This window comes from Roseateles asaccharophilus, from assembly GCF_004362405.1.
GTDB classification, from domain to species: Bacteria; Pseudomonadota; Gammaproteobacteria; order Burkholderiales; family Burkholderiaceae_C; genus Kinneretia; species Kinneretia asaccharophila.
Window position 1 is genome coordinate 1 of record NZ_SNXE01000011.1, and the last position, 97764, is coordinate 97764.

Genomic DNA, 97764 nt, shown 5'->3' on the forward strand with positions numbered 1-97764 from the left:
TGAAACGACTCCGCGCCGATGATAGTGCGGGTTCCCGTGTGAAAGTAGGTCATCGTCAGGCTATTTACCCTCAAAACCCCTCTCAGCGTTAGCTGAGAGGGGTTTTGTCTTTTGCGAAACCTGGGGTGCTCATTGGCCGTGTCTCGTCGGATAAGTGGACCGCGCGCTGCATTCCCGCTTGCGAATTCATGCCCCGACAATCCCCCCAATTGACGGCGCGGTGCGCGCCCCGTGGCGCCGAGGGCTGACCTAGACTCACCAGCAGATTGAACCGTCGGCCCGGGAGGCCCATGAAGCTGGTCAAAACACTGATTCGCACGCCTGTCGGGGGCATTTCTTACGTCTTCGCTGGGCGCGTTCCCACGCTAACGCGTGTGGTTTGCTCCGCAGCCCTTGCCCTGACCACGCTTCTTGCCACAGCGCAGCAGGCCTTTGCGGTAACGGTCAGCAGCGCGAGTCCGCAGGGCGAGGTGCGCGAGGTGCGGCAACTGCGCCTGCGCTTTTCTGAGCCCGTCGTGCCCCAGGGCGACCCGCGCCTTCCGGCGCCGGCCGAGCTTAGCTGCGAAGGCCTGCCCGCGCCCAAGGGCGATGGCCGCTGGTCCCAGGCCAGCGAGTGGCTGTTTGATCTAGCCCAGCCTCTGCCCGCGGGCAGCCGCTGCCGCATACAGCTCAAGGCCGGTTTCAAGCCCCTGCAGGGCGAGCTCAGCGGCCCGCGCGAGTTCAGCTTCAGCACCGCGGCGCCGGCCGTGCTCCAGGTGGAGCCCTGGCCCGGCAGCCGTATCGAGGAAGACCAGGCCTTTTTGCTCCAGCTCAGCGGGCCCGTCCGGGCCGAGAGCCTGGCGCGCGGCGCCTGGTGCGAGGTGCAGGGCATCGGCGAACGCCTGCCCCTGCGCGTGATCGAGGGGGCGCCGCGCGAGGCCCTGCTCAAGGCCCGCCGCGTGCCCAAGGCCCAGCAGGCCCAGCAGCTGCTCGTCAGCTGCCAGCGCCCGCTGCCGCCCAAGGCCAAGCTGCGCCTGGTCTGGGGGCCAGGTATTGCCTCGGCCCTGAATGCGCAGCTGCTCACCCGTGCCGAGCAGCGCTTCGACTACGAGGTGCGTGAACCGCTCACGGCCGAATTCAGCTGCGAGCGCGAACGCGCCGGCGCGCCCTGCCTGCCGATCCGGCCGGTGCTGCTGCGCTTCTCCGAGCCGGTGCCACGCGAGCAGGCCCTGGCTGTGCGCCTCAAGCCCGCCGCGGGCGGTGCGGCCCTGGCGCCGGTGGTGGATAAGGACGACAAGTCCACCGAGTTCTCCGAGCTGCGCTTTCCCACGCCCTTGGCCGAGAACGCGGCCTACCAGATCGAGCTGCCTGCCGGGCTCAAGGACCAGAGCGGCCGTGCCCTGGCCAATGCCGCCAGCTTCCCGCTCAAGATCAGCACCGGCGGCGCGCCGCCCCTGGCCAAGTTCGCGGCCGCGCCCTTTGGCGTGATCGAGCTGCCCACCGAGCGCGATGCGCCCGGGCCGGCCCTGCTGCCCGTGACCCTGCGCCACACCCAGGAGGATCTGGCCGGCCAGAAGGCCAGCGCTGGCCGGGTGCAGATCAAGCGCCTGGACAGCGATGCCGAGATCCTGGCCGCCTATCTGCGCCTCAAGCGCTGGCACGAGAGCCAGCTGCCGGCGCGCGAACTGGGCCTGCCGCAGAGCCAGTGGACCGAACTGGTGGAGGATGAGGGGCCCAATGGCCAGCGCCGCCAGCGTCGCGTGGAGCGCTATGTGCACACGCGCGAGCTGTCCATGCTGGCGCGCGAATCCGGCGTGCAAGACCTGGCCCTGCCCAGTCTGGCCACGCCGGCCGGCGCGCCGCCTCGGCCCTTCGAGGTACTGGGCCTGCCCATCGCCAACCCCGGCTACCACGTGGTGGAGATCGCCTCGCGCCGCCTGGGCCAGGCCCTGCTGGACAAGGCCCAGCCCATGTATGTGCGCACCGGCGTGCTGGTCACCAATCTGGGCGTGCACTTCAAGTGGGGACGCGAGAACAGCCTCATCTGGGTCACCAGCCTGGACCGCGGCCGCCCCGTGCCTGGCGCTGAGGTGGCGGTAAACGACTGCCGCGGCAAGCGCCTGTGGGCCGGCCGCACCGACGAACAGGGCCGCGCCCTGGTGCCCGAGGCCCTGAGCCTGCCCAGCGGGCCGGGCCAGCGCTGCGAGGGCGAGTACGGCTTCTTCGTCACGGCCCGGGCCGCCGCGCCCGGCGGCGCGCGCGATATGGCGTTTGTGTTCAGCAGCTGGAACCGCGGCATCGAGTCCTGGCGCTTCAACCATCCCACGTCCCGCGGCGCCCAGCCCGACAGCCGCGCCCACAGCGTGCTTGACCGCAGCCTGCTGCGCGCGGGCGAGACCCTGTCGATGAAGCATTTCTTCCGCGAGGAGACGGGCCAGGGCCTGCGCCTGGCCAAGGAGGGCGGCCGGCCCGAGCGCGTGCGCCTGCTGCACGAGGGCAGCGGCCAGGAGATCACCGTGGCCGAGTCCCTGGACTGGAATGCCCAGGGCACGGCGCTGAGCCAGTGGGCCATTCCGCCCGCGGCCAAACTGGGCAGCTACCGCATCGTGCTGGAGCGCGGCCAGGGCGCGCAGCAGCGGCGCTGGGACAGCGGCGAGTTCCGGGTGGAGGAGTTCCGCGTGCCCCTTGTGGAGGCGCGGCTGAGCCCGCCCAAGGGCCCCCTGGTGGCGCCCACCGAGCTCAAGATCGGCGCCCAGCTCAACTACCTCTCGGGTGGCGGCATGGCCCAGACCCCGCTCTCGGTCTCGGCCCTGCTGCGGCCGCGGGGGCTCAACTTCGCCGGTTATGAGGACTTCCAGTTCCAGCCCCCGCGCGACCCGCGCAGCCTGGCCGCCGAGGCCGGCGGCGAGATGGGCGGGGAGGGCGAGGAAGGCAGCGCGCCCGCCAGCGGCGGCAAGCTGGTGGCCGACAAGCTGGCCCTGGCAACCGACGGCCAGGGTGCCGCCACGCTCACGCTCAAGGGCTTGCCGGCCCTGCAGCAGCCCAGCGAGCTGCTGACCGAGTTCAGCTTCAATGACCCCAACGGCGAGCGCCAGACCCGTTCCGTGCTGCTGCCCCTGTGGCCGGCGCGCCTGGCCCTGGGCCTGCGGGCGGCCTCCTGGGCCAGCAGCCGCGGCCAGGTGGGCTTCAAGGTGGTGGCCCTCAATCTGGAGGGCAAGCCCATGGCCGGCCAGAAGGTGGTGGTGCGTGCGCGCCTGGCCCAGACCCTGTCCACGCGCAAGCGCATGGTGGGCGGCTTCTATGCCTATGACAACCGGGTGGAGCTCAAGGAGCTGGGCGAGGTCTGCAGCGGCAGCAGCGATGCCCAGGGCCTGCTGACTTGCGAAGCTAGGTTGGAGAACGCCGGCCAGGTGGAGCTGATCGCCAGCGCCAAGGACGCCGAGGGCCGTACGGTGGAGTCGGCCACCAGCGTCTGGGTCACGCGCCAGGGCGAGCTCTGGTTCGCACAGGACAACGACGACCGCATCGACCTGCTGCCCGAAAAGCGCGCCTACGAACCTGGCGAGACCGCCCGCCTGCAGCTGCGCATGCCTTACCGCGAGGCCACGGTGCTGCTGAGCATCGAGCGCGAGGGCATCATGGACACGCGCGTGCTCACGGTGCGAGGCGATGACCCCACGGTCTCGCTCAAGATCGAGCGCGACTGGTCGCCCAATATCTACGTCTCGGCCCTGGTGCTGCGCGGACGGATCCGCGATGTGCCCTGGTACAGCTTCTTCACCTGGGGCTGGCGCGCGCCGCGCCAGTGGTGGTCCGACTGGCGCGCCGGCCGTGACTACCAGGCGCCCACGGCCATGGTGGATCTGGCCAAGCCCTCCTTCAAGCTGGGCGTCGCCGCCCTGCAGGTGGGCCTGCAGCGCCACCGCCTGGAGGTCTCGGTCACGCCCGACAAGCCCCAGTACGGCGTGCGCCAGAAGGCCCAGGCCCTGATCAAAGTCAGCCAGGATGGTCGCCCCGTGCCGGGCGCCGAGATTGCCTTCGCCGCCGTGGACGAGGGCCTGCTGGCCCTGCGCGGCAACGAGAGCTGGAATCTGCTGGGCGCCATGCTGCAGCCCCGGCCCTGGGGCGTGGAAACCGCCAGCGCGCAGAGCGAGATCATTGGCCGGCGCCACTATGGCCGCAAGGCGGTGGCCGCGGGCGGCGGTGGCGGGCGTGGCGGCACCCGCGAGCTCTTCGACACCCTGCTCACCTGGCAGCCGCGCGTGCGCGTGGACGCCCAGGGCGAGGCGCGGGTGGAGGTGCCGCTGAACGATTCGCTCACGGGCTTCCGCCTGGTGGCCGTGGCCGATGCCGGCGTGCAGGCCTTCGGCACCGGCCAGACCAGCATCCGCGTGAGCCAGGACCTGCAGCTGCTCTCCGGCCTGCCGCCCCTGGTGCGCGAGGGCGACCAGTTCCAGGCCCTGCTGACCCTGCGCAACACCACCTCGCGCGAGATGAAGCTGCGCGCCAGCCTGGCCGGCACGGCCCAGCTGAGCGGCGCGTCCGACAGCGCGAGCGAGCCCGATCTCAAGCGCCAGCCCCTGAGCCTGCCGCCGCAAGACCTGACCCTGGCACCCGGCGCTGCGCGCGAGCTGCAGTGGACGGTGAGCGTGCCCGCCAATGCCCTGAGCCTGATCTGGGAGGCCGAGGTGCAGGAGCAGGGCGGCGCCAAGGCGCGCGACCGCATGAAAGTCACGCAGCTGGTGCAGCCGGCCGTGCCGGTGCGGGTGCTGCAGGCCAGCCTCAGCCAGCTGGACGGCCGCCTGAGCCTGCCGGTGGCCGCGCCCGCCGACGCCCTGCCGCAGCGCGGCGGCCTGGCCGTGAGCCTGCAGCCCAGCCTCACCGGCGCGCTGCCGGGGCTGCGGCGCTTCTTCGAGCAATACCCCTACAGCTGCCTGGAGCAGCTCAGCGCCAAGGCCCTGGGCCTGGGCGACCGGGCGCAGTGGCAGAGCCTGATGAACCGCCTGCCCAGCTATCTGGACAGCGATGGCCTGGCCAACTACTTCCCGCCGCGCCCCGATCAGGCGCCCCAGGGCAGCGACCGTCTCACCGCCCATCTGCTGGCGGTGGCGCATGAGGCCGGCCAGCCCCTGCCCGAGGCCGCGCGCGAGGCCATGCTGGGCGGCTTGAGCGCCTTTGTGGAAGGGCGGCTGCAGCGCCGCTTCTGGTCGCCGCGGCCCGATACCGAGGTGCGGCGCCTGGCCGCGCTGGAGGCGCTCTCGCGCTACGGCCGCGCCAGCGCCCGCCTGCTGGCCACGGTGGATGCGCGCAATGTCACGACCTGGCCCACGGCCGCCCTGATCGACTGGCTGCAAATCCATCGCCGCCTGAGCGACGCGCCCGAGCGCGAGAAGCGCATGGCCGAGGCCGAGGCCCAGCTGCGCAGCCGCCTGAGCTATGCCGGCAGCACGCTGAAGTTCAGCACCGAGGAGGGCGATGCCTGGTGGTGGCTGATGGACGGGCCCGACGCCAATGCCTCGCGCCTGATCCTGGCCGTGCTGGACCTGCCGGGCTGGAAGGAGGAGCTGCCGCGCCTGGTGAGCGGCGCGCTGGGCCGCCAGAAGCTGGGCGCCTGGGGCACGACCACGGCCAATCTCTGGGGCGTGCTGGCCCTGCAGAAGTTCGCCGCACGTTTTGAAGCGGTCAAGCCCGCGGGCCGCAGCGTGGCCAGCGTGGACGGGCGTGCGCTCCAGACCCTGGACTGGGCCCGCCAGCCCGAGGGCGGCGCGCTGCGCCTGCCCTGGCCCGCCCAGGCCCAGGGCAGCCTCAGCCTGGAGCAGCAGGGCGCGGGCAAGCCCTGGGTCACGGTGCAGAGCCTGGCGGCCCTGCCGCTGAAGGCCCCCCTGGTCTCGGGCTATCGCCTGAGCAAGAGCATCCAGGCCGTGGAGCGCAAGGCCAAGGACCGCTGGAGTCGCGGCGATGTGCTGCGCGTGCGCCTGGAACTGGAGGCCCAGAGCGATATGAGCTGGGTGGTGCTGTCGGACCCCGTGCCAGGCGGCGCCGCCATCCTGGGTTCGGGCCTGGGCGGCGACTCGGCCCTGGCCACGCGCGATGAGCAGCGCGAGGGCAGCGCCTGGCTGGCTTATGAGGAGCGCAGCTTCGAGGCCTGGCGCGGCTACTACCAGTACCTGCCGCGCGGCAAGCATGTGATCGAGTACACCCTGCGCCTGAACAACCCCGGCCGCTTCCAGCTCCCGCCTACCCGGGCCGAGGCCATGTACGCGCCGGACAGCTTTGGCGAGCTGCCGAATGCGGCGCTGGAGGTGGCGCCGTGACAAGAATTCGGCGCGGCACACCGCTGCCACCGGGAGCCGGGCGGCAGGGCGTACTGCGAAGCGAAGTAAAGGGGGAGGGCGTGGCCGCAGGCCACGGCCGGAGGACATGAGCGCAGTAGTGCGCCCTGGCGCCCGGCTCCTTCGCCCATGCTGCCGCAGGCCGGGCTCCGGCCGCCAAGAGCTGGGGGCGGGGAGCTTCGCTCATGTCCTCCGGAGCGAGCTGCGCCCGCTCCTCCCCCTTGACTTCGCTACGCCCCCCACCCCCTACTCTTGGCTATCGCTGCATCGGGGTCTGCGGCAAATCGTGTGTGCCAGCTTGCTGCTGGCGGTCGCCGCGGCCGCCAGTGCCTTGCCTACCTTCGCCGAGGTCCGCGCCGCGCATCGCGTGTCGGACTTCACCCTGCTCGACCGGCGCGGCGAGCCCTTGCAAACCCTGCGCCTGGACAAGACCCATCGCACCCTGGCCTGGGTGCCGCTGGCGCAGATGTCGCCGGCCCTGCTGCAGGCCCTGCTGCTGAGCGAGGACCGGCGTTTCTACGAGCACAGCGGCGTGGACTGGAGCGCGGTGGCGGCCAGTGCCTGGGGCAATCTCTGGAACCAGCGCACCCGCGGCGCCTCCACGCTGACCATGCAGCTGGCGGGCCTGATCGACGAGGACCTGAGCCGGCCCACGGGCGGCCGCAGCCTGGCGCAGAAGCTGGGCCAGGTGGTGGTGGCCAAGCAGCTGGAGGCACGCTGGAGCAAGGCCCAGATCCTGGAGGCCTATCTCAACCGCGTGCCCTTCCGCGGCGAGCTGGTGGGCATACAGGCCCTGGCCCAGGTGCTGTTCGGCAAGCTGCCGGCGGGGCTGGACGCGCAGGAGGCGGCGCTGGCTGCGGCCCTGCTGCGCGCGCCCAATGCGCGGCCCGCCCAGGTGGCGCAGCGCGCCTGCGCCGTGCTCAAGGAGCAGGGCCTGGGCTGCGCGGGGGCCGAGGCGCAGCTGGCGGCCGCCCTGGCGCGGCGCGCCGGCATGCCCCTGGGCGAGCAGCTGGCGCCGCACTATGCGCGCCAGGTCTTGCGTGCCGAGGGCCCGGCCGCCCAGCGCAGCAGCCTGGACGCGCGCCTGCAGCGCCTGGCGGTGAACACGCTCAAGCGCCAGCTGGGCGAGCTGGCCGGCCGCCAGGTGGAAGACGGCGCGGTGCTGGTGCTGGACAACGCCAGCGGCGAGGTGCTGGCCTGGGTGGGCTCCAGCGGCGGCGAGCTCTCCAGCGCGGCCCAGGTGGACGGCGTGCTGGCGCGGCGCCAGCCCGGCTCCACGCTCAAGCCCTTTGTCTACCAGCTGGCGCTGGAGAAGCGCCTGATCACGGCCGCCAGCCTGCTGGACGATTCTCCCGCCCAGATTGCCACCGGCCACGGTCTCTATCTGCCGCAGAACTACGACCGCGACTTCCGCGGCTGGGTCAGCACCCGCGCGGCCCTGGGCAACAGCCTGAACGTGCCGGCGGTGCGCGTGGGCGCCATGCTGGGCGCGGACGCGCTCTTCCAGCGCCTGAACGCCTGGGGTCTGCAGCTCAGCGAGACCGGCGGCTATTACGGCGACTCCCTGGCCCTGGGCAGCCCCGACATCAGCCTGGCCGCGCTCACCAATGCCTACCGCGCCCTGGCCAATGGCGGCGAGCTGCGGCCTCTGGGCGCGCGCACGCCGGCACGGCGCGTGGGCGAGGCGGGCAGCGTTTTCATCGTGGCCGACATGCTGGCCGACAACAGCGCGCGTGCGCTCACCTTCGGCCTGGGCAGCGATCTGGTCACGCGCAGCTGGACGGCGGTCAAGACCGGCACCAGCAAGGACTTGCGCGACAACTGGTGCCTGGGCTTCAGCGACCGCTACACCGTGGGCGTCTGGGTGGGCAATGCCAGCGGCGAGCCCATGCATGGCGTCAGCGGCGTGAGCGGCGCCGCGCCCGTCTGGGCCACGCTGATGGCGGCCTTGCACGAGGGCCGGCCGGCCCACGCGCCTCAAGCGCCGCCGGGCCTGCTGCGCCTGCCGGTGCGCTTCGAGGGCGTGGGCGAGCCGGGGCGGCCGGAGTGGTTTGTGCGCGGCACCGAGCAGGCCGTGATGCGCGCCGGCGCCCAGACCCGCGCCCCGGTGCTGGCGGGCATTGCCAACCCGGTGGACGGCACCATCTATGCGCTCGACCCGGACATCCCGCCCGCCGCCCAGCGCCTGCTCTTCGAGGGCCAGGCCGGCACCTGGATGCTCAATGGCCGGCGCCTGGGGCAGGGCACGCGCCTGGCCTGGTCGCCCTGGCCGGGGCGGCACCAGCTGCAGTTGCTGGACCCGCGGGGCCAGGTCTTGCAGAGCGTGCGCTTCGAGGTGCGGGGTGCGGGTTTGAAGCAGGTTCGCTGAGCCAGCTTGGCGCGCATACTGCCGGCCACGACCCCGGTGGACGGGGCAGGGGAGAGGCTTGATGCGCATTTCCACGAGCGGCCGGCGACATGCCCGCGTCCTGATGCTGTTGCTGGCCCTGGGTGGAACCGCCCTGGGTGCTCAGGCGCAGAAGCTGCTGCGCTTTGCCAGCGCCTTCGATCCGCAGACCATGGACCCGCATGCCCTGGCCCTGGTCTATCACTCGCGGGTGGTGACGCAGATCTACGAGGGCCTGGTCAACCGCGACGAGCAGTTCCGCCTCGCGCCCTCGCTGGCCCTCTCCTGGGCGCAGCAGGATGCCAAGACCTGGCGTTTCAAGCTGCGCCCGGGCGTGAAGTTCCACGACGGCAGCGCCTTCACGGCCGACGATGTGGTCTTCTCCATCGAGCGGGCCCTGCAGCGCGAGTCGCAGCGCGCCACCCAGCTGCGCGGCGTGCTGGGGGCGCGCAAGGTGGACGCGCTCACCGTGGATGTGCTGCTGGCCGCGCCCGACGCCCTGCTGCCCGAGAAGTTCTGGCTGATCGCGATGATGAGCAAGGCCTGGAGCGAGAAGCTGGGTGTGGCCAAGCCGCAGGACTACAACGCCAAGCAGGAGACGCCGGCCGTGCGCCAGGCCATGGGCACGGGCCCCTTCATGCTCAAGCGCTACGAGGCCGATGTCCAGACCCAGCTCCAGGCCAACCCCGATTGGTGGGGCCGCGCCAGCCATCGCGGCAATCTGGACGAGGCCCACTACCAGGTGATCCAGTCCGATGCCACCCGCCTGGCGGCCCTGCGCTCGGGCCAGGTGGACTTCGTGATCGATCCGCCCTTCCAGGACGTGGGGCGGCTGCGCCAGGAGGGCAGCCTCAAGCTGATGGAGACGGCCGATATCGGCACCCAGTACCTGGCCTTCGACCAGCACCGCGATGAGCTGCCGGGCAGCGATATCAAGGGCCGCAATCCCTTCAAGGACCTGCGCGTGCGCCGCGCCGTCTATCACGCCCTGGACATGGACCTGCTCGTGCGCCAGGTGCTGCGCGGTCAGGCCGTGCCCACGGGCGCCCATCTCTCATCCCTGGTGGATGGAGCCCTGCCCGAGCTGGACAAGCGCCTGCCCCACGACCCCGCGCTGGCGCGGCGCCTGCTGGCCGAGGCCGGCTATCCGCAGGGCTTCTCGGTGGCCTTTGATTGCGTCAATGTTTCCTACCGCCAGGCCGCCTGCCAGGCCATGGCCGCCATGCTGCAGAAGGTGGGCATACGCGCCAACTTCAGTGCCCTGCCCAGCAGCAGCTTTTTCCCCAAGCTGAGCCAGGCCACGGGCAGCCTGCTGGAGTACGGCTGGTCGCCCGGCGTGGACGCCTGGAATGTGCTCAATTCCCTGGTGCGGACCTACGACGCGCGGGTGAGCGGCGCCTTCAATGCCGGGCGCTACAGCAACCCCCGTCTGGACGAGATCATCGATGCCATCGCCACCGAGCCCGATCTGGCCCAGCGCCGCCGCCGCGTGGGCGAGGCCCTGCAGCTGATGCAGCAAGACCTGCCCCTGCTGCCGCTTTACCGCATCAAGCACAGCTGGGTGATGAAGCCCCAGGTGCAGGCCGTGCAGTGGCCCAACGGCATGCTGGAGCTGCGCTGGGTGCGGCTGGAATGAAGCCCTGGCCAGCCGAGGCCGGGCTCAGCGCGGCCAGCGGCTGAAGGGCAGCTCGCTCAGGCGGCTGTTGTAGTAGCGCTCGTCGCCGGTGACTTCCTCGCCCAGCCAGTCCGGCCGGGTGATGACCTGGTCCTCGCTCGCCAGTTCCACCTCGGCCAGAACCAGACCGGCGTTCTCGCCATGGAACTCGTCCACCTCCCAGCGCAGGCCGTCCTGCTCCAGGGTGTAGCGGGTCTTCTCGATCAGCGGGCCCTCGCAGAGCTGTATCAGGGCCTGGGCATCGGCCAGCGGCAGGGGGTACTCGAACTCCAGCCGGCTCGCACCCTGGCTGCGCCCCTTGATGGTCAGAAAGGCCTGCTCGCCGGCGATGCGCACGCGCACCGTGCGCTCGGCGGCGCGGTTCAGATAGCCCTGGCTGTAGCGCTGGGCCTGGCCCTGGCGCCAGCCTGGGCCGCACACCAGAAATTTGCGTTCGATCTCTATCCCCATGGGGCGCATGCTAACGCGCCCCCAGCGGGGCCTTCAGCAGCGGGGCGCGCGCCCGTCGGGCCAGTGCGGGTTGAGCAGGGCCCAGACCTCGTGGTCGCGCCAGGCGCCGTCGATAAACAGATAGCGCCGCGACAGGCCTTCCTGCACAAAGCCCAGGGCCTGGAGCACGGCGCGGCTGCGGTGGTTGTCGGGGCGCACGGCCGCCTGGATGCGGTGCAGGTCCAGCACCGGCCCGAACGCCAAATCCAGCAGAGCGCGCAGCGCCTCGCGCATCAGGCCTTGGCCCTGGGCCGCCTGGTCCAGGCTGTAGCCCAGGATCACGTTCTGGAAGGGGCCGCGTGAGGGCTGGCTGAGTTGTGCCTGGCCGACGATGCGCTCCGGGTCTTCCTTCAGGCTGAACCAGTAGCGCCAGGTCGTGCCTGCTGCAAACGCCGCCTCGCCCTGTGCCAGCCGCAGGGCCGTGGCCTCCAGCTCCAGGAAGTCTGGCGGGTAGGGTGGGTCCCAGGGGGCGAAGTGGGCGCTGTTGCGGCGCTGGTAGTCGCACACCGCCGCAGCCTGTGCCACCGAGGGGGCACGCAGCAGCAGACGCTGGGTCCGCAACTCCCGGGGCGGGACGGCGTTCACGCGCTCAGGCCGCCGTCTGGGGGATGGGCGGTGCGAAACGCAGGCCCAGGGCGATGCGGTTCCAGGCGTTGATATTGGCAATGGCGGCGGTCAGATAGCTCAGGCCGGCGGCGCCGAACTCGGCCAGCGCCTGGGCATACAGCGCCTCGTCCGGGCCGCCCTGCGGGGCCAGGGTGAGAGCCTCCGTCCAGGCCAGGGCGATGCGCTCGCGCTCGCTGTAGACGGGCGCTTCGCGCCAGGCAGCCAGCAGGTCCAGGCGCGGCGCCGCCATGCCCAGCTGCCGGGCCACATTCAGATGGAACTGCAGACAGAAGGCACAGCCATTGAGCTGGGAGGCCCGCAGCTTGATCAGCTCCAGCAGATCGTCCCCCAGGCCCGAGGCCTTGAGGGCCTTGCCCAGGGCCATCAGGGCTTCGCTCACGCCAGGCGTCAGGGCAGCAAACTCGGGGCGGTCGATACGGGGGCTGGTGCTCATGGCTTCGGTGCTTTGTTGAGAAGGCTGGGCGGCGATTATGGCGCGGGCCTCCGAGCTGGCGAGCAGCGGGCGCTGGGCCGCCGCACCTGGGGCAAATTGACCCAGGACAGTTTGTCCAAAGGCAATTTGTCCAATCGCGCGCCGGCCCGCGCTTGCGAAGAATGACGGGCTATTGAGTCAGCGCAAGGAGTTGTTTGTGCAGAAGAGGCGCCGGGCCCGAGCCGCCCTGAACCGTTTGGCCGCCACCGCGGCCTATATCCATTCATCGGAGGCTCGTCCATGGATGCCCTGATGCTCGCCCGGATGCAGTTCGCTGCCAACATCAGCTTCCACATCCTCTTCCCCACCATCACCATCGCCCTGGGCTGGGTGCTGCTCTTCATGCGCTGGCGCTGGCTGCGCAGCGGCCAGGCGCACTGGCTCACGGCCTACCGCTTCTGGACCAAGGTCTTTGCGCTGAGCTTTGCGCTGGGCGTGGTCAGCGGCATCACCATGAGCTTCCAGTTCGGCACCAACTGGCCGGGCTTCATGGAGCGGGCCGGCAATATCGCCGGCCCCCTGCTGGGCTACGAGGTGCTCACCGCCTTCTTCCTGGAGGCGGGCTTTCTGGGCGTGATGCTCTTCGGCCACGGCCGGGTCAGCGAGCGGGTGCATCTGTGGGCCACCTTCCTGGTGGCCTTCGGCACCACGCTCAGCGCCTTCTGGATCCTCAGCCTGAACTCCTGGATGCAGACGCCCCAGGGCCACGAGATCATCAACGGCGAGTTCCACGCCCTCAGCTGGTGGGCCGTGATCTTCAATCCCTCGCTCCCCTACCGGCTCACGCACAAGCTGCTGGCCTCGGGCCTGACGGTGGCCTTCTTCCTGGCCGGCGTGAGCGCCTGGCAGCTGCTCAAGGGCCGGGTGCAGGCGCATACCGTGCCGGTGCTGCGCCTGGGCCTGGGTCTCGCGGCTGTGCTGATCCCGCTGCAGATCCTGGTGGGCGATCTGCACGGCCTGAACACGCTCAAGCACCAGCCGGCCAAGATCGCCGCCATGGAGGGCGTGTGGCAGACCGAGCGCGGCGCGCCCCTGCTGCTCTTCGCGGTGCCCAATGAGGCCGAGCGCCGCAATGACTATGCCCTGGGCATCCCCAAGCTGGCCAGCCTGATCCTCACCCACGAGGCCGAGGGCGAGATCCGCGGCCTGGACGAGTTCCGTGGCGCGCATCCGCCGGTGGCCCCGCTGTTCTACGGCTTTCGCCTGATGGTGGGCCTGGGCATGCTGATGCTGGTCTTCAGCTGGGGCGGGCTGTGGCTGCTGCGACGCCGCGGCGCCCTGGGCCTGCCGCGGCCCTGGCTCTGGGGCCTGGCCCTGATGAGCTTCTCGGGCTGGGGCGCCACCCTGGCGGGCTGGTATGTGACCGAGATCGGCCGCCAGCCCTTCATCGTCTACGGCCTGCTGCGCACCGCCGAGGTGGCCTCCACCACGCCCGCCAGCACCATCGCTGCCAGCCTGGCCGGCTATCTGAGCCTCTACCTGGCCCTGCTGCTGGCCTATGTGGCCGTGGTCAAGCGCCTGGCCGAGCAGCCGGCGGCGGAGTACGGCGGCGCCGCTTTGGCCGGGCCCGCCCTGAACGCCGGGAGTCGCGCATGATGGGCCTCGACCATGCCATGCCCCTGATCTTTCTGGGCCTGATGGGCCTGGCCATGCTGATCTATGTGGTGCTGGACGGCTATGACCTGGGCGTGGGCCTGCTGATGCTGGGCGCCAGCGATGCGCACAAGGACCGCATGGTGGCCTCCATCGGCCCCTTCTGGGACGCTAACGAGACCTGGCTGGTGCTGGGCGTGGGCACGCTGCTGATCGCCTTTCCCAAGGCCCAAGGGCTCATCCTCAATGCGCTCTACCTGCCGGTGTGCCTGATGCTGCTGGGCCTGATCCTGCGCGGAGTGGCCTTTGACTTCCGGGTCAAGGTGGACGCGCAGTGGAAGCCGCTGTGGAACCGCGCCTTCATGGCCGGCTCCCTCTTGGCGGCCCTGGCCCAGGGCTGGATGCTGGGGCGCTACATCACGGGGCTGCAGAGCGGCTGGGCTTTTGACCTGTTCGCCGCGGCCATCGCCCTGGCCCTGGCGGCGGCCTATGCCCTGCTGGGTGCCGGCTGGCTGCTGATGAAGACCGAGGGCGCGCTGCAGCGCCTGGCCCTGGCGCGGGCCAAGCAGGCCTGGCCGGCCGTGGTGCTGGGCCTGGCCCTGATCTCGGTGGCCACGCCCTGGGTCAGCCCCACGGTGCGCGAGCGCTGGTTCCAGATGCCGGGCCTGATTGCCCTGATGCCCATCCCGCTGATGTGCGGCCTGGCCTTGCTGGTGCTGCGCGCCCAGCTCAACTCCAGCCGGGTGCTGGGCAAGCTTTGCTGGCTGCCCTTCGCGCTGACGGTGGCGGTGATGGTGCTGGGCTTTTTCGGCGTGGCCTACAGCCTCTATCCCTATGTGATGGTGGACCGCATGACGGCCTGGGAGGCCGCCGCCGCGCCGGCCTCGCTGCGCTTCATCCTGGTGGGCTGTGCGATCAGCGTGCCGGTGATCCTGGCCTACACGGCCTTTGCCTACCGGGTGTTCTGGGGCAAGGCGGGCGAGCTGCACTACGGCTGAGGCCTGCAGCCCGGGCCGCCTGGGCCCGGGCCTCCAGGACCGCGAGCACCTCTACTCAGGCCGACGCTGAATCCAGCGGCCCCGGCCACTGCGGCGGCTGCGGATGCAGGCGCGCCATGCAGTAGCTGTCCATATAGCGACCGTTCACCAGGGCGTAGGCGCGCTGGCGGCCCTCGATCTCGAAGCCGTGGCGCTGGTAGAGCCGGATGGCGCGCTCGTTGTCCACGAACACGCCCAGCTCCACCCGCAGCACATGGGCCCAGTGGTCCGCATAGTCCAGCAGGGCGCTCATCAGGGCGCCGCCCACGCCGCGGCCCTGGGCCTCGGGCAGCACGGCGATGCCCATATGCATCACATGGCGGCGCCTGGGTGAGGGATTGGCCAGCATCAGGCCCGCGCTGCCCACCACCCGGCCGTCCAGCAAGGCCACCAGCTGCAGATCCTGGCTGCGAGCCGGCGCCAGATTGTCGGTGAGGCGCTGCTTCCAATGCTCCTCGCTGCCATAAGGCATCTGCAGCAGGCCCGGCAGCACCTCGGGGTGGCTCATCAGCTGGGCCATGGCGGCGGCGTCACCGACATGGCTGCGGCGGATCTCGAGGCCGTTGGTGGACTTGTGCATCGTCTTCGCTCCTTGAGGATGGGGGACCGGGGACACAAAACAAAAAGCCCGCTGGGGGCAGCGGGCTGTTCGAGGGGGGAGAGGGCTGGGTGAGGATTCGGGATCCGTCTACCGGCGTCGGGGAGCGCCGCTGCCTGGCTCCCGCGCACACAGCACCCGCAGCATGGTTAGCTGCTGGTGGCCATGGGCATGGCTAAATCGGGTGGCGCTCTGGCAAGACATGGCCCCAGTATGGCGGCGCTGGCGCGCGAGCGTCAAGCGGGGCGAAAATCGCGGCCTATGCCTCGCCTGACCGCCCTCGACCTCCCCGTGCCCCCGCCCGATGCGGCAGCGACCGCCGCCGCGCGCGGCCAGCCCCAGCCGGCCCTGCGCTTTGCGCTGCGGGCCGGGCCCAGCCGCATCGACGGCCTGGGCGTGTTCGCCGAGGAGACCATTCCCGCACGGCGCAAGATCGGCGAGATGCGCGGCGAGTCCATCTCGGTGCGCGAGGCGCGGCGCCGCGCCAAGGGGCGGGCGCGCGTGCATATCGTGGAGGTCTCGGAGACCCGGGCGGTGGATGCGACCGAGTCTCCCGAGCCCATGCGCAATATCAACCACAGCTGCGCGCCCAATGCGGTGCTGCGCATCCGCCAGGGACGGGTGGAGTTTTATGCCCTGCGCGAGATCGAGCCGGGCGAGGAGATCACCTGCCACTACGGCGACAGCCACCACGAGGGGCGGCTGCGCTGCCGCTGCGGCGCCCCGAACTGCTCGGGGCGGCTCTAGCAAGCGGCGCTCAGGCCTGCTGGTCGTCGGACTCGTCTTCGTCCGGCGCTGCGCCTTCCTGCAGCCAGAACAGGCGCAGGTCCTGCACGGAGAACAGGGCGTCGTCGATCAGCACATGCTGGTCCACCTGCACGTCCTCGTCATAGGCCTCGGCGATGTAAGCCTGGCGCTGCGGGCCCTCGGGCAGGGCCACGGCGGCCACCGACATCAGCATGGCGTCCAGCATCTGGGCCGGCTCGCTCTCTTCCTCGAAGACCTGCCAGTCGTCCTCGCAATCCTGCACGGCCTGCATAAAGCCTTCCACCCACATCTGCCCCGTGGCAGGCAGGCGCTCCAGCAGCTCGGGCTTGAGCACGCCCTGGGCCAGCAGGGCGGCCTTGGTGTCCTCGTCGAACTCGGTGATCAGGGGCATGAGCTGCATGGCCTCGGGGTCCTCGATGAGGCCCTGGGGATCCAGGCTGTCGCCGATCTCGTTCCAGCGCAGGTGCAGGGCGTCCATGAAGGCGTCCAGCTGTTCCTGCTCGGCCAGGGGTGCGGGCCAGTCTTCGCCAAAGAGCGCATCCATGGCGTCGGCCGGCCCGGCTTCCACCGGGCCCACCTGCAGGGCGTGCAGATAGCCGTCCAGGGTGTCGATGGTGACGGCGGGCGCATCCTCGTCGGCTGCGGCGGCCAGCACATGCAGCAAGGCCGCGAGGCGCTCAGCGTTGTCGTGATTGATTTCAGGGTTCATGGTGTTGCCGCGCGGGCGCGTCCAGCGTCAAAGGTTGCGGATTGTCCGCCACTTCCAATGGCAGCAGCATGTCCACCCGCAAACCCTCTCCGAGCTCAGAGCGCGCGTGGATGCTGCCGTGCAAACGGCTGGTGACCAGCAGATAGGCCAGGTAGGCGCCCAGTCCGCCATTGCCCTTGCCCATCTGCGAGGTGTAGAACGGGTCGAAGAGATGGTGCAGGGCCCGCGGGGCGAGGCCGCGGCCGTTGTCCCACAAGCGCAGCTGCAACTGGCTGGGTGTGCCGGGCAGAACCTCGACCTGCAACTGGACCCGCCCGCTCGCGTCATGCGGCTTGAGGCCGTGTACGAAGGCGTTCTCTACCAGCTGCGTCAGCGCCTCGCCCAGCGCCTGGGCATCTATGCGGCACATCAGCGGGGCCGGACATTCCAGCCCCACCCGCCTGCCATGGGCACAAGCCATGCTGCTCCAGTGTGTACAGAGCCCCTGCAGGAATTCATGCAGATCCAGCTCTTGTTCGCTGCCGGCCTCATGCAGCTCACCCAGCTGGCGAAAGCGCTTGACCAGGGTGAGCGCGCGATTGACATTGCTTTGCGCGAGTTCCGAGCTTTGCAGGGCCAGGCCCAGAGACTGCAAGGTCCCGGCGCGCCTGGCCTGGCCACTGTCGATGGCGGCTCGCAGGGCTTGCAGGGTGGCTTCCACCGTGGTGACGGCCGTCAGCACATTGCCCAGCGGTGTGTTGAGCTCATGGGCCATGCCGGCGGTCAGCGTCCCCAGTGCAGCAAGTTTTTCGCTGAGCACCAGTTGCTGCTGCGCTTGCTGCAGGCTGCGCATGGCCTCCTCAAGCTGCCGATTGGCCTGTTCCAGCGCGGCGGTTCGCTCGCTCACCATCAGTTCCAGCTTGCCCGCATAGTCTCGCGTTTGGGTCAGATAGCCCTCGCGCTCATGCGCGGTCGCGGCCACTTGGTCGAACCAGGGTTTCCAGGCGTCTGGCACCTGGGGGGCAGGGGACTGGGCATCGCGACTGACCTTGTCGACGTAATCGGCCAGCGCCATCGCCGGCCGAGTAAAGCGGCGATGTTGCCACCAGGCCAGCAGCAGCAGCATGGCAATGAAGAGCAGCTCCAGGAGCAGATAGGGTTGCAGCGCCCTGAGGGTGGCAGCGTTCAGCTGTGATTCACTCACCCACACCAGCAGGCGCCAGGGCGTGCCGTCCAGCTCATGGCTGATCCACAGCCCTTGCTCGCCGGTATGCAGTCGCGCATTGCTGCGACCGAACAGGGTGGCGCTGCTCACCACACCCGCATCCAGCTCTTGCAGCGTTAGAGGCTGCTTGCGTCCCTGCAAGGCGCCGCCGCTGTCTGCCAGTAGCAATCCGCTGGGGGTCACGACCATGGCGCGCCCGAGATTGAGTGGCACGGCCTGCAAGCTGGCATCCAACATGCCTAGGGTGAGGTCCGTGCCGACGGCGCCCGCGATCGCGCCCCGGTGGTAGACGGCTTCGAGCAGGGAGACCATCAGCCCCTTGCCGCCTGCATCCACATAGGGTGTGGTCCAGACCTGTCGCCGACCCGGATTCGCCAGAGGACCGACCAGCCGCATGGGGTAGGTGCCACCGGCCTCATAAACCACCTTGAGCGCCGCAGCCATGTCCGCGCTGCCCGTGGCTTTGAGCAGCTCGATCTTGGGCAGGGCAGGGTAGAGCACGGACCAGCGCTCCCCAGCATCGTAGAAGTAGCTCCACTGGTAGATCTGCTGCTGTCTATGGTCGGCCGCCACACCGGGCAGCATGGCCATCACGGCATCGAGCATGGACCGCTCGGGCCCCTCGGGCAGATCCGGGTGTACGAACAGACTGCCCAACTGCTCCCGCGAGGCATCGGGCAAGGCATCCCAAGGCGCGTGAAGATCGGCGGGAGCCCGACCGGCCGGGACCCGTCGCACGGCATGCGGGGGCTCATTCTGCGGTGTGCCCAGCGCCGCGCTGATGCTGAGCTGCATGGCGCCCACATGGTGGCGCGCTCGTTCCGTGTGCTGGTTCATCACCAGACGCAGCTGCTCGGACTGTGCCTCAAGATCCGCGAGGCTGCGCTGGCGGAACTGCTGGCTCAAGGCCCAGCCGTAGAGCAGACTGGCGACCAAGAGAACCGCAGCGCTCAACCAGACCGTGATCTGGTAGAGCGAGCGCATATACAGCGACCGTTGTTCCATCACTGACTCCGGCGCAAGCTACCGGGTCAGTATGGCATGGAGGCTCCGGGTTTAGAGCCGCTCGCCCACCCAGGCTTGCACGCTGGCCAGGGCCGCGGGCAGGGCCTTGGCGTCGGTGCCGCCGGCCATGGCCATATCGGGCTTGCCGCCGCCCTTGCCGCCCACCTGCTGGGCCACAAAGTTGACCAGCTCGCCGGCCTTGACCTTGGCCACGCTGTCGGCGGTGACGCCGGCGGCCAGCTGGACCTTGTCGCCATCCACGGCGGCCAGCACGATGGCGGCGGTCTTGAGCTTGTCCTTGAGCTTGTCCATGGTCTCGCGCAGGGTCTTGGCATCGGCGCCCACCAGGGTGGCGGCCAGCACCTTCAGGCCCTTCACGTCCACGGCCTGACTCAGCAGCTCATCGCCCTGGGCCGAGGCCAGCTTGCTCTTGGCGGCGGCCAGTTCCTTTTCCAGGGCCTTGACCTGGTCCAGCACGGCGTGGATGCGGGGCTCCAGCTCGGCGGGGGCGGTCTTGAGCGTGCCGGCCACGGCATTGACCGTGCTTTCCAGCTGCTGCAGATAGGCCAGGGCGTTGTCGCCCGTCACGGCTTCCACACGGCGCACGCCGGCGGCCACACCGCCTTCGGCCACGATCTTGAACAGGCCGATATCACCGGTGGCCTTGACGTGGGTGCCGCCGCAGAGTTCCTTGGAGGAACCGATGGAGAGCACGCGCACGGTCTCACCGTACTTCTCGCCGAAGAGCATCATCGCGCCGCTCTTTTGCGCGTCGTCCAGGGCCATGACCTCGGCCTTGGCGCCGGCATTGGCCAGGATCTCGGCGTTGACGATCGCCTCGACCTTCTTGATCTCCTCGGCCGTCATCGGCGCGTTGTGCGCGAAGTCGAAGCGGGTGCGCTCGGCATTCACCAGCGAACCCTTTTGCTGCACATGGGCGCCCAGCACCTCGCGCAGGGCCTTGTGCATCAGGTGGGTGGCGCTGTGGTTGCGCACGGTCTTGGCGCGGGCCTCGGCATTGACCTTGGCCGTGAACACATCGCCGGCCTTGATGCTGCCTTCCAGCACGCGGCCATGGTGGCCGAAGACATCGGCCTGGATCTTCAGGGTGTCTTCCACCGCGAAGCGGCTGGTGTTGTTGCGCAGCTCGCCCTGGTCGCCCACCTGGCCGCCGCTCTCGGCGTAGAAGGGCGTGTGGTCCAGCACCACCACGGCGTCGTCGCCGGCCTGGGCCTCGGCCACCAGGGCACCGTCCACATAGACGGCCGTGACCTTGCTGGTCTCGCAGACCAGATGCTCATAGCCGTGGAAGGCGGTGGCCGTGCCCTGGTATTCCAGGCCGGCGGCCATCTTGAACTTGCCGGCCGCACGGGCCTGCTCGCGCTGGCGGTTCATGGCGGCCTCGAAGCCGGCCTGGTCCACCGTGACGCCGCGCTCGCGGCAGACGTCGGCGGTCAGGTCCACCGGGAAGCCATAGGTGTCGTGCAGCTTGAAGGCGGTTTCGCCGTCCACCTGGCTGTGGCCCTGGGCCAGGGCGGCTTCCAGGATTTCCATGCCGTTGGCAATGGTCTGGAAGAAGCGTTCCTCTTCCTGCTTGAGCACCTCGGTCACGCGGGTCTGGGCCTGGCGCAGCTCGGGGTAGGCGTCGCCCATCTGGTTCACCAGCTCGGCCACGATCTGGTGGAAGAAGGGCTTGCGTGCGCCCAGCTTGTAGCCGTGGCGGATGGCGCGGCGGGCGATGCGGCGCAGCACATAGCCGCGGCCCTCGTTGCCGGGGATCACGCCGTCCACGATGGTGAAGGAGCAGGCGCGGATATGGTCGGCAATCACCTTCAGCGAGGGGCTGTCCTTGTCGGCGTCATTGCCGGCCGGGGCCGCGCCGTCCACCGCGGTCTTGGCGGCGGCCAGCAGGCCCACAAAGGTGTCGATCTCGTAGTTCGAGTGCACATGCTGCAGCACCGCGGCCAGGCGCTCCAGGCCCATGCCGGTGTCCACGCTGGGCTTAGGCAGCTTGTGCATCACGCCGTCTTCGGTGCGGTTGAACTGCATGAAGACGTTGTTCCAGATCTCGATATAGCGGTCGCCGTCTTCGTTGGGGCTGCCCGGGGGGCCGCCAGCGACCTCGGGGCCGTGGTCGTAGAAGATCTCGGTGCAGGGGCCGCAGGGACCGGTGTCGCCCATCATCCAGAAGTTGTCGGACATGTAGCGGCCACCCTTGTTGTCGCCGATGCGCACGATGCGCTCGGCGGGCACGCCCACCACCTTGTTCCAGATCTCGTAGGCCTCGTCGTCTTCGGCGTAGACCGTGACCCAGAGCTTCTCGGCCGGCAGATGGAAGTGCTTGGTCAGCAGCTCCCAGGCGTAGGAGATGGCGTCATGCTTGAAGTAGTCCCCGAAGCTGAAGTTGCCCAGCATTTCGAAGAAGGTGTGGTGGCGGGCGGTGTAGCCGACGTTGTCCAGGTCGTTGTGCTTGCCGCCGGCGCGGATGCACTTCTGGCTGGTGGTGGCGCGGGTGTAGGCGCGCTTGTCGAAGCCCAGGAACACGTCCTTGAACTGGTTCATGCCCGCATTGGTGAAGAGCAGCGTCGGGTCATCGCCGGGCACGACCGGGCTGGAGGCCACGATCTGGTGTCCCTTGGACTCGAAGAACTTCAGAAATGTCTGGCGAATCTCGGCTGCTTTCATTCCGGGGCTTTCCGCTTTAGGACAAGCTAACTGCTTGATTTTTCGGGGCTTTGGATTATAGGGGCGCCCTCCGCCACGCCGGGGGCGAGGCGCGGTAGAGTGCGCGCTCAAGGAGAGCACACGCATGGATAGCAGCAAGACCAGCCCGCTGGCCGCCCTGGAGGACGCCAGCCTGCTCCGCACCCAGGCCCTGATCAATGGCGAATGGGTGGCCGGGCGCAACGGCGCCAGCTTCCCCGTCCACGACCCCGCCACCGGCGCCCACCTGGCCGATGTGGCCAGCATGGGCCAGGCCGAGGTGGAGGCCGCGATTGCCGCCGCCAACAATGCCTTTGCCGTCTGGCGGGCCAAGACCGCCAAGGAGCGCGCCGCCATCCTCCTGCGCTGGCAGCAGCTGCTGGTCAAGCATGCCGACGACCTGGCCCGCATCATGACGGCCGAGCAGGGCAAGCCCCTGGCCGAGGCCCGCGGCGAGGTGATCTACGGTGCCAGCTTCATCGACTGGTTTGCCGAGGAAGGCAAGCGCATCTACGGCGAGACCATCCCCACCACCGACCCCAGCAAGCGCTACCTGGTGCTCAAGCAGCCCATGGGCGTGTGCGCGGCCATCACGCCCTGGAACTTCCCGGTGGCCATGATCACGCGCAAGGTGGCGCCGGCCCTGGCCGCGGGCTGCTCGGTCATCATCAAGCCGGCCGAGGCCACGCCGCTCTCGGCCCTGGCCGTGGCCGAGCTGGCCCAGCGCGCCGGCATGCCCTCGGGCGTGCTGAATGTGCTGACCGGCGACGCCGAGGCCTCGGTGGAGATCGGCCGCCTGCTCTGCGCCAGCGATGTGGTGCGCCATCTCTCCTTCACCGGCTCCACCGAGGTGGGCCGCATCCTGATGGCGCAATGCGCGCCCACCATCAAGAAGCTCTCGCTGGAGCTGGGCGGCAATGCGCCCTTCATCGTCTTTGACGACGCCGATCTGGACAGCGCCGTCGAGGGCGCCCTGGCCAGCAAATACCGCAATGCTGGCCAGACCTGCGTCTGCGCCAACCGCTTCTATGTGCAGGAGGGCGTCTACGAGGCCTTTGTGGAGAAGCTGGCGGCCAAGGTGGCGGGCATCAAGGTGGGCAATGGCTTCGAGGCCGGCGTCAATCAGGGCCCGCTGATCGACGACCAGGCCGTGGTCAAGGTCGAGACCCATGTGGCCGATGCCCTGGCCCTGGGCGCGCGCCTGGTGGCGGGCGGACGGCGCCTGACGGAGCTGGGCGAGCGTTTCTACGAGCCCACCCTGCTGGCCGATGCCTCACCCCAGATGCTGTGCTCGCGCGAGGAGACCTTCGGCCCCGTGGCCCCGGTCTTCCGTTTCAAGACCGAGGCCGAGGTCGTGCAGCTGGCCAATGCCACCGAGTTCGGCCTGGCCAGCTACTTCTACAGCCGCGATATCGGCCGCATCTTCCGCGTGGGCGAGGTCCTGGAATACGGCATGGTGGGCATCAACACCGGCCTGATCTCGGTGGCCGAGGTGCCCTTTGGCGGCGTCAAGCAAAGCGGCCTGGGGCGTGAGGGCTCTCGGCACGGCATCGAGGACTATGTGGAGCTCAAGTACCTCTGTTTGGGGGACATCAACAAGTAGCGATGCGTCGCCCCTGCCTGTAGGCTGAGGGACTTGGATCACGAGGATTCACCATGGACGATCTGACCCAGGACTTCAGAGAGTTGCTGGGGCGCCCGCCGCGCCTGCTGCTGGCCCACGATGCGCCGCAGGAGCTGGAGCGTCTGCAAAGCCTGTTTGCACACGACTGCGAGGTGTTTGGGGCCGGCTCCGGTGCCGAGGCCCTGGATCTGGCCCGGGCGCAGTGGCCGGATCTGGCCCTGCTGCACGCCTGTCTGCCCGATCTGGGGGGCGAGGCCCTGTGTCGCTTGCTCAAGAGCGACCCGGCCCTGGCCACCATGCCCGTGCTGCTCTTGTGCGAGCAGCCGCTGGACGAGGCGGGTGAGCGCGGCGCCCTGGAGGCGGGGGCTGCGGATCTGCTGAGCCCGCCCTGGCAGGCCGCGCTCTTGCGGCGGCGGGTGCGCAACCACCTGGCTCAGAAGCTGCAGGGCGAGCTGCTGCACGAGCTGGCTTTTGTGGACGGGCTGACCGGACTGCACAACCGGCGCTACTTCGATGAGCGGCTCGAGTGCGAGCTCAACCGTGGCCGGCGCAATGGCACGCCTTTGGGCCTGCTGCTGGCCGATGTGGACTGCTTCAAGCTCTACAACCACTACCAGGGGCACCAGGCCGGCGACAACGCTTTGCTGGGCCTGGCGGTGGCCCTGCACAGCTCGCTCAAGCGACCCGGCGATCTGGTCTGCCGAGCCGGTGGTGCACGCTTTGCCGTGCTGCTGCCCGAGACCGAGATGGCGGGCGCCGAGCGCGTGGCCCAGCGCTTCGAGGAGGCGGTGCGCTCCCTGCGCATCCCGCATGAGCACAGCAGTGTGCCGGGCGGGGGCTTGAGCCTCAGCGTGGGCGGTGTGGTCTGCGTGCCCGGCGCATGTCACCATGGCGCCGGGCTGATGGCGGCTGCCGAGGCCCAGCTGCAAGAGGCCAAGCGCCAGGGGCGGGCACGCAGCCAGCTCCAGGCGGCCTGAGTCTTATCGCCGGGGCGCGCGGCGTCCCAGCGCCAGACCGGCCAAAGCCAGCGCCAGGCTCCACAGCAGGGACTGGCCGCCACCCCCACCGCCGCCGCCGGCATCGGGCGCGGGGCTGGGGCTGGGTGTCGGCGTTGGCGTTGGCGCAGGCGTCGGGGGCGCGGGCTCGGCCGGCTTGAAGGTGCCCTGCTTGACGCCGCAGGCCTCGACGGCCTCGCCACCCAGGCTCAGGACTTCGCGGCTGGGGCTGCTGTAGCTGGCCGGGGCCTGGGCATAGCGCAGGGCCTCGAAGGCATCCAGCACGCCGGCGCCGCAGCTCTCGGTGCTGCAGCTGCAGCGCGCGTTATTGCCGTTCACCCCGCATTGCCCCAGGGCAGGCGCGCTGATGTGCGGCCTGGCCGTGCGGCGCAGCCCACTCTCGATCTGGGCCAGGCTCAGCCCCGGATTCAGGGCCCACATCAGCGAGGCCGCGCCCGCCACCTGGGGCGCGGCAAAGCTGCTGCCGCTGGCGGCGGCATATTCCACCCCGCTGCCATCGGCGCGGAAGCTGGTGGAGACGATGCCCCCGTCGGCCAGCTCCGGATCGCAGGTCCGGCCCGCGGCCGCATCGCCGCCGGGTGCGGCCAGCGCGACCTGCGGGCCGAAGCTCGCATAGCTGGCCTTGAAGCCCTGCCGGTTCAGGGCCGTGACCGCCATCACGCCGGGGCAGTTGGCGGGGCGGCCCACGGCGCTGCGGGTGTTGCCGGCCGCGGCCACGATGAGCACGCCGCGTGCGCGCAGCTCGTCGATGGCGGCGATATAGGCGCGCGCCGCGGCCGCCACATTGGCATCGGGATCGCTGGGATTGCAGGAGGCCACGCCCGCCACGCCGATCACCAGGATGCGCGCCGGGTGGGTGTTCAGCGGGGCGCCCGCCACCGGCAGGCCGGCGGCCCAGCGCATGGCGTCCACCATATCGCCGGCCGCGGCGCCGCATTTACCGGCCACGCGCACGGGCAGGATGCGGGCCTGCCAGTTGATGCCGGCGACACCCAGACCGTTGTTGCTCGCCGCGCCCAGCTGTCCCGCGATCAGGCTGCCGTGCCAGGTGTTGCTGTCCTGAATGGCGCAGCCATCCCACAGCGCCGGATTGGCGTCGCGCTCGGCCCGCGTGAGCGCATCGCCCAGATCCGTGGGGTCGTTGTTGCGGCCCACGCCATTGCCGGCGTACTCGGGCTTGCTGATGAAGTTGTAGCCCGGCAGCAGCAGGCTGGGCCGGATCTCGGGGTGGTCGCGCACGCCCGAGTCCAGCACCGCAATCACCGGGGCGGCGCCCGAGACCGGGGCACCGGTGCTCAGGTCCCAGGCGCGCGGGAAGTCCGCTAGGCCGGCATTGCCGCTGCCCTGGGCGCTGCCCAGCCACCACTGCTGGCTGGCGTAGAGCGTGTCATTGGGGCTGCGGGCCTGGCTGCCGTGGGAGATGCAGGCCAGCAGGGCGCCAGCCAGAAGCAGGGCGCCGCGGCGTCGCAGCGCCTCAGGCGAGGTCGGGAAGAAGGTCAACATGCGGCCACCGTAGCCCGAAGGGATGAATGCCGCGTGACAAGCGGTGCCTCCGAACGGGCGCTGTGGCCCGGTCGCCCCCCCTGATCGAGGGTCATGGCCCGAACGGCTCATGGTGTGTTCAAGTCTTCAACGATCGGTCATTCGCCCTGCCTATGCTGCGCCGCGAAAGCAAGAGCCGTGAGCGCCGATGCGGCGTGACCCACACACAAGCAGAGGGAAAAAGCGATGCAATCCATCTCGACCGAGACCGCGGCGCAGGCCGAGCCTGCCGCGGTGCAGGCGCATGGCGGGGCCCTGGCCGCCGCCGTCTCGCTGCAGGGAGGCAGTCAGATGGAGGCCATCGTCCGTGCGGCGCAGACGGCGCTGGACGTGCGCCGGCGCTATCAGTTCTTCGTCTGGAGCCAGAGCAATCTGCAGGTGCTGCTGCCCCACCACCTCATCGTCTGCGGCGCCTACAGCCGCCAGCACCGCGAGCTGCGCTACGAGGTCTTCAACAGCCTGGTGCTGCCGCCTGTGCTGATGGAGGCACTGGTGGACGGGCGGGGCCCGCTGATGCAGCTGCTGCAGGGGCAGTGGATAGACCAGCGCGGCAAGCCCGCCCAGCTCCCCGTCGAGACGCTGGAGGGCGCGGCCCTGCAGCCCCTGCGTGAGGCGCTGGAGCAAGGCGGCTACCAGGACCTGCTGGTGCACGGCGTGTCGCGGCCCCAGCGACCCAGCGAGCTGGAGAGCTTTTTTATACTCAGCAGCACCGGCCGGGCCAGCGACCCCGGGCAGCGCCAGATGCTGGAGCTGTTGCTGCCGCATCTGCACGCCACCTGGCTGCGCGTGCAGACGGTCGAGCGCGAGTTTGGCGAGCCCGCCCGCGCGCCCTCACCGCGCAGCGTCGACCCATCCGGCATCACCGAGCGCGAGCGCCAGATCCTGAGCTGGCTGCGCGAGGGCATGAGCAATCAGGAGATTGGTGAGGTGCTGGGCATCAGCGCGCTCACCGTCAAGAACCATGTGCGCAAGATCCTGCGCAAGCTGCATGCGGCCAATCGCGCCCAGGCCGTGGCGCGCGCCATGACCATGCAGCTGCTGGGCCCCATGTCGGGCGAGGGTGGCTTGTCCTGAGCATGGTCCGAATGGCGCTCATGAGCCTTTGGGCTCATGGGGGCTGCCCGTGAAATTCTTCACACAGCCTGTTCAAGATGGCGGTCGTGGAGCAGCGGGGCGCCAAGCCCTGTCTGTTTTGTCCCTGAGTTCTTTGTCCCCCTGGGACGCCCCCTTGGCGGGAGCGTCCACCGCCCGACGGCGGCCGCCGCGATATCTGGCAAGCGCCTCCCCCAGCCCGCACAGGCCCGGGGATTCCGACCAGATACCGCCAGTGGTTGCTCCTTAGGCGGCGCCCCGAGTCCTGCTGTGTCGGTGTTCCATCGGCCCGGCGCTCTCGGCGGCACTGTCCTCTCGAGTTCCAACCATTTGTGGAGAAACTGATCATGAACAAGACCATGAAGCTGATCGCCGCCGCCGCGGCCCTGGGCGCCGCCGTGCCGGCATTCGCCAAGATTGAAGTGGGCAACAACCCCGAGCTGGCCCTGGTGGTGTTTGACGACGTCAACAAGGTCTCCTTCACCAAGGACCTGGGCACCTTCGCCGACGCCTTCAAGACCCAGTTCGACGGCCACAGCAAGGCGGCCTCGCTGAGCTGGAACGTGTCCGGCGATGCCAACTGGGACACCTTCCTGGGTGTGGCCAACGTCAGCAACCTGAAGTGGACCGTGCTGGGCTGGGACGATATCGGTGGCACTGCCGTGGGTCAGAAGCGCCTCTTCACCACCGCGCTGAACACGCCCAAGAACCTGGCCGCTATCCCCAACTGGACCAACCAGCAGTTCACGAACGCGATCAGCGCTGGGCAGTTGGGCACCTTTTTCGGTCAGCTGAATGTGACCGGCACCCATGGCACTCTGGCCAACGGCTCCAGCGTCAACTTCGACACCGATGTCGGCAATGCCTATTTCGGTCAGCCCGGCAGCGGCGAGTTCTACAACGGCATCAGCACCTTCTCTAACGCCAATGCTGTGGGCCAGTCCTCGGAGTTCTTCTACCTGACCCGTTCGGGCACCAACCAGCTGAACAAGGTGCTGGTGGACCGTTTTGAGAGCGTGGGCGGTGTGGCCTCCACCTTCACCTTCAGCAACCAGGGTGGCAATGCCGTGCTGATGGCCGCCGCCGTGCCCGAGCCCAGCACCTACGCCATGCTGCTGGGCGGTCTGCTGGCCCTGGGTCTGGTGGTGCGTCGCCGCACCAACGAGCGTCGCTGATTCCCGGCTCTCGCTTCAAGCAATTAGTTAGTTCCCCACCCGCCCTGCGCTGCGCTCGCGGTGACGTGAGCCGCTGGGCGGGTTCCTCCCAAGATTCACAAGGACTGTTCCATCATGTTGAAGCTTCGCTCCATCGCCCTGGCCGTTGCGGCCGTCGCGTCCTCTTCCACCGCACTGGCCGCGCCGGCCGTCAATCCTTATGACGCCGGCACCGTGCAGATCTATATGTCCGGCGCCTCCGCCCTGCGCGCCGCCGTGGCCGGTCTGGTGCTGAACGATGTGTGCGGCGGCTCGGCCGCCAACAGCAGCACCACGCTCTACAACGTGGCCGAATCCGGCTCCGGCTTTACCTTCAATGGCAACCTCTGGGCCATCACTTGCCGTGTCACCGCCGCCGGCGGCGCCCTGGTGGGCCTGCCCGCCAACACCCCCGTCGCCTTCTTCAAGAGCGATGCCGGCGGCTCCGCCCAAGGCGTGTTCCCGGTCTACTTCGGTGATGCCCGCCCCTTCGTGGATGTGGCTGACCTCAGCAAGTGCGCCCAGACCACGGCGGACCGTGTCTACACCGCCTGCGCGCCCACCCGCAATGTGCGCCCCATGGTCGGCGTCTCGGATGTGGAGCCGGGTCTGTTCACGGGCATCAATGTGCCTGCCGACCCCGTTGACACCGATGATGACATCTACCCGCCGGCCGGCCTTTCGGCCGGTCAGCAGGGTGAGCTGACCATCAAGCCCGTGGTGCAGACCGTGTTCGGCATTGCCGTCAACACCGCCCTGTACAACGATATGTTCGCCAAGCAGGGCCTGGCCGGCCGCAAGGACTTCGCCGGCAATGCCTGCACCACCGCGTCGGCCGATGAGCCCTGCGTGCCCAGCATCGGCTATGCCGAGGCCCGCAGCCTCTTCGCGGGCACCGAGGCCAACTGGCGCCTGCTGAGCGCCAATGCCGCCAAGCTGGACACCCAGGTCAATATCTGCCGCCGCGTGGCCGGCTCCGGCACCCAGGCCGCCGCGAACGCCCATCTGATGGGTATTCCTTGCAATAGCGCCGGGGTCAGTCCCGCGACGGTGGACTTCTCCTCCTCGGCCGCACCGGAGCAGATCTCGGCCTTCACGGGCAAGACCGTCAGCGGCAAGACCTTGGCGACCTACCTGGTCGACAATATGGGCGGTGGTGCCGGTAATGGCCCCATGCCCAGCGGCAGCACCTTCGTCTTCGAAGGCCCGGGCACCGGCGATGTGGTTTCCTGCCTGAACGCCGCCCAGAAGGCCGGCGGCTACGCCATCGGCCATGTGTCCCGCGAGAACGTGCCCGGCAGCAACAACTGGAAGCATGTGCGCCTGGAGGGCACCTTCCCCTCGCGTGATGCCGCCAAGTCCGGCCGCTATGACTACTTCTTCGAGTCCACCGTGCAGTGGAAGACCGACTATGTCTCGGGCCTGAGCGCTGCACAGCAGGCCTTTATCCCCAAGCTGGCCGAGCGCATGGCCAAGGCCGACTCGCTGGCTCGCCTGAGCAGCGCCAACCAGAACGGCGTGGCCGCCCTGCCGGACTCCTATGCCGGCGAGTTTGGTGTGGGCACGGCCAACGAGGTCACCTTTGGCTCCCGCGTGACCCGCGCCGCCAACAGCTGCCAGCCGGTGACTGCCGTCAAGTGATGGGCTGAGCCAGGCCGCACCTCGTGGCGGCCCTCAGGGTGTCGGGGCCTGCAAGGGCTCCGACACCCGATTGACTTGATGCTGTCCGCTTTCAGCGGCAGCATCGTATGAGAGAACCTTCGGAAATGAAGTACATCGCCTTACCCGCACTCGCGCTCTTGATGTGCGCTGTGAATGTTCACGCTGCCATTGGCTCCGGCTCAAGCTCGCAGTCGGGTGCTGCCGGGGCGAGGTATGCCAATGGCCAAGCGGTGCTGAACAACCCCGAGTTGTTCCTTTCGGTCTTTGATCCCGAGGCCAAGGTCTCCTACACCTTGGACCTCGGCCTGGATGTGGAGAGCTTCTTTATAAATGCCCAGCAGGATGCTGGCATGCAATGGTTCAAGCCGGTGGACGATGCGAACTGGGACAGCTTCCTGGGCATGAGCAGCCGGAACAAGCTGCGCTGGGTGGTGTTGGCGGCCGATAACAATGGCGGCCTCGCGGCGGGGCAAAAGCGTCTGTTCACGACCTTGACCCAAGGCACCGAGGCCAAGCTGCGCGACTGGACCAACCAGGACTTCACCAATGCCATTGGTGAAGCCGTTTTCGAGTCCTTCATCAGGGAGTCGAATGTGAGCGGCACCCATGCTGTGCCTCTGAATGATTACGCAAGCAATGGCAGCCATGTGGCGACATCCCTGGACGTTAGTAACAAGCGTGCCTACTTTGGCAAGCAGGCCAGCGGGGTCTCGCTTGACGAGAGCCTCAATGGCACAACCACCCAGAGGGCAGGCTTCACCGTGGGCAACAGGCTGGACGAGTCCTCCTGGTTCTACTACGTCACCCGATCAAGTACGACGCAGACGGCCAAAGTCACCGTCGACGAATTCGACAACCTCGGTGCCGACGGCTACTGGGGCTTCACCTATGTGGACCCCGCCGCCAATGCCAGCTCGCCCTATGCCGGCAAGTTCCTGCTGAGCTACACCCTGGACAAGGCCGGCGTGAAGGCCACGACGGCGGCGGGGATGCTGCGCATGAGCCTGACCGACTATCTGGCCGCCGATCGCTTCCTGCCCCTGCTGCTGCAGCAGGGCGCGCTGGCCGGCGAGTACCAGGGCTATCGCCAGAGTTCCCTGGTGCTGCCGGATAGCGGCCTGCCCGGCCTGGGCGGCACCAATAGCGTGGCCGCGGGCTTGAACCCCGTGAGCGCCGTGCCCGAGCCCGCCAGCTGGGGCCTGATGGGTCTGGGCCTGGCCGGGTTGCTGGCCTGGCGTCGTCGCCAGCAGGCGGCGGGCGGCTAAGGCCCGGCCGGGCCGGGCTGGGCCGCGGCTGCGGCCCTTGATTTATCTCCCTGAGCAAGACCTGTCCCCCGTCCGTTGGGGCCGGGCTTGCCTGCGCCTCCGGCGTCCGCGGCGGGGCCTGAATCCCGTAGTCCTAAAGGGCCACACCCCCTCCATCGGCGCGTCACCGCGCTTGACCACACTGATCGCCATGAGCACTCACGCAACCTCGCCGCGCGCGAGGTTTTCTTCTCCCACCGTCTTGCAGGTCGCGCTGTGCGCCGCCCTGGGGTTGTCGGCCGCCGGTCTGGCGGCGGCCCAGGGCCAGCCAGCGCCGGCCGCTGCCGCCGCCACGCCGGCCGCCGATCCGCGCTTTGACATTCTGGAGTTCGAGATCGAGGGCAATACCGTGCTGCCGGTCACCGAGGTGGAGCGTGCGGTCATGCCCTTCATGGGCGAGCGGCGCAGCATTGCCGATGTGGAGGCCGCGCGCGAGGCGCTGGAGAAGCGCTACCAGCAGGGCGGCTACCTGACCGTGTTTGTCGACGTGCCCGAGCAGCGCGTGGATGGCGGTCTGGTGCGGCTGCGCGTAATTGAGGGCCGGGTGGAGCGCCTGCGCGTGACCGGGGCGCGCTACTTCGACCAGGGCGTGATCCGCGAGCGCGTGCACGAGTTGGCGCCGGGCCGCGTGCCCGACTTCAACGAGGTGCAGCGCCAGCTGGCCGGTCTCAGCCGCGAGGAACGGCAGATCCAGCCCCTGCTGCGTCCGGGCCTCACGCCCGGCACGGTGGAGGCCGAGCTCAAGGTGGCCGACCAGCTGCCCGCCGGTGTGAGCGTGGAGCTCAACAACCGCCACTCGGCCGATACCAAGCCGCTGCGGGCCAGCCTGAACCTGCGCTACGACAATCTCTGGCAGCGCGAGCACAGCATCGCGCTGAGCCTGATCACCGCGCCCGAGGCGCCCAAGCAGTCCAAGCTGGCCTTGCTCAACTACAGCCTGCCCCTAGGCCGTGGCGAGCGCCACCAGGACCAGCTGCTCACCAGCCTGGTCTGGTCGGACAGTCTGCTGGAGCCCCTGGGCACGACCTCGGTGATTGGCAAGGGCGTGACCCTGGGTCTGCGCTGGTCGCGCAGCCTGCAGCTCAGCGACTCGGTGCACAGCCTGAGCCTGGGCGGCGACTACAAGAATGTGCGCGAGCGTCTGCAGTCGGGCGACAGCGCTCTGTCCACGCCGCTGCGCTACCTGCCCTTGCAGCTGAGCTATAGCGGCAGCTGGTTCGAGGGCCGCAATCAGACCAGCTTCAGCAGCAGCTTCACCTTTGCGGCGCGCAGCATCCTGCAGCGCGATGTGGACTGCCCCGGCAATATCGGCCCGGTCGACCAGTTCGAGTGCAAGCGCTTCGAGGCCGATGGCAGCTTTGCCCACTGGCGCGGCGACTGGCGCACCAGCCGCAGCCTGCAGGCCCTGGGCCTGCCCGGCAGCCTGGGCCTGCGTCTGGGCTGGCAGCTGGCCAGCCAGCCCCTGGTCTCGGGCGAGCAGTTCGCCCTGGGCGGGGCCGAGACGGTGCGGGGCTATCTGGAGTCCGAGGTCACGGGTGACCAGGGCCTGCTGGGTTCGCTGGAGTGGCGCAGCCCCAATCTGGGCGGTGCCAAGAACAGCCTGTGGCGCGAGCTGAGTGTGCTGGCCTTTGTGGATGTGGGCCGGGCCTATGTGCTGTGGCCTTTGCCCGAGCAGGCATCGCGCCTGCCCCTGCTGGGCAGCGGCCTGGGCCTGCGCCTGCAGGCCGGCGAGAAGCTGCGCGCCGAAGTGGACCTGGCCTGGCCGCAAAAGCCCACCGCGCGCAGTCCCAAGTCCGAGCCCCGTTTGCATGTGCGCCTGAGCGCCCAGCTCTGAGCCCCAGAACTCTCTTGCCGCCGTACAGCCCATGATCGCCCCCGCCCGCCACCACCTCTCCGTTTCCTCGCACACGCCGCGTGCGATGCGGCCGCTGGTTCTTGCCCTGGTCGCGATCTGGCCCCTGCAGTCCCTGCAGGCCCAGCCCGTGGCCGGTGTGCGGCCGCCGGTGCCGGCGCTCAATGCGGTGCCGGTGCCGGCGCTGAAGTGGCAGCAGAGCCGTGAAAAGTATGAGGACGGCGCGCGCAGCAGCCTGACGGAGCGCCCCAATGCCCGGGGCGGCGTGGACCAGATCATCGAGCAGCGCCTGGCGCGCGAGATCTACCAATGGCAGCGCTTTGATATCGGCGCGGCCAGCAAGGTGGAGTTCATGCTGCCCAGCGGCGGAGCGGCCCTGAACCGTGTGGACAAGGGCGCGGCGCCCAGCGCCATCTTTGGTGCGCTGACTGCCACCGTGCCCAATCCCAACACCGCGGCCGGCCAGCCGGCACGCATCGTGGGCGGCGATGTCTATCTGCTCAATGCCAACGGCATTTTGTTCGGCAGCGGCGCGCAGGTGAATGTGGGCGCCCTGGTGGCCTCCACGCTCAATGTAGACAACGAGGACTTTCTCAACGGCCTCACGCGCAGCATCAACGGCGCCCAGCGCAGCTTCTGGCGCGACCCCCTGGGACTGCCCGCCACGCAGGAAGGCTCGGGCTTTGTCGAGGTCCAGCCCGGCGCCGAGATCCGCACCCCCAATGGCGGCCGTGTGTTCCTGTTCGCCGAGGAGGTCAAGCAGGCCGGACGCGTCGAGACGCCAGGCGGGCAGACCGTGCTGGCCGCCGGCAGCGAGGTCTATCTGCAGGCCCCCACGGCCGAAAAGCTCTATGCGGCCGAGCACAACGCGGCCGTGCCGGCCCTCAGAGGCCTGCTGGTCGAGGTGGGCGGTGAGGCCGGGCGGGTGGACCAGCTGGGCGAGATCCTGAGCGCCCGGGGCAACACCACCCTGGTGGGCATGGCCGTCAACCAGATGGGCCGCATCAGCGCCAGCACCAGCGTGAGCGAGAACGGCTCGGTCTTCCTGCTGGCACGCGGCAAGGCCAGCGCCAGCAGCGTCGCGTCCAGTGTGTTCAAGCGCGCCCGCGAGGGCGGCAGCCTGGTGCTGGGCAGCAGCAGCCGCATCGAGATCACGCCCGAGGCCTCCTCGGCCACCAGCACAGACAGCGCCGGCTTCACGCCCTCGCGCATCGAGATGAGCGCGCGCAGCATCAGCCTGCAGGGCGCCGAGCCGAGTGCTGGGTCCGGCAGTGGCCCCGGCGCCAGCATCGTGGCGCCCGGCGCCAGCGTGCGCCTGCGCGCCGAGACCGTGCCTGTCTACGAGGTGCCGGACACCCCGGGCAGCCATGCCCTGTCCCTGCCCAAGCCCGACATCCCGCGTTTCGACGCCACGGCCAGCCTCAGCCTGGGGCGCGGCGTGAGCATCGACCTCTCGGGCACGCGCGACACCGAGGTCTCGGCGGGCCGCCACTATGTGACGACCGAGCTGCTGGGCGCCAACGACCTCAAGGACGCGCCGCTGCAAAAGGACGGTCTGCTCTACCGCGCCAAGGTCACGCTGGACATCCGCAAGGACTCCAAGATCCTGGGCAGCCTGCAGAGCTATCGCGACGCGGTGGAGCGCAGCGTGCAGGAGCGTCTGTCCGGCGGCGGCAGCCTGATGCTGGAGAGTGCCGGCCTGGTGCAGGCCGATGCCGGCTCGCGCCTGGATCTCTCGGGCGGCCGCATCCGCTACACCGCCGCCATCACCCAGCCCAGCCAGCTGCGCGGGGCCGATGGCCTGCTCTACGACCTCAACGACGCGCCCGCGGATCAGGCCTATGTGGGCCTGTCCAATGCCGTCTACCGTCACTTCGGCCGCTGGGGTGCCGCGCGCAGCTTTGTGCTGGGCCCCAGCCTGGCCCTGGCCGGCTATGAGGAGGGGCAGGCCGCCGGCAGCCTACGGGTGGCCGGCAGCCAGCTGCGCCTGGACGGCGAGATGCTGGCCCGCACCCTGGTGGGTGAGCGCCAGCGCGAGGGCCTGGACAAGCTGGCCGCGCCGGGCCGTTTGCAGCTGGGGCAGGCCAGCGCCCTGGCCACCGGCGTGCAGCACACGCTGCTGCTGGGCAGCAGCGCCGCCGCGCCGGCCGCCAGCGGCACGGGCAGCTGGCTGGATCTGGGACGGCTGGACGCGTCGGGCTTTGGCCGCTACGCCCTGGCCAGCGACGGCGATATCGTGGTGGAGCAGGCCCTGCGCCTGGCACCGCGCAGCCAGCTCAGCCTGTTCTCGCGCGGCGCGCAGGGCATCCGTCTGGCCGCCGATGTGCAAAGCGCCGGCGGCACGCTCAGCGCCCAGACCGTGGCCCGGCCCGAGCAGGCCGGCAGCCAGGCCGGAGACATCGTGGTGGCCGATGGGGTGCGCCTGGAGCTGGCGGGCCGCCTCGTGAATCAGGAGCGCGACGGCGTCCAGCCCCAGGCCAGCGCCGAGGGCGGCAGTCTCAGGCTCAATTCCGGGGCCGGTCTGGCCCTGGGCCGCGACACGGTGCTCGATGTCTCGGGCGGCGCCACGGTGTCCGGCACGGGCCGGGTCGTGGCCGGCGCGGCCGGCGCCATCGAGCTGCGCAGCAGCATGGTGGGAGATCAGGCCCAGCGCTTTGATATCGCGGGCGCCCGTCTGCTGGGCCTGGGTCTGAACCGCGGCGGCAGCCTGAGCCTGCGCGCTGCCGAGGTGGAGATCGGCGGCAGTGGCAGCAGCCAGGCCGAGACCGGTCGTCTGCAGCTGGGCACGGAATTCTTCTCGCGGGGCGGCTTCGAGCGCCTGGAGATCGATGGGCAGCGCAGCCTGAGTCTCATCGCCGGCAGTGTGCTCAGCCCGCGCCTGCTCAACCACGGTGCCAGCGATCAGCAGCTGCGCCTGGACCCGAACAGCGGCCAGGCCCGGGCCAGCGGAGCCTTGCTGGCCGAGCTGGGCGCGGCGCCGCGCGAGCAGGAGGATGCCCTGCGTCGCCCCGTGCATCTGAGCCTGCTGGCCAGCGGTCAGGCCGCGGTGGGCGGCAGCGGCCGGCTGCTGGTGGAGGAGGGCGCCCGCATCAGCCTGGACCCCCTGGCCAGCCTGAACCTGCGGGCCGCCGCGGATCTGCGTGTGGACGGCCAGCTGCAAGCGGCCGGCGGCCAGCTCAGCCTGAGCCAGAGCGGCGAGACCGCGCAGCAGTCTCAGCGTCTGAGCCTGGGCCGCAATGCCGTGATCGATGTGTCTGGCCGGCTGCTGCCCCTGCCATCCAGCGACGGGCTGCTGCGCGGCCGTGTGCTGGACGGCGGTCAGGTCAGCCTGAGCGCCCAGAGCCTGGACTGGGCCCAGGGCGCCCTGATTCGCGCCGACGGCGCCAGCGCCACCCTGGACGCCACCACCGCCCGGGGCCCGGCCCTGCCCGAGGGTCGGCAGCTGCTCAGCAGCCATGCCGGCCGGCTGAGCGTGGACCTGTTCAGCAATGCTAGCCAGGACAGCCTGCTGGCCGGGCGCTTCGAGGCCCGCGCCGGCAGCCCCGAGCGCGCTCAGGGCGCCCTGGCCATCAGCGTGGGCCGACGCAGCGAAACCGTGGCCCTGGCGCACCGACTGCTGCTGCAAGGCGGCGCGGCCCAGGCCCAGCCCCAGCCCCTGGCCGGTGTGCGCACCGTGCAGCTGGGCACCGAACTCTTCTCGGCCGGCCTGGCCGATCTGAGCCTGAGCAGCCAGGACCGCCTGGTGCTAGGCGGCGATCTCGATCTGCAGCTGGCGCGCCGTCTGGTGCTGGACAGTCCCCAGCTGCTGCTGGAGGGTAATGGCCAGGCGCGGCTGAGCGCCGTCAGCGTGGCCCTGGGCAGCAGCAGCGATGCCCGGCCCGGCAGCAGCGCCCCCGGGCGCGGCACCGGCCGCCTCACGCTACAGGCCCGCGGGCCCAGCCTGGATGTCTTCGGCCATCAGCAGCTGGGCGGCATGGCCGCGCTGGAACTGGTCAGCGCGGGCGACATGCGCCTGCATGCCCAGAGCAGCGCCGACCCGGCCAAGGCCAACCGCGGCTCGCTCAAGGCCGAGGCCCATATCACCCTCAGCGCCGCCCAGATCTACGGCAGCAGCGCCAGCCGCTTCGAGCTGGACGCGCTGGGGCAGGACCTGCTGATCACCCGCCCCGAGGGCAGCACGGCCACGCCCGCCACGCCGCTGAGCGCCGGTGCGGCCCTGAGCTTCAAGGCCCGCGACATCGTGCAGGACGGCTTGTTGCGCGCGCCCCTGGGCCAGCTGAGCCTGCAGGCCAGCGAGCGGCTGCTGCTCACACCGCGCAGCCAGAGCTCCGTCTCGGGCGAGGGCCTCACGGTCTTCTACGGCAGCACCGTGGGCGGCGAGCGCTGGCAGTATGGCGGTCAGGCCCTCAAGGCCCTGCCGGCCAAGCAGATCGATCTGCAGGCCCCGCGCCTGGAGCTGCAGGCCCAGGGCAGCGCCAAGGCCAGCCTGGATCTGGGCGGCGGCGGCAGCCTGCAGGCCCTGGAATTCGTGGCCGGTCCCGGCGGCTCGCGCGATGTGTTTGCCGAGAGCTTTGATGGCCGCAGCGGCGCGTTTGCCATCGTGCCCGGTCAGACCCTGGCGCCGCTGGACAACCATATGGCCCAGGCCGGCATCACGGCCTTGCCCGGCCGCGAGCTGGTGCTGGAGCGCGCCCTGGTGTTGGGCGAGCAAGTCCTGGCCCCCGGGCGCTATGCCGTGCTGCCGGCCCGCTATGCCCTGCTGCCCGGCGCCGTGCTGGTGCGGCCCGAGGCGGCTTCGGACACGCCGGTGGCCGCCGGCACCGAGCAGCGGCGCGACAACGGCGCCCTGCTGGCCGGCGCACGCCTGGCCAGCACCGGCACGGACATCGTGGAAGGGCGCCTGGCGGGCTTTGTGTTCACGCCCTCGGCCACGGCCCGCAAGTCCTCCGAGATCCGCAGCCTGGATCTGGACGCCTATCTCAAGGCCCAGGCCCAGCGCGAGGGTCAGCCGCGGCCGGCCTCGGTGGCCGATGCGGGCCATCTGAACCTCAGTGCCCAGCAGCTGGCCCTGGCGGCCCAGCTGCGCCTGACGGCCGCCGACAAGGGCCAGGCTGGCAGCCTGGCGATTGCGGCCGAGCAGATGCGTGTGGGCGCCAGCGCCGCCGCGCGCCCGGCCGATCTGCCGGCCAACACCTTGTGGCTGGCCGCCGACGAGCTGGCCGCCTCGGGCGCGGGTTCTCTGACCCTGGGCGCCCTGCGCACCGTGGACGCCAAGGGCCAGAACCTGGCCGATGTGCGGGCCCGCCAGCTGGATGTGGAGGCCGGAACCCGCTTGCAGGGCTTTGCCGATCTGAAGCTGCTGGCGCGCGAGACCGTGAGCCTGGGCCAGGGCGTGCAGCTGCAGGCCGCCGCTCCCGCGCCACGGCCGGCGGAGCAGGGGAGCCCGGCGACGCTGCAGATCAAGGGCGACGGGGCCTCGCTGCAGCTGAGTGCGGGCGGCGGCGAGACGCTGCTGCGCAGCGAGTCCGGCGCCAGTCCCCAGGGCCGACTGAATCTGGGCCAGAGCGTCCGGCTGGCGGGTGCCAGCCTGGGCCTGGAGGCCGCGGGCCGGCTGGACCTGGGCGCCGAGGCGGCGCTGCAGGTGCAGGCCCTGAGCCTGGGCGCCAGCCGCATCCTCATCGGTGAGGGCGCGGCCCCGACCCAACCGGGTGAGCTGCGCCTGGGCGCCAGCCAGCTCTCGCAGTTCCTGGCGGCCGAGAGTCTGGCCCTGCGCAGCTATGGGGACATCGTTTTCGAGGCCGGTGCCCGTCTGGGCGGTGCCGGCCTGGGCCAGCTGCTGCTGGACGCCCAGCGCCTGAGCGTGCGCGAGGGTGGCGAGGCCAGCGCCAGCGCGGCCCGTCTGAGCCTGAGCAATAGCGGCGGCAGCGCGGACCAGCCCCTGCAAGGCGGCAGCGCGCGCCTGAGCCTGAATGCCCTGCAGGGCCCCCTGCAGATCGGCCCCGGCAGCGTGCAGCTTCAGGGCCTGGCCGCAGCCGAGTTGAGCTCAGGCAGCGAGATCCGCCTGAGCGGTGCGGGCAGCCTGCAGACGGCCGGTGATCTGAGCCTGAGCGCCCCGCGCCTGGTGGCCGATGCGCAGGCTCGGCAGCAGCTGCAGGCGGGTGGCCTGATGCAGCTGCAGACCCAGGCGCTGGCCGCTGGGGCGCCGCCGGCCGAGGCGGCCGGCGAGGCCGCACAGCTGAGCCTGAGCGCCCGCGAGCTGCGCCAGGGCACGCGCATCGAGCTGCCCTCGGGCCAGCTGCAGCTGCAGGCCCAGGGTGCGCTGCGCTTCGAGCGCGGCTCCCAGACGCTCTTGCAAGGCAGCAGCCATGAGCTGGCGCAGCAGCGCGTCAACACCCCCGGCGGCCGTCTGCTGGCCAGCTCGGCCGCGGGGGACATGGTCCTGGCGCCCGAGGCGCGGCTGGATGTCTCGGGCGGCGGCAGCGGCGCCGAGCGCGCCGCGGGCGGCGAGCTGCGGCTGTCGGCGGCCCAGGGCCGCCTGGAACTGCAGGGGCAGCTGCGCGGCCAGGAGGCTCGTCTGCTGCTGGACAGCCGCCAGGCCCTGGACCTGGGCGCGCTGGCGAGTCAGCTGGGCCAGGAGGGCGGGCAGTTTGGAGAGCAGATTTCGGTGCGCAACCGCCAGGGCGATCAGCGCCTGCCCGCGGGCGCCGAGCTGCGCGCCCGGCGCCTGGAGCTTTCCGCCGACCAAGGGGCGGTGCAGCTGCAGGGCAGCCTGCGCGCCGAGGCCGAGCGCGGTGCCCTGGTCCAGGTGGCCGCCGGCGGCGATCTGCGCCTGATGGCGGGCGCCCAGCTGCTGGCCGCCAACCGCGGCGAGGCGGCCGATGGCGGCGAGATCCGCCTGATGAGCAGCGCCGGCCGCATCAGTCTGGAAGAGGGGGGCCGGCTGGCCACGCCAGGCGGCGAGGGCGGGCGCGATGGCGAGGTCCTGCTGCGGGCCGCGCGCACCGGCGTCACGGAAAGCGGCAGCCAGCGCGGCGGCACGGGCGTGGCGGTGGAGCGCCTGCGCGCCAGCTTCGAGGCGGTGCGCCGCATCGAGGTGGAGGCGGTGCGGCGCTACGAGGACATCACCCTGATCAGCGAGACGGCGACGGCCCTGCCCACGCCCACGCCGACCGTGGCGCCAACGCCCCGACCGACGGCATCGCCCACCGCAGCGCCCACGGCGGCTCCGACGGGTGCCCCGACGGCCGCTCCGACCGCTGCACCGACTGCTGCACCGACTGCTGCACCAACCGCCGCACCGACTGCGGCTCCCACGCCCGCACCGACCACACCGCCGACCGAACCCTCGCCGGGCAATGGCGCGGGAACCACGATAGGCGTCAAGCCGCCGCCGCCGCCGGTGGGCCCCAAGCCGGCCCAGCTGGCCGGCGCCCAGTCCCTGATGCTGGGCAGCGAGCTGCCCGCCGGCCAGGTGCCGCCGGCCCTGCTGAGCGCGGTGCGCATCGCGGCCGCGGCCGAGCCCGCCACGGCCTCGGCCGGCAATGGCAACAACACGACCATAGGCAACAAGCCGCCGGCGCCGCCGGTCGGCCCGCCCACCGCGGCACCTACGCCTCCGCCCACGGCCGTTCCCACCCCGCCGGCTCCCACGCCCCCGGCACCCGGGCCGGGCCCTTTGCCATCACCGACCCCCACCGCGGCGCCCACTCCGCCGGCTCCGGCGCCCGGGCCCGGTCCCGCGCCGACCCCGGCCCCGACAACGGCCCCGGTGCCCAAGCCACCGGCCCCCACACCCGCGCCGGTGCCCACGCCGCCGCCCAAGATCCTCAAGCCCTCCCAGGTGGAGGCGGACAACCTGGCTTTTGTGGGTACGCGTGCCGCGCAGACGCAGCGCATCGCGGCCGAGCTGGCCGGTGGCAATGCCGAGCTGGCGGCCCGGCTCACGGTGGCGCCGGGCGTGGAGATCCGCAGCCCCGGCCGGCTCAGCCTGGAAAGCGAGTGGAATCTGGTGCCGGCCAGCGGCAGCCGCGTGGGCGAGGCCATGCGTCTGAGCCTGCGCGCCGGTGGCGACCTGGCCCTGCTCAACAGCCTGAGCGACGGCTTTGCCGCGGCCCGCAGCGCCACGGACAAGCGTGCGATTGCGGCCAATGGCGTGGCCATGGCCGGCCGGGCGGCGTCCTTCCGCCTGGTGGCGGGCGCCGATCTCGCGGCGGCCGATCCGCTGGCCGTGAACGAGGCCGCCAACGCGGGAGGCAACCTGATCATCGGCCGGCCCGGCAGCAGCGCCACGGCCACGCCGCCCATCGTCTTCATCCGCAGCACCACGGGCAGCATTGCCATGGCCGCCGCGGGCGACATCAATCTGGGCGTGGCGCTCAATGCCCAGGGCCGCAACGGCCAGGTGCGCATCTACACGACGGGCGAGGCCCTGCCGGCGCCCAGCACCCAGGATTTGAACCGCCTGGGCCTGCGCCTGAGCGATCAGCTGATTCCCAACAGCCCCAGCGGCAATCTGGGCCCCTTCTTCGATCACGCCGGCGCCATTTCTCTGCAGGCCGGGCGCGATGTGCTGAGCCTGCCCGGCTACAAATACCCCAGCGCTGGCGGCCAACCCACCAGCGTTCAGTATGTGGCCGACTGGTGGTGGCGTCAGCTCAGCCTGGGTAGCAGCCAAAACCCGAATCTGGGCCTGATGTTCTGGTCGCGCTATGACCAGTTCGCCCAGGGCATTGCCTCCTTTGGCGGCGGCGATATCGCGGTGCGCGCCGGCCGCGATCTGGTGGACCTGGAGCTGTCCACCCCGGCCAGCGGCTATCGCCTGGCGGCCGTGGGTACACCGGACAGCAAGGACTATCTGCCCGAGGCCGGAGCCTGGCTGCCGGGCGGCCGCCTCAGCGCCAGCGCCGGGCGCGATGTGCTGGGTGGCCTCTACAACGCGGGCGGTGCCCAGGCCAGCCTCAGCGCGGGTGCGGGCATCGGTGGCGGCAGCGGGAGAGCGCTGGCCTATGCCGGCCCCCAGCTCTTCCATCTGGATACGCGCTGGTCGGTGCAGGCGGGTAGCGATCTGCAGCTGGGCAGCCTCAGCAACCCGGCCCTGCTCAGCGGCCTGCGCCAGGGCACGGAGACGGCGGCTGGCGAGGCCCGCACCGCGGCGGTCACCGGCTTGGCGGACCGGGCCCAGGCCAGGCTGCTGAGCGTCAGCGGGGACCTGAGCCTGAGCGGCCAGCGCCCCAGCGGGGTGACGGCGGTGATGACGGGCGCGGGCGAGAACGTACTGCCCGACAGCCTGAGCCTGGCCGCGCCGGCCGGCGGTATACGCCTAGACAAGCCCCTGGTTCAGCTGCCCGTGGGCGAGGCCCGCCTGAGCCTGCTGGCCCGTGATGAGCTGCGCCTGCTTGGCGGGCTCTGGGTGGGCGCCACCCGGGCCGAGGACAAGAGCCAGGCCCAGCCCCTGGCCCAGGCCGGCTTGCAGCGGCTGCTGGGCCAGTGGCGCAGCAGCCCCGAGGGCCTGGACGCGAGCGATCGCAGCCCCTTGCTCCTGGTCTCGGCCGCGGACTCGCTGCGCCTGGAGGGCTCGAGCTTCAGCGCCCGCCCCCTGCAGCTGCAGGCGGGTCGCGATCTGGTGCTGGCGACCATCAATGTGCAGCATCAGGCTGCGGGGGAGCTGAGCTTGCTGCAGGCCGGCCGAGACCTGCTGCTCAACGGCAGCAGCATCAGTGGTCTGCGGGTGGCCGGGCCGGGCGAGGTGCTGGCGCTGGCGGGGCGCGATGCCGATCTGCGTGGCGGCACAGGCCTGCTCAGCGAGGGCAATGTCAACAACGCCACCCTGCTGCAGCCGGGCGGGGCGGCCCTGACCCTGGTCAGCGCCTACCAGCCTACCGATCTGGCCCAGGCCGGGGCCTATGCCCTGCAGGGCGCGGGCCTGCAGCATCACAGCGCCTTGCTGGCGGTGCAGCTCAAGGCCCTCAGCGAGACGGGCAAGACCCTGGACGCGGTCGAGGCTCAGAAGCAGGCCAAGGACTTTGCGGCCCTGAAGCCGCAGGAGCAGCGCGCCCGGGTGCAGGCCCTGGTGGGCGAGAGTCTGCTGGCCGTCGAGAGCGAGCGCTATCTGCAGCAGGCCCTGGCCCTGGCCGAGGCACAGAGCCGCGCCGCCACCGAGGCCGTGGCCGCCGGTCGGGTCACGGGCAGCGGGCGCGATGTGGCGCGCCCGCCCCTGGCCGGCTCTGAGTTCCTGGCCGGTGAGCCGCGTTTGCAAGCGGCGGAGCCGGCGGCGCGCGATGAGGCCCAGGCCGCGGTCCGCCAGGAGCTGCGCGAGGCCCTGCAAGGCCAGGCCTTGGGCGCGGCCCTGCTGGCCAAGGCCGGCAGCCTGGGGCCGCAGGGCTATGAACAGCTGCTGCTGGCGGTGTCGCCGCACATGGCGGGCCTGCGTGACTTTGTGAATGCCCGTCTGGGCGGTGCGCCGCGCGACGCGGCCACGGCCTGGCGTGAATTCGCCGGCCTGCCGGCGGCCCAGCGCTTGATCTTCCTGCAGCAGACCCTGATGCGCGAGCTGCAGGCCGCGGGCCGGGCGGCCGCGGCGGGCGAGCGCGCGGCCTATCTGCGCGGCTATCAGGCCATGCAGGGGCTGTACCCGCAGGCCGAGGCCCGCGACGGGCGCATCCTGCTGGCCAACAGCCAGGTCAAGACGGCCCAGGGCGGGGCCATCACCCTGCTGGCCCCGGGCGGCAGCATCAATGTGGGCGATCTGGCCGGCCAGAGCGGCAAGAGCGCGGCCGATGTGGGCATCGTCAGCGTGGCCGGTGGCGCGGTGCAGGCCGCGGTGCGCGACAGCGTGGAAGTGAACCAGTCACGCATCTTCACCCTGGCCCAGGGCGATGTGTTGCTCTGGGCGGGCCTGGGCAATCTGGATGCGGGCCGGGGCGCCAAGACCGTGACCGGCGCGCCGCCGCCCGTCTACACCCTGGACCGCGAGGGCCGGGTGGTGGTGGACACCAGCGGCTCCTTCAGCGGCAGCGGCATCGCGGTGCTGGACAAGGGCAGCGCCCTGGATCTGTATGCCCCGCTGGGCGAGATCAATGCCGGTGATGCGGGCATCAAGTCCGCCGGCAATCTCTTCCTGGGTGCCACGGTGGTGCGCGGTGCCGACAACATTGCCGCGACCGGCGCGGTGCAGGGCGCCAACCTGGCCGCCCCGGCGCCACCGCCACCGTCCATCACCCCCCCCACACCGGCCGCCACCGAGGGCGGCAAGCGTGAGGCCGCGTCCGGCGACGAGGACGAGAACCGCAAGCGCCGCCCCCGCCGCAATCTGCTGCTGGAGTTCCTGGGCTTTGGCAGCAGCGGGGAATGAGTGAAGCCCACCGAGACCGAATGCGTTTTTCTGGATTGATGATGACCATGCGCTACCTGATTGCTCTTCTCTCTTTCGCGCTGCTGAGCCCAGCCGCCCATGCCTGGTGGAATGCCGACTGGCCCCAGCGCAGCCGCCTGGTGCTGGACACCACGGTGGCCGGCGTGGACCAGCCGGTGCAGGCCCTGCCGCTGGCGGTGCGCCTGCACAGCGGCAACTTCGACTTTCTGGCCGCCAAGGACGATGGCAGCGATCTGCGCGTGCTGGCCGGCGACGACAAGACGCCGCTGGCCTTTCGCGTGGAGCGCTTCGATGCCGTCAATGAGCTGGCCCTGATCTGGGTGCAGCTGCCCCAGGTGGCGCCGGGCAGCGACAAGACCCAGCTGCATATCTATGCCGGCAATGCCAAGGCCACGGTGGAGGCCGGCGCGGGCAGCGGCTTTGACGCCGCCACGCTGAGCGCCCTGCATCTGGGCACGGCCGATGGCCAGGATGCCCAGGGCCGCCTCAAGAGCCTGGCCCCGCTGAATGTGGAGAAGGCGGGCTTGCTGGGCAGTGCCGCGCGCCTGGAGGGGCAGCCCCTGCGCTTTGCCGCCCAGGACGCGGTGCGGGTGGCGGCCGGTGGCGCGCTGACGCTGACGCTCTGGTTCAAGCCCGAGACCCTGGGCGACGGCCTGCTGCTGCAGCAGGGCGTGCTGAGCCTGTCCTTGCAAGAGGGGCGTCTGCAAGCCCGTGTGGGCGCGGCCAGCCTGAGCGGCGGCAGCCTGAACGCCGGGGCTTGGCAACACCTGGCCCTGACCCTGGGCCAGGGCCAGGCCCAGCTCTATCTGAATGGCAAGCCGGTGGCCCAGGTGGCGGCCCAGACGCCCGCCATCGAGGGCGAGCTGCGCCTGGGTGAGGGCCTCAAGGGCCTGATGGACGAGCTGCAGATGGCCGCCACCCTGCGTTCCCCGCAGTGGCTGGCGCTGTCGGTCGCCACCCAGGGCGTGGAGGGCCAGGCGCTCAAGGGCAGCATGGAGACCGCGGACAGTGCCGCGGGCGCCGAGCAGGGCTATATGGGCATTCTGGTGAAGAACCTCACCACCGACGCCTGGGTGGTGATCATTCTGTGCGGCCTGATGTTCGTGGTGGCCTGCTGGGTGATGGTGGTCAAGGCCATGATGGTGTCCAAGGCCGACCGCGCCAACCGCAGCTTTCTGCAGCGCTTTCGCACGGCCAAGGACGAGCTGCTGCATCTGGGCGGCCAGGAGCATGGCGACTCCTCGCTCTACCGGCTCTACAGCGCCGGCGTGCGCGAGCTCAACAAGCGCGATATCGGCACCCAGCCGCCTGCTGACACCATGGCGGCCACGCCGCGCAGCCTCAGCGATGCCTCGCTGAATGCCGTCAAGGCCGCGGTGGATGCGGACATGGTGCGCGAGTCCCACAAGCTGAACTCGCAGATGGTGCTGCTGACCATCGCCATCTCGGGTGGCCCCTTCCTGGGCCTGCTGGGCACGGTGGTGGGCGTGATGATCACCTTCGCGGCGATTGCGGCCGCGGGTGATGTGAACGTGAACGCCATCGCGCCCGGCATTGCGGCGGCCCTGCTGGCCACGGTGGCCGGTCTGGGCGTGGCCATCCCGGCCCTGTTTGGCTACAACTACCTGGCCTCGCGCATCAAGAACATCTCGGCGGACATGCAGATCTTCGTCGACGAGTTCATCACCCGCGTGGCCGAGGACTACGGCCGCTGAGCGCGCGATGGCAGCCGATCTCAAGCAGGGCAACGAGCCCTACGACGACATCAACATCACGCCGATGTTGGACCTGGCCTATGTGCTGCTGGTCACCTTCATCATCATGACCACGGCCTCGGTGCAGGGCGTCAAGGTGAACTCGCCGCAGACCGAGGCGGCGGGCAATCTGGCCAAGCCCCAGACCCGGGCCATCACCATCACCGAAGACGGCTCGGTCTATCTCGACGCCTATCCGGTGACCATGGAGCAGCTCAGCCAGAACCTGGCCCAGTACAAGGCTGCCAACCCGGCCCTGCCGGTGGTGCTCAAGGCCGATGCCCGGGCGCAGTACGACAAGGTGATGGAGGTGCTGGAGCGGGCCAAGGCCCTGGACATCACCGAGATCGGCTTGGTGACCAAGCGCGCGGGGGCCTAGATGCAAGTCCAGAACGAGACCAAGCCCTACGACACCATCAATGTCACGCCCATGCTGGACCTGGCCTATGTGCTGCTGGTGGTCTTCATCCTGATGACCACGGCCTCGGTGCAGGGCCTGTCCATCACCCTGCCCAAGCCCAGCAACAAGCCCAGCACCGAGAAGCATGAGCTCAAGATCGTGCAGGTCATGCCCGGCGGGCAGCTGATGCTCAACGGCGCGCCCGTCAGCGCGGCCGAGTTGGAGCAGCAGCTGCTGGCCGCCAAGGCCCGCGATGCGGGGCTGACTGTGGCCATCAAGGGCGATGGCCGCGCGCACTACGAGCCGGTGGTGCAGGTGGTGGATCTGTGCAACAAGCTGGGGCTGAACATGGCCCTGGTGACCTCGCGCATCGGGAGCTGAGCATGGACCTGGCCGAGGATTCACTGCAGCCCGCGCGCGGGCGCCAGATCGCCATCAAGCTGCTGCTGACTCTGCTGGTGGGCGGCTTGGTCGTGGGCGCGGCCCTGTGGGTGCGCCAGCTCAGCGGGCAGCCCGAGGCGCCCAAGCGCCAGGTGGCCAAGATCAGCCTGCTGCCCGATCAGCCGCCGCCGCCGCCCCCGCCGCCGCCCAAGGAGATCAAGCCGCCGCCGGATGCGCCTAACAAGCCCATGCCGGAGTCCGCGCCCAAGCCGGCCGAGGCCGCGCAGCCGCGCAACGAGCCCATCAAGATGGAGGGCGCGGCCGGCGATGGGCCCAGCGCCTTTGCGGCGGGGCCGGTGCGCAACGAGTACATCGGTGGCACGCCCGCCACCGGGGCTGCGCAAAGTGGCAGCGGCAGCGACCGTGCGCTGGAGCGCTTCTTTGCCAATACCGCGCGCCAGCTGCTGCGCGATGCGCTGGAGAAACATCTCAAGAGCGAGCGCTCCGAGGCCCTGGCGGAGTTCCGCGTCTGGGTGGAGCGCGACGGCTCGATTGCCCGCCATGCCTTGCAAAGCACCGGCGATGTGCGTCTGGATGCCGAACTCAATGCGGCCCTGGACGAGGCGGCGCGCTCGCTCAAGCTGCCGCCGCCGCCCGCGGCCGCGGCCCAGCCCATGAAATTTCGCCTGCAGCTGCGCCCCCTGGGCTAGCGCAGGCACCGATTCACTTTGTCCGCATGACCATGACGAACGTCCTGAAGAACAAGTTCCCCTTTGCGCGCCGCAGCCTGTGCCTAGCCCTGGCCGGCGCGCTGCTCTCGCCCCTGGCCCAGGCCGATGAGCGGCGCGAGCTGGAGCAGCTGCGCGCCACCACCCTGGCCCTGATCGAGGCCCTGGTGGGCCAGGGTCTGCTGAGCCGCGAGCGGGCGGATGCCCTGCTCAAGCAGGCCCAGGCCAGCCCGGCGCCCTCGGTGGCCGCGGCCCCGGCGGCCGCCGCCCCCGCGCCCTCGGCCGCGCCGGCCAATGTGATCCGTGTGCCTTATGTGAGTGAGACCCTGCGGGCGCAGATCCGCGAGGAGGTCAAGAACGAGGTGCTGGCCACGGCCCGTGAGGAGCGCTGGGCCGACCCGCGCGGCCTGCCGGAATGGGTCAAGGGTCTGCAGGTCGAGGGCGATGTGCGCGTGCGTTGGCAGATGGAGGACTTTGGCACCCCGCGCTATGCCGCCGGTGCCGCCGCCAACCCCTGCTACAGCGTGGGCGGCGGCGTGCCCGCCGAGTGCTACCGGGTGCAGCGCGACTCGCCGGCCTGGGCGCCCGATATCAGCAACACCACGATAGACCGGCGCCGCATGACCCTGCGTGCCCGCCTGGGGGTCACGGCCAAGGTGTCCGATGATGTGCAGGCCGGCATACGCCTGAGCACCGGCAGCAGCAGCGGGCCCAGCTCGGCCTCCCAGACCCTGGGCAGTCACTTCAACCGCTCGGCCATGATGCTGGACCGCGCCTTCATACGCTGGGAGCCGCGCCACAATCTGCGCCTGCTGGCCGGTCGCATGGACCGCCCCTTCTACGGCAGCGATCTGCTGTGGCCGGATGACTTGGGTGTGGAGGGCGTGGCGGGCCAGGGCGAGCTGGATCTGGCGCCGGGCGTGTACGCCTTTGCCAATGCCGGCGCGTTCTCGCTGGAGGAGTTCGGCACCTCGCGTGCGGACAAGTGGTTGTATGGCCTGCAGGCCGGCCTGGACTGGGCCCTGGATGGTCATACGCAGTGGCGTGTGGCGCTCGCAGCCTACGACTTCCGCGATGTGGAGGGGCGCCGCGAAACGGCCTTGCCGCCGGCTGCGGGCAGCCCGGTGGCGGGCACGCGAACCTATCTGCCCTCGCAGTACCCGGCCAATGTGCGACTCAAGGGCAATACCTTGATCAATCTCTGCCCCGCGGGCAGCGAGGGCAATGCCAATGTGCCGGCGCCCTGCACGAACGGCGGCCCGGTCTGGGGCCTGGCCTCCAAGTTCCGTCCCCTGAACCTCAGTACGGGCCTGGTGCTGCGCCATCTGGCGCCGCTGGAACTGGGCATCAACCTGGACTATGTGCGCAACAGCGGCTTTGATCTGGCCGACATCAAGCGCCGCGCGGCGGCCAGCGGGCCGCTGATGGACAGCCTGGCCGAGAAGACCACGGGCACCCAGCTGCGCCTGAACCTGGGGCATCCCAGCCTGTCCAGTGCCGGCCAGTGGAACGCCTTTGTGGCCCTGCGCCGCTTTGAGCGCGACGCCTGGATCGATGGCTTCACCGACACCACCTGGCATCTGGGCGGCACCAATTACAAGGGCTGGCAGATCGGGGGCAGCTATGCCTTTGACCGCCGCGCCAGCCTGGGCTTGCGTCTGACCAGCAGCCGCAATCTGGATGACGGCGTGCGCGTGAAGCTGGGCGACGGCACGACCACCGGCACCCTGTCCAGCGCCTGGCTCAAGATCGACGTGCTGCAGCTGGATCTGAGCGCTCGCTTCTGAGCGAGTGGCCGCGCACCAAGGAGAGCGTCCCATGAAGACATGCCTGAACGCCCTGCACAAGGGGCTGCCTCTGTTGCTGCTGAGCCTGCTGGCCGGCCTCTGCCAGGCCCAGGGCGGCGGCAAGCCCGAGGACCGCGAACGCGCCCAGCTGCGGCGTGCGCAGGCGGCCCTGCAGGCGGCCCAGTCGCAGCTGCAAGGCCTGGAGGCCGAGAAGAGCCAGTGGCAGCGTGAGCGCGAGGCGCAGGCCCAGCAGCTGCTCAAGAGCCAAGGCGCCAGCCAGCAGCAGCGCAGCCAGATCGCCAGCCAGCAACAGCAGCTGGAGCAACTGCGCCGCGAGCTGGCCGAGGCCGGCGAGCGCCTGAACCGCGCCCAGGCCGAGGCGCGCGAGCGCGAGCAGCTGATGCAGCAGCAGCTGGCCCAGCTGCGGCGCGAGCAGGCCGAGCTGCGCCAGAGCAATGCCGCCCTGACCGCCTTGCTGGAACGGCGCACCCAGGCCCTGAGCCAGGCCGAGACGCGCAACAAGGCCCTGCATGGTCTGGGCATGGAAGCCGTGGATCGCTGGCTGGCCAAGAGCCCGGCCGAGCTGAATCTGCAGCGCGAACCCCTGCTGGGCTGGGGCGCGGTGCGGGCCCAGGACAGTGCCGAGGCGCTGCGCGCGCGCCTGGATGCCTTGCGTCAGCCCCCAGGGGACGAGAGCAGCGTCGCCCAGCCTCAGCAAGGCGCCGCAGCGGCGGGAGGCGGGGCGCAGTAAGCGGCCTTGTTTGCCCCAGCCTTTGTCAGCCCGGCTCAGTAGCCGAAGCGGGCCTTGTAGGCCCCGGGATGGATGCGGCGGGCGCGGTAGTCAATGCCGCTGAAGGCCGCATAGTCCTCCAGGCTGCGGACCTGGCCCAGGCCATAGACACCCAGGTCCGCCCCCTCCCAGAGCAGGGCGCGCAGCCGCGCTGCCGCTGCGCTTTGCAGGGCGGCGGCGCTGGCCTGGGTGCGGCCGCGCAGCGCCTCCAGCTCCGCCGACCAGTGCAGGGGGCGTGAGGGGGGCGACTGCGGGTCCAGATAGGCGTGGTACAGGGGCAGATCGGGGATGTGGAAGATGTCCCAGCCGCGGGTCCAGGCGCGCAGGGCATAGGCCTGCTCCTCGCCGTGAAAGTAAAGATATGGGTCGTAGGGCAGGGCCTGGACCAGATGACCCGGCCCGAACAGGCAGCCGCCCGCCACATGCAGACCCAGCACGGCTTGCTCGCTGTCCACCGGCACGCTTTCGAAGAGCAGGGTGGGGTGCTCGTCGGCAAATGTGCAGCCGCTCTTGACCACATGGGCCAGTACGCCGCGCGTGACCGGCTCGGGCAAGGGGTTGCCCCCGACCATGCGAAAGGGGTTGGGGTAGGCGCTGATCAGGAACTTGGGGTTGTGCTGCTCGCAGGCCCGGCCCCAGGCGATCAGGCGCTCATCCCAGCCCGGCTCGAAGCAGCTGTGGGCGTCGATCTGCAGGAACCAGCGCTCGCCATGGTACAGGCTCATGGCCAGGGCACGTGCCCAGCAGGGGCCACGCGCTTCCAGCGGGTGCAGCTGCAGGCGACGCAGCCTTGGGGCCAGCTCGGGCTGGTCGAGCGCCGGGCGGTGCTCGGGCCACTGCTGTTCGACGAGCCCGAACACCAGACGCTCGGGATGTCGCGCCTGCGAGATGGCGTTGAGCAGGGTGAACTCCAGCAGGGGCTCGCACAAGGCTGCCACGCTGATGAAGAGACGGTCCGCAGCGGGGGCGGGAGGGGCTGGAGACATGGGCGTGTGATGGTGCCGCCGCCATATGACGCGACCGCGACCGCCGCCGCCGCGATTGCGAGCACTGCCGCGCGGCACGCGTGGCTGGCCCCCTGATCGCGGGGGGTGTGGCCCGAAAGGCCCAGACCCCCGTCACGGGCCTGCAGTCCTGCGCGTCCACAGTCCGGGAGGTTTTGATCCCCCCCACTTGGCAGGAGAACGCAGCGATGAAGGGCAGCAAGCACCCCCGTAACGAGCAGACGCTGAACCCGTCTGGCAATGCTTCCATCCACGATGTCATCGACCAGGTCGACGCGAGCCGCCGGCTCTTCGTCAAGAGCTCGGTCGGCGGCGCAGCCCTGGCCGCGGCCGGCGGCCTGACCCTGGGCGGTCTGGTTCAGACCGTGCAGGCCAACACCGGCTCGACCCTGAGCCAGCCCATTGGCTTCAGCAGCGTGCCGGCCAGCACCCGCGCCCTGAACGTCAGCCTGGGTGGTTCGGCCACGGCCGTGCTGGACAAGGTGGTGGTGCCGACCGGCTACACCGCCCAGCTCCTGGTGGCCTGGGGCGACCCCATCATGCCCGGCGGCACGGCCTTTGCCGGCGATGCCAGCGAGAGCGCCTCGCAGCAGGAGCGCCAGTACGGCGCCCACACCGACGGCATGCACTTCTTCCCCTTTGCCGGCGCGGGCGGTCTGCCCAGCAGCGAGCGCGGCATTCTGTGCGCCAACAACGAGTACACGCACGAGGACATCCTCTACAGCAACGGCATGTCCGCCGGCTACAACATTGCCAAGACCCGCAAGTCGCAGGCCGCGCACGGCGTCTCGGTGCTGGAGATCCGCCGCAGCAATGGCAAGTGGCAGGTGGTGAAGAACTCGCCCTTCGGCCGCCGCATCACTGCCAACACCCTGTGCAAGGTCAGTGGCCCGGCCGCCGGCCACGCCCTGCTCAAGTCGCGCAAGTTCAGCATCACCCCCGCGGGCTCGGTGGACACCGGCACGCTGAACGACGGCTACACCGCCTACGGCACGATCAACAACTGCGCCCACGGCGTGACCCCCTGGGGCACCTACCTGAGCTGCGAGGAGAACTGGAACGGTTACTTCGGCAGCCGCAGCGGCAGCTTGCCGGCGGTGGGCGCGAGCGAGGATGGCAAGAACTTCAACCGCTATGGCGTGAGCGTCACGGGCTTCGGCTACCGCTGGCACGAGACCGATCCGCGCTTTGATGTGAGCAGCAACCCGCTGGAGCCGAATCTGCAGGGCTGGGTGGTCGAGATTGATCCCATGAACCCGAGTGCGGCGCCCATCAAGCGCACCGCCCTGGGTCGCTTCAAGCATGAGAGCGCCCAGTATGTGGTCGATGCGCAGAACAATATCGCCTTCTACATGGGCGATGACGAGCGCAGCGAGTACATCTACAAATTCGTCTGCGAGGGCAAGTACAACCCCACGAACCGGGCCGCCAACCGCAATCTGCTGGACAGCGGCGTGCTGTATGTGGCGCGCTTCGATGCCAACCTCAGCGGTCAGTGGATTGCGCTGCTGCCGGGCACCGTTGGCGTGGACGGCAAGGCCCTGCGTGACAACCCCAACTTCATGGGCGCAAACGACGCCGAGGTGCTGGCCAAAATCCTGATCAAGACCCGCATGGCCGCCGACGCCGTGGGCGCCACCATGATGGACCGTCCCGAGTGGACCGGTGCTCGCCCGCGCATCAAGGGCTTCCAGGAGATCGAGGTCTACTGCACGCTGACCAACAACAGCAACCGGGGTCGCAGCGGTGGCGTGAAGGTCAACAATCCGGACGGCTCCACCGCCGGTGGCACGGCCCGTCCTCTGACCGATGCGGCCAATCCGCGCGCCAACAATGTGTACGGCCACATCATCCGCTGGCGTGAGAGCGGCCGCACCGTCACGGCTACCAGCTTCGCCTGGGATCTGTTCGTGCAGGCCGGTGACAGCGCCACCACAACGCTGACGCCCAAGTCCCAGTACGAGGGCAATATCGTGGACAGCCCCAATGGCAGCGCCGACTATGGTGCGCCCGATGGTCTTTGGTTCGACCCCTTCGGCCGCATGTGGGTGCAGACCGACCAGCAGGGCGACGGCGGTGGCAACTGGGTGAATATCGGTGCCAACAGCATGGTCTGCGCCGACCCGGCCACCGGCGAGACCCGCCGCTTCCTGACCGGCCCGAATCACTGCGAAGTCACCGGCGTGACCATGAGCCCGGACGGCAAGACCATGTTCGTCGGCGTTCAGCACCCGGGCGAGGATGCGACCTACACCAATCCGACCGAGTACTCCAACTGGCCGCAGGGGCAGTGGAGCGTCGCATCCGACGGCGTCACGCCGCTGCCGGCCGGCCGTCCGCGCTCGGGCGTGGTCGTGATCACCAAGGACGACGGCGGCCTCATCGGCACCTGAACAGCCCCACGCATCAGTACGCGGGCCGCGTCCCGGCCCGCCCTTTACGGAGATTTATCGCGATGAAGATCAGCAAGAGCATCAAGTTCCTGGGCCTGGGCGCCCTGCTGGCCCTTGGTGGAGCCGCACAGGCCGCCTCGGTGCAGAGCGCCAGCGGCTTTGGTCCCAGCAAGGTCATCACCTTCAATGGTTTTGATGGCCTGATCACCACGGGTGAGGTGGATGTGGGCAGTGCCGAGATCGGCATGGAGGTCAAGCTGACCTCGGGCCCCTTTGCCGAGCTGGGCGCCAACAACCGCGACCTGGGCCAGAACGGCGCCTGGGGCGTGTTCGACCTGGGCACCGGCGTGGACGGCAACTTCCTGGCCAGCAGCTTTTTGGGCAAGCGTGGCGAGCTGGGCTTCAGCTTCTCCACGGGCGTTCAGCATGTGGGCGCCTATCTGAACCAGTTCCGTGCCGTCGGCATCAACAATGCGCTGACCCTGCTGGCCTATGACCAGTACGGCAATACCCTGGAGAGCTTCACTTTCTCCATCAAGACCGATGTGGATGGCTACAACGCCACCCAGTTCCTGGGCTTCAGCCGCGCCAGCGCCGACATCTACGGCTTTGGTGTGGCCGGCAACAGCATCGTGATGGACAACCTGACCCTGGCCGTGCCCGAGCCCGAGAGCTACGCGCTGATGCTGGCCGGTCTGGGCGTGCTGGGCCTGCTGAGCCGCCGCCGTCTCAAGGTCTGAGCGAAGCAGCGGCCTGCCGGCGCGGTCCGGCAGCCGAAAACACGAAGGGCCGCATCAGGCGGCCCTTTGTCTTGCTGTGGACGCGCTCCACAAAGCCCAAGATCCGGATCGAATACCCGGCCCGTGGCCCGCAGCACCCATGACGGGCCGCCTTGCCGGACGACGCCTCAGGGATCCAGCCTTCGGGCTCGCGCCAGCCGCCAGGCGTCGGCCGGGTCGGTGAACACCTGTTCGGCCGTGGTGCCGGTCTCGCGGGCCTGGGCGTCGATGGCAATGCGCTTGTCGAACACATAGCACTCGCCCTCCCAGTCCCGCGCCGCATCAGGGAAGGCGGCCAGGAAGTTCAGAATGCCGCCATCGAGCTGCGCGACCTTGATGCCACGGGCCTGCATCCAGGCGGCCGTCTTTTCGCAGCGGATGCCGCCCGTGCAGTACATCGCGACGGTCTTGCCCTGCCAGTCGTCGCGATGGGCCTCGACATAGGCGGGAAAATCGCGGAAGTGACTCACGCCCGGGTCCACCGCGCCCCGAAAGCGGCCGAGCTTGAACTCAAAGCTGTTGCGGTTGTCGATGACCACGGTGTCGGGGTCGTCCAGCAGTTCGCGCCAGCGCTGCGGGCTGACATGCGTGTCGGGCGCCGCGCCGCCGCTGACGCCGGGCACGCCGAAGGCCACGATCTCGCGCTTCACGCTGACCTTGAGCCGGCTGAACGGTGGGCGCTCGCAGTGGTTGTGCTTGAAGTGCAGGCCGGCAAAGCCGGGCTGCTGTTGGAGCGCGGCCTCGAAGCGGGTAAGCAGCTCGGCCGGGCCGGCAAGGGCCGCGCTCAGGCCCTCGCTGGCCACCAGCACGACGCCGCCCAGGCCGGCTCCGGCCTCGCGCAGCCAGTCGGCGAAGGCGCTGGGATCGGGCACGGGCGTGAAGCGGTAGAAGGAGCTGTGGATCAGAGACATGGCCCGGATTGTCTGCGCTGTCCCAAGCTGCCCGTCAGCGCCGCGCGATCAGCCCTGGCCGTCGGTCGGGTAGGGGCAGACGCCGGGCCTTGATCCTGGGTGGCTGATGCATGGGGCCATGCCGGCCAGTCCCTTTGTATGAGGGCGCTGCAGGCGGGCGAGGCTCTGCTGGGTTAGTCGATGTAAATCAACGACTTGCAGAGATGTGGAGCGGGTGATGGGAATCGAACCCACGTTATTTGCTTGGGAAGCAAGAGTCCTACCATTGAACGACACCCGCGTTTCGGCGCGAATTGTAGCCTGTGCGCGCGGGCGCCGGAGCGTCTGGTACTTGGTGTTGACCCTGCGGTGGGCGACTGGTGCATGGGGGCGATCTGGCTTGGCCAGCGCCAGGGGCCGGGCCTGTCTTACAGTGCGGGCATGAGCTCGTCTGCAAAGCCCCCATCGATCCTCGTGCTGGCCTGGCGCCAGACCTTGCGCGATCTGCGCGCTGGCGAATTGCGCCTGCTGGTGCTGGCGGTCGCGCTGGCCGTGGCGGCGCTGTGCGCGGTGGGCTTTCTATCGGATCGGCTGGACCAGGGCCTGCGACGCGATGCGGCGCAGCTGCTGGGCGGCGATGCCGTGCTTGCCAGCGATCAGCCCACGCCGCAGGCCCTGCGCCAACTGGCGGACCAAGCAGGGCTGAGCCAGGTGGGCACGGTCAGCTTTCCCAGCATGGCGCGGGCGCCCGAGGACAAGGGTGGCGCCAGTCGCCTGGTGGCGGTCAAGGCCGTGGGTGAGGCGTATCCGCTGCGCGGTCGTCTGCTGCTGGAAGACGGCCGCAAAGTCGGAGCTCCGGCGCCGGGCGAGGTCTGGCTGGACGCCGGCGTGCTCAGCGCCCTGGGACTGGGCGAGGGCGACAGCCTGCTGCTGGGGGAGCGCAGCCTGCGTATAGCGGGTGTGATTCGTACCGAGCCCGACCGTGGGGCGGGCTTTCTAGCCTTTGCGCCGCGGGTCATGCTGGCGGAGTCGGATCTGGCGGCGACCGGGCTGGTGCAGCCCGCGAGCCGGCTCAGCTACCGCTGGGCCGTGGCCGCGGGGCCGGGGCAGGAGGCGGGCCTGCAGGCCTTTTTGCGCCAGGCACGGGCGCAGATCGAGAGCGGCGCCTTCCGCGGGGTCCGCTTGGAGTCTTTGGAAAGTGGCCGGCCCGAGATGCGGCAGACCCTGGACCGGGCAGCCAAATTCCTGAACCTGGTGGCCATGCTCTCGTCCCTGCTGGCGGCCGTAGCCGTGGCCCTGGCGGCGCGTGACTTTGCGGCGCGGCATCTGGATGACTGCGCCATGCTGCGTGTGCTGGGACAGTCGCAGCGACGCATTGCCTGGTCCTACGGCCTGGAGTTTGGTGCCGTGGGCCTGCTGGCCAGCCTGATCGGGGTGGGCCTGGGCTGGGCCGTGCACCATGGCTTTGTGAGCCTGCTCTCGGGCTTGATTGCGGTGGACTTGCCTGCCCCCAGCCTCTGGCCGGCCGCCTTGGGCCTGGGCCTGGGCCTGAGCCTGCTGCTGGGCTTTGGTCTGCCGCCCGTCTTGCAGCTGGCCAGCGTGCCGGCGCTGCGGGTGATACGCCGTGATGTGGGAGCGCTCAAGCTGGGCTCGCTCGCGGTGCTTCTGGCCGGGCTGATGGGCTTTGCCGCCATCTTGGTGGCGCTGTCCTCGGATCTGACCCTGGGCCTGATCGCTGCCCTGGGCTTTGCCCTGGCCCTGGGCGTGTTTGCCCTGCTGGCCTATCTGGCCGTGCTGCTGCTGCGTCGGGTGGTGCCGTTGTCGGTGGCGGGCTCGGTGGGGGCGCCGCGCTGGCTCTTGCTGGCCACGCGCCAGGTGGCGGCCCGGCCGGTGTTTGCGGTGGTGCAGGTGGCCTCGCTGGCCGTGGGCTTGCTGGCCCTGACCTTGCTGGTCCTGCTGCGCACCGATCTGATCTCAAGCTGGCGCGCGGCCAGCCCCGCGGATGCGCCGAATCGCTTTGTGATCAATATCCAGCCCGATCAGACGAAGGGTTTCCAGGCGGCGCTGGCTGAGGCCGGCGTGGAGCGCTATGACTGGTACCCCATGATTCGCGGTCGGCTGGTGGCCATCAATGGCCAGAGCGTTTCGCCTCAGCAGTTCGAGCAGGCGCGGGCCCAGCGTCTGGTGGAGCGCGAGTTCAACCTCAGCCATGGCGCCGACATGCCTAGGCACAATCAGCTGGTCGGCGGGCGCTGGACGGTGGATGAGGCCGATGGCCTGAGTGTGGAGGAGGGCCTGGCCAAGGAGTTGGGCCTGAAGCTGGGCGACCGCCTGCGCTTTGACATTGCGGGGCAGATGGTGGAGGGGCGTATCAGCAGCCTGCGCAAGGTGGACTGGAGCTCCATGCGGGTGAACTTCTTTGTGCTGTTCCCGGTTGCCCAGATGCCGGAGCTGCCGGCCACCTATATCTCGGCCTATCGCTCGCCGGCCGGCGTCGAGCTAGACAAGCGGCTGGGGCGTGAGTTTCCCAATGTCACCAATGTGGATGTGTCGGCCCAGATCGAACAGGTGCAGCTGGTGCTGAACCAGGTGATTCAGGCGGTGCAGTATCTGTTTGCCTTCACCTTGGCGACCGGCGTGGTGGTGCTCCTGAGTGCCGTCAGCAGCACCCGCGAGGCGCGAACCCGGGAGTTCGGCCTGATGCGAGCCCTGGGGGCGGGCCGAGGCCTGCTGGCCCAGGTGCAGCGCGCCGAGCTGCTGGGCGTGGGCCTGCTGGCCGGCTTCCTGGCCGGCGCCGTGGGGCTGCTCATTTCCAGTGTGCTGGCGAGACAAGTCTTCGAGTTTGAGTGGCAGGCCAGCCTCTGGGTGCCCCTGCTCAGTGCGCTGGCAGGGGCCGTGCTGGCCCAGGCTGCCGGTTGGTGGAGCTTGCGCGCCGTGCTGGAGCGCCCCGTGGTGGCCACGCTGCGCGAGGCCGATAACAACTGAGCTTGAACCCAGTCGTTTGGCTGGATTCAAGAAACAAGAGAAAGGCCCCGCGGCTTGTGCCAGCGGGGCCTTGTTCTTTCACGCTGTCGGCGTGCTCAGAAGGTTTCCCAATCGCCGTCCGCGGCCGCCTTGGGGGCCGACGCCGGCGGGGCGCTAGCAGGGCGCGGGGCCGTGGCAGGGCGGGGCGCGGCAGCTTTGGGGGCCGGGGCCGGACGAGGCGCCGTCATGGGGGCCGACGCACGCGCGGCGGAGCTGGTCTTGGACTTGGTGGCCATGGGCGCCACCGGGCTGTCATTGCCCAAGCGGAAGACGGAGACGACCTCGTTGAGCTTGTGAGCCTGGTCCTTCAGACTCTCGGCGGCTGCAGCGGACTCTTCCACCAGGGCCGCATTCTGCTGCGTCATCTGGTCCAGCTGGGTCACGGCACCATTGACCTGCGCAATGCCGTCACGCTGTTCGGAGCTGGCGGCGCTGATCTCGCCAATGATGTCCGAGACGCGCTGCACGCTGGCCACGATCTCGTCCATGGAGGTGCCGGCCTCCTGGACCAGGCGGCTGCCGATCTCGACCTTGTCCACACTGGCGCCGATCAGGCTCTTGATCTCCTTGGCAGCCTCGGCGCTGCGTTGGGCCAGTGTGCGCACCTCGCCGGCCACCACCGCGAAACCGCGGCCCTGCTCGCCAGCCCGGGCCGCTTCCACCGCGGCGTTCAGGGCCAGGATATTGGTCTGGAAGGCAATGCCGTCGATCACGCCGATGATGTCGTTGATCTTCTTGGAGCTGGTGTTGATTTCCTCCATGGTGGCCACGACCTGGCCCACCACCTGGCCGCCCTTGGCCGCGGCCGTGGAGGCACTGGAGGCCAGCTGATTGGCGGTTTGCGTCGCGTCCGCCGTCTGGCGCACGGTGCCGGTCAGCTGTTCCATGCTGGAGGCGGCCTGCTGAAGATTGGAGGCCGTCTGCTCGGTGCGCTGACTCAGGTCCTGGGCACCCAGGGCGATCTCGCTCGAGGCCGTGGTGATGGAGCCTGTGGTGCTGCGCACGTCCAGCATGATGTGCTGGATCTTCTCGGCAAAGGTGTTGAAGGACTGCGCGATACGCCCGATTTCATCGCCGCCGCTGGCCGGCAAGCGCTGCGTGAGGTCGCCGCCGCCAGCGCTGATTTCGTCCAAGGCGGCACGAACATTGTCCAGGCCGCGCAGCATTGCGGTCACCAGGCCGGCCACCAGCACCCCGGCCACCGCGGCCACGAGGACCAAGGCGATCAGGGAGGTGTTGACCAGGCTGGACAGTGAAGCCAGGGCCTCGCCCTTGTCGGCCGCGGTCACGAGAACCCAGTCAGTGTCGGCAATCGCGGCTGCGCGAAGCAGCAAGGTCTGCTCGCCCACCTTGGCCTCGACCCAGCTGGCCCCGGACTTGAGGCTGGACTCCAGCGCCGCAGCGTCAAACTGGGCACTCATCTCGGTGCTGGGCTTCATAGCCAGATTGGCATTCGGGTGCGCAATGATCTTGCCCTGGCGAGATACCAGGAAGGCCCAGCCCGATGGCGTGGGCTTGATGGACTTGACGGTCTCCACCACGCCATCGAGATAGACATCCGAGGCGACCACGGCCAGAGTCTGTCCGCCTTCCTTGACCGCCTGGGCAAAGGTCACCACCAGGCGCTTGGTGCCGGCATCGACATAGGGCTCGGTGAGCACGGGGCCGTTGGCCGCGGCCGCCTGCTTGTACCAGGGGCGTGCCGTCGGGTCGTAGTCCGGTGGCAGGTCGTTCTGAGGCGTTGAGAAGTGGACCTTCTTGTCGGCCATGCCGATGTAGGCATTGTCCATGCGCCCGGACTTGGCGGCTTGGACCAGCATGGGAATGGGATCGGCCTGCTTGGCCACGGGCTGCAGTGCCACCACGATATCTCGCTGCGTACGCACCCACTGCGCCACCGTGGCGCCATGAGCCGAGGCCAGCGCGTCCAGGCTGGCCTGCACCTGGGCCTGGGTGTGCTTGCGCACGATCAGGTAGTCGGCAACGGTGACCACGCCGAGCGCGATCACCACGGCTCCGACACAGAAGGCGATCAGTCTGGTCTTGATCGATTCGAACATCACGGGCTCCTGGAACAAACAAACAATCAGACAAAAAAGGGGCAGAGCCAGTCCGCGGCTCTCCCCCCCCTGATATCCCTGGGTGCCGGTGCTTGCCGGCACGCCTATTCTTGTGTCGTCCGGGCCGCCGTCGGCTCAGGCTTTCGGCGGCGCTGATGCATGATCGCTTCGGCTAGAAAGTCTCCCAATCGCCGTCGCCCTTGTCGGTGTTGACGGGGGCTGCGGGCCTGCTGGCCGGGGTAGGGGGCTTGGGTGTCGGCCTGGCGGCAGGCTTGCTGCTGGGAGCTGCTGATGTAGCACGGCCGGCCGAGGCGCCGGGCTTGCCTGAGCTGGCGGGCTGGCGAGGAGCCGGTGCCGGCGCCGGGCTGCTTTGCGCGCCGGAGAGGCGGAACACGCTGACCGCCTGCACCAGACGCTGGGCCTGCTCGCGCAGGCTCTCGGCGGCGGCTGCCGATTCTTCCACCAGGGCCGCATTCTGCTGGGTCATCTGATCCAGCTGGGTGACCGACTGGTTGACCTGACCAATGCCCTCGCTTTGCTCGCCAGCGGCGGCGCTGATCTCGCCAATGATGTCCGAGACGCGCTGCACGCTGGCCACGATCTCATCCATGGAACTGCCGGCCTCCTGCACCAGTCGGCTGCCGGTCTCGACCTTGTCCACACTGGCACCGATCAGGCTCTTGATCTCCTTGGCGGCCTCGGCCGAGCGCTGGGCCAGGGTGCGCACCTCACCGGCCACCACCGCAAAACCGCGGCCCTGCTCGCCCGCGCGGGCCGCCTCCACCGCGGCGTTCAGGGCCAGGATATTGGTCTGGAAGGCAATGCCGTCGATCACGCCAATGATGTCGTTGATCTTCTTGGAGCTGGTGTTGATCTCGTCCATGGTGGACACCACCTGACCCACCACTTCACCACCGCGTGCCGCTGCTGTGGAGGCCGAACTCACCAGCTGATTGGCGGTGCGTGCCGAGTCGGCGGTCTGCCGCACGGTATTGGTCAGGCTGTCCATGGAGGAGGCCGTGTTCTGCAGATTGGAGGCCGTCTGCTCCGTGCGGTTGGACAGATCCTGATTGCCGGTGGCGATCTCGGCGCTGGCCGTGCCTATGGAGTCCACCGAATGACGCACGGTGCCAATCATGTCGGCCAGGCGCTGTCGCATGCTCTCCGCGTCACGGGTCAGCATGCCGATCTCGTCCTGGCGATCGCTGTGCATAGGGGTGCTCAGGTCGCCCTGGGCGATGGCGCGCACGCCATCGTTGAGCTTTGCGAGCGGCTTGGCGACCCAGTTGCGCAACAGCCAGGCCAATCCCAGGCCCAGCAGCACGGTCGCCCCGCCCAGCATCAGCCAGAAGGGTACCATGGTGGCCCAGTGTGAGGCCATGGCCTCGCCGCGGGAGACCTGGGCGATCACCCAGTGACCGGTCTTGGGATTCTTGCGAACGATGGCGAAGTCATCCTTGCGCCCGCTGCCCAGCACATCGTGCACCTTGTCGATATAGGTGCCGTCCCCGAGTTCTCCCAACTGCTTGAGCAGGTCGGGCGCGACCTCACTGACCAGTTTGCCCTTGGCATTCGGGTGCACGGCGAAGCGGGCCTGCTGCAAATCCTTGCCCACGGTGAGCATATAGATGCCCCCGGTTTCGAAGAACTTGGACTCGGCGGCCATCTTGCCGATGGCGGCTTCAAAGGCGTCCAGATCAAAACCGATGAACAGCAAGCCCACCTGTTTGCCGGCATCGTTGCTGATGGGCTCGTAGTAGCTCATATAGGGCCTGCCGAAGAGCACGGCGCGTCCGGTATAGGGCTTGCCGCTCGACACGGTGGCATAGGCGGGATGCTGCTTGCCCAGCATGGTGCCTACGGCGCGCTCGCCCTTCTCGTTCTTGAGCGAGGTGGTGATGCGCACAAAGTCGTCGCCCTTGGTGGCGAACACGGTGGCCACACCACCGGAATTGGCGGCGAACTTGTCGACCTGGGTGTAGTTGTCGTTGAGCTTTGGGCCCCAGTCGCGCAATTCCCCGGTTTCCTCGTTGAGAGTGAAGGCCGGGCCAAACTCCTGACGGAAGCTGGCAAAGCTTCGCTGCACCAGGGTGCGCGAGGTGTCGTCCATGGCATTCATGGCGTCCACCACAGCCTCTGCCTTGTCTCCGACCCAGGAGACCACACGCTCATGCGCCACGCGCGTCAGGAGCACGCTGACGGCACCGCTGATGCCCAGCAGCACGGCAGCCAGACTGACGACGCCGATCAGGGAGACCCGGCGCACAAGGGAATAGGTGTTAGCGGTTGTCATGATGAGGTTGCTCGGTTCTTCTAGCTGACAACAAGCCAAAAAAAAACCGCCGGACCAAGGCGGGTTTCAGGCAAGAACTAGCCGATCACAGAGTCCATCAGGCCCATGTCGGCGCTGCTCATCAGGCCCTCAATGTCCATCAGGATGAGCATGCGCTCCCCGACTGCACCGATGCCGGTGATGAAGCTGGTGTCCACCGCGCTGGCATTGAGCTCCGGGGCAGGGCGGATGGCATCGCGGTTGAGTTCCAGCACATCCGACACCGAGTCCACCACGGCACCCACGACGCGGTTGCGGACGTTGAGAACGATCACCACAGTGAAGCCGTTGTATTCGGCGTTGGGACATCCCAGCTTGAGCCGCAGGTCCACGATGGGGACGATCACGCCACGCAGATTGACCACGCCCTTGATGAATTCGGGGGCATTGGCGATGCGGGTGGGCTGTTCGTAAGAGCGAATCTCCTGAACCTTCAGGATGTCAATGCCATACTCCTCGCTGCCCAAGCGGAAGGTCAGATACTCGCCGCCTGCAGGGCCCTGGGCCTGCACGGCCAGGGCGCCCGCCTCACGACGCACCAACTGGGTGGATTCGCTGATGGTTTCCATGGCTTACCTCGTTTTAGGGGATGGAACGATTGTGGTGCTGAGCGGCTGATCTGTGCTTGTGATGTTCAGCCCGGGTGTCAGAAAGTTTCCCAGTCGCCGTCGGCTGCCGGGGCCGGTGCGGGCTTGGCAGGGGCGGGTGCAGGCCGTGGCGCAGCGCTCGCTGGCTTGGGTGCCAAGGACTTGGTGGGGGTGGGCGTCGCCGTGGTGGCGCGTGCCACCACCGGTGCGGCCGCAGCTTGAGACGCCTTGGACTTGTAGCTGACGATGGCAGGCAGGGCTTGAGCAGCACTGCTGCTGATGCGGAACTTGTCCACCGCTTGGGCCAGACGCTCAGCCTGGTCCTTGAGGCTCTCAGCCGCAGCGGCCGACTGCTCGACCAGGGCTGCGTTCTGCTGAGTCATCTGATCCAGCTGGGACACGGACTGGTTGACCTGGCCGATGCCGTCGCTCTGCTCGCTGGCGGCGGCGGTGATCTCGCCAATGATGTCCGTCACACGCTGCACGCTGGCGACGATATCGTTCATCGAAGTACCGGCTTCCTGCACCAGACGGGCACCGGTCTCGACGCGCTCAACGCTGGCGCCAATCAGGGTCTTGATCTCCCGCGCCGCTTCCGCAGAACGTTGGGCCAGGGACCGCACCTCGCCGGCCACCACCGCGAAACCGCGGCCCTGTTCGCCCGCCCGGGCTGCTTCCACTGCTGCGTTGAGCGCCAGGATATTGGTCTGGAAGGCGATGCCGTCGATCACGCCGATGATGTCGCTGATCTTCTTGGAGCTGGTGTTGATCTCGTCCATGGTCGAGACGACCTGGTTCACCACATCACCGCCCTTGGCTGCCGCCGAGAAAGCGCTGGACGCCAGTTGGTTGGCCGTGCGGGCAGAGTCGGCCGTCTGCTTGACGGTACCGGTGAGCTCCACCATCGAAGACGCGGTTTGCTGCAGATTGCCGGCGGTCTGTTCCGTGCGGCTGGACAGGTCCTGGTTGCCGCTGGCGATTTCCACCGAAGCGGTGCGGATGCTGTCGGCCGAGGTGCGCAGCTGGCCCACCAGATTCTGCAGCGAGCTCTGCATGTTCTGCAGCGAACTCATCAGGTGCGAGGCCTCATCCGCGCCCTCGACCGGCTTGGACGGCAGGGTCAGATCACCTTTGGCGATGGCTTCCGCAAACACCTTGGCATCGGCAAGCGGGCTGCAGATGCTGTGCATGTTCAGCAGGGTCAGCGGGACGACCACGGCAGCCGCCAGAATGAGTACCACGATAAAGGCTGTCAATACACGTCCCTGCGTGGATTCGGCGCGCTGTTGGGCCGCGCTGGCTTCGTTCTCCAGCGCCGCACGCAACTCCTCGATCAGCTTCTCGGCCGAGGCGACGTCTTCCTTGGCGCGGGACAGCAGCTTGTCGGCCACGGCCGCGTTGTCGTACCCGCCGGCTTCCAACTGGGCCAGTACCGGCTGCGCCTTGCTGGCATAACCGTCCAGCAGGGTGAGCACCTGAGCCATCTTGGCCTTGTCGGCCCCGGACTCGCCCTGGCCGATTTGCTTGCCGATGTCGGCAATGGTCTTGCGGCTGCCATCCCATTTGGCATGAACCTGCTTGACCACCTCCGGCTTCTCGTAATTGATGATCATGTCCTTCTCGTAACGCCGCATCTCGCCCATGGCATGGACGAGACGGGTCACGAGATTGGCTTCACGCACGGAGTTCTCGGCGAACTGCTTGGTCTGATCCCGCATGGAGTTCATGCCCAGCAGACCCACGCTGCCTACCGCCAGCAGCAGCGCCAGCACCATCGCGATCGCGCCGATCATCCGTGTTCGGATGCTGAATCGGCGTAGCAAGGCGCTCATCGTCATTGTTCTAATCCTCTACTTCGAAAAACTATTCGCTCAATGGCGCGAGCGGCGCACCAGGCTGCCCACATCAAGAATGAGGGCCACGCGGCCATCGCCCATGATGGTGGCGCCCGAGACATCGTGTACCTTGCGGTAGTTGGCCTCCAGGTTCTTCACCACAACCTGCTGCTGGCCCAGGAGTTCATCGACCAGCAAGGCCACGCGGCCGCCTTCGGCCTCCACCACCACCATGATGGAGCTGACATGCTCAAAGTCGAAGCGCGGGACGTTGAAGACCTGCTCGAGTTCCACCACGGGCATGTATTCGTCGCGTACCTCGACCACGCGGCCGGTGCCGGCCACGGTCTTGATGGTGCCGGACTGGACTTGGAAGGACTCGACCACCGAGCTCAGCGGCAGGATGTAGACCTCCTCACCCACGCCCACGCTCATGCCGTCCATGATGGCCAGGGTCAGGGGCAGGCGCACCGAGACCTTCATGCCATAACCTTCGGCGGAGTCGATCTCGACCGTGCCGCCCAGCGAGGTGATGTTCTTCTTCACCACATCCATGCCCACGCCGCGGCCCGACACATCGGTCACCTGGTCGGCCGTGGAGAAGCCGGGCGCAAAGATGAGGCCCCAGACATCCTGATCGCTCATGCTGTCGGGGGCGTCGATACCTTTCTCGCGCGCCTTCTTGATCAGCTTCTCGCGGTTCAGTCCGCGGCCATCGTCGCGCACCTCAATCACGATGGACCCACCCTGATGGGAGGCGACTAGGGTGATGGTGCCCTGTTCCGGCTTGCCCTTGGCCAGACGCTCGGCCGGTGTCTCGATACCGTGATCGCAGCTGTTGCGCACCAGATGGGTCAAGGGGTCGGTGATCTTCTCGACCAGACCCTTGTCCAGCTCGGTGGCCTCGCCTTGCGTGACCAGCTCCACCTTCTTGCCCAGCTTGGCCGCCAGGTCCCGAAGCATGCGCGGAAAACGGTTGAAGACGCCCGACATGGGAATCATGCGGATGGACATCACCGATTCCTGCAGGTCGCGCGTGTTGCGCTCCAGATCGGCCAGCCCGGAGGCGAGCTGCTGGTACAGGCTCGGATCCACGTTGCGGCTGTTCTGGGCCAGCATGGCCTGGGTGATGACGAGCTCGCCAACCAGATTGATCAGCTGGTCCACCTTCTCCACGGAAACGCGCAGCGTGCTCTGGTCCATGCCGCCAGTGGCGGGCTTGGCGTCGGGGCGCGCTGCAACCGGCTTGGCGGCCGTGGTCACGGCGGCACTGGGCTTGGGCGCTTCGGCGCTGGCCTTGAGTTCGGTGCTGGCCGAGGGGGGGACGCCTGGGGCGTCTTCAAAGAAACCGTAGCCCGGGTCCTTGTCCTTGTCTTCGGCTTGGGCTGAGGGTGCGCCGGGCGCGCCTTCATGAAAGCCAAAACCCTGACTCAGCGGCATCAGCTTGACTTGCTCGCGCGCCACATGGAAGGTGAACAGGTCCAGCAGATCGTTGTCGGAGCTGCTGGTCAGCACCTTGAAGCGCCGCATGCCGTCGGCGGCCTGGCCCGCGTCCAGTGGCTCGATGGTTCCGAGATCCGTGATTTCCTTGAACAGCTCCACCAGATTGTTGGCAAGCTCCGGATCGGCGAGCGGCCCCACCTGCAGCTCCAGCAGCCGAGCATCGGTCTTGAGCGCTGGGGCAGCTGCAGGTGCGCTACTCGCGATGGCGGCCGGAGCCGGGGCCGGTGCGGGGGGCGGTGCACTGCCCGCCGTGCCTTCGACATGGCCGCGTATGCTGTTGAGCAGCTCGGTGGTGTCCACGGGGGCGGCGCCAGAACCTTGATGGCGGCCCAGCTGGGCGCGCAGCGCGTCACCCGACTGCAGCAAGACGTCGACCATGGCCGCGGTAGGCTGCAACTCGTGACGGCGCAGCTTATCGAGCAGGGTCTCCATCTGATGGGTGAGCTCGGCGACGTCGGAGAAGCCAAACGTCGCGGCCCCACCCTTGATTGAGTGCGCGCAGCGGAAGATGGCGTTCAGCTCTTCGTCGTCGGCCTCATCGACATTCACGTTCAGGAGCAACTGCTCCATATTGTCGAGGTTCTCGTTGGCCTCTTCGAAAAAGACCTGGTAGAACTGGCTCAGATCAATGCCGGCACTCAGGCTTGCGCCTTCAGAGGTCATCTCTCCCATCTTTTCACTCCTCGTGGGGATGCAGACTTCAGCGGATCACCTTGCCGATCACTTCGATCAGCTTGGCCGGATCAAAGGGCTTGACCAGCCAGCCTGTCGCACCGGCGGCGCGGCCGGCCTGCTTCATCTGGTCGCTGGACTCGGTGGTCAGGATCAGGATGGGTGTGGACTTGAACTTCGGGTTGTCCCGCAGCTTCTTGGTCAGGCTGATGCCATCCATTCGCGGCATGTTCTGATCGGTCAGGACCAGATCAAAGTCGCGCGTGCCCGCTTTTTCCCAGGCGTCCTGCCCGTCCACCGCCTCCACCACATTGAACCCGGCGTTCTTGAGGGTGAAGGAGACCATCTGGCGCATCGAGGCCGAATCGTCCACAGCAAGGATTGAATGCATCGCTCTCTCTCCGGATAACAAGCTGATATCGGTTGAACTTTAAGAATCTTTAGAACAGTTCGACGGACCCCGCGTCCATCTCGTCCTGAGTCACGGGATTGGGGCGCAGGGGGGCGATTTCGACGACTGTTGTGCCGTCTTCATCGTCGCCGAACGTGTCTCTGGCCAGCTGGTCTTGGCAGTTGCGCAGACGCTGACTCGTATGCGCGATCAGCTGGGTGGCCATGTCCTGAAATTGCAATGCCGTGATGGCGCCAGCAATGTGCTCCATGATCTCGTGCAGCGTCGCTCCATCTTCGCCGCGTTCAGCACTCTGGCGCAGCAGGTGCTGGACCTGGGCCGAGGCTGCGAAGAAATGACCAGACAGGGCCTCACCGGCATCATCCAGCAGGCGCTGCAGCCGCTCGAGATCGTTGGTCACCGTCATCAGGTGATCCTGCAACTCAGCCGCGGCCAAGAGGGGGAGCATGCCCGGCTCGGCAGGGGACGTGGTTTCATTCATCGTGATCGGGGCTCCATACATTTTCTGTCCTCACCCGGGGCATGCGGCGCAAGTCGGAATCCAGCCATGGACCGTGCGGCGTGTGCTTGGGATCTTCGGCATTTCTAGCGAGCCTGTCGACAGGACTAGTGACCATAAGCAGGCCTTTTTCTCGATATTTCGGTCGGCGGCCCATAATTCAGCGCTTTGCAATGTGCCCTGGGACCATTTTGAGGGGCGCGGACGGCGCAGAAAACCTCGGGATTGCGCTTGCCGTGAGGTGTTGCACATTCTTGGCATACTCCGGTGCCATGACGATTTCAAGCGCTGATCGCCGATTGCGCGTACTGCATGTCGAGGATTCGGAGCTCGACCACCAACTGATCCTCGCCCAGCTGCGCCGCGCCGGTTTGAACTTGGATGTGTTGCGGGTGGATACCCTGGCCGAGGTGACCCGCTGTCTGAACGAGCCCTGGGACGCCATCATCTCGGACTACAACCTGCCGGGCTTTTCGGGGCTGGTCGTGTTGGACATGCTCAAGGAGAGTCGGCGCGTCGTGCCCTTCGTGCTGGTCTCCGGAGAGATTGGCGAGGACACGGCCGTGGCGGCCATGCGAACGGGCGCCTCGGACTATCTGCTCAAGAACAATCTGGCCCGCCTGGCGCCCGCGCTGATGCACGCCATCGAAGCCAGTGAAACCCAGCGCGCCCGCCAGGAGTCGGAGCGCGAACTGCTCAAGTCCAAGCAGCGTCTGCACGAGCTGGCGGGTCATCTGCAGACCAGTGTGGAGATGGAGCGCGCGGCCATCGCACGGGAGATCCATGACGATGTGGGCGGCTCGCTGACCGCACTCAAGTTCGATCTGGCTTGGATGGCCCGCCATGCCCAGGATGCGGCCGTGTTGCAGCGCGTGCAGTCGGCGCTGGAGACGGTCAGCAATGCCATCGAGGCCAGCCAGCGCATCATGCACAACCTGCGCCCCGCCATTCTGGAGCAGGGGCTGGTAGCAGCCGTGCAATGGATGAGCATGCGCTTCGAGCGCCGCACCGGCATCATCACCAGCATGCGGACCAGCCATGAACAGATCCAGCTGCCGCCGGGGGTGCCTCTGGTGGCTTACCGGACGGCGCAGGAGGCATTGACCAATGTTTCCAAGCATGCCAACGCCACCAAGGTCGATATCGAACTCAGTGTGGACTCGGGAGTGCTCACCCTGGAGGTCAGCGACAATGGGCAAGGACTGTCCCCCGCCGACCTGGCCAAGGCGCGGTCCTTCGGTATCCGCGGCCTGCATGAGCGCGCAGCCACCGTGGGCGGCTGGGTGGACTTGAGCAGCAACTCGCGAGGCACGAGCCTGATCCTGTCGGTCCCCCTGGAGGCCGGTGGGGCCTTGTTGGATGATGAGGAGGCGTCACACGTGACCCACGATCCTTCTGCCTGGGGCAGCGCATGATTAAAGTGATTCTCTGCGACGACCATGCGCTGATTCGCCGTGGTATTCGCGACACCCTGTCCGATGTGGCCGATATCGAGGTGATCGGGGAGGCTGGCGACTATGGCGAGTTGCGCGCCCTCATGCGGCAGCCGGGCATGGACTGCGATGTGTTGGTCTTGGACATCAATATGCCCGGTCGCAGCGGCCTGGACGTGCTGCATGTGCTCAAGGATGAGGGCGCCAGCACCCGCGTGCTGATCGTCTCCATGTACCCGGAGGACCAGTACGCCATCCGAGCCCTCAAGGCAGGGGCCTTTGGCTATGTGAACAAGGGCGGCGACCCGCAGCTGCTGGTGGCTGCCGTGCGCACCGTGGCCCAGGGGCGCAAGTATGTGACGCCCGAGATCGCGCAGATGCTGGTGGAGAGCCTGACGGCGCCCGCCACCGAGCAGGCCCACCAGAAGCTTTCCGACCGGGAACTGCAGACCCTGGTCATGATTGCCTCGGGCAAGCGTCTGTCCGACATTGCCGAGGAGCTGACCCTGAGCCCCAAGACGGTCAGTGTCTACCGGGCTCGGGTGCTGGAGAAGCTGGGTCTGGCCAACAACTCCGAACTCACGGTGTACGCCATACGCAACGGCCTGGTTCAGGGCTGAAACCCCATCATTCGGGTATCGTGGAGGCTGAGCAGGAGCGGGGTTGCTGCTCCACGATGTGACGCAGTGTCGCCACGATGCGAGTTATGGGCGAAAGCGATTCAGACCGTCATGCTTCTCGGTTGGCGCGAGCCGCGCGCCCGCGCGCCAGCCCGTCCCTGGTGCGCCGCCTCACGACGCTCAATCTGGCGGTCTTGGTTCTGACCCTGCTGCTGACGGTGCTGCTGATTGCCTCACTGACCTGGAAAGCAGCCGTGCAGCGCCAGACCGATGCCGCAGAGCTGGCGGCGGGTCTGCTGGCCAACAACCTGGCCTCCATGGTGGCGTTCAATGATCTGGAGGCCATGCGGGCCGAGCTCGCTGGATTTAGCTTTCGGCCTGACCTTGTCGAGCTGCGGCTGTTGGCGGCCGACGGGCGCGTTCTGGTCGAATGGCAGAGCCCCAAACTGCAGGCACAGACGGGTTTGCTTTCGGCCCCCGAAATTGAGATTCGGGAGACCATCGAGTTCAAGGGCGAAGTGCTGGGCCAGTTGCAGCTCCGGGAGCGCCTGGACATCTTGACGCGCAGCATGCTCTGGCTGAGTCTCACGGCGGGGATCGTGATCCTGCTGGCCAGCTTGGTGGCGGCCGCGGCCTCACGCCTGGTGCAGCGGCGTGCCCTGGCCCCCATTGTGGAGTTGGGGCGCCTGGCCGAGCAGGTGGCTGCACAACAAGACTACGGCCTGCGCGCGCAGGTCCATCGGCTGGATGAGGTGGGCCGCTTGGCGCAGCGTTTCAACGAGATGCTGGCCCGCATCGAGGTCGCGCAGGAGCAGATCAACCAGCGCCTTCGTCTGGAGCAGCAGGCGGGCCAGCAGTTTCAGCAGCTCGCCCATCACGACAGCCTGACCCAGCTGCCCAACCGCCTGTTCTTTCAGGGCGCCATCCGCGAGATGGTGTCGCGTGCGCAAGCGAGCCAGGGTCTGATGGGCCTGATGTTCATCGATCTCGACAATTTCAAACACGTCAATGACAACCATGGCCATGACGCTGGCGACGAGGTGCTGAGGGTGGTGGCGCGGCGCATGTCCGCCGTGCTGCGCCGCGGGGATCTGCTGTGTCGGCTGGGTGGAGACGAGTTTGCACTGCTGCTGCCGGAGCTCCAGCACGTTGCGGTGGCCGAACAGATGGCTCAGCGACTGATCAGTTCGGTTCGCGAGCCGCTGGTGGTGGGCGGCGTGCTGATGCCTGTTGGCGCGACGGTGGGCCTGGCCTTCTTTCCGACGGACGCGCAAGATGCCGATGGGCTCTTGCAAGCGGCCGACGCGGCCATGTACGCGGCCAAGCGTGCCGGCAAGAACTGCTACCGGAGGGTCGCCCATGCGCAGGGCTAGGGTTGGGGCCAGTGGGGTGATGTGGGCACTTCTGTGGGCGCTGTCCGTGGGGCATGCCCATGCCGATGTCGACCCCGATCCCACGGAGCTGAGTCTCGAGCAGCTGCTGCGCAAGGGCTTGGCGGTGGAGCCGCGCGATGTGGTGGTCTCGGCCGCCTCGCGGTTTGCGCAAAGCGCCGAGCAGGCCCCGGGGCTGACCTATGTGCTCGCGGGTGAGGAGATTCGCAGCCGGGGGCTGCGCAATCTGGCGGATGTGCTGCGGCAACTGCCCGGGCTTTACGTCACCAGCGACGGCATCTCGACCTTTGTGGGTGCGCGCGGCCTCGGTCGCCCCGCAGATCTCAATGGGCGGCTGCTCATCTTGCTTGATGGCATGCGCTTGAACGAGAACATCTATGACGCGGCGCCCGTGGCCGAGGACTTCCCGGTGGATATCGAGGCCATTGAGCGCGTGGAGTTTGCGCCCGGCCCCGGCGGTGCGATGTATGGCAGCAATGCTTTCCTGGGGGTGATCAGCATCAGCACGCGTGGTGCCGGCAAGGGGGCTGGCCTGCGTCTGTACGGCAGTGTCGATTCGCAGCGAGGCCATCGCGCGGGCGCGAGTTGGTCGCGCCGCCTGGCTGATGGCGCCGAATACGGACTGGCGCTCAGCGTCTTCGATCGCCGCGATATGTACGTGCCCATCGATGAGCCGGCTTTTCAGACTCCGCTGGCCAGGCAGCTCACCTGGGAGCGCAGCAGCAAGCTCTCGGCCTTCTGGAACCGTGAGGGCTTGCAGCTGCGGCTGGGCATGAGCAGCTACAACCGTGGCTCGCCGCGCGTCATGGGCCGCCAGGCGGAGCCGGAGCTCGGGCAGTCCAATGATGTCAACGACCATGGCTTTGTCCAGCTGGCCTATGAGACGCAGCTCGGCGAAGGCTGGGATGTGGGGTTGCGTTGGTCGGCCCAGGTGATGCGCTATCGCAATGATGTGCCGTTTCGGCTGCAAACCGGTGAGACGGGACACCTGCGCTTTCAGGCGCTCGGGCAGTGGCGCCATGCCGAGTTTCAGCTGGGCCGCCAGCTCGATCGTGAGCATCGCCTGAGTCTGGGCGTCGAGATCCAGGACGACGACAGACAGGACCTGGAGTTCCGCGTCGTGGGCGACACGCCGCTGCAGAGCTATCAGCAGCAGGGGCACCGACTGGGGCTCTATGTTCAGGATGAATGGGCCCTTGCGTCCGGACATCGCTTGGTGCTGGGCCTGCGGGCGGATCGAGGTGATGCAGCCGGTTCGGCGCGCTGGAATCCACGCCTTGCTTGGATCTGGACCGTTTCAGAGCGCTCCAGCCTGAGATGGACCCTGGGCAGTGCCCACCGCGAGCCCAATCTCTATGAGCGCATGGTCAATAGCGCCGTCGAGCAGTCTGAGCCCCGCCCCGAGCGGGTGCGTTCCATGGAAGTCGCCTGGGATCACAGCCTGGCTTCGGGTCTGCGCTACCGGGCCTCGGTCTATGGATCTCAGCTGCGGCGCTTGATTGGCCTGGACGACACAGCTTGGGCTTACATCAATGCCGATCCGGTGCGCAGCGCGGGGCTGGAGTTCGGGCTGGAGCAGCGCTGGCGCAGGGGTGCTCAGCTGGGCATGGCGCTTTCGCTGCAACGCAGCCAGACGCAGTCGGGGGTGCGGCTCAACAATTCGCCACACGCCTTGCTGAAACTGAACTACCGACTTCCCCTGAATGATCGCTGGTCTCTGGCCTGGCAGCTGCACAGCGTCAGTCGCCGATTGGCGCCGGCGCGAGACCTGCCGGGCTATGCGCAGCAGGATTTGCTCCTGCGTTGGCGGATGGAGCCGAGCTGGGGACTGACCCTGGGCCTGCACAATCTCAGCAATGCCCGTGTTCTGGACCAGACCCGCCCCGACTCGTTCGTGACCCGGCAAGCCTCTCGCAGCTTGCGGCTTGGCTTGGAGTGGCAGCTGCCATGAGGCCGGGTCTTGCCATGACGGTCCGTGCCGGCCGCCTGTTCGCCTATGCCTGGCTGACCCTGTTCGCCAGCCTGCCGAGCGCAGGCTGGTCCAACCCTCAGGAGGCGCAACTCAAGGCGGCGTTCATCTACCGCTTTGCCCAGTTCACGGAGTGGCCGCCGCCACCGCTGCAGGAGTTTCACTACTGCATGGTGGGCGAGGGGCCGCTCGCATCGGCCTTGCAGGCCATCAGCAGCAAGTCGCAGGCCGGCGTGCCCGCGGTCTTCCGGCTCATCAAGTCCCCGAGCCAGGCGGAGGCATGCCAACTGCTGGTTCTGGCCGCCGTTGATCGCCTGGACTGGCAGCGGTGGATGCGTGCGCTCAAGGATGAGCCCGTACTGCTGGTGGGGGACTCGCCCGATGCCTTTCGCGCGGGGGCTGTCTTCACGCTGGTGCTCGAAACCAACGGACTGGCCTTTCGCGTCAACAACACCGAGGCCCGACGGCGCGGGCTGGTGCTCAGCTCCCAGGTGCTCAAGCTGGCGCGCGAGGTGCGCTGAACGCCTGGTTCAGCTGAAGGCTTGAAGCAGCCGCTCCAGGGCCATGGCAAAAGGCGTCTGCATCAGCGGCAGGGTGGCCACCATGCCCACCAGGCCCACGCTCACCGTTAGCGGAAAACCGACCGAGAACACATTGATCTGGGGCGCCACCCGGGAGATCACGCCCAGCACCAGATTGACGAACATGAGCATGGTGATCAGGGGCAGGGCGATCCACAGGCCGATGCGGAAGATCTCGGCGCCCCAGGTCTGCGGCTGGGCGGCACGCAGGAAGGCAAAAGGCTCCTGACCGATGGGGAAGGCGTGAAAGCTCTGGATCACGGCCTGTATCAGCAGCAGATGGCCGTTGATCGCGATGAAGAGGAAGGCCACCATGGTGCCGAAGAAGCGTGAACTGGCCGTGCCCTGGCTGCCGGTGGTCGGGTCGAAAAAGCCGGCGTAGTTCAGACCCATCTGCAGACCGATGAGCTCGCCCGCGAACTCCAGCGCCGCAAAGACCAGCCGCACCGCAAAGCCCATGGACAGCCCGATCAGCAGCTGCTGCGCCAGCAGCATGAGCAGCAGGGGCAGATTGTCCAGCGGCACCACGGGCATGGCGGGCAGGGAGGGTTGGGCCGCCAGCGAGATGAAGACCGCCAGGCCCACGCGCACCCGCATGGGCATATTGCGTTGGCTGAAAACGGGCATCCCGGCCAGCAAGGCCAGCACACGGATGGTCGGCCAGAGCAGGGGCGTCAGCCACTCGAGCAGCTGGGCTTCGGTGACGCTGAACATCGTTCTGCGCGACGGTGCTGTCTCAGCGAGCGACGGCGTCCAGGCCTAGCCCACCACCTGGGGAATCGTCTGCAGCGTGCGCTGGATGTATTCCACCAGGGTGGTCATCATCCAGGGGCCGGCCACGGCCAGCACCAGCACGGCGGCGACGATCTTGGGCACGAAGGACAGGGTGGCCTCGTTGATCTGGGTCGCCGCCTGGAACACGCTGACCAGCACGCCAACGGCCAGTACCACCAGCAAGACGGGGGCGGCCACCATCAGCAGCATGTATAGGCCTTGCTGGCCGAAGGTGAAGACTTGTTGCGCGTCCATGGTCTTGTATCTCGTGGCGCTATTGCGCAAAGCTTGCCGCCAGCGAGCCCAGCAGCAGATTCCAGCCGTCAGCGAGCACGAACAGCATCAGCTTGAAGGGCAGGGCCACCAGCACCGGTGACAACATCATCATGCCCAGGCTCATCAGCACGCTGGAGACGATCATGTCTATCACCAGGAAGGGGATGAAGATCAGGAAGGCGATCTGGAAGGCGCTCTTGAGCTCGCTGGTCACAAAGGCCGGCACCAGCACGCGGAAGGGCACGGCCTCGGGCTTGATGTCGCCCTCCAGCTTGGCCAGGCGCGCAAACAGGGCCACATCCGACTGGCGCGTCTGCTTGAGCATGAAGCCGCGCATGGGGGCCTCGGCACGCTTGAGCGCCTCGTCAAAGCCGATCTGGCCCGTCGAGTAGGGCTGCCAGGCCTGCTCGTAGACCTTGTCCAGCGTGGGACTCATCACGAAGAAGGTCAGGAAGAGCGAGAGCCCGATGATCACTTGGTTGGGGGGCGCGGCCTGGGTGCCCAGCGCCTGGCGCATCAGGGACAGCACGATCACGATGCGGGTGAAGCCCGTCATCATCAGCAGCACGGCCGGCAGAAAGCCCAAGGCCGTGAAGAAGAGCAGGGTCTGTATGGGGACCGAGTAGCTGCTGCCACCGGGGCCCTGGCCGATGACCAGGGGCAGGGTGGCCGGCGGCGGGTTGCTCTGCGCCAGGGCCGCTCCCGTGGCCAGCAGCAGACTCAGGACCAGGGCGCGGCGGGCGGTCTCAGGACGCATGGCCATCCTCCTCCTTGCTGCGCAGCTTGTTCTTGAGCAGCTGGGCAAACGGGGGCAGGGCCTGAGCGGTATGGCCGACGGGGGCATCCGCCTGCGGCGGCATCACATGCAGGGTATTGATCTGCTGCGGGCTCACGCCCAGGACCAGCCAGCGCCGGTCGTCGCCCTGACCGACCTCCACGGTCAGCAGGCGCTGGCTGGGCGAAATCTGCAGGGCGGCCACCGTGCGCATCTGGCCCTGGGCGCTCTGCCCGCCCAGCGGTGTGCGCTTGAGCAGCCACAGCAGGGCCGGGATCAGGGCCAGGATGGCGATGAACCAGAGTAGGGGCAGGAGGTTGCTATTGCTCATGGCCCGACCATTGTGGGTCGGGAGCGCAGGCCCCAATCGCCATTGAAAGCGCCCGTTTCGGGCCTTGGTCTGGCTTTCGCCTCGCCGGGGCCGCAGAGGGCTCAGGTCTTGGAGAGGCGGCGCATGCGCTCCGAGGGCGTGACGATGTCGGTCAAGCGGATGCCGAACTTGTCGTTCACCACCACCACCTCGCCCTGGGCGATCAGGTAACCGTTGACCAGCACGTCCATGGGCTCACCCGCCAGCGCATCCAGCTCCACCACCGAACCCTGGGCCAGTTGCAGGATGTTCTTGATCGGAATGCGGGTGCGCCCCAGTTCAACCGTGAGCTGGACCGGGATGTCCAGGATCATGTTGATGTCGCTACCGGGGGCATTTACCGGCGTGGGGCTGAAGCTGGCGAAGCTGGCCGGAGCCACCTGCTCCGGCGCCGGCTGCACCTCCTCGGCCACATCGGAGCCCTTGGCCTCGGCCAGTGCGGCGGCCCATTCGGCCGCCATTGCGTCCTGTTCTTCTTGGGATGGGGTGTCAGGTGACATCGCGGGCTCCCAGCCAGCCCGAATCCGGACTGGTCAGCATCTTGTCAATCTTGAGGGCGTACTTGCCATTCGAGGTGCCGTAATTGCAATCGAACACCGGCACGCCGTCCACTTTGGCCTTGATCATGGGGTCCAGATCCAGCTCAATGAAGTCGCCCGGCTTGAAGGCCAGCAATTGCTCCACGGTTGCTGGAGCCGTGGCCAGCTCGGCCACCAGCTCGACCTCGGCGGCCTGGATCTGATGCTTGAGCAGATTGACCCAGCGCCGGTCGGGTTCGGAGGAGTCGCCCACCGTGGTGGAGTAGAGCACGTCCCGTATTGGCTCCAGGGTGGAGTAGGGAATGCAGAAATACACAGTGCCGCTGGTTTCGCCAATCTCCAGCGTGAAGCTGGTGGAGACCACGATCTCGCTGGGCGTGGCGATGGTGGCGAACTGCGGCTGCATCTCCGAGCGCTGGTAGTCCAGCTCCAGCGGGTAGATGCCGGTCCAGGCCTTGCGGTACTCGGCCGTGATCACTTCCACCAGGCGCAGGATCACGCGCTGCTCAGTGGCGGAGAAGTCGCGGCCTTCAATGCGGGCGTGGAACTTGCCGATGCCGCCAAACAGGGAGTCGATCACCGCGAACACCAGGGTGGGGTCGCAGACGATCAGGCCCGAGCCGCGCAGCGGGCGCACCGAGACGATGTTGAAGTTGGTGGGCACCACAATCTCGCGCAGGAAGGCGCTGTACTTCTGCACCTTGATGCCGCCGATTGCGACCTCGGGACTCTTGCGGATGAAGTTGAAGAGGCCCACGCGAATATTGCGGGCAAAACGCTCGTTGATGATTTCCATCGTGGGCATGCGCCCACGCACGATGCGTTCCTGGCTCGCCAGGTTGTAGTCGCGTATGCCGCCAACCTGCTCCTCCTCGGCCTCGAGCTTCTGGCTCTCGCCGGTGATGCCTTGGAGCAGGGCATCGACTTCGTCTTGCGAAAGAATCTGCTGGTTCATTGCACGATGAAGCTGGAGAACAGCACATTGGTGACGGGGTTGTAGACCGGCGCGCGACGCTTCTTCTTTTTCTTCTTGGGCTCTTCGCCGCTCGCTTCCTCGTCCTCGTCCTCGATCTCAATGCCCAGGGGACGCACCGACTCGCGCATGATCTCGCGCGCCAGCTTTTCCTTGCCCTCGCGCGAGAGCAGCTCGGCCGAGGTCTTGTAGGACAGGGTCATCAGGATATTGCTGCGTATGGCCGGCATATAGGCCTTGAGCTGGTCGGCAAACTTGGGGTCGGCCACTTCCAGGGTCACGCCCACCTGGGCGAAACGATCCACGTCCTTGTCGGCCAGATTGACCGTGAAGGGCTCCAGGGGCACGAAGACCGGCGGTGTGCCGGGCTTGGGCGGCGCCGGGGCGGGCACATGGGCAGCGGCCTGTGCCTCCTCCTCACCTTCACCCTCGGCGGCAGGCTTCTTCTTGAGCAGCAGCACGGCCGCAACCCCGCCCACCACCAGCACCAGCACGAGGGCGACGATGATGATGATGAGCTTTTTCTTGCCCCCTCCGGCGGGGGCAGCCTCGGGGGCGGCAGCGGTGGCCATGAAGACTCCTTGATCAGAGGCAGAGGAGCCCAGCCAGGCTCATCCGCTCATGCATTCCCATTATTCGCAAGCGAGGCTCGAAGCATGCATCAAAAAGCCGCCCCAAAGCATCGATGTTCATCAAGCGTAAAGATCCACCACGCCGCGCGCACGTGCGGGCGGCCTGGGTGTGCTGCTGCCGAGCGGGCTGCCGGCTTCGAGCGTCTCGGCGCCGCCGCCTTCTCGTGAGCGGCCGCTGCGGCTGCCTTCACCCTGCTGGGATGAGGCGCCCTCGCGCTCACGTTGCTGCTGGAAGACGCCGCCGCCACTGAGCGTCAGGCCGTTGTCGCGCAGCGCACTGGCCAGTTCGGGCAGGCTGCGTTCCAGAACCGCACGGGTCTCGGACTGGTCGCTCATAAAGGATATTTGGGCCTGCTGGCCGTCCACCACGATCTGGATCTGCACCGGGCCCATCTCGGCCGGATTCAGATGCAGTTCGGCGCGCTGCACGCCCTCGCTGGTCAGCACGCTCAGGCGGGCGGCCATCTCGGGTGCAAATTCCGGGCTGTGCAGCGGCGGGCTCAGGCTCAGCACGGCAGGCGGCCGGTCGGCGGCCTCGCTGCTGCCGGTGCTGGGCTGAAGCCCCTGAAGACCTTGCAAGGCCTCGAAGGGCAGGGGCTGAGCCTGCTCCAGCTTGGCCGCGAAACTCGAACGCCCGCCCTCAGCCATGCCGGCCGCCAGCGGTATCGTCCCCTGTTCCTGATCCAGACCTGCCGTGCCCAGCGGGGTATCCGCCGATGCGGCGGCCGCCAGCTCGGGCGAGGAGGGCTGGCCGGCCTTGTCCAGGCCTTCAAGCCCGGTGCTCAGGCCTGCACTGCGGCGCGTGCCGGGCTCGACCGGCGCTGCACTGTCGGTGGCCGAGCCCTCCTGGCCCGTCCCCAGCACCGAGGCGTCCTGCCATGCAGGGTCGAGCGCGCTGGCGCCGCCCGATCCCACAGGCGCGGGCGCCGGGTTCAGGTTCTGGCCGGTGGCGGCCAGCATGGCGGCCATTGCCCCATCCGGGCCGGGGCCAGAGGTATGGGCCAGCTCGCGATCTTCGGCGGCGGGCTCGCTGGCGTCACCCGCGCTGCGCGAGCCCGGCTCGGCAGCGCTGTCCCTCTGGTTTCTGGCGCGGGCGCGCTGCTCTGTGTCGTGGGCGCCCTGAGCGGTCTTGCTGCTGCCCGTGTTTGCACCCTGTGGCTTGCGACCGGCCGGCTCGCTGCTGCGGGACGCAGCGCGGGACTCCGCCGGCTTGCTCTCGGGCTCGCGAGATTCGGCGGGGCGGGGTGCGGGGCTGGGCCGGGAGGCCACCGGGGCCGGGGCGGGAGCGGGGGCTGCACCCAGCTTGGGCGCGCTCACGGCGCTGGCCGCCTGCTCGCGCAGCAGGGCGGCGAAACTCGAGCCCGAGGCCTGGCTGGCGGGGGGGGGGCTGAAGCCCGGCACGTGGCGCGGTGCGCCGCCCAGGCCGGAGATCGTGGCATTGGCAAGCGGATTCATCAGCGGCTCCCGGGCTCAGGCGCTCAGGCGCACAAAGGGGTTCATCTGCGAGAGCGCGGCACGTGCGGCCTGCTCATCGGTGAGCTTCTGCTCGCGGCGCTGGGCGCTGCGGCGCAGCTCGCCCTGGCGGCGCTCGATCAGCTTGCGCACCGAGGCCACGCGCAGCTCCAGATCGCGCAGCACCTCGCGGGCGCGCTCCACGCGCTGCTCGGCGAACTGGCTGATGGCACCTTGCTGGCTGATGGCCTGGTCCAGGCGCTGGCCGAAGCTCTGATAGTGGCCCACGATGTCGATTGTGGTGCGCTGCGCAAACTGGCGGGTCCAGCGCTGCTCGTACTCGCTGCGGTACTGGCCCAGCTGCTCGGCCTGGGTGCGGGCCGCCGCGGCCTGCTGCTGCAGCTCCTGAAGCTTGGCCAGGGCGTCGTCGCGCTCGGCCTCGGCGCGCTCCAGCAGGATGTTGAGGGCTTGGGTGCTCATGGCGGACTCTCCGTCTTACGCTTATCGGCCGTTTTCAGTGCGGGTTAACCACAGCCTTGAGCTGGCCGACGCTGTCGTCCAGGCCGGCAGGGCTGTGCATGTCCTGCTGAAGCAGGCGGATCATGTCGGGGTGCAGGCGCACGGCGAGGTCGAGCTCGTGGTCGTGGCCGCTCTGGTAGGCACCGAGCTGGATCAGGTCGCGCGCCTTGTTGTACTTGGCCAGCAGCTGGCGGAAGCGGCGCGCCGCCTCCAGATGGGTCTGGGGCGCCACATTGCTCATCACGCGCGAGATCGAGCGCTCGATGTCGATGGCGGGGTAGTGGCCGGCCTCGGCCAGCTCGCGCGAGAGCACGATATGGCCGTCCAGGATGCCGCGGGCGGCGTCGGCGATCGGGTCCTGCTGGTCGTCGCCCTCGCTCAGCACGGTGTAGAAGGCGGTGATCGAGCCCTCGCCGGCCAGGCCGTTGCCGCTGCGCTCGACCAGCTGGGGCAGCTTGGCGAAGCAGCTGGGCGGATAGCCCTTGGTGGCCGGCGGCTCGCCGATGGCCAGGGCGATCTCGCGCTGGGCCATGGCATAGCGGGTGAGCGAGTCCATCAGCAGCAGCACATGCAGGCCCTGATCGCGGAAATGCTCGGCAATCGCGGTGGAGTAGGTCGCGCCCTGCATGCGCACCAGGGGCGGGGCGTCGGCCGGCGCGGCCACCACCACGGAGCGGGCCAGACCCTCCTCGCCCAGGATGTCCTCGATGAATTCCTTGACCTCGCGGCCGCGCTCGCCGATCAGGCCCACCACGATCACATCGGCCTGGGTGTAGCGGGCCATCATGCCCAGCAGCACCGACTTGCCCACGCCGGTGCCGGCGAACAGGCCCAGGCGCTGGCCACGACCTACGGTGAGCATGGCGTTGATGGAGCGCACGCCGGTGTCCAGCGGGGTGCGCACCGGATCGCGGTCCATGGCGTTGATGGGGCGGCGGATCATGGGCTCGTCATGCACCAGGTCCAGCGGGCCGCGACGGTCCAGGGGGTGGCCGTGGGGGTCGACCACGCGGCCCAGCAGGCCCACGCCCATGGGCAGGTGCAGGCCGCGGTCTTCGTCGCGGCGCCAGGGGTGCTGGGGCTTGCCCAGCTGAGGCGCCTGCGGCGGTGTGAAGCGCGGCAGCACCAGGGCGCCGCTGGACAGGCCCTGCACCTCGTCGGTGGGCATCAGGAAGGCGCGGTCGCCCGAGAAACCCACGACCTCGGCCTTGACGGGGGCGCTGCCGCGGCGCGAGCTGCCACCTTGACGCGGGGCATGGATCTCGCAGACCGAGCCCACCGGCACCTTGACCCCGGTGGCCTCCAGCACCAGGCCCGCCACGCGCACCAGCTTGCCCTGAGGTTCCAGCGGCACGGGTGTGGCGGCAAAGGCCTGCAGATCGTCCAGATAGCGCGTCCAGCGCTCCTGACGGCCAGCGGAGAGCGGGGCGGCGGGGCTGAAGGTGTTGCTCATGCTCCGCGAGCCTCCTCGGTGCCAGCGTCGGCGCCGCCAGCCGCAGCCTCGCCGGCGCGGCGGTCTTCCCACAGGGAATGCTGGCCCATGGCGGCGCTGATCTGCAGCCAGCGTGCGGCCAGGGTGGCGTCCACGCTGCCGATATCGGACTCGACCCGGCAGCCACCGCGGGCCACGTCGGCATCGGGGATGACCTGTGCCTCGCGGGCCCGCATTTCCTCGCCGGCACCGTCCATCACCAGAGGCAGGTCCTCGGGGTTGACGCGCACACGCACATGGCGGGCCGAGAGCTGCAGGGCCTCGACCGCATCATGCGCCACCCGTGCGATCAGCTCGGGGCGCTGGCTCAGCTCGCTGCGCACCACCTGGCGGGCCAGCTCGGTGGCCATGCTGGCCAGGGCCTGGGCCATCTGCTCCTCAAGCTCGCGGAACTCGGCATCAAAGCTGCCGACCAGCTGGCCGATCTGGGCGCTCATCTGCTGGGCAAAGCTCTTCTTGAAGGCGTCCAGCGCGGCCATGCCATCGCGGTAGCCGTCCTGATAGCCGCTCTGGCGGGCTTCGTGCAGCAACTCCTCCAGCTGGGGCTGGGGCTCCGGCTCGGGCATGGGGGCGGGTTCGGGCGCGGGGGCGGGAGCTGTTGATGCGGCGGCGGGCGGCGTGGCAAAGATGGGCGGACGCCGCGCCTCGGGGCCGCCTTCCAGGGTGCTGGGCATCCAGGCGGAGAATCCCGAGAGCTCCTCGCGGGGAATGATGCGGCTGTAGGCGCCACGGCGCTCCTCCCCCGAGCGGCGCTCGGGCGGCGGAACCTGACGTGGGGGCTGGCGTGGGGGCATGGGGACTCAGCCTCAGACGAACTGGTCGTCGCCGCCGCCGGCCAGCACGATGGTGCCCTCGTCCACCAGGCGGCGCACGATCTTGAGCATTTCCTTCTGCTCGGACTCCACCTCGGACAGGCGCACCGGACCGCGCGAGTCCAGGTCCTCGCGCAGGGTCTCGGCCGCGCGGCTGGACATATTGCGGAACACCTTCTCCCGCAGCTCGGTGCTGGCGCCCTTGAGGGCCACGACCAGGGACTCGCTCTGCACCTCCTTGAGCACGGCCTGGATGCCGCGGTCGTCGATCTTCTCCAGATCGTCGAAGGTGAACATGTTGTCCATGATCTTCTGGGCCAGGTCGGTGTCGGCCTCGCGGATGTAGTCCAGCACCGAGGCCTCGACCGAGGAGCCCATCATGTTGATGATCTCGGCCGCGGTCTTCACGCCGCCCAGATTCGACTTCTTCATGCGCTCGCCACCGGCCAGCACCTGGCTCATGACCTCGTTGAGGTCCTTCAGCGCCATGGGCTGGATGCCGTCCAGCGTGGCGATGCGGATCAGCACCTCGTTGCGCTGGCGCTCGGTGAAGACCTTGAGCACGGAGGCGGTCTGGTCGAAGTCCAGATGGGCCAGGATGGCGGCGATGATCTGGGGGTGCTCGTTGCGCAGCAGCTCGGCCACCGAGGCGGCGTCCATCCACTTCAGGCTCTCGATGCTGGAGACATCGCCGCCTTGCAGGATGCGGTCCAGCAGCAGATTGGCCTTGTCGTCGCCCAGGGCCTTGCGCAGCACATTGCGCACGTATTCGTCGGTGTCGTTGACCAGCATGCTCTGGGTCTCGGCCACCGCATCGAAGCGGGTCAGCACCGATTCCACGCGGTCGCGCGGGATCACCTTGAGCTTGGCAATGGTTTCGCCCAGGCGCTGAACCTCCTTGGGTTGCAGATGCTTGAAGACCTCGGAGGCCTCCTCCTCGCCCAGCGACATCAGCAGGATGGCCGCGTCTTCTACGCCTTGATCGTCCATGGTCTGTGCTCCCTAGGGCCTCAGGCGGTTTCTTCGCCGTGGATCCAGCTGCGCATGATGTTGGCCACCGCCACCGGGTTTTCGCGGGCCAGCAGCCGGGCACGCTCCAGCTTGTCGTTGGAGACCGGAGCCTCCAGGGCGGGCAGGCCGCCGGGCAGCTCGTTGGCGTCGTCCACCACGGCGTCCAGCTGCGCGCCGGCTTCGGCGCCGGCCGCGGCCGCGGGCTCGGGCTCGGGCGGGCGGGCCGCACGGATGGCCGGGCGCACCAGGCCGAACACCGCAATCAGTGCCACCAGCACCAGGGCCAGGGGCACGGCGGCGGAGCGCAGCAGCTCCAGCAGCCAGGGCTGCTGCCACAGCGGTACGTCCACCTCGCTGGGCTTCTCCAGCACGAAGGGCGCGGACACCACCTTGATGGAGTCGCCGCGTTCCTGGCTGTAGCCCAGGGCCTCGCGCACCAGCTCGTTGAGCTTGTTCAGTTCCTCGGCGGAGACCGGCTGGCTCGTGGTCTTGCCCTTTGCATCGGTGACGCTGCGGTGGTTGACCACCACGGCCGCATTCAGGCGCCGCACCGTACCCACCGCGTTGCGGGTCACGCGCACGGTCTTGTCCAGCTCGTAATTGGTGACGTTCTCGCGGCGGGTGCTTTGCTGGCCGCCGGCCGTGCCTTGCGCGGGCTGCAGGGCCTGGGCCTGGCCGTTGATGGGGGCCGTGGCCGGCACGGGCGGCTGGTTGGTGGCGGCGCCAGGCACGCCGGTGGGCAGCTGCGGGTTGGCGTTGATCGCTTCCTGGCTCTGCTGGCTGCGCACCGAGGCCTGGGCATTGGCGCCCTGGTTGGGCTTGTATTCCTCGGCGGTGGATTCGACCTGGGAGAAGTCCAGGTCGGCGGTCACGGTGGCGCGCAGATTGTCGCGGCCGACCACGGGCTCCAGCAGCTCGTAGATGCGCTTGTGCAGATTGGCCTCGATCTGCTGCTTGTACTGCAGCTGCTGGCTGTCCAGGCCGTTCTGGTTCTCGTGATTGTTGGAGAGCAGGGCGCCGGTGCTGTCCAGCACCGACACGGCCTTGGGGCTGAGCTCGGGCACCGAGGCCGAGACCAGATGCACGATGCCGGCGACCTGGGCGCGATCCAGGGTGCGGCCGCCGCGCAGGGTCAGCATGACCGAGGCGCTGGGCTTTTGCTGCTCGCGGAAGAAGCCGTTCTGCTGGGGCATGGCCAGGTGCACGCGGGCGTCCTGCACATCGGCCATGGCGGTGATGGTGCGGGTCAGCTCGCCCTCCAGCGCGCGCTGGAAGTTCAGGCGTTCATTGAACTGGGTCTGGCCGATGGAGGTCTTGTCCATGAGCTCGAAGCCCACGGTGCTGCCCTTGGGCAGGCCGGCCGAGGCCAGCTTCATGCGCACGTCGTAGACCTGGGCGGCCGGAACCAGAATGGTGCCGCCCGGCTCGTGGCGGTAGGGCACGTTCATCTGGGCCAGCTGGGCGATCACGGCTCCGCCGTCCTTGTCGGACAGGCCGGTGAAGACCGGGCGATAGTCGCCCTGGGAGGAGTAGAGGGTGATGGCCAGCACCGCTGCGGCCAAGGTGGCCAGACCCAGACCCAGGCCCAGCTTGCTGCGCATGGGCAGGGCGGCCAGGCGCGCGGCGAAGCCGGCCGGTTGGGCGGCTTGAACCGGTTCCACCAGGGCGGTGGCTGCGGGAGTGGCGAGGGCGTTGTCCATGGGGCCGGTGTTTTTTGTGCGGTTTCACACGGGAGAGCGCAGGGCTTGCCCGTTGGCCCTCATTATTCGGAAAGCCCCCCTCAAGAAAGCCGGGAACAGGCCGATGAACCGAGTGCAGTTCCCCCCATTGGCGCGCGCATCTGTGCTTAGGATTCAGTCCAAGGCAGAACCCGTCATGGACCTCAAGCTCAAACCCTTCGATTTCGCTCAGGCCGCCGCACGCGCCGGTCTGGCCGTGAACGGGCAGCCACTGACGCCGGCCGTCAAGGGTGGAGCGAGCTTCGGCGATGCCATGGCCCAGGCCATGAAGAGCGTCAGCCAGGCACAGACCGAGGCCAGCCGCATGCAGCGCGAGGTTCAGCTGGACAACCCCAATGTCAGCCTGGAAGACACCATGATCGCGATGCAAAAAGCGCAGATCGGTTTCCAGGCCACCCTGCAGGTGCGCAACCGTCTGGTCTCTGCCTACTCAGAGATCATGAATATGCAGGTGTAGGGCTTCGCCACCCTGACGTCCTGCGGCGGCCAAAGCCGCAGGCCGTGGCCCTCGCGAGGACCTGGCAGGGCTGGCTCCCTGCGTGTCGTGCGGTCCCGACCCTCGATCAGGACTTGCGCAGCAGGCGCTGGCGCTTCTGGGTCTGATCGATATAGAGCTGCAGGGTGCGATCCGCCCCCTGGGGCAGTCTCACAAAGGCGCAGCCCAGGCGCAGGCCGGCGTCGGTCTCGTAGACATGCTGGATGCGCAGATCGCAGACAAAGTGCTTGTCCCGCTCCAGCTCCACCTGGACGCTGCTGAGGGCTTGCCCGATCTGCGGGCGCGGCAGACCGGGTGCCAGCAACAGGGCCAGGCCGGTGGCGCTGAGATCCAGCACCCGCAGCTGCAGGGCCATATCGGGATGGTCGGGATGCTGAAGCAGGGCGCGCGGTGAGCCCAGGGGCTCGACCCGGAAGGCTTCACGGCGCTGGAAGCGATAGAGCTGCTGCGGCCAGGGCGCGCGCAGGGTGTCCATGGTCGGACTTTTTACCAGCACCAGCGGGGCCAGCTGGAACTCCAGTCGGATCTGGTCCAGATAGGCCACGGCCATGACCTCGGGGCTGTCAATCAGGGCTTGCAGGATCTGGGCGCTGCCCTGGGCCTCCAGGCTCAGGGCGTGGCGCTCGGGATCGATGTTCCAGATGCGGCTGCCGACGCTCTGGCCACCCGGTGTGCTGAGCTGCAGCGTTGTCTGTTGCTGCAGCAGCTGGCGCAGCCAGGCCTCGATCTCGGGCTCGGCGGCAACGCGGAAGTCTTCGGAGTGGGGCGCGGCAGCAGTTTGACTCATAGGGCAAAAGGCCCGGTGCATGCCGGGCCGCTCGGGGGTCAGTGAACCATTTTGCTCTTGCCGCTCATCACGCGGTCCAGGTCCTCTAGCCAGGGCTCGGCCAAGTGTCGGATCTCGGCATCGTTGAGCAGGATGCGCTGCATGATACGGGTCTTGAGCTTGGCCTCCTCGGGGGCCAGCTGATCGCGGGAGGCCGCGTGCTTGAGCTGCGAGATCAGCAGCACGCAGGCGCCTTCAAGCTTGACCACTTCATCCCAGTTGCCGGAGCGGGCGGCGTTGAGCATGTCGGCACTGGCCTGCTCGATGGCTTCGTAGTAACTCAGAAGTTGGGTGTTCATGGGCGTGGTCCGCAGATGAATCGGTGTGAGTGAGGGTGGCCGCTTCTCAGGCGGCTCTTGCGGGGGCGTGACGGCTGCGGTCCATCTCGGCGCCAATGCTGGCCCAGGCCTCTCGCACCGGGGCCAGCAGCTGCTGGCATTCCTCGATGGCGGCACTGTCGCCGTGCAGATTGGCATGGGTCAGGCGCAGGCACATATAGGCGTAGAGATCGCGCAAGTCGGTGGAGAGTTGGCCGCTCTCCATATTCAGTGCAGCCTTGAGGCCTTCGTCCAGAATGCGCACCGCCCGCGTCAGCGACCGGCTCTTGAGCTCCACATTCCCGGCGGCGATGGCGCCGCGGGCCTGGCTCATCGCATCGTTCAGCCCGTCGAAGAGCATGGCCACGAGGCGGTGCGGGCTGGCATTCAGCACATCGGTCTCAAGACCCACCTTGCTGTACATGGCGCTGCCGCGATGGGTGCGCGCTGCAAAGGGGGAGGCGTTGCCGTACATAGTGTCTCGTTCCGTTGGGGCCTTGTTGTTAGTGACTTCGGCCGCCTTCGGGGAAACTTGAGCCGGCTCCCGGCCAGCGTGCAACATTCTGTGCGATGCCCGCGCCGCGCTTGCACGGCGGCGCGCCATGAAAAACGCCCGGCTGGAACCGGGCGTTGTTGCGAGTCTTGAGGCGGGTGCGGTGGTGGACGGCGCACCGTGACCCCGTGGCGCCGTGTCTTAGCGGCGGTTCAGCATGGCCATCTGCTGACTGACATAGGCCGAGAGGCCGTTGAGCTGGCCCATATTCTTGTCCAGCGCGGTGTACTGGGCGCGCAGGCGCTTCTCGACCAGCTCCACCCGGTTCTCCAACTGCTCGGTGCGCTTGCCGTTGGCGCTGATGAGGTCCTGCAGCCCCTTCTGGCGGCTGCTGATGCGGCCCTCGCTGCCCAGGGCTGCGTCGGCAAAACGCCGCACCCGTTGCGCAAAGCCGTCGTTATCGGGGTTGCCAACGTCCAGACCCATGAAGAAGCTTTTCAGATCATCCAGCTTGGCCAGGGCCTTGTCCAGTTTGCTGGCATTGAGCTTGAGCGAGCCGTCGGCCGCCGGGTCCAGGCCGATGTCGGCCAGGCGGCCGAAGGCGCCGGCCAGGGAGGTGGAGCCTGCCATCAGGCCGCGCAGCTGGCCCTGGACGCCCACCACGGCGGAATCGCCCTGCAGGGTGCCGCGGGTCTTGGTGGCCGCGTCGTACTTGGTCTGGTCACGCACCAGGGTGGCGAGGCTGTTGTAGGCGCTCACGAAGTCGTTGATCGACTTCTTGAGGCCTTCGCGATCCTGCGCCAGATTGAGGGTGACCTCGCCGCTGGACGTGGGGCTGACCGTGGTCTTGAGCAGGGTGATGGTCAGACCGTCAATGCTGTCCTTGAGCACATTGCTCTCGGTGCTGACGGGCTGGCCGTTGAGCGTGGCCAGGGCATTGGCAGCCGCCTGGTTCTGGGTGGCCGAGGTGATACCGGCGCTGGGGTCGAAGGCCAGGGCCGACAGACCCTGGTCATCGCCCGGGTTGCCATCGGCATCGGCCACCGTGACCCGGAAGCCATTGTTCTCGCCGGTTTCGGCCGAGCGCATCACCAGGCGCGGGCCCGAGGCATCGGTGACGATGGAGGCCACCACACCAGCCTTGGCGGCATTGATCTTGTCGCGGATCTGGGTGATCTGGTCTTCGCCCGGGGCGATGTCAATGGTGATGGCGCTGACGCCGCTCTTGGCAGTGAAGGCGCTCTGGTCTGCGTTCCACTTGCCGAGCTCGATGGTGAGGCTGCCGGTGCCCACGCTTGCGGGGGCGGCCGCCAGGGGCTTGCTGGCAATCGACTGTGCGCTGGCCAGCCGACTCACCGTCACGACGGTGGTGCCGGCGACATTGTTGCCGCCCGCGCTGACCTGCACTGCCGTGGCATCGCTGGAGCTGGCGACATTGGCCCCCCAGCTGTCGGGATTGTTCAGCTTGGCGGCGGCATCGCGCAGCGCCGAGAGTGCACTTTGCACCTTGCCGTAGGCCGAGAGCTGGGTCTTGAGTCCGTCGGTGCGCGTCTGCAACTGGCTGATGGGCACGCGTTCGACATTGACCATCGCCTTGATGATGGACTCCACATCAAGATTGCTGCCGATGCCGGCGGAAGTGATGGTTGGCATGACGCGACTCCATGCTTCCCGTGGGGGAGGCGGGTGAGGGCTTTATCGGCCGATGGATCAAGAACTTAAGGCCGGCGCGCAGGTGGGCTGCGGGCCGGCCGGATGTGCAGGGTGTGGCGATGAGCCGGCCGCCGTCAGCCGCCGCGCAACAGGGACAGGACCTGCTGCGGGAGCTGGTTGGCCTGCGCCACCATGGCGTTGCCGGCCTGCTGCAGGATCTGCGCTCGGCTCAGGCTGGAGGTTTCGGCCGCGTAGTCGGCATCCATGATGCGGCTGCGAGCGGCACTCTGGTTTTCCACCGAAATCTGCAGATTTGCAATCACGGCCTCGAAGCGATTCTGCGAGGCGCCCAGCACGGCGCGCTGGGAGCTGACGGTGTTGATGGCCACATCGATATTGTCGATCACGGTCTTCAGCGTGGTCGCGTCAGAGGTGTCGTTGATGGTCGACTGGGCCGGGTCGGTGACCGCAATGATGCTCGTGTCCGCGGTCAGGTCGGACGTGAACACATCGATGGTGTCGTTGGGGGTGGTGTTGGGGCCCACCTGGAAGGTCTGGGTGCCTGAGTCCGCCCCGGCCAGGATGGTCTTGCCGTTGAAGGTGGTGCCGCCGATGACGCGGCTGATCTCATTGGCCAGTTCCCGGAATTCCTGACCCAGGGAGACACGGTCGGCGCTGGTGTTGGTGGCGTTGCGCGCCTGAACCGCCAGTTCGCGCATGCGCTGCAGCGTGTCGGCCATCTTGCCGAGCGCGCCTTCTGCCGTCTGGGCCAGCGAAATACCGTCATTGGCATTGCGGATGGCGACATTCATGCCGCGCACCTGGGAGTTCATGCGCTCGGCAATGGCCAGACCTGCCGCATCGTCCTTGGCGGAGTTGACGCGCAGGCCCGAAGAGAGCCGCTGCATCGAGACGCCAAGCGAAGACTGCGAAGAATTCAGATTGCGCTGCGCGTTCAGCGAGGCAATGTTTGTATTGATGGTCTGGGGCATTTCAGCACTCCTGCAGTTACGTTCCCCCGGCCTGATCCCAATATCAGCGTGAGTCTCAGGCCGAGGCTCGGTGACAGGTCTTGCCTACCGAGCCGGACCTGGGTCCGGGGTCGGACCCGCTTTCGCAAGCCCGATGGAACGAATTCTGCGAGTGCCTCGCCGTTTCTAAAGCCCGATTAAGGCCCTAAACAACGGCCAAAAGAAAAGGCAGCGACGCCGGCGTCTGCCGAGTTCGCTGCCCTTATGGGTGCTGGTTGCTTTACTGGAGCAGACGCAGAACCTGCTGCGGCGCCTGGTTGGCTTGGGACACCATGGCCGTGCCCGCCTGCTGCAGGATCTGCGCTCGGCTGAGGTTGGCCGTTTCGCTCGCGAAGTCGGCATCCATGATGCGACTGCGTGCGGCGCTCTGGTTCTCCACCGAGACCTGCAGATTGGAGATCACAGCCTCGAAGCGGTTCTGGGCGGCACCGAGGGTGGCGCGCTCACCGCTGACCAGGTTGATGGCCTTGTCGATATTGTCGACCACGGTCTTCAGCGCGGCGGCGTCACCGATGATGCTGGCGCGATTGGCGCCCTGGTTGTCATCGCCAGCCACGGCCTTGATGTCGGTGTTGGCCGTCATGTCGGTGGTGACCACATCCACCACATCGTTGGCGGTGGTGTTGGCGCCGACCTGGAAGGTCTGGGTGCCTGCATCGGTCGCCGCCAGGATGGCCTTGCCGTTGAAGGTGGTGCCGCCCAGCACGCGCTGGATTTCCTTGGCAAGCTCGCCGAACTCCTTGTCCAGCGAGGTCTTGTCTTCGGTGGTGTTGGTCGCGTTGCGAGCCTGCACGGCCAGCTCACGCATGCGCTGCAGCGCGTCGCCGACCTTGGCCATCGCGCCTTCGGCCGTCTGAGCCAGGGAGATGCCGTCGTTGGCATTGCGGATGGCCACATTCATGCCGCGCACCTGGGCTTGCATGCGCTCGGCAATGGCCAGACCGGCCGCATCGTCCTTGGACGAGTTGACGCGCAGACCCGAGGACAGACGCTGCATGGACGTGCTCATGGACAACTGGGTGGCCGAGGTGTTGCGTTGGGCGTTCAGGGAAGCGATGTTGGTATTGATGATGGCGGGCATGGTTCAATCCTTTCGGTGTCTATCAGAGAACGCACGGCATACGCCGCTCTGTCCGGATCTTTCGGCTCGATAACCGTCCGACTTCCTTGCCGCACGACCCTATGTCATGCAGCGCCGGTTCACCGGACCACGCAGTCCTTTGCTTTCTCGGACCCGTTGGATGGGTTATCGACGACACCAGGATTGACTTGAGACTTTCCTTGCTCCTGTGACCTGAATGCGCCGCCCGAGGTGGGCGGCGCTTATGGTGCTTGAGCTGGCGGACCTGTTGCTTCCGCCGTTACGCTTTGGTTCATCAGGGCCAGCTCGGCTGGCCCAGGGTCATCGAAGAAGCGACAGCACTTGCTGCGGCATCTGGTTGGCCTGGGCGATCATCGCGTTACCGGCTTGCTGCAGGATCTGCGCACGGGCCAGGTTGGCGGTTTCGGACGCGTAGTCGGCATCCATGATGCGGCTGCGCGCGGCGCTCTGGTTCTCCACCGAGACCTGCAGATTGGCGATCACCGCGTCGAAGCGGTTCTGCGAGGCGCCCAGCGTTGCGCGCTCTCCGTTGACGGTGTTGATGGCCTTGTCGATGTTATCGATCACCGTCTTGATGGCAGCTGCGTCACCCGTGATGGCAGCGCGGTTGGCGCCTTGGTTGTCGTCGCCGGCCACTGCCTTGACATCGCTGTTCGCGGTCATGTCTGTGGTCACCACTTCCACCACGTCGTTGGTGCTGGTGTTGGCGCCGACCTGGAAGGTCTGGGTGCCGGCATCGGTGCTGGCGAGGATGGCGCGGCCGTTGAAGGTGGTGCCGCCCAGCACGCGCTGGATTTCCTTGGCCAGCTCACCGAATTCCTTGTCCAGCGAGGTCTTGTCGTCGGTGGTGTTGGTGGCATTGCGAGCCTGGACAGCCAGTTCGCGCATGCGCTGCAGCGAGTCGCTCACCTTGCCCAGCGCGCCTTCCGCAGTCTGGGCCAGCGAGATGCCGTCGTTGGCATTGCGCATGGCGACGTTCATGCCGCGGACCTGGGCCTGCATGCGCTCGGCAATGGCCAGGCCTGCGGAGTCGTCCTTGGCCGAGTTCACACGCAGGCCGGAGGACAGGCGCTGCATGGAGGTGGACAGGGACAGCTGCGCCGAATTGGTGTTTCGCTGGGCGTTCAGCGAATTGATATTGGTGTTGATGATGGCGGGCATGATGCGCTCTCCTATTTCAGCTACAAGATTTCCCGGCTAAGTGCCGACGTGCTTGGGTGATGCGCTTGCGCGCACCGCCCCGAGGCGTGCCGAGTTGCCTCGGCCCGAGCTCGCCCGGCGGCAGTCAACCATGCAGCCTGAATCCCCTTGCGGGGCATCAATCTGTGGCCTCCTCACCGGACCACGCGTCTGTTTCCAGACCCGTTGGAATGGCTATCGGACAGCGCAAGCGGAAACTTGAGCGCTGTTTGTCAAGAGGCTGATCGATGGATAAGCGCTGGCGGAACCGTCTTGTTTGTCGATTCCGGCAGAGCCGGGGCTGTGTAGGTCGTCTGCGCTGCGGGTTGATCCTTGTCTTGTGTGGCTGAAACAGGGCGCTGGTCCGGTGCTTGCCGGTGCCGGCCCTGCTTGGGATTTCGGCCGGCCTGGCGATGCATATCCTTTGAGGTACGAGGTCTTGGGCTTGCTATTCCGGAGACTGCGTGCGGGGCGCATCCCTAAAGTCCCGAGCATCGCGGCCGATACATGGCGCCCATGGCTCATGGTGTTCTGGATCGCGAGTCCGAGATCAGAAGCCATGGAGAACCCCATGAATGCACGACTTTCCTTGTCCACGCCCAACGTCAGCGCACCGGTGACGGTTGAAACCGCTGCCGAGGCCAGCCTGCTGCTGGCTCAGGCCCGCAACGCCGCATTTGCCGAGGTGCAGTGCGGGCGTGTCGGCCTGGGTCTGGGCCTGCTGCAGCATGCGCTGGAATTGGAGCCGCTGAGCTATGAGCTGCTCAGTGATATGGCTGCGCTGCTGCTGGCCACCGGTGAGCTGAATCAGGCCCGGGCCTATGCCGAGCAGGCGCTGGCGCAGCGCCCCGCGCATGGCGCCAGTCTGTATGCCCTGGGCTTCGCGCAGTCGGGTCTGGGTGAACGCCAGGCGGCGCTGGCGACGCTGAGCCAGCTGCTGCGTGAGGGCGCTGCCCTCAGCAGCCTGCGCGAGGAAGCGCCCGGCCTGGAACTCGTGGCGCGCACCGAGCTGGCTCGCCTGCAGGCTTTGGAAGTCCCGGCGCAGCCCTGAGCCGCGCCCCGAGGCCGGGGCCAACCGTGGTGCCCGCCTCGCGTCAGTGCCCGGCCTGGCTGGCATGCCGGGCCGGCTTGGTTCGGCGCCGGGCTGTGCGCCCGGCCACCCCCGCAAGAAGGCGCCGTATTAGTGTTGCGCGGGCAGGGCGGCCGGCGGCAAGCCGTCCGCGTGGCGCTGCCACATGCGCAGCAAGAGTTGCTCGAGATCCCGGGCGAAGCGCGGCGCATCAAACAGGGCCGACTCGTCCCTGGCCTTGACAAGCCGCTCCCGCAGCGCCGCACGTTGCGCGGGATCGCGCCCCAGCTCGCAGACCCGATGGATATAGCTTTGCGTATCCGTGCAGATCAGCTCGGGCATGCCCACGCTGTGCAGCAGGCTGGCACAGACCCGGCCGGCAAAGGGCTCTCCCTGCAGGGTGAGCACGGGCACGGCGGCCCAGAGGGCGTCGCTGCTGGTGGTGTGGCCGTTGCAGGGCCAGCTGTCGAGCGCCAGATCGGCCGCCGCCAGACGACGTAGATGCGGGCCCAGGGGCAGCTTGGGCATGAAGATCAGTCGCTCCGGGGCCACGCCGCGGGCCGCCATCTCGGCATGCAGGCGCTCCTGTGCCTGCTCGGCGCCGCTCAGCTGCCAGATCACGGCCTCGGGCAGCGCCTTCAGGATCTGTGACCAGGCGTCAAACAGCGGGGCATTGAGCTTGTAGATCTGATTGGCGCTCAGCAGGACCAGGGCCTGCTCGGGCAGCCCCAGTTCGCTGCGAGACGGCGGCAGGGGGCGCTCGCGCTGCCGGTCATTGGGCTGATAGCAATGCGGCATCTGGGCGATGCATTCGCTATAGAAGGGGGCGTGCTCAAGTGGCGTGACGATGGGGTCCCCGATCAGGTAGTCCACCTCCGGCATGCCGGTGGTGCCCGGGAATCCCAGCCAGCTGACCTGCAGCGGGGCGGCGCGGTAGGCCAGGGCGGCCAGGCGGCTGCCGGCCGTGTGGCCCTTGAGGTCAATCAGGATGTCCACGCCCAGTTCGCGCACGCGATGTGCGGTGCCGGGCAGGTCCAGGTGGCCGATCTCCTCAAAGCGATCGCAGGCCTTTATCAGGCGTTCGCGCAGGGCCGAGCCATCGGCCGGGCTGTGCGAGAGCAGGCTGATCTCGAAACGGCTGCGGTCATGGTGTTCCAGCACCTCGGTCAGCAGGGTGGCCGTGGCATGAGCCTGAAAGTCATTGGACAGATAGGCGATATGCAGCCTGGCGCCCGGCTTGTGCGCGGGTGCGGGTGGCAGGGGCTTGATGGCGCGGCAGACATGGCGCGCCGTCAGCTGGGTGGCTTCCAGCATCTGCTGGGGGTGATGCGGCTGCCCCACCAGGGTGAAGGGCACGCTGAAGGCGCTCTCTCCGCGCTCCCAGGCACGATGCTGGGTGTCCAGCATGGTCTGCAGGCGCTGCTCCCAGCCCTCCCAGCGGGCGGCATGCTGCTCGAGCTGGATCAGATAGGCCTGGGCCCCCAGATGCTCGGGGTAGAGCACGGACAGGGTCCGGAAGCACTCGGCGGCCTCCTCGTGCATCTTGAGGGAGTGGAAGGCAAAGCCCAGCTCCATATAGGCGTCGCGATCATCGATCTTGAGCGTCAGCGCCTGCATCAGCGGCGCCACGGCGGCCTGGGGGTCGCCCAGGCGGTTGTGGGCGGCGCCCAGCTGCTTGAGCAGATCCAGGCTGCGGGCGCCCTCCGGGACCTGCTCGGCATGGCGCAGCACGCTGCGGAAGTCGTCCAGCACCGTGGCGGCCTGGGCGGCGAGGTGGGCGGCCTGGAGGCGAAGCTCCTCCGACACGCCCGCCGCCAGATCCTGGGCCTGCTGCGCTGCCCGCAGACAGGCGCTGAAGTCACCGGCCTGGCGCAGTGTGCGTGCTAGGGTCAGCCACAGGCCCGCGTCGCGCGGGCGCTGCCCCAGGGCTTGCTGCAGCAAGTCGGCCGCCTGAGTCCAGCGGCGCTCATTGAGCAGGGTCTGCACCTTTTGCAGCAGCTGGGGCTGGGCGAGGGCAGGGTGGGGCTTGGTGGCCATGGGCTTGGGGTGTTCTTGCGGGGCGGCCGAGCCGGTGAAGCCGGTCGACCGCGGGTGGAATCAGGCCGAGCTCGTGGCGCGCGTGGCCACGGCCAGCAGGGAGATGCGGTTGAAGAACCACATGCCCTGCAGGCTCCAGGGCGTGTACTTGCGCAGCACATTGGCCAGGGTGTAGGGCGTGTACCAGCAGTTGTGGTCGGGGTGGACCACCTCCACAAAGGTCTGCACGCCCTTGGAGTAGTCGAAGTGGCCGGCGAAGCAGCTGTAGGCGTCCGGCACGGTGATCACGTACTGGCTCGCACCCACCGCATCGAGCTGGCGCAGAAAGCCTTGCACATCGGGCACGTGTTCCAGCACCTCGGGCACCAGCACCAGGTCGTAAGGGCCCTGCACCTGGCTCCAGTCCGAGAACAGGCGGCCGCGCACATGGGGCTGCATGATCTCGAAGGCCTCGGGGTGGATGTCAAAACCGTCCAGCGTGCAGCAGCTGTCCAGCTGCAGATGCAGGGAGCGCTGCAGATCGGTGATGGGCCAGTCCACGCAGCCCACATGGAGCACGCGCTTGCCCTCGCAGATCTGGCGGAAGACATCCACCCGCGAGCGGCCCTTGAGGTCGTCGCCCACATACTGCTTTTGCACGAAGAAGGGCGGGTGGGCGCGCTCCAGCGGCGAGCAGATCTCGTCGAAGCTGTTCTCGGTGCTCATGCGACCTTCCGCTTGTAGAGCTGGTCATAGGTGCGGCGGGTGCTGGCCCATTCCTGGTCCGCGAACACCATGCCCTGGCCGCTGTACTCCAAGCCGGTGAAGTGGCGTGGGATGAAGAAGTGACTGGGCCAGATCGTCAGGCCCGTGTAGTTGTGGCGGCGGTGCGCCTCGGTGAGGAACTGCGGGCCCACGCTCTGCCAGGCCATGCGATCCACCACGGTCTCGGTGTTCTGCAAGTCGAGGATCAGCTGGCCGAAGAAGGGGTTCTCGGGCACCGAGGCCACATAGCCGGCGGCGATCAGGCCCGGGCGTGCCAGCTCGTTCTCCCAGCAGGCAAAGGCCTCGCCCTCGAAGAGCCAGGGCGCCAGGGGACGGCGGCAGATGCTGTCGGCATCCACCACAAAGCCGCCCTGCTGGTAGAGGATCTCCCAGCGCATCAGATCGGCCACGCCATTGAGCTCGCGGCCGGCCATCGCACGCATATGGCGGGCATTGATCCAGCCGAACTCGGCCAGGTCCTGGTTGCCCCAGACCCGCACCTCCCAATCGGGGTTGTGCTCGCACCAGGTGGCGATGCAGTTGTCGGGGCGCTTGGATTCGTCTCCGACCCAGATGATGTGCAGGATGCGTGGAATCATGCGGCGGTCCTTGTATGGCCTGGGCGCACTATAGGGACGGAGCCTCTCCTCTCATGGGTGGATAAGGCTGGGATTCCTGGCCTGTCTGTGCCGCGCGTGCCCGGGTCTTGTAGGGCAAGTTCCTACAGGGCCCCGCCCGGCAGGGAGACAGAAGACAGAGAAATGGGCTGATGTTTGGGTCTTGTTCCGATCTTCACAATGCGCAGCAAGCTAACGCAACGCCACAGGAGAGCCGAGATGAACGCAGACCAGATCCTTGCCGAGATTCGCGAAGCGAACCTGTCGTACCTGATGCTGGCGCAGAGCCTGATCCGAGGAGACCGGGAGCAGGCGCTGTATCGCCTGGGCATCTCGGAGGATACGGCCACGCTGATTGGCACGCTGAGCCCGGCGCAGATGATGAAGATTGCCTCGGGCAACACCCTGCTGTGCCGCTTCCGCATGGATGACGACCTGGTGTGGGGCCTGCTGACCAGCCATGGCAAGACCGCGGCCAACGACCAGGTGTCGCGCCTGCACGCCAGCATCTTGATGGCTGGCCGCCACGCCGAAGCCGCCTGAACGATTGACCCCCGGTCACGCGGGTACGCGTGACCACCCCCCGAGGGGGTGCGAGTCTGCGACTCGCGACGGCGGGGCCGCCTTTCACTTCAATGAATAGCGGCCCGGCGCTGGCCCCGCAAAGATCAAGACCCGACTCACAGAGAGCCCACCATGCGTCAAAAGAGCATCCTGACCGAAGCCCGCCAGATCGAACGTGCGGTGACGCTGATCAACCTGGGGGCGCGGCTGCAGGT

72 protein-coding genes and 1 tRNA gene are annotated in these 97764 nt (G+C 68.4%); 32 read left to right on the top strand and 41 right to left on the bottom strand.

The features are described from left to right. Positions 1–374: 374 nt before the first annotated feature. The 3 genes from DFR39_RS18090 (at position 375) to DFR39_RS18100 (ending at position 10333) form a co-directional block, all read left to right on the top strand. Positions 375–6293: an alpha-2-macroglobulin family protein gene (locus DFR39_RS18090; protein ID WP_246030885.1), complete on the top strand. Its 5919-nt coding sequence runs from the start codon at positions 375–377 to the stop codon at positions 6291–6293. Positions 6294–6585: 292 nt separating this feature from the next. Beyond that, positions 6586–8679, top strand: coding sequence for a penicillin-binding protein 1C (gene pbpC, locus DFR39_RS18095; RefSeq protein ID WP_133605311.1), 2094 nt, complete (start codon positions 6586–6588; stop codon positions 8677–8679). 61 nt (positions 8680–8740) lie between these two features. Beyond that, on the top strand, positions 8741–10333 hold the full coding sequence (locus tag DFR39_RS18100; protein ID WP_133605249.1) for an ABC transporter substrate-binding protein: 1593 nt from the start codon (positions 8741–8743) through the stop codon (positions 10331–10333). A 24-nt stretch (positions 10334–10357) separates the two neighbouring features. Here DFR39_RS18100 and DFR39_RS18105 read toward each other — a convergent pair whose 3' ends face one another. Genes DFR39_RS18105 through DFR39_RS18115 form a run of 3 tightly spaced genes read right to left on the bottom strand, consistent with a single transcriptional unit; the run spans position 10358 to position 11921 of the window. Next, entirely contained in the window at positions 10358–10822 is a 465-nt protein-coding gene (locus DFR39_RS18105; protein WP_133605250.1) for a CYTH domain-containing protein, read from the bottom strand. Between the two features lie 33 nt (positions 10823–10855). Then, a complete protein-coding gene (locus DFR39_RS18110) occupies positions 10856–11446 on the bottom strand; it encodes a GNAT family N-acetyltransferase (RefSeq protein ID WP_133605251.1) in 591 nt (196 codons plus the stop codon). Positions 11447–11450: 4 nt separating this feature from the next. Next, positions 11451–11921 carry a carboxymuconolactone decarboxylase family protein gene (locus DFR39_RS18115; RefSeq protein ID WP_133605252.1) on the bottom strand — a complete coding sequence of 157 codons (471 nt, stop codon included), beginning with the start codon at positions 11919–11921 and terminating at the stop codon, positions 11451–11453. A 279-nt stretch (positions 11922–12200) separates the two neighbouring features. Between DFR39_RS18115 and DFR39_RS18120 the strand changes: the two genes are divergently transcribed. Both DFR39_RS18120 and DFR39_RS18125 read left to right on the top strand, forming a co-directional pair. Then, positions 12201–13556 (top strand): cytochrome ubiquinol oxidase subunit I, encoded by a 1356-nt coding sequence (locus DFR39_RS18120; protein ID WP_133605253.1) that lies wholly within the window; start codon positions 12201–12203, stop codon positions 13554–13556. After that, entirely contained in the window at positions 13556–14551 is a 996-nt protein-coding gene (locus tag DFR39_RS18125) for a cytochrome d ubiquinol oxidase subunit II (RefSeq protein ID WP_133605312.1), read from the top strand. Before DFR39_RS18120 ends, DFR39_RS18125 begins: the two co-directional genes overlap by 1 nt. 55 nt (positions 14552–14606) lie before the next feature. Here DFR39_RS18125 and DFR39_RS18130 read toward each other — a convergent pair whose 3' ends face one another. Beyond that, positions 14607–15170 (bottom strand): GNAT family N-acetyltransferase, encoded by a 564-nt coding sequence (locus DFR39_RS18130; protein WP_133605254.1) that lies wholly within the window; start codon positions 15168–15170, stop codon positions 14607–14609. 279 nt (positions 15171–15449) lie between these two features. Here DFR39_RS18130 and DFR39_RS18135 point away from each other — a divergent pair, with 279 nt between their 5' ends. Then, positions 15450–15935, top strand: coding sequence for an SET domain-containing protein (locus tag DFR39_RS18135; protein ID WP_133605255.1), 486 nt, complete (start codon positions 15450–15452; stop codon positions 15933–15935). A 10-nt stretch (positions 15936–15945) separates the two neighbouring features. On the opposite strand, the gene DFR39_RS18140 is transcribed toward DFR39_RS18135, so the two are convergent. From DFR39_RS18140 to alaS, 3 genes are read right to left on the bottom strand one after another with little or no spacing between them, the layout of a single operon-like run. Further along, positions 15946–16665: a UPF0149 family protein gene (locus tag DFR39_RS18140; RefSeq protein ID WP_133605256.1), complete on the bottom strand. Its 720-nt coding sequence runs from the start codon at positions 16663–16665 to the stop codon at positions 15946–15948. Beyond that, positions 16655–18874: a sensor histidine kinase gene (locus DFR39_RS18145; RefSeq protein WP_133605257.1), complete on the bottom strand. Its 2220-nt coding sequence runs from the start codon at positions 18872–18874 to the stop codon at positions 16655–16657. Before DFR39_RS18145 ends, DFR39_RS18140 begins: the two co-directional genes overlap by 11 nt. Before the next feature lie 51 nt (positions 18875–18925). Next, complete coding sequence (gene alaS / locus DFR39_RS18150) at positions 18926–21559, bottom strand: alanine--tRNA ligase (protein WP_133605258.1); 2634 nt, start codon at positions 21557–21559, stop codon at positions 18926–18928. A gap of 124 nt (positions 21560–21683) precedes the next feature. On the opposite strand from alaS, the gene DFR39_RS18155 reads away from it, so the two are divergent. Both DFR39_RS18155 and DFR39_RS18160 read left to right on the top strand, forming a co-directional pair. Next, positions 21684–23180: an NAD-dependent succinate-semialdehyde dehydrogenase gene (locus tag DFR39_RS18155; RefSeq protein ID WP_133605259.1), complete on the top strand. Its 1497-nt coding sequence runs from the start codon at positions 21684–21686 to the stop codon at positions 23178–23180. A 53-nt stretch (positions 23181–23233) separates the two neighbouring features. Further along, positions 23234–24178 carry a GGDEF domain-containing protein gene (locus DFR39_RS18160; RefSeq protein WP_133605260.1) on the top strand — a complete coding sequence of 315 codons (945 nt, stop codon included), beginning with the start codon at positions 23234–23236 and terminating at the stop codon, positions 24176–24178. 3 nt (positions 24179–24181) lie between these two features. Here DFR39_RS18160 and DFR39_RS18165 read toward each other — a convergent pair whose 3' ends face one another. Beyond that, positions 24182–25720, bottom strand: coding sequence for a S8 family serine peptidase (locus DFR39_RS18165; protein WP_162849580.1), 1539 nt, complete (start codon positions 25718–25720; stop codon positions 24182–24184). A 225-nt stretch (positions 25721–25945) separates the two neighbouring features. Between DFR39_RS18165 and DFR39_RS18170 the strand changes: the two genes are divergently transcribed. The 12 genes from DFR39_RS18170 (at position 25946) to DFR39_RS18225 (ending at position 50034) form a co-directional block, all read left to right on the top strand. Then, positions 25946–26833 carry a helix-turn-helix domain-containing protein gene (locus DFR39_RS18170; RefSeq protein WP_133605262.1) on the top strand — a complete coding sequence of 296 codons (888 nt, stop codon included), beginning with the start codon at positions 25946–25948 and terminating at the stop codon, positions 26831–26833. Positions 26834–27198: 365 nt separating this feature from the next. Beyond that, a complete protein-coding gene (locus DFR39_RS20275) occupies positions 27199–28026 on the top strand; it encodes a PEP-CTERM sorting domain-containing protein (RefSeq protein ID WP_133605263.1) in 828 nt (275 codons plus the stop codon). Positions 28027–28140: 114 nt separating this feature from the next. Then, positions 28141–29685: a hypothetical protein gene (locus DFR39_RS18180; protein ID WP_133605264.1), complete on the top strand. Its 1545-nt coding sequence runs from the start codon at positions 28141–28143 to the stop codon at positions 29683–29685. A 251-nt stretch (positions 29686–29936) separates the two neighbouring features. Then, positions 29937–30971, top strand: a complete 1035-nt coding sequence (locus DFR39_RS20280; RefSeq protein WP_246030887.1) for a PEP-CTERM sorting domain-containing protein — start codon at positions 29937–29939, stop codon at positions 30969–30971. Positions 30972–31161: 190 nt separating this feature from the next. Next, the gene (locus tag DFR39_RS18190) at positions 31162–32844 is read left to right on the top strand and encodes a ShlB/FhaC/HecB family hemolysin secretion/activation protein (protein ID WP_133605265.1); all 1683 of its coding nucleotides are present in this window, start codon (positions 31162–31164) and stop codon (positions 32842–32844) included. 31 nt (positions 32845–32875) lie between these two features. Further along, positions 32876–44212, top strand: a complete 11337-nt coding sequence (locus tag DFR39_RS18195) for a filamentous haemagglutinin family protein (protein ID WP_133605266.1) — start codon at positions 32876–32878, stop codon at positions 44210–44212. Between the two features lie 47 nt (positions 44213–44259). Then, positions 44260–45948: a DUF2341 domain-containing protein gene (locus tag DFR39_RS18200; RefSeq protein WP_133605267.1), complete on the top strand. Its 1689-nt coding sequence runs from the start codon at positions 44260–44262 to the stop codon at positions 45946–45948. Positions 45949–45955: 7 nt separating this feature from the next. Continuing rightward, the gene (locus DFR39_RS18205) at positions 45956–46366 is read left to right on the top strand and encodes an ExbD/TolR family protein (protein ID WP_133605268.1); all 411 of its coding nucleotides are present in this window, start codon (positions 45956–45958) and stop codon (positions 46364–46366) included. Continuing rightward, complete coding sequence (locus DFR39_RS18210) at positions 46367–46768, top strand: ExbD/TolR family protein (protein ID WP_133605269.1); 402 nt, start codon at positions 46367–46369, stop codon at positions 46766–46768. A gap of 2 nt (positions 46769–46770) precedes the next feature. Beyond that, positions 46771–47478, top strand: coding sequence for a TonB C-terminal domain-containing protein (locus tag DFR39_RS18215; protein ID WP_133605270.1), 708 nt, complete (start codon positions 46771–46773; stop codon positions 47476–47478). 32 nt (positions 47479–47510) lie between these two features. Further along, positions 47511–49283: a putative porin gene (locus DFR39_RS18220; protein ID WP_162849581.1), complete on the top strand. Its 1773-nt coding sequence runs from the start codon at positions 47511–47513 to the stop codon at positions 49281–49283. A gap of 31 nt (positions 49284–49314) precedes the next feature. Continuing rightward, a complete protein-coding gene (locus DFR39_RS18225; RefSeq protein ID WP_133605272.1) occupies positions 49315–50034 on the top strand; it encodes a hypothetical protein in 720 nt (239 codons plus the stop codon). A gap of 35 nt (positions 50035–50069) precedes the next feature. Here DFR39_RS18225 and DFR39_RS18230 read toward each other — a convergent pair whose 3' ends face one another. Next, positions 50070–51059, bottom strand: coding sequence for a GlcNAc-transferase family protein (locus DFR39_RS18230; RefSeq protein WP_133605273.1), 990 nt, complete (start codon positions 51057–51059; stop codon positions 50070–50072). A 206-nt stretch (positions 51060–51265) separates the two neighbouring features. On the opposite strand from DFR39_RS18230, the gene DFR39_RS18235 reads away from it, so the two are divergent. Continuing rightward, entirely contained in the window at positions 51266–53470 is a 2205-nt protein-coding gene (locus DFR39_RS18235) for a PhoX family protein (protein ID WP_133605274.1), read from the top strand. Between the two features lie 62 nt (positions 53471–53532). After that, a complete protein-coding gene (locus tag DFR39_RS18240) occupies positions 53533–54210 on the top strand; it encodes a PEP-CTERM sorting domain-containing protein (protein WP_133605275.1) in 678 nt (225 codons plus the stop codon). A gap of 167 nt (positions 54211–54377) precedes the next feature. Here DFR39_RS18240 and trhO read toward each other — a convergent pair whose 3' ends face one another. Both trhO and DFR39_RS18250 read right to left on the bottom strand, forming a co-directional pair. Then, a complete protein-coding gene (trhO, locus tag DFR39_RS18245; RefSeq protein ID WP_133605276.1) occupies positions 54378–55160 on the bottom strand; it encodes an oxygen-dependent tRNA uridine(34) hydroxylase TrhO in 783 nt (260 codons plus the stop codon). Between the two features lie 206 nt (positions 55161–55366). Next, positions 55367–55440, bottom strand: a tRNA-Gly gene (locus DFR39_RS18250). A gap of 140 nt (positions 55441–55580) precedes the next feature. On the opposite strand from DFR39_RS18250, the gene DFR39_RS18255 reads away from it, so the two are divergent. Beyond that, positions 55581–58124 (top strand): ABC transporter permease, encoded by a 2544-nt coding sequence (locus DFR39_RS18255; protein WP_133605277.1) that lies wholly within the window; start codon positions 55581–55583, stop codon positions 58122–58124. A 95-nt stretch (positions 58125–58219) separates the two neighbouring features. Here the strand turns inward: DFR39_RS18255 and DFR39_RS18260 are convergent, their stop codons facing one another. From DFR39_RS18260 to DFR39_RS18290, 7 genes are all read right to left on the bottom strand, one after another. Further along, the gene (locus tag DFR39_RS18260; protein WP_133605278.1) at positions 58220–60223 is read right to left on the bottom strand and encodes a methyl-accepting chemotaxis protein; all 2004 of its coding nucleotides are present in this window, start codon (positions 60221–60223) and stop codon (positions 58220–58222) included. A 172-nt stretch (positions 60224–60395) separates the two neighbouring features. After that, positions 60396–62516: a methyl-accepting chemotaxis protein gene (locus DFR39_RS18265; RefSeq protein ID WP_133605279.1), complete on the bottom strand. Its 2121-nt coding sequence runs from the start codon at positions 62514–62516 to the stop codon at positions 60396–60398. Positions 62517–62593: 77 nt separating this feature from the next. Beyond that, positions 62594–63124 (bottom strand): chemotaxis protein CheW, encoded by a 531-nt coding sequence (locus tag DFR39_RS18270; RefSeq protein WP_133605280.1) that lies wholly within the window; start codon positions 63122–63124, stop codon positions 62594–62596. Positions 63125–63201: 77 nt separating this feature from the next. Further along, a complete protein-coding gene (locus DFR39_RS18275; RefSeq protein WP_281277275.1) occupies positions 63202–64980 on the bottom strand; it encodes a methyl-accepting chemotaxis protein in 1779 nt (592 codons plus the stop codon). Between the two features lie 33 nt (positions 64981–65013). Then, positions 65014–67152: a chemotaxis protein CheA gene (locus DFR39_RS18280; RefSeq protein WP_133605281.1), complete on the bottom strand. Its 2139-nt coding sequence runs from the start codon at positions 67150–67152 to the stop codon at positions 65014–65016. Positions 67153–67180: 28 nt separating this feature from the next. Beyond that, the gene (locus tag DFR39_RS18285; RefSeq protein ID WP_133605282.1) at positions 67181–67543 is read right to left on the bottom strand and encodes a response regulator; all 363 of its coding nucleotides are present in this window, start codon (positions 67541–67543) and stop codon (positions 67181–67183) included. A gap of 49 nt (positions 67544–67592) precedes the next feature. Continuing rightward, positions 67593–68045 (bottom strand): hypothetical protein, encoded by a 453-nt coding sequence (locus tag DFR39_RS18290; protein ID WP_133605283.1) that lies wholly within the window; start codon positions 68043–68045, stop codon positions 67593–67595. A 290-nt stretch (positions 68046–68335) separates the two neighbouring features. On the opposite strand from DFR39_RS18290, the gene DFR39_RS18295 reads away from it, so the two are divergent. The 5 genes from DFR39_RS18295 to DFR39_RS18315 all read left to right on the top strand — a co-directional run bounded on the left by DFR39_RS18295 (position 68336) and on the right by DFR39_RS18315 (position 73997). Beyond that, the gene (locus DFR39_RS18295; RefSeq protein WP_133605284.1) at positions 68336–69478 is read left to right on the top strand and encodes a hybrid sensor histidine kinase/response regulator; all 1143 of its coding nucleotides are present in this window, start codon (positions 68336–68338) and stop codon (positions 69476–69478) included. After that, on the top strand, positions 69475–70116 hold the full coding sequence (locus tag DFR39_RS18300) for a response regulator (protein WP_133605285.1): 642 nt from the start codon (positions 69475–69477) through the stop codon (positions 70114–70116). The genes DFR39_RS18295 and DFR39_RS18300 overlap by 4 nt, the downstream gene beginning before the upstream one ends. A 161-nt stretch (positions 70117–70277) precedes the next feature. After that, positions 70278–71489, top strand: a complete 1212-nt coding sequence (locus tag DFR39_RS18305) for a sensor domain-containing diguanylate cyclase (protein WP_246030889.1) — start codon at positions 70278–70280, stop codon at positions 71487–71489. A gap of 19 nt (positions 71490–71508) precedes the next feature. After that, positions 71509–73458, top strand: coding sequence for a TonB-dependent receptor plug domain-containing protein (locus DFR39_RS18310; RefSeq protein ID WP_162849582.1), 1950 nt, complete (start codon positions 71509–71511; stop codon positions 73456–73458). Continuing rightward, a complete protein-coding gene (locus DFR39_RS18315) occupies positions 73455–73997 on the top strand; it encodes a YfiR family protein (RefSeq protein ID WP_246030890.1) in 543 nt (180 codons plus the stop codon). The genes DFR39_RS18310 and DFR39_RS18315 overlap by 4 nt, the downstream gene beginning before the upstream one ends. A gap of 9 nt (positions 73998–74006) precedes the next feature. On the opposite strand, the gene fliR is transcribed toward DFR39_RS18315, so the two are convergent. The 13 genes from fliR to fliF form a co-directional block, all read right to left on the bottom strand. After that, on the bottom strand, positions 74007–74771 hold the full coding sequence (gene fliR / locus DFR39_RS18320) for a flagellar biosynthetic protein FliR (protein WP_133605287.1): 765 nt from the start codon (positions 74769–74771) through the stop codon (positions 74007–74009). 45 nt (positions 74772–74816) lie between these two features. After that, a complete protein-coding gene (gene fliQ, locus DFR39_RS18325; RefSeq protein WP_133605288.1) occupies positions 74817–75086 on the bottom strand; it encodes a flagellar biosynthesis protein FliQ in 270 nt (89 codons plus the stop codon). A 19-nt stretch (positions 75087–75105) separates the two neighbouring features. Continuing rightward, positions 75106–75864 carry a flagellar type III secretion system pore protein FliP gene (gene fliP, locus DFR39_RS18330; protein ID WP_133605289.1) on the bottom strand — a complete coding sequence of 253 codons (759 nt, stop codon included), beginning with the start codon at positions 75862–75864 and terminating at the stop codon, positions 75106–75108. Continuing rightward, complete coding sequence (locus DFR39_RS18335; protein ID WP_133605290.1) at positions 75854–76213, bottom strand: FliO/MopB family protein; 360 nt, start codon at positions 76211–76213, stop codon at positions 75854–75856. The genes fliP and DFR39_RS18335 overlap by 11 nt, the downstream gene beginning before the upstream one ends. 101 nt (positions 76214–76314) lie before the next feature. Continuing rightward, positions 76315–76752 carry a flagellar motor switch protein FliN gene (fliN, locus tag DFR39_RS18340; RefSeq protein ID WP_133605291.1) on the bottom strand — a complete coding sequence of 146 codons (438 nt, stop codon included), beginning with the start codon at positions 76750–76752 and terminating at the stop codon, positions 76315–76317. Continuing rightward, positions 76742–77746, bottom strand: coding sequence for a flagellar motor switch protein FliM (gene fliM, locus DFR39_RS18345; RefSeq protein WP_133605292.1), 1005 nt, complete (start codon positions 77744–77746; stop codon positions 76742–76744). The genes fliN and fliM overlap by 11 nt, the downstream gene beginning before the upstream one ends. After that, positions 77743–78336, bottom strand: a complete 594-nt coding sequence (locus tag DFR39_RS18350; protein ID WP_133605293.1) for a flagellar basal body-associated FliL family protein — start codon at positions 78334–78336, stop codon at positions 77743–77745. Before DFR39_RS18350 ends, fliM begins: the two co-directional genes overlap by 4 nt. Positions 78337–78456: 120 nt before the next feature. After that, positions 78457–79851: a flagellar hook-length control protein FliK gene (locus tag DFR39_RS18355; protein ID WP_133605294.1), complete on the bottom strand. Its 1395-nt coding sequence runs from the start codon at positions 79849–79851 to the stop codon at positions 78457–78459. 15 nt (positions 79852–79866) lie between these two features. Then, entirely contained in the window at positions 79867–80328 is a 462-nt protein-coding gene (fliJ, locus tag DFR39_RS18360) for a flagellar export protein FliJ (protein WP_133605295.1), read from the bottom strand. 34 nt (positions 80329–80362) lie between these two features. Beyond that, complete coding sequence (fliI, locus tag DFR39_RS18365) at positions 80363–81820, bottom strand: flagellar protein export ATPase FliI (RefSeq protein WP_133605296.1); 1458 nt, start codon at positions 81818–81820, stop codon at positions 80363–80365. Further along, positions 81817–82653, bottom strand: coding sequence for a FliH/SctL family protein (locus tag DFR39_RS18370; protein WP_133605297.1), 837 nt, complete (start codon positions 82651–82653; stop codon positions 81817–81819). Before DFR39_RS18370 ends, fliI begins: the two co-directional genes overlap by 4 nt. 12 nt (positions 82654–82665) lie before the next feature. Further along, positions 82666–83661: a flagellar motor switch protein FliG gene (gene fliG, locus DFR39_RS18375; RefSeq protein ID WP_133605298.1), complete on the bottom strand. Its 996-nt coding sequence runs from the start codon at positions 83659–83661 to the stop codon at positions 82666–82668. Positions 83662–83681: 20 nt separating this feature from the next. Next, the gene (gene fliF, locus DFR39_RS18380) at positions 83682–85382 is read right to left on the bottom strand and encodes a flagellar basal-body MS-ring/collar protein FliF (protein WP_133605299.1); all 1701 of its coding nucleotides are present in this window, start codon (positions 85380–85382) and stop codon (positions 83682–83684) included. Between the two features lie 175 nt (positions 85383–85557). Between fliF and fliE the strand changes: the two genes are divergently transcribed. Next, complete coding sequence (gene fliE, locus DFR39_RS18385) at positions 85558–85878, top strand: flagellar hook-basal body complex protein FliE (protein ID WP_133605300.1); 321 nt, start codon at positions 85558–85560, stop codon at positions 85876–85878. A gap of 106 nt (positions 85879–85984) precedes the next feature. Here the strand turns inward: fliE and DFR39_RS18390 are convergent, their stop codons facing one another. From DFR39_RS18390 to DFR39_RS18420, 7 genes are all read right to left on the bottom strand, one after another. Continuing rightward, positions 85985–86704 (bottom strand): flagellar brake protein, encoded by a 720-nt coding sequence (locus DFR39_RS18390; RefSeq protein WP_162849583.1) that lies wholly within the window; start codon positions 86702–86704, stop codon positions 85985–85987. Between the two features lie 38 nt (positions 86705–86742). Continuing rightward, complete coding sequence (locus tag DFR39_RS18395; RefSeq protein WP_133605302.1) at positions 86743–87042, bottom strand: flagellar protein FliT; 300 nt, start codon at positions 87040–87042, stop codon at positions 86743–86745. Between the two features lie 46 nt (positions 87043–87088). Then, on the bottom strand, positions 87089–87535 hold the full coding sequence (fliS, locus tag DFR39_RS18400) for a flagellar export chaperone FliS (RefSeq protein WP_133605303.1): 447 nt from the start codon (positions 87533–87535) through the stop codon (positions 87089–87091). 219 nt (positions 87536–87754) lie between these two features. After that, complete coding sequence (gene fliD, locus DFR39_RS18405; protein ID WP_133605304.1) at positions 87755–89206, bottom strand: flagellar filament capping protein FliD; 1452 nt, start codon at positions 89204–89206, stop codon at positions 87755–87757. A 134-nt stretch (positions 89207–89340) separates the two neighbouring features. Next, on the bottom strand, positions 89341–90198 hold the full coding sequence (locus DFR39_RS18410; RefSeq protein ID WP_133605305.1) for a flagellin N-terminal helical domain-containing protein: 858 nt from the start codon (positions 90196–90198) through the stop codon (positions 89341–89343). A 259-nt stretch (positions 90199–90457) separates the two neighbouring features. After that, entirely contained in the window at positions 90458–91318 is an 861-nt protein-coding gene (locus DFR39_RS18415) for a flagellin N-terminal helical domain-containing protein (protein ID WP_133605306.1), read from the bottom strand. Between the two features lie 321 nt (positions 91319–91639). Continuing rightward, a complete protein-coding gene (locus DFR39_RS18420; protein ID WP_133605307.1) occupies positions 91640–92500 on the bottom strand; it encodes a flagellin N-terminal helical domain-containing protein in 861 nt (286 codons plus the stop codon). A gap of 589 nt (positions 92501–93089) precedes the next feature. Here DFR39_RS18420 and DFR39_RS18425 point away from each other — a divergent pair. Beyond that, the gene (locus DFR39_RS18425) at positions 93090–93569 is read left to right on the top strand and encodes a tetratricopeptide repeat protein (RefSeq protein WP_133605308.1); all 480 of its coding nucleotides are present in this window, start codon (positions 93090–93092) and stop codon (positions 93567–93569) included. Between the two features lie 129 nt (positions 93570–93698). Here the strand turns inward: DFR39_RS18425 and DFR39_RS18430 are convergent, their stop codons facing one another. The 3 genes from DFR39_RS18430 to DFR39_RS20290 are packed head-to-tail and all read right to left on the bottom strand — an operon-like array spanning position 93699 to position 96967. Next, positions 93699–95624 (bottom strand): O-linked N-acetylglucosamine transferase, SPINDLY family protein, encoded by a 1926-nt coding sequence (locus tag DFR39_RS18430; RefSeq protein ID WP_133605309.1) that lies wholly within the window; start codon positions 95622–95624, stop codon positions 93699–93701. A gap of 60 nt (positions 95625–95684) precedes the next feature. Continuing rightward, positions 95685–96329, bottom strand: coding sequence for a class I SAM-dependent methyltransferase (locus DFR39_RS20285; RefSeq protein ID WP_246030891.1), 645 nt, complete (start codon positions 96327–96329; stop codon positions 95685–95687). Next, entirely contained in the window at positions 96326–96967 is a 642-nt protein-coding gene (locus DFR39_RS20290) for a glycosyltransferase family 32 protein (protein ID WP_246030892.1), read from the bottom strand. Before DFR39_RS20290 ends, DFR39_RS20285 begins: the two co-directional genes overlap by 4 nt. 237 nt (positions 96968–97204) lie before the next feature. Here DFR39_RS20290 and flhD point away from each other — a divergent pair, with 237 nt between their 5' ends. Together flhD and DFR39_RS18445 are read left to right on the top strand one after the other, a co-directional pair. Further along, on the top strand, positions 97205–97528 hold the full coding sequence (gene flhD / locus DFR39_RS18440) for a flagellar transcriptional regulator FlhD (RefSeq protein WP_133605310.1): 324 nt from the start codon (positions 97205–97207) through the stop codon (positions 97526–97528). A 153-nt stretch (positions 97529–97681) separates the two neighbouring features. Next, on the top strand, positions 97682–97764 hold an 83-nt coding region (locus DFR39_RS18445; protein WP_246030893.1), incomplete at its 3' end, for a FlhC family transcriptional regulator.

Excerpts from the sequence above, each read along its gene's own strand:
- DFR39_RS18100 (WP_133605249.1), top strand. The coding sequence starts at position 8,741 with ATGCGCATTTCCACGAGCGGCCGGCGACATGCCCGCGTCCTGATGCTG.
- DFR39_RS18105 (WP_133605250.1), bottom strand. The coding sequence starts at position 10,822 with ATGGGGATAGAGATCGAACGCAAATTTCTGGTGTGCGGCCCAGGCTGG.
- DFR39_RS18115 (WP_133605252.1), bottom strand. The coding sequence starts at position 11,921 with ATGAGCACCAGCCCCCGTATCGACCGCCCCGAGTTTGCTGCCCTGACG.
- DFR39_RS18120 (WP_133605253.1), top strand. The coding sequence starts at position 12,201 with ATGGATGCCCTGATGCTCGCCCGGATGCAGTTCGCTGCCAACATCAGC.
- DFR39_RS18125 (WP_133605312.1), top strand. The coding sequence starts at position 13,556 with ATGGGCCTCGACCATGCCATGCCCCTGATCTTTCTGGGCCTGATGGGC.
- DFR39_RS18130 (WP_133605254.1), bottom strand. The coding sequence starts at position 15,170 with ATGCACAAGTCCACCAACGGCCTCGAGATCCGCCGCAGCCATGTCGGT.
- DFR39_RS18135 (WP_133605255.1), top strand. The coding sequence starts at position 15,450 with ATGCCTCGCCTGACCGCCCTCGACCTCCCCGTGCCCCCGCCCGATGCG.
- DFR39_RS18140 (WP_133605256.1), bottom strand. The coding sequence starts at position 16,665 with ATGAACCCTGAAATCAATCACGACAACGCTGAGCGCCTCGCGGCCTTG.
- DFR39_RS18145 (WP_133605257.1), bottom strand. The coding sequence starts at position 18,874 with ATGGAACAACGGTCGCTGTATATGCGCTCGCTCTACCAGATCACGGTC.
- alaS (WP_133605258.1), bottom strand. The coding sequence starts at position 21,559 with ATGAAAGCAGCCGAGATTCGCCAGACATTTCTGAAGTTCTTCGAGTCC.
- DFR39_RS18155 (WP_133605259.1), top strand. The coding sequence starts at position 21,684 with ATGGATAGCAGCAAGACCAGCCCGCTGGCCGCCCTGGAGGACGCCAGC.
- DFR39_RS18160 (WP_133605260.1), top strand. The coding sequence starts at position 23,234 with ATGGACGATCTGACCCAGGACTTCAGAGAGTTGCTGGGGCGCCCGCCG.
- DFR39_RS18165 (WP_162849580.1), bottom strand. The coding sequence starts at position 25,720 with ATGTTGACCTTCTTCCCGACCTCGCCTGAGGCGCTGCGACGCCGCGGC.
- DFR39_RS18170 (WP_133605262.1), top strand. The coding sequence starts at position 25,946 with ATGCAATCCATCTCGACCGAGACCGCGGCGCAGGCCGAGCCTGCCGCG.
- DFR39_RS20275 (WP_133605263.1), top strand. The coding sequence starts at position 27,199 with ATGAACAAGACCATGAAGCTGATCGCCGCCGCCGCGGCCCTGGGCGCC.
- DFR39_RS18180 (WP_133605264.1), top strand. The coding sequence starts at position 28,141 with ATGTTGAAGCTTCGCTCCATCGCCCTGGCCGTTGCGGCCGTCGCGTCC.
- DFR39_RS18190 (WP_133605265.1), top strand. The coding sequence starts at position 31,162 with ATGAGCACTCACGCAACCTCGCCGCGCGCGAGGTTTTCTTCTCCCACC.
- DFR39_RS18195 (WP_133605266.1), top strand. The coding sequence starts at position 32,876 with ATGATCGCCCCCGCCCGCCACCACCTCTCCGTTTCCTCGCACACGCCG.
- DFR39_RS18200 (WP_133605267.1), top strand. The coding sequence starts at position 44,260 with ATGCGCTACCTGATTGCTCTTCTCTCTTTCGCGCTGCTGAGCCCAGCC.
- DFR39_RS18205 (WP_133605268.1), top strand. The coding sequence starts at position 45,956 with ATGGCAGCCGATCTCAAGCAGGGCAACGAGCCCTACGACGACATCAAC.
- DFR39_RS18210 (WP_133605269.1), top strand. The coding sequence starts at position 46,367 with ATGCAAGTCCAGAACGAGACCAAGCCCTACGACACCATCAATGTCACG.
- DFR39_RS18215 (WP_133605270.1), top strand. The coding sequence starts at position 46,771 with ATGGACCTGGCCGAGGATTCACTGCAGCCCGCGCGCGGGCGCCAGATC.
- DFR39_RS18220 (WP_162849581.1), top strand. The coding sequence starts at position 47,511 with ATGACGAACGTCCTGAAGAACAAGTTCCCCTTTGCGCGCCGCAGCCTG.
- DFR39_RS18225 (WP_133605272.1), top strand. The coding sequence starts at position 49,315 with ATGAAGACATGCCTGAACGCCCTGCACAAGGGGCTGCCTCTGTTGCTG.
- DFR39_RS18230 (WP_133605273.1), bottom strand. The coding sequence starts at position 51,059 with ATGTCTCCAGCCCCTCCCGCCCCCGCTGCGGACCGTCTCTTCATCAGC.
- DFR39_RS18235 (WP_133605274.1), top strand. The coding sequence starts at position 51,266 with ATGAAGGGCAGCAAGCACCCCCGTAACGAGCAGACGCTGAACCCGTCT.
- DFR39_RS18240 (WP_133605275.1), top strand. The coding sequence starts at position 53,533 with ATGAAGATCAGCAAGAGCATCAAGTTCCTGGGCCTGGGCGCCCTGCTG.
- trhO (WP_133605276.1), bottom strand. The coding sequence starts at position 55,160 with ATGTCTCTGATCCACAGCTCCTTCTACCGCTTCACGCCCGTGCCCGAT.
- DFR39_RS18255 (WP_133605277.1), top strand. The coding sequence starts at position 55,581 with ATGAGCTCGTCTGCAAAGCCCCCATCGATCCTCGTGCTGGCCTGGCGC.
- DFR39_RS18260 (WP_133605278.1), bottom strand. The coding sequence starts at position 60,223 with ATGTTCGAATCGATCAAGACCAGACTGATCGCCTTCTGTGTCGGAGCC.
- DFR39_RS18265 (WP_133605279.1), bottom strand. The coding sequence starts at position 62,516 with ATGACAACCGCTAACACCTATTCCCTTGTGCGCCGGGTCTCCCTGATC.
- DFR39_RS18270 (WP_133605280.1), bottom strand. The coding sequence starts at position 63,124 with ATGGAAACCATCAGCGAATCCACCCAGTTGGTGCGTCGTGAGGCGGGC.
- DFR39_RS18275 (WP_281277275.1), bottom strand. The coding sequence starts at position 64,980 with ATGACGATGAGCGCCTTGCTACGCCGATTCAGCATCCGAACACGGATG.
- DFR39_RS18280 (WP_133605281.1), bottom strand. The coding sequence starts at position 67,152 with ATGGGAGAGATGACCTCTGAAGGCGCAAGCCTGAGTGCCGGCATTGAT.
- DFR39_RS18285 (WP_133605282.1), bottom strand. The coding sequence starts at position 67,543 with ATGCATTCAATCCTTGCTGTGGACGATTCGGCCTCGATGCGCCAGATG.
- DFR39_RS18290 (WP_133605283.1), bottom strand. The coding sequence starts at position 68,045 with ATGAATGAAACCACGTCCCCTGCCGAGCCGGGCATGCTCCCCCTCTTG.
- DFR39_RS18295 (WP_133605284.1), top strand. The coding sequence starts at position 68,336 with ATGACGATTTCAAGCGCTGATCGCCGATTGCGCGTACTGCATGTCGAG.
- DFR39_RS18300 (WP_133605285.1), top strand. The coding sequence starts at position 69,475 with ATGATTAAAGTGATTCTCTGCGACGACCATGCGCTGATTCGCCGTGGT.
- DFR39_RS18310 (WP_162849582.1), top strand. The coding sequence starts at position 71,509 with ATGTGGGCACTTCTGTGGGCGCTGTCCGTGGGGCATGCCCATGCCGAT.
- DFR39_RS18315 (WP_246030890.1), top strand. The coding sequence starts at position 73,455 with ATGAGGCCGGGTCTTGCCATGACGGTCCGTGCCGGCCGCCTGTTCGCC.
- fliR (WP_133605287.1), bottom strand. The coding sequence starts at position 74,771 with ATGTTCAGCGTCACCGAAGCCCAGCTGCTCGAGTGGCTGACGCCCCTG.
- fliQ (WP_133605288.1), bottom strand. The coding sequence starts at position 75,086 with ATGGACGCGCAACAAGTCTTCACCTTCGGCCAGCAAGGCCTATACATG.
- fliP (WP_133605289.1), bottom strand. The coding sequence starts at position 75,864 with ATGCGTCCTGAGACCGCCCGCCGCGCCCTGGTCCTGAGTCTGCTGCTG.
- DFR39_RS18335 (WP_133605290.1), bottom strand. The coding sequence starts at position 76,213 with ATGAGCAATAGCAACCTCCTGCCCCTACTCTGGTTCATCGCCATCCTG.
- fliN (WP_133605291.1), bottom strand. The coding sequence starts at position 76,752 with ATGTCACCTGACACCCCATCCCAAGAAGAACAGGACGCAATGGCGGCC.
- fliM (WP_133605292.1), bottom strand. The coding sequence starts at position 77,746 with ATGAACCAGCAGATTCTTTCGCAAGACGAAGTCGATGCCCTGCTCCAA.
- DFR39_RS18350 (WP_133605293.1), bottom strand. The coding sequence starts at position 78,336 with ATGGCCACCGCTGCCGCCCCCGAGGCTGCCCCCGCCGGAGGGGGCAAG.
- DFR39_RS18355 (WP_133605294.1), bottom strand. The coding sequence starts at position 79,851 with ATGAATCCGCTTGCCAATGCCACGATCTCCGGCCTGGGCGGCGCACCG.
- fliJ (WP_133605295.1), bottom strand. The coding sequence starts at position 80,328 with ATGAGCACCCAAGCCCTCAACATCCTGCTGGAGCGCGCCGAGGCCGAG.
- fliI (WP_133605296.1), bottom strand. The coding sequence starts at position 81,820 with ATGAGCAACACCTTCAGCCCCGCCGCCCCGCTCTCCGCTGGCCGTCAG.
- DFR39_RS18370 (WP_133605297.1), bottom strand. The coding sequence starts at position 82,653 with ATGCCCCCACGCCAGCCCCCACGTCAGGTTCCGCCGCCCGAGCGCCGC.
- fliG (WP_133605298.1), bottom strand. The coding sequence starts at position 83,661 with ATGGACGATCAAGGCGTAGAAGACGCGGCCATCCTGCTGATGTCGCTG.
- fliF (WP_133605299.1), bottom strand. The coding sequence starts at position 85,382 with ATGGACAACGCCCTCGCCACTCCCGCAGCCACCGCCCTGGTGGAACCG.
- fliE (WP_133605300.1), top strand. The coding sequence starts at position 85,558 with ATGGACCTCAAGCTCAAACCCTTCGATTTCGCTCAGGCCGCCGCACGC.
- DFR39_RS18390 (WP_162849583.1), bottom strand. The coding sequence starts at position 86,704 with ATGAGTCAAACTGCTGCCGCGCCCCACTCCGAAGACTTCCGCGTTGCC.
- DFR39_RS18395 (WP_133605302.1), bottom strand. The coding sequence starts at position 87,042 with ATGAACACCCAACTTCTGAGTTACTACGAAGCCATCGAGCAGGCCAGT.
- fliS (WP_133605303.1), bottom strand. The coding sequence starts at position 87,535 with ATGTACGGCAACGCCTCCCCCTTTGCAGCGCGCACCCATCGCGGCAGC.
- fliD (WP_133605304.1), bottom strand. The coding sequence starts at position 89,206 with ATGCCAACCATCACTTCCGCCGGCATCGGCAGCAATCTTGATGTGGAG.
- DFR39_RS18410 (WP_133605305.1), bottom strand. The coding sequence starts at position 90,198 with ATGCCCCAGACCATCAATACAAACATTGCCTCGCTGAACGCGCAGCGC.
- DFR39_RS18415 (WP_133605306.1), bottom strand. The coding sequence starts at position 91,318 with ATGCCCGCCATCATCAATACCAACATCGCTTCCCTGAACGCCCAACGC.
- DFR39_RS18420 (WP_133605307.1), bottom strand. The coding sequence starts at position 92,500 with ATGCCCGCCATCATCAACACCAATATCAATTCGCTGAACGCCCAGCGA.
- DFR39_RS18425 (WP_133605308.1), top strand. The coding sequence starts at position 93,090 with ATGAATGCACGACTTTCCTTGTCCACGCCCAACGTCAGCGCACCGGTG.
- DFR39_RS18430 (WP_133605309.1), bottom strand. The coding sequence starts at position 95,624 with ATGGCCACCAAGCCCCACCCTGCCCTCGCCCAGCCCCAGCTGCTGCAA.
- DFR39_RS20285 (WP_246030891.1), bottom strand. The coding sequence starts at position 96,329 with ATGAGCACCGAGAACAGCTTCGACGAGATCTGCTCGCCGCTGGAGCGC.
- DFR39_RS20290 (WP_246030892.1), bottom strand. The coding sequence starts at position 96,967 with ATGATTCCACGCATCCTGCACATCATCTGGGTCGGAGACGAATCCAAG.
- flhD (WP_133605310.1), top strand. The coding sequence starts at position 97,205 with ATGAACGCAGACCAGATCCTTGCCGAGATTCGCGAAGCGAACCTGTCG.